The sequence below is a fragment of the Hymenobacter cyanobacteriorum genome (genome assembly GCF_022631375.1).
Classification (GTDB): Bacteria; Bacteroidota; Bacteroidia; order Cytophagales; family Hymenobacteraceae; genus Hymenobacter; species Hymenobacter cyanobacteriorum.
On record NZ_JALBGC010000007.1, the window covers coordinates 1 to 115,343 of the forward strand.

Sequence of the window (115,343 nt, forward strand, 5' to 3'; positions counted from 1 at the left end):
AACAGGGCACGCTTTCTTTTGAGCAACGTCGAGGCCGCAGCTTCGCGTTTAGTTAAACGTGGTGACCCTGCTTCCTGCTCCGGCTACCTTTCGCAGAAAGGCATGACAATCATACGAGTTAAAAGGCCCGCCGGAATTATCCTGGCGGGCCTTTTAACTTTTAATTCTCAACTTTTAACTTATTTCAATTGCGATTTTACCGTGAAATTGCGGGCCACGGTGAAGCCGAAATAGATGTCGCCGTTGAAGAAGTTGCCGGTGGTTTGGGGCACGAAGAATTTCTCCGACATGCCTTTGGCGTTGGTGAAGTGGAGCTGGAAGACGTGGCCGCCGGTTTCGATGTCGACGCCCACGCCGAGGGCGTTGTGGAAATTGTCGGCCACGTAGCCGGGCAGCAGGTAGAAGTAGTCGGCCGTGAGGGCAATGCGCTTGGTGAGCTTCTGGCGCAGGCCCGCGCCGACGGAATACACGTCGTTCTGCATACCGGCCAGCGGCGTGTAGTTGCGGTGGATGAGCGTGGGCATGAGCTGCACCGACAAGCCGGGGCTGAACTTGCGCGCAATGAGCACCTGGTAGGCATAGTCGACCCGCGAGGCGGTGCTGCGCTCGGGCACGTTGGTGGCCTGCGTGAACTTGAGCGTGGTGATGGCCGACGAGGCCAGCAGCGTTACCGTAACCGGCATGGCGTGCGCGCCGGTGGTTTGCTGCAGGGCCTTGTATTTCACGAAGCCGTCAAACGTTTTCTCGATGTTGGTGCGGCCGATGCCTACCGCCAGCCGGTTGGTAATGCCGTATTCGAAGCTGAGGCGCAACACGGCCTGGTCGAGCCCGAAAAACTCGTAAGCGCCGCTGTTCAGCGTGCCGAAACGGTGCTGAATGAGAAAGGCCAGCGTGCCCGCGCCAGGCGTTTCAACCGACTGCGCGTTGATGATGTGCGTGCCTTTGAACGTGGCCGCCACTACTTCGCGGCGGGTCGAGTCGGCGGTTTGCTTTTCGAGCTCGCCCAGCAAGTCGGTTTGGGCATGAGCGGCCGGCGCGAAACCCAGCACTGCCACCAGCGTGCCAGTGGCAATAAACAGTGTGCGTAGAGAAGAAAGCATAAGCGGGAGTGGAAATAACGGATAGTAGGAAAGCGCAATCAGTGGCTGGCGGCCGGGGCCACGCCCACGGCGCCAGCGGCGGGCGGGCAGTTCAGCTCGACGTGCACGCTGATGATTTTGGCGATGTTGTTGCGCACCAGCAGCGGAATCTCAATGTTGTAGTCGGCCGAGGCCACCGGGAACGTGGCCTGCGCCAGCAGCTGCCCGCCGCGCAGCTCCACCGTGGCCGGCACCCGGATGCGGTGCGTCACGCCGTGCAGGGTGAGGTCGCCTTCTACCTGCGCCGGGTGCGCGCCGGCGGTGGCCAGCTGGCCCGCATCGAACCCCACAAAATGGCCCGCAAACGTGGCTTTGGGGTATTTGTCCGATTCCATATAATTCTCATTGAAATGCTCCTGCATGAGCGTGCGTTTAAACACGAAGCCCTTGATGGGCACGCTGAACGCCAGCTGGCCGTTGCTGAAATCGAGCATGGCCGCCACCTGCTGGTTGCGGGCTTCGATGTCCTCAATCGGGCTGGCCGAGAAGAAGCTCACCAGGCCGGTTTTGGTGAGGTAGCGGCCTTGGGCGAGGGCTGGAGCAACGTCGCGCAGAAGCAGGAGGAGCAGCAGCAGAAAAAACAGTCGTTTCATAGCGGGGGCGGAGAACAAGGGTGATGCCGGCCGGTGGCGGCGGCCCGACGCAATTATTGAGGCTTGCCCAGCGCATACCAGGCTTCGAGGCGCTGGATGTCGCAGTCCGACAGCTTGCCGCCATCCTGGGGCATGAAGGGGTGGTTGGGCTCGTGGCGCACGCTGCCCAGCAGGCTGGCCTGCGGAAAGTTGCTGAGGTTGGCGTAGGTGCTGAAGTTGATGCTACCGCCTTGGGTGGCTGCCACGGTGCTGCCGTGGCAGCGCAGGCAATTGGCGGCGATGATGGGCGCAATCACGCTCTGGTAGGTAACGGTTTCGTGGGCCACGTCGCAGGCCGGGGCCGGGTCGCCGTGCGAATAGGTGCAGCCGGCGGCTGCCCCAAGCAGCGCGATGGCCGCACCCAGCAGCGTCCGCCGCCACGGGGCCAAATCGAAAAATGAAGGAGTTGCAAGCATAAAAAGGAGAAGGCTGAAGGCAGAAAAATTCCAGGCCGCCGCCCGAACGCGCCGGCACTAAGTCAGTGAAAAAGCGGGGTAGTTTCAGAAGCCGTATTTCAGGCCGAAGTAGAAGCCCGCGCTGAGCAGCTTTACCTTGCCCGCGCCCACGCCGGCCAGCGGCACTTTCACGTAGGGCTCGGCCTGCAGGCGCCAGTGCGTGCCCAGGCCGTATTCGTAGCCGGCCGAAAGGTTGAGGACACTGAACAGGTGGCGGTTGGCATTAACCAGGCCCGGCATTTCCCAGAGTTTGTAGGTGCCGCCGTCGAGGTAATCGTAGCGGTAGTTTTCGCGCTGCATGAAGAAAGACGACAGGCCGGCCGTGCCAAACCACCGGGCATGGGCCTGCACCACGGCATCGTAGCGCAGGTTCAGGGGCACGTCGAGCACGGTGCATTCACCTTCTACCCAGCTAAAATCGCGGGTTTGCGCCCGGGGGTAGTTGGTCCAGTCGTAGTCTTCGCGGCGGGCGTAGTATTCTTTGGTCGAGCGTTGCACGCCCGTGGCCAGGCGCCAGCGCTGGCCCAGGCGGTACTCCAGCGTCAGGCCCAGGTTGAGGCGGGGGGCTTGCACGTCGACAAATTTCACGGTGCTCACATCGGGTGCAGCCACCACGCCCACGTAAAGGCGCGGCTGGCGCACCACGGCGGGCAGTGGTTCAGCTGTCAGCTCCGTGAGGGCCAGCGGCGCCGGCACGGCTTCAGTGGGTGATACTCGGGGGGCGGCGATTACCAAAGCTGCCATAGGCGCCAGAGTGCCCGCTGCAGTAGGTTCCGGCAAAGCAGCAGTGGCATCGGTTGGGCTCGTTGCTAAGCTATTTCCCATTTCGGAAGCAACTGCCAAACGGCGGGCGGCAGGCGCATCGCCCGCCGCGCCGGGGCCGTGCGAGGCAGCATCTGCAACTGCCACCTCGCTGGCCACCCGGGACGGGGCGACCATTGGACTGCCAGCAGAAAGGCCGGCTGTTTCCGGGCTGTTGCCACGTTCGGGGCGCACGGGCACTGAAGCGCTTGCCTTCGTTTTAGCCACCGGAGCAGCACCCGCCAGCGCGCGGGTGGCGGCTTTTTGCGTTGCTTTTCCGCTCGCCGAAGCGCTTGCCGATTGGTCGTCGGTAGAGTTGATGCGCACCGCAGAGCCGTTCCCTGACATTGCCCGCCGGCCCTCGGCCGGGTAGGTGCGAGTGGCTGTGGCCCGGTGCCGGCTCGGGGTTAATGCTAATTCCAGTGGCAGGTGTCGTCCGCGACCAGCTACTGCGGGAGCGGGCATAACGGTAGCAACTGTGGCAGTAGCGGTTGCCGGTGATGCTGCTGGAGTAGCGGGGGGGCCAGCCGCTTCGGTGGCCAGGCGTGGCGTGGTGGCTGCCAGGCTGCCGGTGCTGAGTTGGGTAGCCGGTGCATGTGTGCCGTTTGCCTTACCAACTGCCAAGTGCTTAAGACGCTTTGTATCGGCTGGGTTACGAGCGGGCAAAACTGTCGAAACCTCGGTTTGCGCTTTGGCATTTGCCGAAGCCGCTTCGCTGGCCGGCCACAGCGACCAGCCCAGGCCCACCAGCGCCACCACGGCCACTTCGGCCGCGAAAAACTGCCACAGCCGGCGGCGCACGGCCCGGTCAATCACGGCCTGGTCCAGTCCGGCCTCCAGCTTCAGCCAGGCGTCGAGCGGGAAGGGCGTGGGCTCGGGCTCGGCGGGGGCGAGGCGGCGAAACGCGTTATCAATATCGTTATCAGACCACATAGCGGATTTTCTCTAGCATCGAGCACTGGGCCAGCATGTTGCGCAAATGGGCCCGCGCTTTGAATAAGTTGGATTTGGAAGTGCCTTCGGAGATGTGCAGCTGCGCGGCAATTTCCTCATGGCTGAAGCCGTCAATCACGCTCAGGTTGAACACCGTGCGGTAGGCCGGGGGCAGGCGCTGCACCAGGGCCAGCAGCTCGTCGTAGCTCAGCGAATCGAGCGGGGTGGCGTCGTGGGCGGCCTGGTTCAGGGTGGCGTCGTCGAGCTCCTGCTGGTGCTGGTGCCGCTCGTTGGCGCGGTAGTGGTCGATGGCGGTGTGCACCATGATGCGCTTGAGCCAGCCCCGGAACGAGCCCAGCACATCGTCCGGGTGGCGGGTATCATCAAAGCGGCCGAGGTCGCGGAATACTTTCAGGAAGCCGTCGTTGGCGGCTTCCATGGCCTGGTCGCGGTCGCGGGCGTAGCGCTGGCACACGCTCAGCGCCAGGCCGTGGAACTGGGCGTAGAGGCGGCGCTGCGCCACCCGCTCCTGCCGGCGGCAGGCCGCCAGCAGCTCGGCAAACCGGGCAGATGCAGAATCAGGTGGGGAAAGGTGCAGCATAGAAACGGGAAGAGCAACGGCTTCTGTTCACCACTCGGAAGATACTGAAAAAGGGTTGCCTGCGCGTCATAATTGAGTTGTTGGACAAGCAAGTATGGCAGGTAATTATACTAGCTTTGAGTTTGTAAACCACCCAAGTACGAACCGTGAATAAGAAGCTTGGAGCGCACTCTTACAAGAATTGCAAACTGATTCTACCATGAAACACGCGTTACTCTTCGCCACTATGCTGCTCCCTGCTTTGCCCGGCTGGGCGCAGGCCCCTACCATCAGCACGCTCAGCCCGGCCCGCAATGCGCTGGCCGTGGCGCGCACTGCCCCGGTGCAGGTCACGCTGTCGCAGCCGGTGGGCGCAAGCAGTGGTGCGTTGCGGGTATTCAGTGCGTTGCGCGGCGGCCGACTGGCGGGCACCTCTACAACCAGTGGCAACGCCCTCGTTTTTGCGCCCGCGCAGGCTTTTCAGCCCGGCGAAGTGGTTTCGGTAACGGTGCCCACGACGGTACAAAGCAGCGCGGGAACTCCGCTGGCCGCCCCGCATGTGTTTCAGTTCACTACTGCCGCCTCGGGCGGCACGGGCACTTTCGGCAATGGTGGCGTTATTCCCACCTTCACCCCGGACCAGCGCACCGCCGTGGGCGATGTGGACGGTGACGGTGACCTTGACCTGCTGGTGGTGGAAGCCCGTTTCAACCCAGTGGTGCTGGGGGTCCGGCTCAACAACGGAAGCGGCCTGTACACGGTAGGCTCCAGCTTCACGGTGAGCTATTTACCATCTGACCTCGACCTGGCCGACCTGGACGGCGACGGCGACCTCGACCTATTCATCAGCAGCGACGGCTCCGCTGCGAGCGTGCGCCTGAATAACGGGCAGGGCGTTTTCGGTGCGGGCATCGCCGTAGCCGTAAACGCTTACCAGGCCGTTGCCGCCGACCTCGACGGCGATGGCGACCTCGACCTGGCGGCGACCTCTGCCGGCGGGGGAATACCCGGCAACCTGAGCGTGGCAATGAACGGCGGCACCGGAAGTTTTGGCGCGGCCACGGTGGTGAATGCGGGCGGAGCCTCGAAAGCTGTGGCCGTGGCCGACGTGGATGGGGACGGCGACCTGGACCTGCTCTCCGACGACTATTTTTCCTCGGCCGTATCCGTCCGCCTCAACAATGGAAGCGGGGGATTTGGCACGGTCATTCTGGCCCCGGTGGCCGGCTACCCTTACATTGGGCGGGTGCAGGACCTGGCGGTGGGCGACGTGGACGGCGACGGCGACCCCGACCTGGCGGTGATTTATGACAACGCCTCCAACGTCATCATCTGCCGCAGCAACGGGCCCAGCGGCTTTGGCAACAATGCCACAATAGCCGTTGGGTACCGTCCACAGAGCATCGGCCTGGCCGACCTGGACGGCGACGGCGACCTGGACCTGGCGGTGGCCAATGGCCAGGACGCGACGATGGACATCCGTATGAACAACGGAACCGGCACCTTTGCCGGTGGTGCCACGCTGCCCATTGCCAACAGCACGCAGCAAGTGAAAGCCGGCGACGTGGACGGCGACGGCGACCTCGACCTGCTCGTAGCCAGCAGCAGTGGCATTCAGGAGCTGCTGAACGTCAATAGCCTCACGCCCGGCCCCGCGCTGGCCGTTACCGCCCTGGCCCCTGTCCGCAACCTGCGCAACGCGCCCCGCGCCAGCAACGTGGCCCTCACCTTCAACCAGCCGTTGGGCAACACGGCCGCCATTCGGGCCGGGCTGAGTGTGAGCAGCAGCCAGCGCGGCGGGCGGCTGGCAGGCCAAACCACCGTCAGCGGTAGCACGCTTACCTTCGACCCAGCCCTTGACTTTATCCCGGGCGAGCAGCTATCGGTAAGCGTCACGCGGGCCGTGCGGAGCAGTACTGCCGCGCCGGCCCAACCTCACGTCTATCAGTTCACGGCGGCGGTGGGGGGCGGCACGGGGGTGTTCGGGGGCACCGGCCAGCTGCCGAGCGTTACGGCAGCTCCCCTTGCCGTCGACTTCGATAACGACGGGGACCTGGACCTGGTGAATGGCACGAGCGTAAGCATCAACAACGGCGGTGCTACTTTCAGCGCCAGCCGCTCCTTCGCCAGTAATCCCTACACAATTGGAAAAGTAGCCATGGTCGACTTAGACGCTGATGGCGACCTTGATTTGGTTTCCAGCAGCACCTACGACCTGCCAACCAGCGGGGGCTTTGGTTTAATTGGCTCCAATATCAACAATGGCAACGGGACTTTTGCCCCGCTCCAGTTCGCCCGGATGGGTGCTTTTGCCGCGGGTTTGGCCGTAGGCGATGTCGACGGCGACGGCGACCCCGATGCCGTAGCGGGCTACGACTACACCAAGGTAGGCGTGGTGCTGAACGCCGGCAACGGCACGTTTGGCAGCCTGGGCACGCGGGAAGTGGGAATCCGCTCCAGCCAGGTGCTGCTGGCCGATATGGACGGCGACGGCGACCTCGACCTCGTCGCCACCAACGGCACCGCCATCATCATCAGCCGCAACGACGGGTACGGCACGTTTGATGCCCCCACTACCGTGGCCACCAGCAACGCGGGCACGCTGGCGGCCGTGGATGCGGATGGCGACGGCGACCTCGACCTGCTCGCTGCCGATGGCCAGGACCTGAGCGTGCGCCTGAACAACGGCAACGCCACTTTCGGCAGCCGCGCGGCGCTTGCGCTGGTGAGCAACGGCGGGGTGCTCACGTTTCAGAACCTGCTGGTGGGCGACGTCGACGGCGACGGCGATATTGACGCGGTGGTGGCCCGGGCCGGCGTGGGCAACGTTGGGTCGTATTCGGCCGTGATGAGCGTGTGCCTCAACGACAGCGCGGGTAATTTTGGCCGGGGCTCCGATTTAGTGCTCGGCACCAACGTAACCTGGCCGGCCCCCGCGCTATTGGCCGACCTGGATGGCGACGGCGACCTCGACCTGCTCGCCTCGCAGTGGTCAGGCTCGATGCTTCTGCGGCTTAACCAGGGCACGCCCACCAGCCGCCGGACCGGTGCGGGCACCGGGGCACAGCTGGCGGTGTATCCCAATCCGGCCCACGAGTCGCTTACCGTGCAGCTGCGGGGGGCTACGACCCTGCCAGCAACGCCACTCGAACTGGTGAACTCGCTCGGGCAGGTCGTGGCCCAGCCGATGCTGAATCCTAACAGCCAAACCGCCGAGGTGGTCCTGCCGATAGGGCAGCTGGCTCCCGGCCTATACCTCGTGCGGCTCAGAACCAATGTCGGCGTGCTTTCCAAACAAGTTGTTGTCTACTAGTGGCCATAATAGACAAGTCACGGGATTCCGCACAACGATATCGGTGCAGTATGATGAGCATAAAAAAAGCCGCCCTCGGGGCGGCTTTTTTTATGCTGGTTTCCTGACCTGGAGCCGAATAAAGTCGGCTGCAAAATCAGTGAAATCCGGTAACGCAGTCTAGACGGTCGTCGTGCTCAGCTTGGGCGCGTCGCCGGGCAGGCCGCTCACGTCCTCGCCGGCAGCGAGGCGCTCGCGCTCCTCTTTTTTGCCGTAGGTGTCGAGGATAATCGGGGTGGCAATGAACAGCGACGAGTAGGTGCCGAAAATCACGCCGATAATCATCGCGAACGAGAACGAACGCAGCGTTTCACCGCCGAAAATGTACATCACGAGCACTACCAGGAACACGGTGGTGAACGTAATCATCGTGCGCGAGAAGGTCGAGTTCAAGGCCGGGTTCACCACTTGGGCGAAGGTCAGCTTGGGGTTCTCGCGCAGGTACTCGCGAATCCGGTCGTAGATAACCACCGTGTCGTTCATCGAGAAGCCGATAACCGTGAGCAGGGCGGCCACGAAAATCTGGTCCATCTCGTAGTTCAAGCCGAAGAGGCGGGCAATCGGGAAGGCCGCAATCACGAGCAGCGCATCGTGGAACAGCGCGACCACGGCGGCCATCGAGTACTGCCAGCGCTCGAAGCGGAACAGCACGTAGATGAAGATGCCCAGCAGCGTGAGGCCCAGCGAGAGCACCGAAGTGCGCTTGATGTCGTCGGCGATGGTAGCCCCTACTTTCGAAGTCGACTTGATAACCGGCGCATCGGCGCTGTAGGCTTGCAGGCCCTGGTTCAGGGCGGCTACTACCTTGCCATCGGCGGCGGGGCTTTCATCCTCGGCCAGGTAGCCGGTGGTGATGCGCAGGCGGTCGGGCGAACCGTACTGCTTCACTTCGAGGCCGGCACCCTGGAACGCGGGACGGATTTTATCGGCCACGTCCGAAGCCACCATCGTTTTGTTGAAGTCAACCACGTAGGCGCGGCCACCTTTGAAGTCCACACCCAGGTTCGGGCCACCCTGCGCGAACATCAGGCCGAAGCCCACGAGGATGAACACGGCCGAGAACGTGTAGGCCAGCTTGCGCTTGCCCACGATGTCGAAGTTCAGGTTCTTGAACAGGTTGCGCGAGAGCGAAGTGCTGAAGGTCATCGGGTGGTTCTCGTTGCCCTTCACCATCCACTCGATGATGAGGCGCGACACGAACACGGCCGACAGGAACGAAGTCAGTACCCCGATACCGAGCGTGATGGCGAAGCTCTGTACCGGGCCGGTGCCGAAGAAGCCGAGAATCACGGCAATCAGCATGGTCGTCACGTTCGAGTCGAAGATGGCCGAGAAGGCGCGCGAGTAGCCTTTGTTGATGGCATCCATCAGGCCGAGGCCGTGGTCGAGTTCCTCACGGATTCGCTCGAAAATCAGTACGTTGGCATCTACCGAAGTACCCATCACCAGAATCAGACCGGCGATGCCGGGCAGCGTGAGGGCGGTGCCGAACTGGGCAAGCACGCCCAAAATCAGGAAGATGTTGAAGAGCAGGGCGATGTCGGCTACGATACCGGCGCGGCCATAATAGAAGGCCATGAAGAGCATGATAATCACCACGCCGGCCAGCGACGAGTACAGGCCCTGGTTAATGGCTTCCTGACCCAGCGACGGGCCCACTACGGCTTCTTCCACAATGCGGGTAGGAGCGGGCAGCTTACCGGCTTTCAGCTGGTTGGCCAAATCCTGGGTGTCTTCGATGGCGAAGCTGCCCGTGATGCTGGTGCCGCCACCCGTGATTTCGCCCTGCACTACCGGGGCCGAGCACACGTAGTCGTCGAGCACCATGGCTACCTGCTTGCCGATGTTGGCGGCCGTCATTTTAGCCCACTTGCGCGAGCCGGCGGGGGTCATGTTCATCAGCACTTCGGGCTGGCCGGTCTGGCCAATGTCGGCGCGGGCGTCGCTTACTACTTCGCCGCTCATGGGGGGCACGCCGTCGCGGGTTTTGCGCACCGGAATCAGCTCCAGGTATTCCTGCTTGTCGATGGTAGTAGGCTTCAGGCTCCAGAGCAGGGCCAGGGTGGAGGGCAGCGTAGCCTTGGCTTCGGGCGAGCGCAGGATGCTGTTCATGCGGGCCGTGTCGCGCAGGTTCACGCCGAGGCGGCCGGGCATGGTGAAGAGCTTGGCCAGCACGCCGCCCTGGTTGGCGGTGGCCGTCGAATCAGCCGCGCCTTTGCCGGCTTTGGCTTTCTTGGCGAGCTGGGCAGCCAGCGAGGTCGTGTCGCCTTTGGCGGCAGCAGCAGCCGTGGTGTCGGCCAAGTTCACGGTCGCAACGGGAGTCGATTTGGCAGCGGCATCCTTGGCTTGCAGCTGCTTGTCGAGAGCTACCAGGTAGGGGCCGATTTCGTTCTGGTTCCATACTTCCCAGAACTCGAGCTTGGCCTGGCCTTGCAGCAGCTTGCGCACGCGGTCGGGGTTGTCCACACCGGGCAGCTCAATCTGGAGGCGGCCGGTGCCCTTCACGCGCTGAATGCTGGGCTGGTTCACGCCGAACTTGTCGACGCGGGTGCGCAGGATGTTGAACGAGCGGTCGATGGCCTCTTCCACTTCCTTATCGATGGCCGACAGCACCTTCTCGTTGGTCGAGTTGATGGTGATGTTGCGGCTCTTGTTGGTCGAGTTGGCGAAGATGCGGGCCAGCGGCTGGCCGTTCGAGGTCTGCTGGTAAGCCTGGGCAAACAGCGTGGTGAAGGGCGTGGTCGGGGCCGCCTTCTGGGCATCCTGGGCCTGGGCCAGCGCCTTGTTGAAGGCGGGGTCCTTGCTGTTGCCGCTCATGGCGCGCACGATTTCCACCGGCGATACTTCCAGCGTCACGTGCATGCCGCCTTTCAGGTCAAGGCCGAGGCCAAGCTCGCTCTGCCGCACTTCGCGGTAGGTGAAGGGGCCGTATACCGGCGCGCGCCACACCGAATCGAGGTAGTGCTGGCGGGCCGCTTCGTCGAGCTTGCCGTTTCGGGTGGCGTAGGCTACCGCTTTCTGCTGCACCCCGCGCGAGACGTAGGTGAAGAACAGAAAGTAGGCGCACAGTGCGGTCACGACGAGCGTGAGGGCAATGATTAATCCTTTATTACGCATTATTAGAAGGGTTGAGTTTTGAATGTTGAGGGTTGAATTCCCGGGCCTGAAAGCAGGAATAAGCAAAGCGGAAAAGAAAAGGGTCGAGGATTGAATATGCGCCATTCGCCACTTAGCAAACGGTCATTCAACCCTCAACCCTCAAAATTCAACACTTCATTAAGGGGCTTGCGGCGACAGGGCCACGGCCAGCAGCCGCGCCCGAAATACCGCACCCATGCGAATGCCTGCCCGCAGGCGCGGCACGGCCAGCGCCAAGCGCAGCGTAGGCAGCAACAGGCCGGGCACGGCGGCCGGCAGCCAAGCTACCAGCGGCGGGGCCACAAAGTGCTTCACCGAAGAAGTGGCTTCGAGTAGTACCTTCTGTTTCACCACCGTGGCGCGGGTGAACCGCGCCTCACCCTTGCCGATGGGCCGTAGTACGCTCACCGCGCGCTGGTTCAGGCCCAGCACCAGCAGCACCGTGGCGGCGAGCAGGGCAAAGCGGAGCGAGAACCAAAAACGGGATAGCAGTGCGAACATGTTGCAGTACGGGGTCTGCAAAGATACCATTTTGGCGGGAATGGGGGCAACCCCTTATTTCAGCGCCTCAAACGACCACTGCGCATCGGCCCAGAACGCATCCAGGGCAATGAGCCGGGGCTTGAAAAACGAAATCAGCCGGGGCCAGTCGTCGCGGCTGAACAGGTTGACGGGGGCCAGGTCGGTGTAAATGCGGCTCAGCTGCTCCCCGTTGGCATTGGTGTAGTCCGCCTCCCAGGTCCATTCCTCGCCCAGGGTTTCGTGCAGCAGCGTGCGCAGCTCCAGAAACTGCTCCCAGAACAGCTCCCGAATACCCGCGTCGGGGTGCGTGAGCTCGATGCCGATGCTGGCCCGCGCCTTGTCGGCCTGCATCCGGAAATACACGTTTTTGAGCCCCGTCTTGTAGTTTATCCAGTTGGTGGTGTCGCCCTCGGCCGAGGGCACCGGGGCCATGTACTGCCCAAACGCCGTCCAGAAAGCCTGGCGCAGTTGGGTCACTTCCGCTTTGCTATACATTGGGTTAATTATGAATTAAAAATTATGAGTTATGAATTCGGAGAAAGGCCATTCGGGTCAATTCATAATTCATAATTCAAAACTCATAATTACAACGGAGTGGCCCACCAGCCAGCTTCGTTGTTCTGGATGGCCACGCCGCCGGCGTTGTGGTAGTATTCCTCCACGCACTCCTTGAAGCCCTCGTTTTTGGTGCTGGCGAAGCACACGGCGTGGTCGGCGGCGGGCAGCGGGCCGGTGTGCACCGTGAATACGCTGCCGCGCTCGGCTTTGGTGATGATGAGGTAGCTCTCCTGGTTCAGCTTGTCTAGCGTGGCATCGAGGGTGACTTCATAGGCTTTGTCGGGCGTTACCACGGCGCGCAGGGCCGCATTGCTGGCCGGATGCTGCAGTACCCCGGCCTGGCCGTTTTTGTCGCAGCCGGCCAGTGCCAGCAACCCGGGAAACAGTGCAAGAGCGATACAGCGAGTAGCGGAGCGTTTCATAACAGCAAGGAATGAATGATGACTAAATCCGGGCCTTCTACGGCTACCACTGGCCCCGAGGACCACCGGCGCAACCGAAATCAGGTCGAAGATAATTCCTTTTGAACGATAGAGTGCTGAAATTTCTCAAAAAAATTCCAACTCGCCGCATCGGCCCCGTTACTTCGCTCTGTGGCTACTTTGCCGGCTGCTCATCGGTCGGGGCACCAATGCGGGCCTTCAGGTAGCCCACCAGCACCTCCAGGCCGCGCTCGAAGTGGCGGTTGTTGGGGATGACAATGTCGGCGTAGTGCTTGTACGGGGCAATAAACTGCTCGTAAGTCGGCGCTACGTGGTGCGTGTAGCGGTAGAGCACGTCGGCCAGGTCGTAGCCCCGCTCGTCACGGTCGCGGATGATGCGGCGGTGCAGCTTCACGTGTTCCTGCGCATCGATGTACACTTTCAGGTCGAGCAGCTTGGCGATTTCCTCAAAGTGAAACACGAAAATTCCCTCCACCACCACAATGGGCGCGGGCCGGAACACCAGCTCCTTGGGCGTCACGGCCGCGTTGTTGAAGGTGTACTCCTTGCGGCGCACCTCGTGGCCCTGGCTGATGCGCAGCACGTCATCGGCATACGCGGCCGCGTCGATGCTCGCCGGCAGGTCGAAGTTTTCGACGCCCTGGTCGTCGCGCAGCTGCTTTTCGCGCGGGTGATAGTAATTATCCTGCGAGATGAGGCAAATCTGCTCTTCCGGGAAAGCTTCCAGCAGCCGGCGCAGGAAGGTGGTTTTGCCAGAAGCACTGCCGCCGGTAATTCCAATTAAGTAGGGAGTCTGCATAACGGGCAAAGGTAGGACGCTGCGCTTAATGAAGAATTAAGAATGGAATGAAGAATTGAAATAGGACTGAAAGGCGCCAAAATTCCTCATTCTTGATTCTTCATTTCTCATTCAAAAAGGCCAGCAATCCAGCTACCGCCCGTGCCCGGTGGCTGATGCGGTTCTTTTCGGCCCCGCTCATCTCAGCAAACGTGCGGCCGTCGCCCTCGGTGGGCACAAACACCGGGTCGTAGCCGAAGCCGCCGGCGCCCCGGGGCGTTTCCGTAATGTGCCCGGCTACCTGACCGGCAAACTCGTGCACCGCGCCGTCGGCCTGGGCCAGCGCCACCACGGTGCGGAAACGGGCCGAGCGGTCGGGCTGGCCGGCCAGCTCGCGCAGCAGCTTGGCCACGTTGTCTTCGTTCCGGCGCTGGGGGCCGGCGTAGCGGGCCGAGTACACGCCCGGCTCACCGCCCAGGGCGGTCACTTCCAGGCCGGTATCGTCGGCAAAGCAACCCACGCCGTAATTATTGAGCACGTACTCAGCCTTCTGGCGGGCGTTGCCTTCGAGCGTGTCCTGCGTTTCGGGCAGCTCCTCGTGGCAGCCAATGTCGGCCAGGCTCAGCAGCTCGAAGCCGGGCGGCAGCAGCGGGCGGATTTCATCGAGCTTATGAGCGTTGTTGGAAGCGAAGCAGAGGCGCATGTTGGGGAATGGTGGGAAACGAGTAAGCAGAGAAGCACAAAAGAACGTCCTGCTGAGCTGGTCGAAGCATCTTTACTGCCATAATAATTGAATTACTGGCACGGTAGAGATGCTTCGACCAGCTCAGCAGGACGTTCAACCAATCGGAGTGGCCTCATCCGGTGAGGTCTACCGGAACATCGACTTGATGGTGCCCCACGAGCGCTGCACGGCGCTGGGCGTGCCGGCCAGCACGGTGAGGTAGCTCTGGTCGCCGGCGGGGCTGCGCACGGTGAGGCGGTAGGTGTAGGGGCCGCCCAGCGTGGTGGTGGTGGCGGTGCCGCGGTACACGTTGGCATCGAGGTAGAGGTAGCGCCGCTGGCCGGTGGCGGCGGTGGTGCTAACCATGGAATAGCTGGCGTCGGTGGCCGATTTGCGGGCCAGCTCGAAACCGGTCACGTCGACTTCGTTGCTCACTTCCCATTCCACCTTCACCACCGCGCCCGAATAGGCCGCCGTGAAGAGCGTGAGCGTGGCTGCATACACCGCCGCCACGCTGCCCAGCACGAGCAGCAGCGCCAGAAGCCCCGCACGGAGGCGCACATGGGAAACGAGTACAGGTTTTAGCACGCGCAACGGACCAGCCCCGAAAGAGGGCCGGATTCAAATGTACAACCTTTTCGCAGGCGCAACAAGCGCCCTGGCCGGTCGTATTGACGCGGCGCGCGCCGAAAAGTTTAGCGCCGGGGTTGGGTATTTCGGAGCTAAGCTGTACTTTTGCAGTCCCTTCCGCAAAATCGGCAGGGTTAAACCGGTTAAACCGACCTCTCGATATGAAAAAGGACACCCACCCCGAGTACCAGGAAGTCGTATTCCAGGACTCTTCTTCGGACTTTAAGTTCATCACCCGCTCCACGATGAAGCCGACCGACACCATCACGATGGAAGACGGTAAAACGTACCCACTGGTGAAAATCGAAGTTAGCTCCGCTTCGCACCCCTTCTACACGGGCAAAAACATGTTCATCGACACCGCCGGCCGCGTGGAGAAATTCCGCAGCCGCTACGCCAAGAAAGAGCAGAACAGCGCAGGCAAGCAATAGCTTTTGCCGTAGCTGTTGGCCATTGGCTGTCAGTTGTTAGATTTTTGAAAACTCCTTCTGGTTTCACTGGAAGGAGTTTTTTTATGTCCCTTTTCCAAATCGGGCGGGCGTAAATTTGCCCTTTCCACGGAAAGCTAACAGCTAGCAGCTATTAGCTAACAGCCTAAACAAGCATGCACGTTCTCCTCTTCGACGACCCCGCCATTCGGCCGCACCTGCTGCCCTTCACCTTCACGCGCCCGGTGGCGGCGCTGCGCTGCGGCATCCTTACCCTGGCCGAAAAATGGCAGCGCCGGCTCGGGGTCGAAACCGTGGGCTACCTCACGCAGCCGTACCTGCAAGCCAAGTTTCCGGCCGGCGACGTTCGTGGCGCGGCCCTCATCATCAACGGCGCGGTGTGCCCCGACGACTTATTGACCCGGCAGGTGCAGGCCCTGCAACCCGGCCAGGCACTGTATTGCGACGAGCTGCTGGTAGCCGCACACGTGGCCGATGCCTCGCTGGTGGCCGAGCTCATTCAAGACGGCATTCCCGAAACCAAGCAGGTAGCCGAGCCCGTGACGGTAATCGACCGGCCCTGGCAGTTGTTTCTGCGCAACGGCGTGGAAATCCGCCGCGACTTCGCGCTCATCACCGCCGGCCGCACCTCGCAGCCCATCACCGACTCGCACACCATTGTATACGGGGCCGAAAATATTTTCCTGGAGGAAGGCGTGAAAATCCGCGCCGCGATTCTGAATGCCGAGGACGGCCCGATTTATTTGGGTAAGAACTCGCAGGTGCACGAAGGTGCCATCATTAAAGGCGCGCTGGCGCTGTGCGAGGGCTCGCACATCAACGCCGGGGCCAATATGCGCGGCGATAACACGGTGGGCCCGTTCTCGAAAGTGGGCGGCGAAGTGGGCAACAGCATCCTGATGGGCTACAGCAACAAAGGCCACGAGGGCTACCTCGGCAACTCGGTGCTGGGCGAGTGGTGCAACCTGGGTGCCGATACCAACACCTCCAACCTCAAAAACAACTACGCGCCGGTGAAGCTCTGGAGCCACGCCGCCAAGCGCTTCGTGGATACCGGCCAGACTTTCTGCGGCCTGATGATGGGCGACCACAGCAAGTGCGGCATCAACACCATGTTCAACACCGGCACGGTGGTGGGCGTGGGGGCCAACATCTTCGGGGCCGGCTACCCGCGCAACTTCATCCCAAGCTTCAGCTGGGGCGGCGCGGCGGGCTTCGAAACCTTCCAGCTGCCCAAGGTGAACGAAGTAGCCGAGCGCGTGATGGCCCGCCGCAGCCTGCCGTACGATGCGGTGGAGCAGGGGATTATGCAGACGGTGTTTGCCGCCACGGCCGAGGATAGAATCTGGGAGAAGGCGAAATAAGATGAATAAAATTCTAGTAGGCTTCTGCTGCTTCATATTAGCAGTGACGGTATTAATAGGATTCCTTCATTCGTGGATTTCTGGCCTGTTGCGACTTGTTGTAGCTAGTGTTGCCGTATTTCTGCTGCTCCGTTTACTTCGAAAGGAAGCGGACTGGCAAACCAGGGTTTTTAGTGCTGTCGGTATCCTCTTTCTAGTTGGTATCCTTTCAATTGGGGTTGATTTTGTCTTGCCTCGTTAGGTAAATGATAGTAGCGCTATGACCTTTGCCTCCATCCCCAACCAGTCCGCCGTGAAGGCTCTGCTGCGCCAGTCGGTGCAGCGGAAGCACGTGGCGCACGCCCAGCTTTTTCGGGGGCAGGAGGGCGGCGCGGCGCTGGCGCTGGCGCTGGCCTACGCCCAATTTCTGAACTGCGAGGCCCGCGCCGCCGATGCCGACGACAGCTGCGGCCACTGCCCGGCCTGCACCAAAATAGCCAAGCTGGCCCACCCCGACCTGAACTTCATCATGCCCGTGACCACCACCAAATCGGTGGCCAAAGACGCGGTGAGCAGCAAGTTCATGGCCGAGTGGCGCGCCTTCGTGCTCGACAACCCCTACCAGGGGCTCAACGACTGGATGCAGCACATCGGGGCCGAAAACAAGCAGGGCAATATCAGCAAGGACGAGGCTGTGCAGATTCTGAAGCTGGTGAGCCTGAAAGCGTTTGAAGCCCGCTTCAAAATCGTCATCATCTGGCTGCCTGAGCTCATGCACCCGGCTGCCGCCAACGCCGTGCTGAAGCTGCTGGAGGAGCCGCCGCCCGCCACCATCTTCCTGCTGGTGAGCCACGCGCCCGAGCAGCTGCTGCCCACCATCATCAGCCGGGTGCAGCCGGTAGTGGTGCGCCCGTTTTCGGAAGATGACATTACGGCGTTTTTGCGCGACGAGTATCAGGTGCCCGAGGTGAAAGCCCGCCAGGTGGCGCAGCTGGCCGAAGGCAGCCTAGGCGCCGCCATTGCCAGCCGCGATGCCAACGCCGACCACGACTACTTCGAATTTTTCGTCAAATGGATGCGGCAATCCTACAGCCAGAAAGCCGCGGATATCCTAAAGCAAAGCGAAGAATTCCAAAAGCTGGGCCGCGAAAACCAGAAGGAGCTCATTAGCTATTCGCTGGGCCTAGTGCGCAAAGTGCTGCTGTTCGGTATTGACCCGAAATTTGTGCCGCATCTGCCCGCCGCCGAGCAGGATTTCGTCACCAAATTCTCCAAGCTGGTAACGCCGCGCAACGCCGACCTGCTCACCAAAGAACTCACCGACGCTCACTACCACATCGAGCGCAACGCCAACGCCAAAATGGTGTTCGTGGATAGCTCCCTCCGAATGGGCGGCCAGTTGCGTATGGCGCAAGCCTGAAGCCGAAACGGTGTTAATTGATAACTGTTTGATAATGAAAATCCGCCTCGCTACCCGCGCCAGCCGCCTCGCCCTCTGGCAAACCGAACACGTGGCCGCGCTGCTGCAAAAAGCCGGTTTCGACACCGAAATTGTGCCCATGCAAACGACCGGCGACGCCGTGCAGGACCGCAGCCTGGCCAAAATCGGGGCCAAGGGCGTGTTCACCCAGGAGCTGGAAGAAAGCCTGCTGCGCGGCGACACCCATTTGGCCGTGCACTCGGCCAAAGACGTGCAAAGCAGTATCCCGCGCGAGCTGGAGCTGCTGGCCTTCCTGGAGCGCGAGCAGGTGAACGACGTTGTGCTGAGCTTCGACGAGAAGTTTTCGCTTGATAAGCCGGGCATCGTGCTGGGCACTAGCAGCACCCGCCGCAAGGCCCAGCTGCGCCGCTTCTACCCGCACGCCGAAACGGCCGAAGCCCGCGGCAACCTGCAAACCCGCCTGCGCAAGCTTGAGGAAGGCCAGTTCGATGCGCTGGTGCTGGCCTTCGCCGGTGTGCACCGCATGGGCTACGAGCACCTCGTGCGCCACACGCTGCACACGGCGCAATTTGTGCCCGCCACCGGCCAGGGCAGTATCGCCATCGAATGCGCCGCCGACCTCGACACCGACCTCAAAGTCCGCCTCAAAGCCGCTCTCGACCACGCCGACACCCACACTTGCCTCGCGGCCGAGCGCGCCTTTCTGCACACCATGGAGGGCGGGTGCAGCATCCCGTCGTTCGCGCTGGCCACGCTGGATGGCGGCCGCTTGCGCCTGCACGCCGGCCTCATCAGCCTGAGCGGCGAAGAGTACGTGGAGGAAATTCAGACGGCCGACACGGCCGCCGAAGCTGTGGCGTTGGGTGTGCGCGTGGCCGATACCGTGTTGGCCCGGGGCGGCCGCGAAATCCTGGCCAGCATCCGCGAGCACCGTGGCTAATAGCCCCATGCCGCAATTCACGGGTCCGTGTAGTTTTGCGTACTTCCAACGCTCTTTCTGTTTATGCTAAGTTTTCTGAATTCCCGTTTCCTTCGTTTTTCGGGGCTGCTGCTGGCCCTGCTGTGGCTGGCCGGCCCCGCCCTGGCCGCCGAAAAACCCGGCAAGCACCCGCACAAAAGCAAGAAGGATGAAGTCGTGACCATCACCACGACGCAGGGCGTTATCCGCCTCGTGCTGTTCGACGACACGCCGCTGCACAAAGCCAATTTCCTGCAAAAGGCCAAAAGCGGCTTCTACGACGGCACCAGCTTCCACCGCATCATCGACAATTTTATGATTCAGGGCGGCGACATCAATTCCAAAGATGCCGACCCCAGCAACGACGGCATGGGCCGCGCCAACGAAGGCACCGTGCCGGCCGAGCTCGGCCCCGGCCACAAGCACGAGTACGGGGCTGTGGCCGCTGCCCGCATGGGTGGCCCGGCCGGCACGCCCAGCAGCATCAGCCAGTTTTACCTGGTCGAAAACCACGGTGGCGCGCACTTCCTCGATGGCCAGTACACCGTGTTCGGCCAGGTTATTCAGGGCCTTGATGTCATCGATAAAATTGCCAAGCTGCCCAAAGACGAGCGCGACCATCCCACCGTCGATGCCAAGATGACGATGAAAGTGGAAAAGCTTAAACGTAAGAAAATCAGCCAGCTCTACGGCTTCAAATACGAATAGCCGCCGGAAATTTCGTAGTCCTCCCGTATGAAAATCCTGCTCACCGGTTCCAACGGCCTACTGGGCCAGAAGCTGGTGGCGCGCCTGCACCAGGAGCCTGGCGTGGAGCTGGTGGCCACTTCGCGCGGGCCCAACAAGCTGGCTGCGCATTTTCCCGCCGTGCGATTTGTGCCCCTCGATGTGAGCCAGGCAGCCCAAGTGCAGCAGGTGCTGGCCTACGAGCGGCCCACCCACGTCATCCACACCGCGGCCATGACCAATGCCGACGAGTGCGAACTGCACCGCGCCGCGTGCTGGCAGCACAACGTGAGCGCCGTGCAGTACCTCGCCGCCGCCTGCGCCGCGCTCGGCATTCACCTCACCCACCTAAGCACCGACTTCGTGTTCAGCGGCGAGGCCGGCCCGCTGGCCGAAGACGCGGTGCCTGCGCCCGTCAATTTCTACGGCGAAAGCAAGCTGGCCGCCGAGCACGCGGTGCAGGCCAGCCCCGGCCGCTGGGCCATTGCCCGCACGGTGCTGGTGTATGGGGTGGCGCACAACTACGGCCGCACCAATCTGGTGCTTTGGGTGCGCGATTCGCTGCGCGCCGGCCGGCCTATCAAAGTAGTGGCCGACCAGTGGCGAACGCCCACGCTGGCCGAAGACCTGGCCGAAGGCTGCTGGCTGCTGGCCCGACAGGCGGCCCAGGGCATCTACCACCTCAGCGGCGACGAATTTCTTACGCCCTACGACCTGGCCCTGCGCGTCGCCAGCCAGTTCGGCCTCGATGCCGCTCTCATTGAGCGCGTCGAGGCCAGCACGTTTTCGCAGCCCGCCCGCCGGCCTGCCCGTACCGGTTTCCTCATCGAAAAAGCCCGGCGCGAGTTTGGCTACCAGCCCCACTCGCTGGCCGATGGCATGGCGTTGGTTAGCCGGCAGAGCGACGGCGCTGCTAGCGCCCGGGCATAAAAAAACCCGCCGGGGTAGACAGCGGGTTTTGCTCAGGCCGGAGTAGCCAGCCAGGGTAGAGTGAGGAGTAGTGGGTAGATACTGAATAAAAGTAGTTTTATATCATACCAGATGCAGTAAAAGAGAACGGCACAATGCCAGTAAGAAAGTTGCTTGTTGTCAAGAATTTACGTGAGCTACGACCAGAACCCTACGAGCAGGCCACCAATCAGCACAGCCGTGTGCCCGAGCAGGGCCGCCTCGCCAGCGGCACGTGGCACGATGATGCCATCAGGCGTCACAAAATCGACTCCAACCGCCGCCTGGCGCGAAGGTTGGGAAGCGGTTTTAGCCCGTGGCGGCGTGGTCAGCGAAGGGTATACTAGCAAATACATAGCAATAGCAGGGTAAGATAGGCGACGGCTCAAGGCCATCTTCTGTAAGACACCACAATATTACCGGGATACTAAGCGGTAAAAAAGGACACTTATGGCAAATGGCGGACATCGACAATAATAAAATAAGTATAATTTTTAATTAATAAAAATCAATTAAAAGACGTTAAACGGTGCGGTAGATAGTTGCCTTTGTTCTGTAAAATTCTTGAATACAGTATGTTGATTGAATGGGTTGAATAGATTAATGATATTGGGTTTTCCGGAAATCCTTTGAAATTCTGACATCGAAGAATTAGGACAAAAAAGCAATTTTTAGATGCCAAGGGCTGAGCGGTAACGTCGCGGTTAGCGGTTTGGTGACGGTACCGAAAGCCGGCGGCTTCGCGATAAAAAGTGCATACTGAAGATGGTAGCAGCCAGCGCCAAGGCAGGAAAGGTGAAAGCCCACCAGGCTTGCGGGGCTTGCCGGGCCGCCGACAGCTGCTGGCCCCAACTGGCGGCTTCCGGCGGCAGCCCTACGCCTAAAAACGAAAGGGTGCTTTCCAGAGCCAGCAGGCCGGCAATGCTGAGGGGCAGGGCCGTTTGCAATGGGCGAAGCGCGTGCGGCAAGGCATGAAGCCACCACACCCGAACCGGGGAAAGCCCGGATGCTCGTGCCGCGTCGATGAATGGCAGCGCCCGAACGGCCAGCATGCGCGCCCTGACCTGCCGGGCCGGGCTCGCCCACGAAGTAAGCCCCAGCACCAGCCCCAACCCCAACGCCGATACCCCGCCCCGGGCCACCAGCGCCAGCACCAGAATAAGCCGGGGCACGGTATCGAGCGCGGTGGCCGTGCCCAGTACCAGCGAATCGAGCGGCACTGACAACGCAATAGCCCGCCGAAACAAGCGCCCGCTGGCCCATAGTGCCGCCGCCAGGCCGGCGCCGACGGCTACCATCGTTCGCGAAAATCCTAAAACCCCGGCTAGAATGCTGACTGCCAAAACCCAACCCCCAATGCCCAGCCGAAGCCGATTGCCCCAGAAACCGGCAGCTCCTCCGGCAATGCCGCCCAACAAGGCCGCCAGCAGGGCTGCTGGCAGCGTGAGGAACAGAGCGGTACGGGCGCCGAATACCAAGCCGCTGAGGACGTCGCGGCCCAGCGCATCGGTACCCAGCCAATGGTGTGTGGCGCTGGAAGGGCCTTCGGCCATGTGGGCCAGGTCGGGCGTGCCTGGCGGGTAGGGCAGGGGCAGCGCCGGGGCGAGCGTGGCCAATGCCAGCAGGCCCACCAGCCAGGCCAGCGCCAGCCACTGGCCCGGTCCCAGCCGCAAACCAGCGGCGCTCAGGCTTGCCATCGAATGCGGGGGTCGGCCCAGGAATAGCTTAAGTCGGCGAGCAGCAGCGATACCAAGCGGGCCGTGCCTACCAGCAATACGCCGCCTACCAGCACCGGGTAATCGCGGGCAGCAGCAGCTTCGGCCAAAAGGCGACCCATGCCCGGCAGCGTAAAAATTACCTCCACCACCACGGCTCCAGCCACCACGGCTGGCAGCAGTTCGGCCAGCTGGGCCAGCGTGGGCAGCAGGGCATTGCGCAGGGCGTGGCGGTACACAACAGCAGAACTTTGCAAGCCTTTTGCTTTGGCTGTGAGGATGTAAGGCTGGCGCAGCTCGTAAGAAAGTGCCGCATCAAGCTGCAGGGTGAGTTCGGGCAAGGTACTTAGGACCAGGGCGGTGATGGGCAGTACCAGTTGAGGCAGGGTCCTCAGCAAGACGCTCGACGAAAATCTGCCGGCATTGCCAGCGTCGGCGACAGCGGTCAGGCCATTGGCCGGAAACCAGTCCAGAGCTTCGGGATTAGCCAGCAGCAGCAACAGCGCCAGCGCGATGACGAACAGCGGCATTGATTGCAGCAGCACCAGCACCGAGCGCACGGGCAATTGCCAGCGCGGGGCCGCTGCCAGCCACCCCGCCAGGGCCAGCGCCGCTAGGGCTGCTAGCACCGCCGCTGCAATGGTGAGGGGCAGCGTGAGCGCCAGCGCCCGCGCCAGCCGCTGCGTTACCGGTTCGCCGGTACGGAAGGAAGTGCCCAGGCTGCCGTGGCTCAGCTGCTGCAGCCACTGGTGGTACTGGTTGTGCCAGCCGCGCCACTGCCAGCCCCCGGCCGGTGTGCGCCCCACATAAAACAGCGGCTGGTCGAGCCCCAGGCGGTGGCGGGTGATGGCGCGGCTGGCCTGCACATCGGCCGCTGAGGCAGCAGGAGCCAGCTGCTCCGTCGCAGCTGCAAAGGCCTGCTGCAATACCTGGTCGCTCCCGGCCCGGCTGAGCAGAAATACGGCCGAGGCCAGCAGCCAGGTGCCCAGCAAGGTTTGGCCAAGGTGCCGAAGCAGTAAGCGGCCCATTGGTTAGCGGGCGGCGGCAGCGGCCGTACGCTCAATGGTTGGGGCCACAAACCCGGGCTTGAGGCTGCTCACGTACAGTCCCTGGCAATCGCGGCGGGCAGCCACGCGGTTAGGCAGAAAAAACAACGGCACCAGTGGTGCCTGCCACTGCAGCAGGCCTTGCAACTGCCGTAGCTGCCGTGCCCGCGCTAATGAGTCATTGGTGTTGGCAATGGCATCGATAAGCCGGTCGCAAGCCGGGTTGCTGAACCGGGTGGCGTTGGTTTCGCTCGGGCTGGCCGAATGCAGCAGCGGGGTAAAGTTGATGGCGAAGGGGTTGCCACGCAGCGTACGCATAAACACGTCGAAGTCGCCTTCGGCCAGTGCCTTGCCAAACAGCGCCGACTCGGTAGGCAGCAGTTCCACACCAATGCCCAAGGCCTTGGCCGCCGCCCGAAACTGCAGTGCAGCCGTGGCAAACAGCGCATCCTCGGCGCGGTAACGCACCACCAGGTGTAGTTGCTGGAGGCCCTTGGGCCCGGGCCGGTGCCAGCCAGTGGCGCTGGGTTGCCAGCCGGCCTGCTGCAATAGCGCGCGCGCGCCCGGCGGGTCGTAAGGCACGGGGCGAAGGCTGTCGTTGTAATTGGCACGGTCGAAAGGCGCTACTAAGCTGGCCGTGCGCTGCCCGCTGCCGTGTTGGGTGCCCCGCAACAGCCCGGCCGTGTCGAACAGCCGGCTCAGGGCTTGGCGGGTGCGGGCATCGGCCAGCACCGGATGCCGGGTATTGAAGCCTGCGAGCGCAATGTCATACGAATCGGAAACGTATAGCCGCACAGCCGCCGTGGGAGTGGCCGTCAGGCGCTGGAAATCAGCGGCCGGAAATTGGGGGTACACGTCGAGGTCCCCGCGCCGTAGCGCCAGGTTCGCCGCACTTGCATCCGGTATGACCAGGTAGTCGAGCCGGGCGGCGCGGGCCTGGAGCGCGAGGGGCAGGCCCGACAGGGCGTGGCCCCACCAACCAGCCTTGCGCCGAAACGAGAGGTATCGGTCTTTTTCCCAGCGCGCCAGGCGGTAAGGGCCACAGCCCGGACTACGTTCGGGGTGGTTGGCCAGGTCGGCGGCGAGGTAGTGGCGGGCCAGCGCTTGCAGGGCAGAATCGGGCGGCCGCGTGGCGGGCCAGCGCTGTAGCGCGGGCAGCGAATAGCGTCGCAGGCGGTGCCGTGGGTCGAGCGAGGCCTCGGAAAGAATAAAAAAATCGCCCGTAACAAGCAGCAAATCCGGCGCTTGCCCCTGGCAAATCAGCGTGAAAGCCCGGGGGTCGGCTGGGTCGGGTTCAATTTGCTGAATCCGGCCAAAATTATTCCGGGCCGTTTCATTGGGCAGGCCCGGGCAGCTCATCAGCTTGAGCGTGCAGGCCACGTCGGTGGCCAGTACCGGACGGCCATCGTCCCAGGTGGCGGCGGGGCGAATGGTGTAGCGAAACGTCGTGAGCGAATCGCCCTGCCGGGCCATCGTTGGCAGCTGCGCGGCCAGCGCCGGCTCAATGGCAAGCGGCTGGCTGTTGGCCTGTAGCAGACTCACGTGCATCAGGTTGCTGGCATCCATGGCCGCTTGGTTCTGCAGGGCCAGGGGGGTCAGGGTTTCGGGGTCGTGCGCCCACCGGATACGAATTGCGTCGGATTGGTCGCGCCGGGCAGTGCAGTTGCTTAGTAGCAGCAGGCTCAAGCAAACTAAAATCCGGGCAGAAAAACCAGTGTTCACGCGGTGGAATGAAATTGCCCCATTGCTCGGGATGAGGGCAAGATAGGCAAAACTGCCTTCCCGTGGACTATTTAGGCGATATCGCCCGTCCAGCCGCCGCTGCCACCGTCGATTGCCGCAATATCGCCAGTCCAGCCGCCGCTACCGCCGTCGATGGTTGCAATGTCGCCCGTCCAGCCGCCGCTGCCACCGTCGATTGCCGCAATATCGCCAGTCCAGCCGCCGCTGCCACCGTCGATGACAGCAATATCGCCCGTCCAACCGCCGCTGCCACCGTCGATTGCCGCAATATCACCAGTCCAACCGCCGCTGCCACCGTCAATAGTGGTGAAGTCACCGGTCCAACCACCGCTGCCGCCGTCAATGGCTGCAATGTCACCGGTCCAGCCGCCGCTGCCGCCGTCGATGGAGCAGTTAATGGCGGGTTTGCTAGCTACGGAAGAGGTGGCTTGGGTGGGAGAGCCGAAAAAAATGTTGGCGGCTTGAAAGAGAGCGATAGTGAGGAGGTTAAGCACGGTATTCGGAGCGTTAAAATGTGTGTCAGATGTTTGAATGACACAAAGTTGACTGCTCTGAAACCTGATAAAAAGGACACTCTTACTCTAAATCAGACTTGGATTTTAAAAATTAAAAGAAATATTTTATCAATATTCTGTTTGCTAAAAGACACAAGGAAATAGTGCCAGCCCATATTGGTGAGCGGACAAAAACCGAAAAACAGCGTTATTTATGACATCGGCGCTTTGAAAAGAGCATACGTATCGAATATGCAAAGCTGAGAAGGGCCGGGCAATGAAAAAAGGAAAGTATGGGCGATTTCATGACGTGGGTTTTTGGGGGTGCTAAAATTTAAAAACGCCTAAAATTGAACGACAGCGCACTTTTATGGTCAATGAAATCGCGAATTTGGTGCGAATTGTGACGTCTCGCACCGTGCAGGCCGTGCCGATGTTGGACTTGCGCAGTAAGCAAGCCAATAAGGAGCGGGTGTTGGTAGAAATGCTGCTCAGGGCCCCCGAAGCCACCCAGTTGCAGTTGGCGAAAGCCGTGTACGGCAAAGCGACGCCCGCCAAGGTGCAGGCCCTGCAAAAGCTGCAGTCGCGGGTGCAGGGCAAGCTGTTGAACCAGCTATATTTTCTCGACCATTCCGACCAGCGGCACCTGGTATCGCGGCGCTACGAGCTCGAATGCCTCGACTTGGTGCACAAGGTGAGCATTTTGTACGCGGAGCGGGACTTTAAGCTGGCCGAGCGGCTGCTGCTGCGCTGCCTGCGGCTGGCCGAAACCGGCGAGTTTACGCAGTACGTTGTGCAGACTGCGCGCATGCTGCGCAACCTCTACGGTGAGCAGCGCAAGCCGGCCCCCTACAAGAAGGTGACCAAGACCCTGCTGAAGGCCCAGCAGCAACTAGCTTGGGAAGACGAAGCCGAGCAACTGCAGGCCGATATGCAGCTGGCAGTAACGAGCACGGTAGCGGCCCGGCGCAATTTGCTGGCCGCCATGCCCGGACACCTCGCCCAGTTGGAAGGGCTGTATAAGCGGGGGCGCAGCTTTGGGACGTACAACGCGCTGTATCGGGCCCGGATAACCTACGAAGAGCTGCGGGGCAATTTTAAAGAGTTGATTCGGGTGGTGGCGGCGGCCGAACGGCATCTGCAGGAAGGCAAGCTGAACCCGCGCCGGTTCGACCTGCGATTCAACCATTTCATGACTATTTACGCGTATTTGCGCAGCCGGCAACCGGTGCGCGGACTGCTGCTGGCCGAGCGCTACATCCGGGACTTTCATCCGTCGTCGAACAACTGGTTTTACTTCCAGGAGCACCATGTGCTGCTGGCCATGCACGCCGGGCGCTACGAACTGGCCCAGCAGGTGCTGGACGCAGTGGCCAAAAACCCGGCCATTGTGGGGCAGCGCGAGGCGGCCATGCAGCGCTGGGACCTGTACCGCTCGTACCTGAACTTTGTGCTGCCGACGGCGCGGGTGCTTTCGGCCCGGCAGCGGCAGGTGGCCCAGCAAATGCTGCTGCTGCCCGAATACAGCCGCGACAAGCGCGGGCACAACGTGGCCATCCTGGTGTTGCAGCTGCTACACTACCTGCGCGAGCGCAACCTGGAACTGGTACTGCTGCGCCTCGAGCGCCTGCGCAAGTACCAGCAGCGCCACCTCACCGAGGCCACGACGCTGCGCAGCCGGCTGTTTCTGCGCCTGCTGCAGGTTATTGTAGATAAGAACTTTGAACCAAAAAAAGCTGCCGAGCGGGGCCAGAAACTGCTGCAGCACCTGCGCGACACCCCGCCGCCCGGCGAGGCCTTCGCCGAGGTTGAAATTATTCCCTATGAAAACCTGTGGGAAATTGTGCTGGGCCTGCTGCGCGAAGGCCCGCCGGTAGCGGCGGAGTAAGCGTACGCTGCAGCCATTAAAAAATATTCTGAATGCAGCAAAGGACCTTACCAAGCTGAGGCAAACTGCTCAAGCCTGATAAGGTCCTTCGCTTTGCTCAGGATGACCGCAATTTCAGCTTATGGCTCAACGACAATCTGGCGCGACACGCAGTGGCTGGCCACGCAGGCCTCGGAGCCGTAGCCGCGCATGCTGAAGCGCACGGAATAGGTGCCGGCCCGGCGGAAGGTGTGCTGGGCGGTGCGGCCCTGCACCACGGTGCCATCGCGGAAGTCCCAGATGTACTGCATGTTGCGGCACTGCAGCAGCTGGGCCTCGGGCGAGTCGAACGACACGGGCTGGCCCACGCGCACGCGGGTGGTGCTGGCGGTGAAGTCGACGATGTCCTGCTGCAGCAGGTTGATGGGAATGTACTTCTGGCCGCGGCGCACCTCGCCGGTTTTATCGACGATGACGTCGAGCTGCACCACGTAGTTTTTGCGCTCCTTGTAGCAGTGGCTGATGGTGGGGCCGGTGAGGGTGGTGCCGTCGCCCATGTGCCACTCGTAGGTGAAGGGGCCGGCGGGCTCGTCGATGGACGGGCGGCCGTCGAGGTCGACGCAGAGCATGCGCGGCAGGGGCGGGCCGCAGCCCACGCTGGTGGTGTCGCCGGCCTGCTGGGCGCGGGCGGCCAGGCCGGTGAGAAGCAGCAGAACGGTTAGAAAGAGGGATTTCTTGGCGAAACGAGCAAGGGGAAAGCGCATCATACGTACTGCTATGAGGAGAGGACGACGCGCCGGAAGCGGCGCCGGCCGGGCCGGATTTAGAACTTGTTGAGCCGCTGCATGACTTCACGCAGGTAGGTCTGGCCCACGGGAATGTGCTTGCCTTCAACAATCACCGCGTTGTCTTCGAGGGCCTGGATGCGGTTGAAGTTGACGATGAAGGAGCGGTGCACGCGCACGAAACGGCTGGCGGGAAATTTCTCCTCCACGGCCTTCATGGTGCTGTACACGATGAGCTTGCTCTGGCCCGTGACGACGTGCACGTAGTCGCCGAGGGCTTCGACGTAGCGCACGTCGTCGAAATTGACGCGCACCAGCTTGTTATCGACTTTCACGAAGGTATAGTCGGCATCGGGGGCCACGGTTTCGATGGCTTCGCTGGCAGTGGCGGCGGCGCGCTCTGCCATTTCGAGGGCTTTTTGCGAGGCCTGCAGGAAGCGCGGGTAGCTCACGGGCTTCACCAGGTAGTCGACCACGGCCTGCTCGAAGGCTTCGACGGCGTAGTCCTTGCTGCTGGTGATGAGGACGACGAGTGGCGGGTGCTGCAGGGTGCGCAGCAGGTCGAGGCCCGAAAGCACGGGCATTTCCACGTCGAGGAACAGCAGGTCGACGGGGTTGGTGCGCAGGTGCTCGGCGGCTTCGACGGGGTTGGTGAAGCTGCCGGCCGCGGTGAGAAACGGGGTATTGGCGATGCAGTTAAGGACGACCTGAACGGAGAGCGGGTCGTCGTCGACCACCAGGCAACGCAGCGTAGAAGCAGCCATAAGCACGCGGGAGGGGGAGGGTTGAGCCAACGAATGTAGGGCCAACCGGCGGCTTTTCAAGTGCCGGCGCGTTCCTCCAACTGCGGGTACAGCTCGGCCAGCTGTTGGCGAATGGTGCCCAGCAGGGGCTCGCAGTAGGGCAGGGCCGGGTGGCGGGCGGCGCGCTCCAGCTCATCTAGCTGGGTATGCAGCACGGGCACACCAAAGTAGGCGACCTGGCCCTTCAGCTTGTGGGCGGTGCGGGCCAGGGCGTCGGGGTCGTCGGGGCAGGCGGCGGTCAGCAGGGCCTCAAGGGCGGGCGCTTCGGCCAGAAAGGTGTTGACAATCTGGCGCAGGAATCCTTCGTTGCCGCCGGCCAACTCTTCGAGCAGGTGCCAGTCGGGTTTGATGAGGACTGATGAATTGGTGGATTGGTGGATTGGTGGATTGGTGGATGGGCTGACGGATGCTTCGTTGGTAGCGGTCGTCGCTTCGGTGCCAGCGGTGTTGCGGCCGGTGAAATGGGCCAGGCGGGCGTAGAGCACGGCCGGCTCGAAGGGCTTGGCCAGCGTGTCGTTCATGCCGGCGGCCAGGGCCAGGGCGCGGTCTTCGGGCAGCACCGAGGCGGTGAGGCCGATGATGGGCAGCCGGGCCGCGTCAGGATGTTGCTGGCGGATGCGGCGGGAGGCTTCGTAGCCGTCGAGCTCGGGCATCTGCACGTCCATCAGCACGGCGTGGTAGGGCTGGGTGGCGTTGGCCACGGCCTCCACGGCGAGGCGGCCGTTTTCGGCGATGACGACCTGCACGTTCCAGGCTTCCAAGGTTTTGCGGGCCACGAGCTGGTTGAGGGCGTTGTCTTCGGCCACCAGCACGCGCAGGGCCGGCTCGAAGGGCGTGAGCAGGCCGGCGTGGGCTTCGGGCTGGGCCGCCTGGGCATCAGCCACCTCGTAGGGCAGCTCGAAGAAAAACACCGAGCCCACACCCTCTTCGCTGCTCACGCCGAGCTGGCCGCCGTGCAGCTGCACGAGGTTGCGGGCAATGCTCAGGCCCAGGCCGGTGCCGCCAAACTCGCGCGTAGTGGAGGTGTTGGCCTGCGAGAAATCCTCGAAAATGGCCCCCAGCTTATCGGCCGGAATGCCAATGCCGGTATCGCGTACGGCGAAACGGATGAGAGAATGGCCCGTTTCTGACTTCACCACTTCGGCCGTAACCGTGACGCCGCCGGCGCGGGTGAACTTGATGGCATTACCGACCAGGTTCACCAGAATCTGGTTCAGGCGCACGGAGTCGCCCACCACGGCGGCGGGCACGTCGGGGGCCACATCCACTTTCAGGAACAGGCCCTTGCTCTCGGTGGCGAATTTGAACATGGCGCTGAGCCGGCGCACGGCTTCGGGCAGACGGAAGGGCACCTGCTCCAGCGTGAGCTTGCCGGCCTCCATCTTCGAGCTGTCGAGAATGTCATTGATAATGACCAGCAGGTTTTGCGACGACGACTCGATGGCCGTGAGGTATTCGGCCTGCTCGGTACTGGGCCGGGTGGCCTGCAGCAAATTCGTGAGACCAATCACAGCATTCATCGGCGTGCGGATTTCGTGGCTCATGTTGGCCAGAAACTGCGCCTTTGCCCGGCGCGACGCCTCGGCCGCGTCGCGCGCCACCACCAAATCAGCGTTGATGTCCTCGATGTGGGCCTTCTGCTGGCGCAGCTCGGCGGTGCGCTCGCGCACGGTGCGCTCCAGCACGTACTGGGTACGGCGGAGTTGGCGCTCGCGGTAGCGCAGCAGACCATACACGAAGCCCGCCAGCGCCAGCGCGGCCGCCAGCCGGAACCACCAGGTGCGCCATATGGGCGTGGCAATGCCAAACGCTGAGGTAGCCACCGGGCTCCAGGGGCCGGCCGCGCCGCGCCGCACGCGGGCCTCAAACACGTACTGGCCCGCATCGAGGCCCGGAAACTGGGCTTCGCCGGCAGTGCTGGGGCGGCTCCACTCGTCGGACAATCCGCGCAGGCGGTGCTGGTAGCTGAGCGGCTCGCCAGGGTTCAAGCTCACGCCTTGAAAGGTGAAGCCCACGCGGTGGCGGGTGGCCGACAGCCAGCCCAGCGCATTGGCGGGCCGGTATTCGCCGTCGACTTCGGCGCTGGTAAGGGCCAGGCCGGGCGCGGGTGCGGCGGTGTGGCGGCGGGCGGCGGCCACATCGAGCCGCAGCAGGCCGGCGCGGGTGCTGAGCCAGGCCACGGCCGCGCCGCGCGGGCCGGTGGCGCGGGCGGCGGGTCCCAGCAGGTCGCGCGTCAGCGGGTCATCCTCAGCTGCCAGCGGGGTGAGGCGGCGGGTGAGGCAGTCGAGTAGCGACAGGCCTTGGCGGTGCACCAGCAGCAACTGCGGGCCGGCCGGGCCAGCGGGTAGCGGCAGGAGGTTGTAGGTGTATTCGGAATCTAGCGCAGCGCCCAGTGGCTGCCAGGTTTTGGAGGGCTCCTTGAAAAACACGCCGTCGCCTTCGGTGGCCAGCCAGAGGCGCCCGTCGGCATCTTCGGCGAAGCTGCTGATGTCGAGGCCGGTGTGGGTGAGGCGGTAGGCGGCGAATTTCTGGGTGGCGGGCTCGAAGGCGGCCAGGCCGGTATCGTGGCTGCCCACCCAGATGCGGCCGGTGCGGTCGGCAAGCAGAGCCGTCACGGTATTGTGGAGCAGGCCCTCGGCGGTGGTGTAGTGGCGCGGCGGACGGGCCGGGTCGTTGGGGATATTATAGAGGCCGTCGCCCTCCGTGCCCACCCAGAGGCCGGAAGTGGGCGCGTAGGCGAGGGCGGTGATGCTAATATTGAGATTGTTTGATAGGCCCTGCACGGGCTGAGGTAATTGATTGGGGCCTGACGTGCTATAAAGCCCGGTAGAAGTGCCCAGCCACATGCCGCCTCCCTGCCGTGCCGGCCGTTCCAGCATAATTTGAACAGGTTCGCCTGGAAGCGGCGGAGCCAAGGCATTGCCCAATTCAGTTGGCGCAAGCTTTTCGGAGCGCAGCAGAAAGAAGCTGTTGCCGCCGAAGGTGCTCCAAGCTTCAGCGTGGCCCCTTATGAAAAAGGTAGCCAGCGCAGGTAACTGTCCAATAGGCCCAGGCAACTTGGGTTCCAGCCGCAAATGCCTATCCGAATGCCGGAGCAAGCCCTGGCCGGCGGTACCCAGCCAGGCGTTGCCTTCGCGGTCTTCGAGCAGGCAGCTGATTTCGGTGCCGGCGGGCAGGCGCAGGTGGTAGCGGCGCAGGTAGCGGCCAATGGCGGCGGTATCGGCGGGTGGCGGGCCGTCGGCGGGCAGCCGCAGGCCGGGCGGCACGGCGGCGCGGGTGGTTTTCTGGAACGGGCCGACGGCGGTTTTCTTCACCGAAATGCCGCCCTGGTAATGGCCCACCCAGAGCGCGCCGGTGGCAGGGTCCTCACGCAGGCTCACCACGAAATCTTCAGCCAGGCCGTTTTGCTGGGTGAAGGTTACGAAGCGGCTGCCATCGTAGCGCACCAGCCCGTCGCCGGTGCCCAGCCAGAGGTAGCCCTGCCGGTCCTGCACCAGCGCGTAGATGAATGGCGCGCGCAAGCCCTCCGTCGGCCCAAACTGCCGCAGAAACACCTGCTGCGCCTGCGCCGGCCGCGCGAGCACCAGTAGCAGCGCCAGCAGCCCGAGCAGCAGGCCCAGGCGGCGCACGTAGAGAAAGCGGAGCAGGAGTTTCAAACCGGAAAACGCCGGAGCTAGGTGGAACGGAGTCGCAAGGTAGAGCGGGGTAAGGTGGCGCTGGTTTCGTTTCCGATTGGCTGGGCGCAAGGCGGGTTGAAAGCGGAGGAATCCTCGATGGGAATAGATGGCGCGTCTGTCATCCTGAGCGCAGCGAAGGACCTTATCATGCCTGAATTGATTGAATTATTGCAAATCGTTCGTTGGTGAGAAGGTCCTTTGCTGCGCTCAGGACGACAGACGCTAGCCTTACTTCGCCGTCACCTTGAACTCGGTGCGGCGGTTGAGCTGGCGGCCGAGCTTGGTGGTATTCGGCGCCACGGGCTGAGTTTCGCCGTAGCCGGCGGCGCTGAGGCGGGCGGCGGCGATTCCGTGCTGCGTGAGGTACGCCACCACGGCCTGGGCGCGGCGCTGGCTCAGGTCCTGGTTCATGGCGGCTTCGCCCACATCGTCGGTGTGGCCGGCCATTTCCAGCTTCAGGGCGGGCGTTTCGGTGAGAAGCTTCTGCAGGCGCTCGAGCTCGGCGGTGCTTTCGGGGCGCAGCGTGGCCTTGCCCGAGTCGAAGAAAATGTTGCGCAGCACGATGACGGTGCCTACTTCCAAGCGCTTGAGCGGAATGTCCTTGGTGACCTCGGCGAAGGCCGCGCCGGCGGGCAGGTCGAAGTTTTCGGAGTGAAAGAGGTAGCCGTCCTGCCGCACCACAATGCCGTAGTTGGTGCCCGAGGGCAAGCTCACCAGGTAGCGGCCCGAAACGGCGTTGCTGCGGAAAGTAGCAATGGTTTGGCCGGTGGCGTTGTCAATCAAATCAATGGCCGCATCGAGCGGCTGCCTGGTGGCGTCGTCGGTCACGGTGCCTTTCAGAATCGTTACCTGGGCCGTAGCCACGGCCACTGCCGGGGCCAGCACCGTTTGCTTGATGGGCGCCAGGCGCGAGGCCAGCAGCAGGTCTTCCTCGCTGAGCACGGGCGGCTTCTCGGGGCCCAGAAAGGTGATGCGGTAGATGTCCTTCGCACCCAACCCCCCAGGCCGCTCGCTGCTGTAGTAGCCGTGCCGGCCCGAAGCTGAGGTCACGAAAAACACGTCATCGTCGGGCGTGTTGATGGGCCAGCCCAGGTTTTCGGGCGGGCTCCACTTGCCGTTTTCCCACACCGATTTGAAGATGTCGTAGCCGCCCATTGTGTTGTGGCCTTCCGACGAAAAATACAGCGTCTTGCCATCCGGAGCCATAAACGCGCCTTCCTCGCCGCCCACGGTGTTGATGGCCGGGCCCAGGTTTTCGGGCGGCGCGTTGCCCTCCAGGCTCACCTTATAAATGTCGGAGCCGCCCGTGCCGCCCGGGCGGTCGCTCACGAAGTACAGTGTGCGGCCGTCGGGCGAGTAGCTGGCCGAGCTTTCGTGGGCGCTGGTATTGATGCGCGAGCCCAGGCGGCGCGGTTTCTCCCATGTGCGGCCGCCGAGGGAAGTTTCGAGCAGGTCGCCGCCGTTGCTGCCCACGTACACGAGCATGCGCTGGCCGTCGGGCGAGAGGCCCACGGTGGCGTTATGGTCGTCGGTGTTCACGGGCGAGCCCAGGTTTTCGGCCGGGCTCCAGGCTTTGCCGCGCCAGCTGGCCTGGTAAATGTCTTCGAAGTAGCTGTCGGTGGCTGGGTCCTTCTTGCCGCCCGTCGAGCCCGTGCGGCGCGACGTGATGAGGATGGTCGCCTCGTCGGCCGACACCACCGGGCCGTAGTCCGAGCCGGCCGAATTCAGCTCCGGCCCGGCGTTGTCGATGAACACGCGCACGGGGTGGGCCATCAGCTGCTGGCCGGTGCGGCACTCCTGCAGGTGGCGCTGGATTTCGGCGGCTGTGTAGGGCGGCTCGCTGCGGCGGTCGGCGGCGGGCAGGGGCGGGGCGAGCTGGTATTCGGTCATGGCCTCGCGCCACTTGGCGCTTAGGTGCAGGGCGCGGGCCAGTAGGTAATGGGTGCGCGGGTCGGCGGTGGCATCGAGCTTGGCGGCCTTTTGCAGGTAGGGCAGGGCGGCCGTTTTGGTGGCCGAGTGCAGGAAGCAGTCGCCGATTTTCACATTCAGCACCGCGTTGTTGGGGTTAAATTCCTGGGCGGCCAGCAGGTGCGGCAGGGCCTGCCCGTAGCGCGGCGGGTCGGCAAAGTATTCCTGCTCGGCGGCTTTCAGCTCGCGCTGGGCTTCGCGCAGGCCGTCTTTGTTGTCACCAAAGTTGTCTTTGCTGAACTCGACGCTTTGCGCGGCGGCCGTGCCGGCCAGGAGGAGCAGGAAGAGCAGACGTGGGAGGAAAGGCATTGGAAGGACATTAGGAGTAGTGGCCGTCATGCTGAGCGCAGCCGAAGCATCGCTACCGCTTCGCGGCATTGGCATTGAATTGCTGAGCGCAGTAGAGATGCTTCGACTGCGCTCAGCATGACGTTCGGTGATGGAGCATCAAGCGTCGGTCTTAGTCATCAGCCTCGCCCGCGCAGCCAGCAGCTGCGGCGTAGCTGTTGCCCACGGGCAGGCCCAGCGCGGCGGCTTTGCGCCAGTCCTGGCAGGCTTCGTCGGCCTGGCGCAGCATTTCGCGGGCGTGGCCGCGGTTGAGGTAGGCCTCGGCGTAGTCAGGCTTCAACTTGATGGCCTGGCTGGCATCGGACGCGGCATCGGCGTATTTCTCCAGCTTGAGCTGGGCGGCGGCCCGGTTGTTCCAGGCAAAAGCGTAAGCAGAATTCAGCTGCAAAGCCTGGCTGAAATCCGCAATAGCACCCTTGTAGTCCTTGTTGTCGAAGCGGGCGCTGCCCCGGTTGGTCCAGGCCAGCGGGTTGTCAGCTTTCTGGGCCAGGTAAGCGTCGTAATCCTTAATCGCCTGGGGCAGCTGGCCGGCGCGGCGGGCGGCAGCGGCCCGGTTCAGCAGGGCCGCCAGCAGGTCGGGCTGCAAGGCCAGCGCCTGGGTGTAGTCCTGCACGGCGGCGGCGTAGTTGCCCAGCTTCTGCTGGGTGCTGGCGCGGTCGTGGTAGGCGTAGGCCAGCTTGCCATCGGCCTGAATGGCCCCGTTGAAATCGGCCAGCGCGGCCTGGAAATCCTCTTTCTCGAAACGCAGCACGCCGCGGTTGTACCAGGCCGGCGCGTAGTCGGGCTTGGCTTTAAGGGCTTCGGAATAGTCAGTTTCGGCCTCGGCGAGCTGCTTTTGGGCTTCGTGGGTACGGCCCCGGCCAAAGTAGCCGGCGTAGCTGCCGGGCTCCAGCTTCAGGGCCTGGTCGTAGTCGGCGAGGGCGGCGGGGTAGTCCTTCAGCTCGAAGCGGGTGGCGGCGCGGTTGGTATAGGCGGCGGCAAAGTCGGGCCGGGCGGCAATGGCTTGGTCGAAGCTGGCTAGCGCTGCCGGGTAGCGCTGCTGGCTGAAGCTGGCCAGGCCGCTGTTGTACGCCTTTTCGGCCAGCTGCGGACCGGGTAGTGTGCTGGCCCGCACCGAATCGACCTGCGCGCGAGCAGCGAACGAACTGCCCAGCAACACGAAAAAAAGCAGACATTTTTGCATCATAGCCGGAAGGGAATTGGACTGTAGCGTATTGACTGCCAATATATTGGATTTTTTAATTCCAACGTCATTACGCCCGACTTCTCCCGGCCCGAAAAAATCTAGTTGCCTTTCTGCTTTTTCGCTTTACCAAACAAGCTTTTGGCCAGTATCATGTGCGCCCCGCGGGTACCGTCCACTACCTGCGTCACGTCGAGGTCGCCGGCCACGCTGCACAGCATGTAGGCATCGTCGCGGCTGAGGTGCTTTTCGGTTGCCAGAAAGGCAATCATCTCACGTACTGCGTCTTTGGCGGCTAGAGTCAGGTCTTCGTTCAGGCCCATACTAATGTAGGCGGTGGGCGTTTCGGCCCGGGGCAGGGTCAGGTGCATGTCCTTACGCACGATGAATTGCAGCGTGCCCGTGAGCGAGGTTTCCAGCCCGGTGATGTCGACTTCGCCGTTGCCCTGGCCGGCGTGGCCGTCGCCCACAAAAAACAACGCCCCCGCCGCGTGCACCGGCAAATACAGCGTGCTGCCGGCCACCAGCTCCTTGTTGTCGAGGTTGCCGCCGTGGATGCCGGGCGGCGCGCTGTTTACGCGGCCCGACGCGGCCGGCGGGGCCACGCCCATGCTCCCGAAAAATGGCCGTAGCGGAACCTCAACACCCGGCAGAAAGTGCGCCACCATCTTCTTTTTATCGAGCGGAATGATGCGCATTTTGGCGTAGCCGAAATCCTCCGGAATAAAGCCGCTTTTGGCCCCAAAGGCGTTGTAGGCGTAGGGAATGGCCAGCTCGACAGCCTGAATGCGGACTTCGAGTACGTCGCCCGGCTCGGCCCCTTCCACGAAAATGGGACCGGTGAGGATGTGGCCGCCCGGTCCTTTGTTGGTCACGTGCTCCACAATGTCGCGCAGGTTGGGCTCGACCTGCGCGGCGGGCAGGCCTGCGCCTTCCAGCCGCGCCGGGGTGGAGGTGATGAGCGTGTGCACCCGCACGGTTTCGCCCGATTTGATGCGCAGCACGGGCGGCGCGGCGGCATCGTAGTAGCCCCAGGCGGCCGTAGCAGGCGTAATGGCCAGCTCGTGAGTGGCCGCTTTCTGGGCCTGCACGCGCAAGGAGAGAGCCATTGGCAGCAAAACGGCCAGCAGAAATCGTGATGTGGGGAAGTTCATGCCGGTAAGTTCGCACCGCACGGGCCATTGGGCGGCCTTGGAAGCCGGCGCCACTAGGTTTTGTGCAGCAATTGCCTTGGCCGCTGGCGGCAGCAATATGCTCAGTTGGAGGAATGCCGCAACAAAAAAGCCATTTCCAGCTTGGAAACAGCTTTGCAAAGCCATTTTATTATTATGTTAATCTAGTGCGGAGACTTTAAAAGCAGCTCAATGCTGGTAGCATCGGCCAAGGCATTTGGGCAAAAGTAGCGCGTCAGGGCAGAGTTGCAAACGCTTTAACTTGTTGCCATAGGCAGAGTAGGAGGGGAGAAGCCAAATGCCGAGAGTATGCCGATTCACGCACCACTGCCCGGCCCGGCCGAAATTGCGCGGCCGGCCAGCCATTGGGCCGCGCCGTTTGTTAAACCCACGCCCTTCTTCCTGCCGCTCCCTCATGAACCCGACCGACCCCACGCTCTCCGCCGCCGAAACCACCCGCTACAGCCGCCACCTGCGGCTGCCCGAAATCGGCCTGGCCGGCCAGCACAAGCTCAAAGCCGCCCGCGTGCTGGTGGTGGGCTGCGGCGGGCTGGGCTGTCCGGTGCTGCAATACCTGGCCGCGGCCGGCGTGGGTACGCTGGGCCTGCTCGATTTTGATACCGTGGACGAAAGCAACCTGCAGCGCCAGGTGCTCTACGGCCCGGCCGATGTGGGCCGCCCCAAAGCCGTGGTAGCCGCCGAAAAGCTGCGCTCCCAGAACCCCTTCATCGCGCTGCAGGTGCACCAGGAGTTGCTCACGGCCGCCAACGCCCTCTCGCTGTTCGGCGGCTACGACCTGGTGCTGGACTGCTCCGACAACTTCGCCACCCGCTACCTGGTGAGCGACGCCTGCGTGGTGCTGAGCAAGCCGCTGGTATTTGGGGCCATTTTCAAGTTTGAGGGGCAGGTGACGGTGTTCAACTACCAGAACGGGCCCACCTACCGCTGCCTGCACCCCGTGCCGCCCGCCCCCGGCGAAGCCCCCAACTGTGCCCAGATTGGCGTGCTGGGCGTGCTGCCCGGCCTGCTGGGCACCATGCAGGCCGCCGAGGCGCTGAAAATCATTTTGGAAATTGGCGAGGTGCTCAGTGGCCGGCTGCTGCTGGTCGATGCGCTGAGCATGCGTTTCCAAACCATCCGCTTCCGGCCCGTGGCCGCCAACCAGCAGCTCACAAAGCTGGCCACCGACTACGCGGCTTTTTGCAGCGAAGCGCCGCTGGCAGCCGCGCCGGTTCGGGCACCGGAAATAACGGCCGACGAGCTGAAGGAATGGCAGCACGCCGGCCGCCCGCTGGTACTGCTGGACGTGCGCGAGCCCCACGAGCACGCCCGGCGCAGCATTGGCGGGCAGCTGCTGCCGCTGGGGCAGCTGGCGGCGCGGCTGGCCGAAATTGAAGCCGGGGTGCCGGTGGTGGTGCACTGCGCCAGCGGCGTGCGCAGCCAGCAGGCCGCCCGGCTGCTGCGCGAAAAAGGCTTTGCCGACGTGTATTCGCTGCGCAACGGGCTGGCCGATTACTAAGTAGGCTGCCGGCCGGGCAGGGTATAGCTGTTCGCTAATATGCCGGAATTACCCCATCTTTACAGTTAGTACGGGAAACCTGCCGCCTTCTTCCCGGCTGCCCGCCCCCGCATGGGCCGACTCCAGCGGCAATGTTGTTTTTTCGCCTTTCTGCCCGCCTTGCCCTACTTCTACGCCCTACGCCGGATTCTGCAGCCGGGCTGCCCGTTTGGGTGCCGGCCGGCCCCGTGGCTGCTCGGGCTGCTGCTGGCGTGGGCGTGCCTGGGCAGCCCGGCGCGGGCCGCGCGGCCGTACTGGGATGTGAGCTACGATTCGCTGGCGGTCACCCTGCCCCGGCAGCCCACCGATGAAGCGCGGCTGCAAACCCTGCAGCACCTGCTCGACCTGCGCCCCACGGGCGCACAAGCCCTGCCCTTGCTCGACCGCCTGCTGGCCCTGAACCAGCAGCTTGGCGCCTTCGAGGCCCAGCCCTACCGCAGCCTGCGGGCCGGCGTAGCGCTGTGGCAGCAAGGCAAGGCCGATGCTGCCGCCCTCGATTCGATGCACCGCGCCATTGCCGGCTTCGACCGCGTGGGCCGCCCCATTCCGTGGATATTGATTGACCTGGCTGGCCTGTACAACCGCCTGAACCGCATGGAGGACCGCCGCCGCTACTACGAAACCCGGCTGGCCTACTACCGGGTACGCGGCGCGGTGCAGAACGAGGCCGCCTGCTACATGTCGCAGGGCGGCTATTACCGCCGCATGGGCGACTACAACCGCACGCTCAACAGCATTCTGCGGGCCGCCGACCTGCTGAAGGGCTACGACCAGCGCCTGTACGTGCGCGAACTGCTGGTGGCCGGCGACGTGTACGCTCAATGGGGCAACTACGCCCGCGCCGCGCAATACCTGAATATGGCCCAGCGGCTGCCCGATTTCCGGCGCATCGATGGCATGGCCCGCGAATACACTTTTCTGACGTTGTCGCGTGGCTATGCCCGCAACGGCGAGCTGGCCACGGCCCAGCACCTGGCCGACTCGGTGCTGGCCGCCCGCGTGCCCGACCCGCTCGACCAGCAGCTGAGCCGGGCCTACGGCATGGTGCAGAAAAGCCTGCTCTACCTGCAGCAGCAGCAGCCGGCCGCCGCGGCCGCCCTGTTGGCCCGCGCCCAGCGCCTCGACGATTCGCTGCACGTGCCCATGACCGGCAAGCTGGGCGAGTTTGAGCTGGATGCCGCCTGGGCCCGCTACTACGCCGCCCGCCACGACGATGCACAAGCCGAAAAGCATTGGCTGCTGGCCTACCAGAAAGCCGCCGCCGCCCAGATTGAGCGCCTGCAGCCCGAATACCTTAAGGAGCTGGTGAACTTCTATACCCGCCGCGGGCAGCCGGCCCAGGCGCAGCGCTACGCCAATGCCTACATCCGTTTCAATGATGATTTTACCGCCGCCCAGAGCGTTTTCCACGTGGCCCAGTACGAGGGCGAACGGGTAGAGCAGGCCCAGAATGCCCAGATTGGCGCTTTGCGCCAGCAGCAGGCCGTGCAGGCCGTGCGCCTGCGCCTGGGCCAATGGCTGCTGCTGGGGGCCGGGCTGGCCGTGGTGCTGGTGTCGGGGCTGGTGGTGTTCATCTACCGGCAGCTGCGCACCAACCGCCGCACCCTGGCCCAACTGCGCGACACCCAGGCCCAGCTGGTGCAGGCCGAAAAAATGGCCTTCCTCGGCGAGCTGACTTCGGGCATTGCCCACGAGCTGCAAAACCCGCTCACGTTCATGAAAAGCTTTGCCGAAGTGAGCACTGAGCTGGTCGACGACATCGACGGCCAGGCGGCGCCCCACCAGAACGGCAGCCAGCTGCGCGGCGAAATTCTGGCGGGCCTGAAGCAGAACCTGCAGCAAATCAGCCAGCACGGGCAGCGCGCTTCGTCCATTATTAAAGACATGCTGGAGCATTCGCGCAGCGGTACCGGCCAGCGCGTGCCCACCGACCTCAATGCCCTGGCCGAGGAAAACCTGCTGCTGGCCTACCAGGCCCTGCGCACGCAGTCGCCCGATTTCAGCGCCCAGCTCATCCGCGACCTTGACCCGCACCTGGGCCCGGTGGCCGTGGTGGCCTCCGACCTGGGCCGCGTGCTGCTCAACCTGTGCGCCAACGCCCTGCACGCCGTGCGCGAGCGCCAGCGCGAGCTGGCCCTGGTGCCCGTCTCGGAGGTGCTGGCCGCCCCGCACTACGAGCCCACCGTGACCGTGCGCACCCGCCGCCTGAGCGGGCGCACGGTCGAAATTCGGGTGTGCGACAACGGCACCGGCATGCCCGACCACGTGCGCGAGAAAATCTTCCAGCCCTTCTTCACCACCAAGCCGGTGGGCGAAGGCACGGGCCTGGGCCTGTCGCTGTGCCACGACATCATTGCCAAAGGCCACGGCGGCACCCTGGCCGTAGATACCTGCGAGGGCAAGGGCACTGAATTCATCATTACTCTTTCGCCTGCCTAGTGCCCCGCCGTATTTGCCTGCTGATACTCGGCCTGCTCTGGGGGCTGGCCGCGGGGCCCCCGGCGGCAGCCCAGGCCGTGCTGCCCGATACGGCCGGCACCGAGCTGCGCACCGTGCCGCTGGGCGGCTCGGTGCTCGATAAGGGTTGGAAGTTTCGGGCCGACGACGACCCGGCCTACGCCCGCCCCGATTATGACGATGCCGGCTGGGCTGCCATCAACCCCAACCAGCTGCCCGGCCAGCTGCCGCAGCTGAATGGCGTGCGCATTGGCTGGCTGCGGCTGCGCCTGGCCGTGGCCGACAGCCTGCGCGGCCGGGCACTGGTGCTGCTTTTCCAGCAAACCGGGGCCAGCGAGGTGTACCTGAACGGCCGCCTGCTGCACCGCTACGGCCGCGTGAGCCCCAACCCCGCGCTGGTGCAGCCCGGCCCATTCACGGCCGCGCCGCTGGAGGTGCACTTTGCCGGCCCGCGCGAGCAAGTGCTGGCCGTGCGCTTTGCGCCGTGGCGGCCGCTGGCCTGGTTCAAAGACAACATCAACTTTCTGCGGGTCCGCATCACGGGGCTGCCGGGCCTGCTGCGACGCAACGCCGAGCGGGCCGTAGCGCCCACCGATTATTTCGCCACCGGGGCCGTGTTTGTGCTGCTGAGCCTGCTGCACCTTTTTTTCCGGCGCTACAACCCCGCCCAGCGCGCCAACCTGTACTTTGCCTACTATGCCGGCGCGGCGGCGCTGGGCTTCGGGGCGCTGTACCAGGGCTGGCAGGTGCAGGGCATGGTGCCTTCGCTGGCGCTGGGCATGGCGGCCGATATTGGCCTGCTGCTGAGCTACGTGTGGGCCGTGCGGGCGCTGTACGAGCTGTTTGGCCAGCGGCCCGGGCGCTTATACGCGGGGCTATGGATGGCGCTGGTGGTGTGCCTGGTGTTGAGCGAATTCACCCAGCTAACCTCCTTTTCGGGCCAGACGACGTACTCGTTCGCCTTTTTCGGCTTCGTGGCCCTGGCCAGCGCCGAGCAGCTGCGCCTGACGATGCGCGGCCTGCGCCAGCAGCAGCGCGGGGCCCGCCTCATTGCGGCCGGCTACGCGGGGGCGCTGCTGTGCGCCGGCACTTATGCGTTGCTCATCATCGCGCAGCAGCCCATCACCTTTCGGCTGTCGGCCACGCTGGTGTCGCTGATGGCCTTACTGCCGGCGCTGGGCATCTCGCTGTTTCTGGCCCGCGAGTTTGCCACCAACAGCGAGCTGCTGCTGCTGAAATTGCGCCAGGTGCAGCAGCTGTCGGCCCAGACCGAGGCCCAGCAGGCCGAAAAACAAGCCCTACTGGCCACCGAAAACGAGCGCCTAGAAGCCCAGGTGGCCGCCCGCACCGCCGAGGTGGCCGGCCAGCGCGACCGTGCTGAGCAGGCGCTGGTGCAACTACGCGACACGCAGGCCCAACTGGTGCAGGCCGAGAAAATGGCTTTTCTCGGCGAGCTCACGGCCGGCATTGCCCACGAGCTGCAAAACCCGCTCACATTCATGAAAAGCTTTGCCGAAGTGAGCACCGAAATCGTCGACGACATGGGCGGCCCCGGCCCGGCGGGCACTGGGCTGAAAGAAGAAATTCTGGCCGGGCTGAAGCAGAATCTGCAGCAAATCAGCCAGCACGGCCAGCGCGCTTCGTCCATTATTAAAGACATGCTGGCACATTCGCGCAGCGGCACCAGTCAGCGCGAGCCCACCGACCTCAACGTGCTGGCCGAGGAATACCTGCGGCTGGCCTACGAAGGCTTCAAAACCCGCGAGCAGGCCTTCGAGGCACTGCTGACCACCGACCTTGACCCGCGTCTGGCGCCGCTGGCCGTGGTGGCAGCCGACCTGGGCCGCGTGCTGCTCAACCTGGGCACCAATGCCTTCCATGCCGTGCACCACTACCGCGCCCAGGCCGGCCCGGGTTACGTGCCCACTGTGCACCTGGCCACCCGCGCCCGCGCCGGCGGCGTCGAAATTCGGGTGATTGACAACGGGCCGGGCATGGCGGCCGGCGTGCGCGCGCGGGTGTTCGAGCCCTTCTTCACCACCAAGCCGGCCGGCGAGGGCACCGGTTTGGGCCTGAGCCTGAGCCACGACATCATCACCAAAGGCCACGGCGGCACCCTCACGGTGGAAAGCACGGAAGGCGAAGGAACTGAATTTACTATTGTATTATTCGCTCAGCATTAGGTATTTGTGTATGATGCGCTGCCTTGCTGCTCTGCTTTGCCACCACCCGCTGCCCCGGCCCTGCTGGCCGGGCCTGCTGGTACTGGCGATGCTGCTGCTCGGCGCCGGGCCACTGCGCGCCCAAACGCCGGAAGCCGACAGCCTGCGCCGGGCGCTGCAAGCCCGCTACCGGCCCGATACCGCCCGCGTGAACACCCTGAATGCGCTGGCCCTGGCCCTGCGCAACAACGCCCCCGACGAATCGGCCGCCTTGTTCCGGCAGGCGCAGCAGCTGGCGCGGCGGCGGCACTATGCGCGCGGCGCGGCCGAAGGGGCGTTGGGCCAGGGGTTTTACTACCGGCACCGCGGCGAGTACGGGCTGGCCGAAAGCTATTCGAAGCAGGCGCGCCACGGCTTTGCGCAGGCCGGCGACCGCCTGGGCCAGACGCGCAGCCTCTATAATCTGGCCTGCGTGTACTCGGACCAGGGCCGCTACGTGCAGTCGCTGCGTACCAACCTGCGCGGCCTGGCCTTGGCCGAAGCCGACCACAACCGCAAGTGGATGGCTTTTCTCAACACCCAGCTGGGCATCACCAGCACCTACCTGGCCGAGTATGGCCGCGCCGAAAGCTACCTCAGGCAGGGCCTGCGCCTGGCCCGGGCCTCGGGCGACCTCACCAGCATTGGCCACGCCTACGCCGGCCTCGGCGACCTCTACCGCAAGCAGGGCCGCTGGGCCGAGGCCGCGCGCAGCTACGCGCAGGACGAGGACATTTTCCGGCGGCTGGGCTTCGAAACCGGTCGCGTCTTTGAGGAAATCAACCTCGGCGACGTGGCCGAGCGGCAGGCACACTACCCGGTAGCATTTGCCTACGCGCGCAGTGCCCTGCGGCGGGCCGCCCGCCTGCGGGTGCACGGCGAAACCCCGCGCGCCGAACTGGTGCTGGCCCGTGCGCACCTGCACACCGGGCGGCCCGATAGCGCCGTGTTCTATGCCCGCCGCAGCCTGGCCGCCACCCGGCGCAGCGGGGCGCGCGAGTACAGCCGCGACGCCAGCCAGGTGCTGGCTCTGGCCACGGCCCAGCTCGGGCGTTTTGCCGAGGCTTACCGCTACGAGCAACAGTTTGGGGCCTACCGCGACAGCCTGAACAGCGCCGACCTGCGCCGCCGTGCCGCCGTGCTTGAGTACCGCGCCGACCTGGCCCGCAAGCGCGCCGAAATCCGGCTGCTTACCAAAAACAGCCAGCTGATAGCCGCCCGCAACCGTCAGCAGCGCGGCTTGCTGCTCGTGACGCTGCTGGGCCTGGCTGCCGCTGGGGGCTTAAGCCTGGGGCTGTGGCGCATCAACCGGGCCAAGCAGCACGCTTTCAGCCTGCTCGAACAGCAGCAGGCCGAGCTGCGCGCCGCCCAGGCCCAGCTGGTGCAAGCCGAAAAGTGGGCTTTCGTAGGCGAGGTATCGGCTGGCATTGCCCACGAGTTGCAAAACCCCCTGGCTTTCATGCGCAACTTTGCCGACGTAAGCGTGGCCCTGCTCGATGCCGAACCAGGCCGCCCGGCCGGCCCCGCTACGCTGGAACAGGAAATAATGAACGGGCTGCGCCTGAACCTGCAGAAAATCAGCCAGCAGGGCCAGCGGGCTTCGTCCATCATCAGCGACATGCTGGCCCACGCGCGGCGCGGCAATGTGCCGCGCCAGCCCACCGACCTCAATGCCCTGGCCACGGAGGCCCTGGCCCTGGTAGCGCAGGGCCGGAACCCCGCCGACCCGGCCGTGGCTTTTGTGCCCGACCTGGCCCCCGCGCTGCCCCTTGTGCCTGCCGTGGCCGCCGACCTTACCCGCGTGCTGGTGAACCTGTGCGCCAACGCCGTACACGCCGTGGGTACCCGGGCTGCGCAGGCCGGCCCCGCTTACCAACCCACCGTGACGGTGCGTACCCGGCAGCTCACCCCGGAAATCATCGAAATTCGGGTGATTGACAACGGGCCGGGCATGGCGGCCGGCGTGCGCGCGCGGGTGTTCGAGCCCTTCTTCACCACCAAGCCGGCCGGCGAGGGCACCGGCTTAGGCCTGAGCCTGAGCCACGACATCATCACCAAAGGCCACGGCGGCACCCTCACGGTGGAAAGCACGGAAGGCGAAGGAACTGAATTTATAGTGACGCTGCCGGCCGCGGGCTAGCCGGTAGTGGGGCAAGTGGCCGGCGCAAACGGCTGCCGCCCTAAATTGCGCCCAACCTTTTCGTTTCTCTCCTGCCTTTTGCTGCAATGACTCCTCGTATTGGCAACGCCGACCTCCTGCTGTATGCTTCCGTTGCGTTTGGCATCGCGCGGGCAGTGAGCAAATTTCTGGACCTGCCCAAGCGCCTGCCGCGCTGGGACCAAGCGTTGCGCTACATCTGGGTGCCCGCCGTGGTTACGTACGGTTTGGCGCTGCTGGTGGGCTTCCGCTCGCCGGTGCTGGCCGAGTACTACTGGCTGGGCGTGGAAAGCTTTTTTGGCTTGGTGCTGCTGCTGTTGGGCTACTACCGGCCGGCCCGCACGCTGCTGTTGGGCCTGGCCCCGCTGTGGTTCTACCACCTGCTGAGCACGGGCCTGCTCACGGTGGGCAGCGGCCTGCTGAAGACCTACGACGACGGCTTCGATACCGCCAAAATCTTCGCCACGCTCTGGCTGTTTTGCTTTTTCTTCATTGCCCGCGGCCAGAAAAAACAAATCGAGAAAGAAGAGTTGCAGCGCGCCGAAGAGGAAAAAGCCAAACGCCTCATCGAAGCCCAAAATGCCGAGCTGGAGCGGCTGGTGGGCGAGCGCACCGCCGCCCTCACCACCCAGGCCGAGGAGCTGCGCGGGGCCCTGACGGAGCTGCGCGCTACCCAGGCCCAGCTGGTGCAAAGCGAGAAAATGGCCAGCCTGGGCGAACTCACGGCCGGCATTGCCCACGAGATTCAGAACCCGCTCAACTTCGTCAACAACTTTGCTGAGGTGAGCGCCGAGCTGGTGACCGAGCTCGAAGAGGAGCGCGCCCGCCCCGAGCGCGACCCCGGCCTGGAAGACGAGCTGCTGGCCGACCTCAAGCAGAACCTGGTGAAAATTACGCAGCACGGCGGCCGGGCGGCCAGCATCGTGCGCGGCATGCTGGAGCACTCGCGCACGAGCTCGGGCGAGCGCACCCCCACCGACCTCAACCAGCTGGCCGACGAATACCTGCGCCTGGCCTACCACGGCCTGCGCGCCAAGGATAAAACCTTCAACGCCACGCTGGAGCCCGATTTCGACCCCAGCCTGCCGCCCGTGCCCGTGTTGGCCCAGGACCTGGGCCGCGTGCTGCTCAACCTGCTCAGCAATGCCTTTTATGCCGTGCGCCAGCGCCAGCAGCGCGGCGAGGCCGGCTACGCGCCCACCGTGCGCGTGAGCACCCGCCGCGTGGGCGACGACGTGGAAATCCGGGTGCGCGACAACGGCGGCGGCATCCCCGAGAGTGTGAAGCAGAAGATTTTCCAGCCCTTCTTCACCACCAAGCCCACCGGCGAAGGCACCGGCCTGGGCCTGAGCCTGAGCTACGACATCGTGACGCAGGGCCACGGCGGCACCCTGACGGTGGACAGCCACGAAGGCCAGGGCACCGAGTTTCTCATCAGCCTGCCGGTAGGGTAGGGGAAAATTGGCCCCGTTCAAATTCCCCCTTCATCGCAAGAACAGCCAAGGCCGCCAAACTTATGCGGGCCCGCCGTGGTTGAGGCTGGCCGATGCGCTGCGGTAGCGTAACAAATAGCCAAAGCGGTATCTTTAGGCGTGCGTAGGCCCGAGGGCAGCGGCTCGGCATTCGTTATTCGCCTGCTTCAGGCTCAGTAAGTTGAATATTTCCTTTGTTTTGCGATGGTGGCGACGGTGGGCCCTGGCCCTGCTGCTGGCCGCGCCGTGCCTGCCCGCCACCGCCGCGCCGGGGGCGCCGCCGGCCGTGTCGCGCGTGGTGCTCGACAGCCTGCGCCAGCTCCTGAAACTGCCCCAGACCGACTACGACCGGGTGCTGCTGCTGTGCCAGGTGAGCGACCAGCTCTGGACGCAGCGCACCGACTCGGCGGCCGTGTATGCCCAGCGGGCGCTGGTGCTGGCCCGCCGCGTAGGCTACCGCCACGGCGAAGGCGAGGCCCTGAACCGCCTGGGCGCGGCCCTGCGCGAAAGCAACCTGGCCCGCTCGCTCGAGCTGTTTCAGCAGTCGCTGCACATTGCCCGCGCCACCCGCGACCAGGCCCTCACGGCCCAGAACCTGCGCAGCATCGGCATCATTTACGTGTATTTGCGCGACCGGCGGCAGGCCCTGAGCTACTACTTTCAGGCCCTGAAAATTGGCGAGCAGCTACACGACGAGCGGCGGGTGGTGCTCGAGCTCAGCAACATCGGGTTGGCGTATGACGTGTTTGGGCAGCTCGATTCGGCCCAGCTGTATCAGGAGCGGGCCCTGGTGCTGGCCCATCGCCTGCACACGCCCACCAACTACATTCTCTACGGCCTCGGCAACGCGGCCCGCCGGCGCGGCGAAGTGGCGCAGGCCCGCCGCTACTACCGCCAAAGCATTGCCGAATCGAAGAAGGTGGGCCACCTGCGTAGCCTCAATTTCGCCTACGTGGGCCTGGCCGAGCTGTACCAGCAGATGGGCCGGCTCGATTCGAGCATCTACTTTGCCCGGCTGGGCTGCCAGGCGGGCCGCACCAACGGCTTTTTGCGCGGCGTGCTCAATGCCAGCACGCTGCTCACCAAGGATTTCAAGCGGCGCGGCCCGGCCGACAGCGCCCTCAAATATCAAAGCCTGATGCTGGTGATGAAGGACACGCTTTTCGGCCAGGAGAAGGTGATGCGCCTGCAAAACCTCAACTACCGCGAGCAGCAGCGCGCCCAGCAGGCCGCCGCCGCTCAGGCCGCCTTGCGGGCCCGCTACCGCACGTTTGGGCTGGTGGGTGGGCTGTTGGGCCTGCTGGTGCTGGCCGTGATTCTGGCCCGGCACGGCAGCCAGCAGCAGCGCGCCCGCCGCGCGCTGGAGCAGTCGCTGGCCGAGCTCAAAACCGCCCAGGAGCAGCTGGTGCAGCGCGAAAAAATGGCATTTCTCGGCGAGCTCACGGCCGGCATTGCCCACGAGCTCCAGAACCCGCTCAACTTCGTGAAAAACTTCGCCGAAGTGAGCACCGACCTGGTGGAGGACATGGGCAGCGACGAACCGGGCCGCAACTCGGCGCTGCAGGGCGAGATACTGGCCGGGTTGAAGCAGAACCTGCAGCAAATCAGCCAGCACGGGCAGCGGGCCACGTCCATCATCAAGGGCATGCTCGAGCATTCGCGCAGCGGCACCGGCCAGCGCGAAACCGTGACGCTGAACACGCTGGTGAGCGACAGCCTGCGCCTGGCCCAGCAGGGCCTGCGCACGAAGGATAAAGAGGTTGAGGTGCTGATATCCACCGCCCTGGCCCCTGGCCTGCCGCCCGTGGGCGTGGTGCCGCTCGAGATGAGCCGGGTGTTCATCAACCTGTTTACCAATGCCTTCTACGCGCTGCAGCAGCGCCAGCGCACTGCCGGCTCTGCCTACCGCCCCGAGCTGACGGTGAGCACCCAGGCCGTGCCCGGCGGGGTGGAAGTCCGCATCCGCGACAACGGCACGGGCATGCCGGCCGAGGTGCAGGCCCGGGTGTTTCAGCCCTTCTTCACGACCAAGCCCGTGGGCGAGGGCACCGGCCTGGGCTTGAGCCTGAGCCACGACATCGTGACCAGCGGCCACGGCGGCACCCTGCGCGTGGAAAGCCGCGAGGGCGAAGGCACCGAATTCATCCTTAGCTTGCCGGTTTAAAAGCCGATTTCTTCCCGGATTAATTCTACCTGCGAGCTGCTCACGCTGCGCGGGCCGCTTTTGCCTATGCGCTTCTTTTTACTGCTCGCGGCCCTGGGGCTGCTTTTTGGGGTTGCCACCGCCGCGCCGCTGCCGGCCGATACGGCCGCCCTACGCATCAACCGCCTGCCCGCCGACGGCCTGCAACTAATTAAAGGCTGGCGCTACCACCCCGGCGACGACCCCGCCTGGGCCCGGCCCGACTTCGACGATAGTGGCTGGAAACCGCTTGCCCTACGCCGGAACGGACGCGAAATGCCGCGCGCCACCCAAACGGGCGTGTACTGGCTGCGGCTGCGCTTTCGGCTCAGTGACTCGCTGCGCCCGCGCACCCTGGCCCTGCAATTCTGGCGGCGGGGCACGGCCGACGTGTACCTCAACGGCCGCCTGCTCAGCGACAGCACCCGCCGGGCGCGGGTGCGCGGCTCGCGCATTGCGCCGGGGGTGCTGGAATTGCCCGCCAATGGGCCGGCCGAACAGGTGCTGGCCCTGCGCATGGCGCCCTGGCACCCCTCGCCGCTGCTGCTGGGCGCCGACCGGCTTACCGCCCTCCAGCTGCGGCTGCTGCCCATGGCGCAGCTGGTGCAGATAGAGCGGGGCTGGGCTGATGAGGTCGCGGTCTGGCGGGTAATGGCGGCGGTGTTTCTGCTGCTGGCCCTGCTGCACTGGGTCTTTTACCGCTACAACCCCACGCAGCGCGCCAACCGCTACTTTGCCCTTTACGCCCTGGCCTATTGCGTGTTCTTGGCCAGCGTGCCGTATGCCACCTCGGGAAGCGTCGAATTTCCGTCCTGGGCGTGGAGCGTCGCCATTGCCGTGGTGTCGTACGGGCTGCTGACGCTGGGCGGCCTGTGGGGAATGCGGGCGCTCTACACCCTGTTCGGCTTCGCGCCCGGCCGGGCCTATTGGGGACTGGTGCTGAGCGGCGGGCTGCTGCTGCTGGCGCAGTGGCTCACACTGCTCTCGCCCTGGCAGCTGATTCCCTACCTGGTTTTTGCGGTCCTGGTGCTGGCCGAGTCGTTGCGCCTGACGGGGCGAGCGCTGCGGGTGCGTCGGCGCGGGGCGCCCATTATTGCGGCCGGCTTTGGTGGGGGCCTGCTCTTCATCTTGCTTAATTTGACGCTGCTGCTGTTGGGCGTGCCCCTGGACGGGATAGGCAGCAACTTATTGTTCGTGCCCGCCATCCTGCTGCCGCCGTTGGGCATCTCTTTATTCCTGGCCCGCGAGTTTGCCCTCGGGGCCGAGCTGCTGCTGGTGAAGCTGCGCGAAGTCGAACAGCTTTCGGCCCAGACCCTGGCCCAAGAGCAGGAGAAGCAAGCCCTGCTGGCCGCCCAGAACGAAAACCTGGAAACCCAGGTGGCGCAGCGCACCGGCGAGCTGCAACGCTCCCTGACGGACTTGCGCGCCACGCAGGCGCAGCTCATCCAGAAGGAGAAGATGGCCAGCTTGGGCGAGCTCACGGCCGGCATCGCCCACGAGATTCAGAACCCGCTCAACTTCGTGAATAATTTCTCGGAAGTGAGCACCGAGCTGCTGGAGGAGCTGGAGGAGGAGCAGGCCAAACCCAGCCGGGATGCCGGCCTGGAAGCCGAGCTGGTGAGCGACCTGCGGCAGAACCTGGGCAAAATCAGCCACCACGGGCGGCGGGCGGCGGCCATCGTGAAAGGCATGTTGGAGCACTCGCGCACGAGTACCGGCGAACGCTCCCCAACGGACCTCAACCAACTCTGCGAGGAATACTTGCGCCTGGCCTACCAAGGCCTGCGGGCCAAGGACAAAACCTTCAACGCCACGCTGGAAACGGACTTTGTGCCCGGCCTGCCACTGGTGGAGGCCGTGGGCGCGGACGTGGGCCGGGTGCTGCTCAATTTATTCGGCAACGCCTTTTACGCCGTGCAAAAGCGCCAACAAACCGGCGAAGCGGGCTACAAACCCACGGTCACGGTGAGCACGAAACAAGTGGGTGACCACGTGGAAATCCGCGTGGCCGACAACGGTACGGGCATTCCCGATGAAGCCAAAGCCAAGATATTCCAGCCCTTTTTTACCACCAAGCCCACGGGCGAGGGCACGGGGCTGGGCTTGAGTTTGAGCTACGACATCATCACCAAAGCCCACGGCGGCACGCTCGCCGTGGAAAGCCAACCTGGCCAGGGCACCGAATTCGTCATTAGCTTACCCAATTAATTCGTCATCAGCCTTAGCAGATTGCATGAAAACGTACTTCGGATGGATGGTGCTGGTTGGAAGCTTGCTACTGGCGGGGTTGCCAGCCCGCGCCCAGCACCCAGCCTCCCGCGCCGACAGCTTGCAGCAGCGCCTGGCCACCGCCCCGCCCGATACCAGCCGGGTGCTGCTGCTCACGCGGCTGGCCTACGAGCTGGCCGAAGTCGACCCCGTAGCCTCGGCCCGGCACGCGCGGCAGGCGCTGCAGCTGGCCCATGAGCTGCACTACGTGCGGGGCGAGTGCCAAGCCTACATCCGGCTGGGCGTGGGGCTGCGCAACACCGGCGATTTTCCGGCCGCGCAGCAGTTGCTGCTGCGGGGGCTGCGCCTGGCCGAAAACCTGCACGACCAGTCGACCATTGCCACAGTATACAACGCCTTGGGCCGGCTCAACAGCGAGCAACGCAAGTTCCGACCGGCGCTGGAATACTTTTTTCGGGCCAAAAGCATGGCCGAAAAAACCGGCAACCGGGCTTTGCTCACGCGCGTGACGGGCAACATCGGCGAGGCCTATGCGCAGCTGGGTACGCTGGATTCGGCCACTACTTACCTGCACGCTGGCTACCGGCTCGATTTAGAGCAGCACGACGAAGTGAGCGAAGCCGGTGACCTGCGGAGCCTTGGCGACATAGCAGCCCGGCAGGGACACCCGCAGCAGGCCCGGCAATACTACCTGCACAGCCTGCAGCGGGCCCAAACGGTCACCTATATGCTGGCAGCGGTGTATCTGGGCCTGGCCGAGCTGGCGCGCACCGCCGGCCACCCCGATTCGGTGCTGTACTACGGCCGGCGGGCACTGGCAGCCGGGCAGCAGCACCATTACCCGGCCAATGTGCTCGATGCCAGCGAGTACTTGAGCCGCGCCTACGCCGCCCGGCGCGACAGCGCCGCCGCCTTCCGCTACCTGGCCCTGGCTAATGCCACCCGCGACAGCCTCTACAGCCAGGCCAAAACCATCCAGATGCAAACCCTGGATTTCAGCGAGCGGGTGCGCCAGCAGGAACTGGCCGACCAGCAGGCCCAGGCCGCCGCCCGCCAGCGCCAAAACCTACTGCTGGCTGCCCTGCTCTGCGCCGTGCCGGCTCTGGTGCTGCTGTGGCGCTACGGCCGCCTGCAGCGCCGCAGCAACGAACAGCTGCGCGAGCTGAATGAGGCCGTGACGCAGCAGAAACAGGAGCTGCAAACCCAGCGCGACCAGCTCGACGCCTCCCTCACCGGCCTGCGGGCGGCTCAGGCCCAGCTGGTGCAAAGCGAGAAGATGGCCAGCCTGGGCGAGCTCACGGCCGGCATTGCCCACGAGATTCAAAACCCGCTCAACTTCGTCAACAACTTCTCGGAAGTGAGCGCCGAGCTGGTAGAAGAGCTGGTGGAAGAGCAGCAGCGCCCCGCCCGCGACGCCGGCCTGGAAGCCGAACTGCTCAGCGACGTGCGGCAGAACCTCGTCAAGATTCATCAGCACGGCCAGCGGGCGGCCGGCATCGTGCGCGGCATGCTCGAGCACTCGCGCACCAGCACCGGCGAGCGCCAGCCCACCAACCTGAACAAGCTGGCCGAGGAATACCTGCGCCTGGCCTACCAGGGCCTGCGCGCCAAAGACAAAACCTTCAACGCCGAGCTGCGCACCGATTTCGACCCCGCCCTGCCGCGCGTATCGGTGGTGGCCACCGAGCTGGGCCGGGTGTTGCTCAACCTGCTCAACAACGCCTTTTATGCCGTGCATAAGCGCCAGCAGCAGAGTGAAGCCGGCTACGCGCCGCTCGTGACGCTGCAAACCCGGCGCGTCGGGGCGCAGGTCGAAATCCGCGTGGCCGACAACGGCACGGGCATGCCGGCCGAAGTGCAGGCCAAGATATTTCAGCCCTTTTTCACCACCAAGCCCACGGGCGAGGGCACGGGGCTGGGCCTGTCGCTGAGCTACGACATCATTAGCCAGGGCCACGGCGGCACGCTGGCCGTGGCAAGCCAGCCCGGCCAGGGCACCGAATTCGTCATCACGCTGCCGGCTTAAGCCACGGCGGCGCTACCTTTGAAACTCCCTCATTATTCTGCAAATCCTCCCCATGCAAATTCTGGTTGTTGACGATGAAACCGATGTGCGCGACCTATTTCAGCAGCGTTTTCGTCGCGAAATCCGCAGCGGCGAGCTGAGCTTCAACTTCGCCTTCTCGGGCGAGGAAGCGCTGGCCTACCTGCGCGCCCGGCCCTCCGAAGTGCTGCTCATCCTCTCCGACATCAACATGCCCGGCATGAGCGGGCTCGAACTGCTGGGCCACGTGAAGGCCGAGGGCCACATGCCCCCCACCACCATGATGATGATAACGGCCTACGGCGACGACAACAGCCGCCAAGAAGCGCTGGGCCTGGGCGCCACCGACTTTCTCACCAAGCCGCTCGACTTCGCCGTGCTGCGCCAGAAGCTGCAGGAGCTGCCGGCCCTGTAGGCGAGGCCGGACGTTCGTCCTTTTCAAACGTATTTTTGTCCTGTTATTCTGACTGTTGCTACCCGCTATGAAAACCAAAATCCTGGTTGTCGACGACGAAGCCGACCTTGAGCTGCTCATCAAGCAGAAGTTTCGGCGCAAAATCCGGGAGAGCGTGTACGAGTTTGTGTTTGCCGCCAACGGCCAGGAGGCCCTCACGCGCATCCTCGAAAACCCCGATACCGATGTGATTCTCTCCGACATCAACATGCCGGTGATGGACGGTCTCACGCTGCTCACGCACACCCACGCCGAGCACCCGGACATGAAAACCGTCATCGTCTCAGCCTACGGCGACCTTGGCAACCTGCGCACCGCCATGAACCGCGGCGCGTTCGATTTCGTGGTGAAGCCCGTCGATTTCGCCGATTTAGAGCTCACCATCGAGAAAACCGCCGAGCAGGTGCGCCAGCTGCGCGACACCATCCGCGCCATCCAGGAAAACAACATCCTGAAGATGTACGTCGACGAAACCGTGCTCAATTTCATGACGCGGCCCGACTTCGAAAACCGCCTGCTGGCTTCCGAAGTGGTGCAGGCCACCGTGGTGTTCCTCGACATCTGCGGCTTCACCTCGCTGGCCGAGAAAATGCCGCCCACCGACGTGGTAGCCCTGCTCAATACCTACTTCGACCTCGTGGTGAAGGAATTCATCGCCCAGGGCGGGCACGTCGATAAGTTCATGGGCGATGCCGTGATGGCCGTGTTCCGGGGCGAGCACCACCTCGACCGCGCCATCGATGCCGCCCTCTCGGCCCGCGCCGCGCTGCAGGATAGCAAAACCCCACTGCCCGCTGGCTTCGACTACCGCCCCCAGGTCAGCATCGGCGTGAACACCGGCGAAGTCGTGTCCGGTAACATCGGCTCGGCCTCCCTCAAACGGCTGGATTACACCGTTATCGGCGATGTGGTAAACATGTCGCAGCGCCTGCAGTCGGCCGCCAAAGCCGGCCAGGTCATCATCAGCGAAGCCGTGTACGAGCGGGTGAAGGAGTCCTTCCAGTGCCAGTATGTCGATGAGGTCGTGCTCAAGAACAAGTCCCAGCCGGTGAAGATTTACGAGGTGGTGGAGTAAACAAACGTCTGTCATCCTGAGCGCAGCGAAGGACCTTATCACGTTCGAATAAGTTGTTCTTCCGTGATAAGGTCCTTCGCTGCGCTCAGGATGACAGACGAATAACAAACGCAGCAGCCCAATTACCCCGCCAGCGCCCGCATCTTCTCGTTCTGGGCCCGAATGCGCTGGCACAGCATCCGCAGGATGTTGCGCAGCACCTCGCCGCGCTCCTCCATCACGTCGTAGAAATCTTCCTGGTCGATACGGAAAGCCAGCACCTCGCTCAGGGCCGCCGCTGTGGCCGAGCGGGGCTCGGCATCGAGCAGGGCCAGCTCGCCGAAAAAGTCGCCCGGCCCGAAGGTGGCCAGCTGCTGCGGGCCATTAAAAACGCCAACCTGCCCGTCGTGCACGATGAAAAGCGAGGTGCCGAGGTCGCCCTTGGCAAAAATCTCCTCGCCCTCGCGGAAGGTCACTTCCTTCATAATGGGCACGATGCTGCTCAGCACGTTTTCGGGCGTGGTGGCAAACAAGGCAGTGCTTTTCAGCACCATCACCCGCTCCAGCGCGAAAATACGGGTTTCGGAAGTAGCGGGGGCGTGGCTCATGTCGAGGGGAAGATGAAGGGCGGCAAGCGCAATGCCCTGCCGTACGGCTAATGCCTGAGCCGCTACGGCGGCACTTTCGCGTAGCAGGAGGTAGGGCGAAGTGCAGTAGGGGCGAAGCATGTCGAGCGCATCGGGCTCGATGGGTTGCCAGTGGCGCAGGGCCTGGCTCAGCGTCCAGGACGTGAAGGCGGTGTGGCCGTGGCGCAGCAGCAGCGTCGGCAGCGGCTCGGGCGTTGGCAGCGGGGCGTAGTGCTGCGTATGCGGCGGCGGCGCTACGGCGCTGCCGGCTGCCGCTGCCGCCCCCATCGGCACCAGGCTGTGGCGATGCTGAACCGGCGCTGGCACTGCCGTGAGGCTGGCAAACAACCGGGCCTTGTCCGCCACCGGCGAGTCGTCGAGCAGCGCCTGCAGGCCCTGGTAGATGGGCCTGGGAATAAGGTTGTCGAGGATTTCGAGGGCGTTGGCCTGGCGCTCGCGGGCGGCGTGGGCCACGTTGCGCTGGGCCGTGGCCACCAGCTCGGTATCGTAGAGCTGAGCCAACAGGCCAAATACGCGCTGGTGCAGCAGCGTCAGCTCATAGTCGACGGCAGCGGCCAGGGCCGGGCGGCCGTCGGCCACCACACCCTGCAGCAGCTGCGCGGCCAGGCTAAACTCTTCGCGCAGCAGGTGCTCAAACGTGGTCCGGTCGGCGGTGCGGGCCGGGAAACGGCGCAGCGCCCGCAGCGCCACCCCGCGCGAAAACAGGTGCGGATGACGGGCCAGCTCCACCAGCACGGCGCGGCTGGCAGCGGTGTCGAGGCGTTCGAGCACGGTGGATAGGCGCTGGGGGTGAGCGGGCTCGGCCTCGCGCAGCAGGGCTTCGCGCAGTAGCGGCACCACGGCCGGGCCCAGCGCCACGAGGCTATCGGCCGCCACGGCCCAGCGGTGCTTGTCGTCGAGGGCCGCCAGTAGGTGGTGGGCCAGCTCAATATGCCCCACCGTGCCGATGGCACGGAGCGCCGCTTGCGCAACCTTGGGTGCGGGATTGGCCAGCTGGCGCTCAATTAATTCGTGTTGGACCTCCAGCGGGAAAAGGGGCAATAAGGCCAGCGCCGCCAGGTCGGCGGTGGGGCCGGGGTTGCTCTCGGCGTTGGGCAGCAGCAGGTAGAGGCTGTGGCGGGCGGCTTCGTGCCGGGCATCGGCTTCGAGGCTGCCCCGAATGGCGCCCTGACGGGCGGCCAGGTCGGCGCCGGCCAGCAGCGCGGCCACGGCCGGTGCGTCGGGGATGGCGACGGCGAGCTGGCGGGCGGCGGCTTCGCGCACGGCGGCGGCGGGGTCGCGCAGGGCCAGGGCCTGGAGGGCTTCGGCGGGCAGCGGATGAGCTTCAGGAGTGGCGAGCAAAGCCAGCCGGACCCGCTCGTCGGGGTGTTCGAGCAGGCGCGGGGCGTGTTCGGGCAATGACTTGGGCTCGTGCCGGCGTAGCCAGGCCACGGCATTCAGCACTTCGGTGGGGTGGGGGCTGAGCAGGTGGGCCAGCACCACGTGGCGGGCCGCGTCGGGCAGGGCCAGGTCGGCGGTTTCGGCGAAGCGGCGGCCCAGGCCTTCCTTCAATTCGGCCAGATAATTCAGGTAGGTGCGGCGCAGAAACAGCAGCGCCAACACCAGCAGCGCGCCCATCCAGAAAAAAGGCAGGCCGCCATCGAGCAGGCCCGACGAGCGCAATGCGAAGAATAACACGCCCGTGAGGGCCATGCCCACCGGCTCGTAAAAACCCTTGGCCAGCGTGTGGGCGGCCAGCCGCTGCGGTGGCGCCAGCGGCTGAAACAGCACCAGAAACACGGGGTCGAACACGGTGCGGCGCAGCACTTCGAGCAGCAAATACAGCCCGCAGTAGAAGGCCAGCTGCCCGGTTTGCGAGTAGCCGCTGGCCACTTTGTAGCCGCCGAACACGGCCAGCGCCACCAGCGCCACCACCGGCAGCAGCCGCAGCGACCACTGTACGCCGTAACGCTCCAGCGCCTGCCGGCTCACCAGCAGCTTCACGAACGTGCCCGCCAAGTACGTGGCGGCCAATATCCAGCCCACCGACTGCATCACGTCTTCCGAATCGTGAAACTTGTGCTTCACGTTCAGGAAAAACATGTATTCCACCGCCGTAATCACGCCCGCGATGGTCACCAGGCTCAGGCACATGGCCAGCACCAGTTGGCTGCCGCCAAAGAGCTGCTGCACCAGTTTCTTCTGGGGCCGGGCCACGGCCCGCACCGGCCGCGCCGTGGCTTCCACCACGTGCGAGCTGAGCGTAGCGCGCAGCGTGAACAACGCCCCCAGGTAGGCCACAAACGACACGCCCAGCAGCACCGGCAGCTGCGCGTCGCCATGAATCAGGGCCGCCAGCACGGCACCCAGGGCCTTGGCCGGCATGTCGCCCGAACTGATGATGCTGAACAGACGCTTGCTCTGCCGCACATCAAACACCACCGCCGAAATGCCCCAGAATTCGAGGTTCGTCAATAAATAAATGACCCGGTAGCCGGCCATGATGGCCACAGCCGCCGCCACCGAGTGGCCCACAGCCACCAGCACGCCCAGCACGCCCACCAGCGCCACCGTGGCCAGCAGCACGCGTACGGCCAGCTTTTTCAGCAGGTAATGGTGCTCGAAATAAGTGTACACCTTGCTCACGGCCATCATGGCCAGCGCGCCAAAAATGTAGCCCAGCGGCAGGCTGTGCTCGGGGTTGTGCTCGAGCAGCAGCACGTTGGCCGCCACGTACACCAGCACCGAGCCGATGCCGAGCAGGAAATTGTGCAGCAAAAACAGCCCCACGGTGCGGGTTTCGCTGGCTTTGATGCCGAACAGGTTTTGCAGAGAAGCGGCCGAAATCATGCGGAAAGGGGGCCGGCCCAGGCGGCCCGGCCGTAGCCAAAGATACACGGGAGGCCCGTAGCGCGGACTTTTGGTCCGCGCGTGTCGGTATCCGACCGACTCGGCTTTTTATTTCTCGACTCGCGGACTAAAAGTCCCTCCGGGTACGACCGCGCTACAACTGCTACAGCATTATCCGCTCCGCTATTGGCTGCCGAGTAGCTGTGTTCAGCCCTTTAAACTCAATGTATTTCACATTCGGCACCCAGAACGTGCCGCCCTCAATGCGCAAAAACACGCGCTCCAGTTGAATCTGCTTGCCGCTGATAGTGGTATAAACGTGGAGCGCCTTGTCCGTCGGCGAGCGCAGCAGGAAAAACCGGACCTTGCTGTAGGCCGCGAATTTCAATTCGTACTTATCGGTCGCCAGCTTTTCGGCCGTGAGGCCGTAGGCAAACTTGCGCTGAATGAAATTCAACTCCTTGCGCTCGCCGTGCTCGTCGTAGCGCAGCCAGAACACATTCACGGGCTCATCCTCGTTGAGATGGCCGGCGCGGTTCACGTTCAGCTGGTAGATGACGGTGTTGGTGTTCGGGTCGCGCTGCAGGTAGAACAGCTGGTTGCTCACCCCGCTGGGCACCGGGAAAACGGTGGCCGGTTTCGGGGCCGGCGGCAGGACGAAGAGCAGATTGAAAAGTAGCAGAAAGGTCGTTGCCGACATTGTTTTTGAGGGAGTGAATGGGCCCGCAAAGGTACGCCTGCCTGTAGCGCGGACTCTGCGAGTCCGCGCTACTTCATTTGCCGGAACTTCCGCTGCATTACCTCCTGCACCGGTACGCCGGAAATCTTGCTTTCCAGCCACGACACAATGTCCAGATACAGAAACGGCCGGCCCTCGTAAGGCATCGCGGCAATGACAATCAGCTTGTCGCGCAGCCGGATGAATGCCTCGCGCACCTCGTGCGGCGCAATGCTGCCCACCGTGCGCAAGAACCGGAAAATCTCGACCTGCATGGGCTGCTGGTCGTCCATCTTGCCCAGGAAATGGTACACCGAACGAATCTGATAGTCGAGGCTGGCGTCGTCGCCGGCTTCGTAGTGCGCAATCAAATTCAGGATGCGGGCGAAGCACTGCAGGTCTTCGCGCAGGCTCAGCTCCTTGTGCTGAATAATCAGGTTCAGGTATTCGATGGATTTGACGAATTCGCCGCTGCCGAAATAGAGGCTGGCGATTTTGTAGTAGAGCACCAGCGTGCGGTGCAGGTCGAGTTGCGACTTGTAGCGCTCCAGCTGCTCCAGCAGGTCGGGGATGATTTCCAGGCCTTCGGTGAAGCGCCCTTCGAGGAAATAAGCGTTGATGCGGTTGGTGAAAAGGTACTGGAAAAGCAGGATTTCGGTGTTCGGGCTACTGCGGCGCGTCTGGTTGGCGGCAAACTCTTCGAGGGTGTTCAATACCTGCTTGAATTTGCTGTAGTAGAGTAAGTTGTAGAGGGAAGCCAATAGGTTATGTAGGCCTTTAATGTAGAGCATGGTTTGTAGCTCCTTCATCTGCGGCGCGGCCTCAAACAAATCCACCCACTTCTGGGCGTAGCGGTAGCCGGCCCGAAAATCCTGGTCGAGCGTGTGGTACCACACGTGGGCCTGGTAGAAATACAGCTTCTCGAAAAAGCCGCCATCGTGGGTAGGTACCGCAGGCATGTGGGTCCGAAAGAACGCCGCGATGCGCTCGTGGTCGGCCCGGTTGCGGGCGTGCCCGGCCTTCAAATACAGCCCGTAGAGGCGCAGCGAGGCGTTGCTGAGCGCGTGTTGGTTGGCCAGGTGGGCCACGGTATCGGTGGCCTCGGCGGTGAGGGTGTCGGCGCGGTCCTTCAGGCTGCGGGTGATGTACTGGCTTTCGATGAGCTTCTCAAAATCGAGGGCCAGCAGCACGATGTGCGGCATTTCGGCCTGGCGGGCGCCCTGCTTCACCTTCTCCAGCATGCGCAGGGCCTGCTGGTAGAAGCCTTTGTTATAAAGCACGCGGGCGTAATCGAGCTGTTCGTGCAGCTGGATATCGGGGTTCTGGCCGGCGTGGTACACGCGCAGGCTGGCCAGCAGCTGCCGGTAGAGGTTGGCCTTGAGGTTGGCCAGCTGCACGCGCTTGAGGCTGGGCACCTGGGCCATCACCGCCGCATCGTCGGCGGTGTCCAGTGCGTCGAGGGCATCGAAGAGCAGCAGAAACTTCAGGTCCTCGCTCGCGCCGGGCCGGCTGGTAAACAGCCGGAAATGGCGCTTTTCGGTCCGCGTCAGGGACTTTATCAGCTGAAAAACGGGCTCCTGGCTCTTGTTAGGCATTGTATGAAGTGATAAATCAAGTAATTGATAGATAGATGATTGGTTGATAAAAATCGGCTTTTGGAAATAGTATAACTTCCAAAATCGTGGTTTTGCAGCGCTGGCGCGGAGGCCTTCTTGCCAACCTATTCACAACCGCAGCCCACCGATTCCGGGCGATTATCGCATGCCAACCCAGCAAATTCAAATCTTCGATACCACGCTCCGCGACGGCGAACAGGTGCCGGGCTGCAAGCTAAACCGCGACGAGAAACTGCTCATCGCCCGGCAGCTCGAAGAACTCGGCGTCGACGTCATCGAGGCCGGCTTTCCGGTATCCAGCCCCGGCGATTTTGCCGCCGTGCAAGCCATCGCCGCCCAAACCCGCGAAGCCACGGTATGTGGCCTTTCCCGGGCCGTCGAAAACGACATTCGCGTGGCCGCCGAGGCCCTGCGGCCCGCGCGCTACCCGCGCATTCACACCGGTATCGGTACCTCCGATGTCCACATTCAGCACAAGCTCTGCACCACCCGCGAAGACGTGCTGGCCCGCGCCATTGCGGCTGTGAAGCTGGCCAAAAGCTTCGTGGAGGACGTGGAATTCTACGCCGAAGACGCCGGCCGCACCGACAACGAATTCCTGGCCCGCGTGTGCGAGGCGGCCATCCAGGCCGGCGCTACCGTCCTCAACATCCCCGACACCACCGGCTACTGCCTGCCGCAGGAATACGGCGCCAAAATCAAATTTCTGCACGAAAACGTGCGCGGCATTCACACCGTGCGGCTCTCCACGCATTGCCACAACGACCTCGGGCTGGCCACCGCCAACTCCATTGCCGGCGTGATGAACGGCGCCCGCCAGATTGAATGCACGATAAACGGCGTGGGCGAGCGCGCCGGCAACACCGCCCTCGAAGAAGTGGTGATGATTCTGCGCCAGCACCCTTACCTCGACCTCGACACCCGCATCAACACCCGCCTGCTGGCCGAAACCTCGGCCATCGTATCGCACCTGATGACCATGCCCGTGCAGCCCAACAAGGCCATTGTGGGCGCCAATGCCTTCTCGCACAGCAGCGGCATCCACCAGGACGGCATCATCAAGCACCGCGAAACTTACGAAATCATCGACCCCAAAGAAGTCGGCGTGGCCGATTCGTCCATCGTGCTCACGGCCCGCTCCGGCCGCGCTGCCCTGGCCTACCGCTTGCAGAAGCTGGGCTACGATTTCGAAAAGCCCGAACTGAACAAAGCCTACGCCAGCTTCCTGCAGCTCGCCGACCGCCAGCGCGAAGTGGTTGACAAAGATTTGCACCAACTGGTCGAACAGGAAAAACTTGTTGCTGCTAACTAAAAATTAACATTATGACTGTTGTTGAAACGCATTATACCAGCCTCGCGGCTTCCCCCGAAAACCACCAGCCCGAACAACCGGCATCGCTCCCCCAGCGCTGCGCCGATTGGATTAGCTACGCCGTCGCCGTGATTCAGCAAGCCGCACCCACGGCCGCCGATTTCGTCCCAGCGGAAGCCTGAACGATGTAGAGACGCGACACTTCGCGTCTCGGCGTTGAACGACCGTCGAACGATACCACCCCCGTTTTCCCCTCCAAAACCACCCCACGCCGAGACGCGAAGTGTCGCGTCTCTACACCCCACCCCAATGCCTAAGTCCTTATTCGATAAAATCTGGGAGGCCCACGTGGTGAAAACTGCGCCCGGCGGCCTGGATATCGTGTATATCGACCGGCACCTCATCCACGAGGTGACCAGCCCGCAGGCGTTCGACGAGCTCGAAGCCCGCAACCTGCCGCTGTTCCGCCCGGCGCGCATCCTCGCCACGGCCGACCACAACGTGCCCACCCGCAACCAGCACCTGCCCATTGAGGAGCCGCTGAGCCGCTCGCAGGTAGATAAGCTGACCGTCAACTGCGCCAAGCATGGCGTTGAATTGTATGGCCTCGGCCACGCCCGCCAGGGCATCGTGCACGTCATCGGGCCGGAGCTGGGCCTCACGCTGCCCGGCACCACCATCGTGTGCGGCGACAGCCACACGTCCACGCACGGCGCGTTTGGCGCGGTGGCCTTCGGCATCGGCACCAGCCAGGTGGCGCAGGTGATGGCCACGCAATGCCTGCTGCTCAGCCGCCCCCAGCGCATGCGCATTTCGGTGGACGGCGCGCTGCGGCCGGGCGTCACGGCCAAAGACCTGATTTTGTATGTGATTTCGCAGCTTGGCACCGGCGGGGCCACCGGCTATTTTGTGGAGTATGCGGGCAGCGCCGTGCGCGCCCTCAGCATGGAAGGCCGCATGACGGTCTGCAACATGAGCATCGAAATGGGGGCCCGCGGCGGTCTCATCGCACCGGATGAAACGACCTTCGCCTATGTAAAAGGCCGGCCCTACGCGCCCAAAGAAGCCGCCTGGGACCAGGCCGTAGCCTACTGGAAAACGCTGTTTTCAGACGAGGAAACCGTTTTCGATGCCGAGCACCGCTTCGATGCGGCGGCAATCACGCCGATGATAACCTACGGCACCAACCCCGGTATGGGCATCGCGCTGAACGGCCACATCCCCAGCGAAGTGCCGGCCAGCGAGGTCGAGAGTTTTGATAAGTCGCTGCAGTACATGGGGTTTCAACGGGGCGAGTCGTTGCTGGGCAAGGAAATCAACTACGTTTTCATCGGCAGCTGCACCAACTCCCGCATTGAGGATTTGCGGGCGGTGGCGGCCTACGTGCAAGGCAAGCAGAAGGCCAGGCACGTCGAGGCCATCATCGTGCCCGGCTCGAAGCAGGTGGAGCAGCAGGCCATTGCCGAAGGGCTGGACCGGATTCTGGCCGACGCCGGCTTCGAGCTGCGCGAACCGGGGTGCAGCGCCTGCCTGGCCATGAACGAGGATAAAATTCCCGCCGACGCCTACTGCGTGGCGACGTCGAACCGCAACTTCGAGGGGCGGCAGGGGCCGGGTTCGCGCACGCTGCTGGCGAGCCCGCTGGTGGCGGCCATCACGGCCGTGCAGGGCCGGATTGTGGATATCACGCAGTATTTGAATTAATTGACGGTCATGCAGAGCGCAGCGAAGCATCTCGCGTGCTTAAACTAATTACTCCCCCAAGCGAGATGCTTCGCTGCGCTCTGCATGACGTTCTAACCCCCAATGGAAAAATTCCAAACCCTGCATTCCGCCGCCGTGCCGCTGCCGCTCGAAAACATCGACACGGACCAGATTATTCCGGCCCGCTTTCTGAAGGCGACCACGCGCGAAGGCTTCGGCGAAAACCTGTTCCGCGACTGGCGCTACCACACCGATGGCACGCCGAAGCCCGACTTCGTCCTCAACGATGCGTGCTATGCCGGTCAGATTCTGTTGGCGGGCAAGAATTTTGGTTGTGGTTCGAGCCGCGAGCACGCGGCCTGGGCGCTCTACGACGCCGGTTTTCGGGTGGTGATTTCGAGCTACTTCGCCGATATTTTCCGGGGCAACGCGCTGAATACCGGCTTGCTGCCGCTGCAAGTAACCGATGCGGAGCTGGCCCGCTTGTTTACCCTGGCGGAGAGGGACGGCGACACCCAGTTCGTGGTGAACCTGCCCGAGCAGACGCTGCACGTGCCCGCCACCGGCGACAGCTTCCACTTCGACATCGACGCCTACAAAAAGGAGTGCCTGATTAATGGCTACGACGACATTGACTATTTGGTGAGCCAGAAGCCCGCCATCGAAACCTACGAACAAAACCGACCCTGGACCTGGGAAACAAAATGGTAAGCAAGAAGATAGCCGTGTTGCCCGGCGATGGCATCGGGCCCGAAGTGTGCCGGCAGGCCGTGAAAGTGCTCGAAGCCGTGGCCGACCGGTTCGACCACCATTTCGACCTCAGCTCGCACCTGATGGGCGCCTGCGCCATCGACGCCACCGGCAACCCGCTGCCCGACGAGACCCTCGAAGCCTGCCGCGCCGCCGATGCCGTGCTGCTCGGCGCCATTGGCGACCCCAAATACGACCACGACCCCAGCGCCCGGGTGCGCCCCGAACAGGGCCTGCTGCGCCTGCGCCAGGAATTGGGCTTGTTCGCCAACATCCGCCCCGTCAGGGCCTACGACGTGCTGCTGGCCCATTCGCCGCTCAAAAAAGAACGCATTCAGGGCACCGACATGGTCATTTTCCGCGAGCTGACCGGCGGCATTTACTTCGGCGAAAAGGGCCGCACCGCCGACGGCGAAGGCGCCTACGACCATTGTACCTACAGCCGGCCCGAGATTGAGCGCATCGCGCACCTGGCCTTCCGCGCCGCCGCCGGCCGCCGCCGCAAACTGACTTTAGTCGACAAAGCCAATGTGCTGGAAACCTCCCGCCTCTGGCGCGAAGTAGTGCGCGAAATGGCCGCCCAGTACCCCGAAATAACCGTGGACTACCTGTTTGTGGACAACGCGGCCATGCAGGTTATTCTCAGTCCCACGCAGTTCGACGTAATTCTGACCGAAAACATGTTCGGCGACATTATTTCGGACGAAGCATCGGTCATTGCCGGCTCGCTGGGCCTGCTGCCTTCGGCCTCGGTGGGAGAGGCGGTGGCCCTGTTCGAGCCCATTCACGGGTCCTATCCGCAGGCCAAAGGCAAGGGCATTGCCAACCCGGTTGCCGCCATTCTATCCGTGGCCCTGCTGCTGGAGCATCTGGAGCTGGATGCCGAGGCTGCTCTGGTGCGCGAGGCCGTAGACGAGGCCCTGAACAACGGCATCCTGACGCCTGAGCTCAGCCCCACCGCGCCCTACACCACCGAGGAAGTGGGGAATTACATCGCCTTCTGGATTGCCGACTCCCGCGAGCAGCAGTGGAACAGAGTGAATGTGGAAATCGGCACCAGCACGATTATCTGACGGGCAATGACCGGCTGAAAAAACCTTGGCCGTGCGGGCGGCAGGGCCATCCGGCCGGCCTGAGCTCCGCGCGGATGCAGCGGGCGGCGCCCGCGCAAGGGCTATAGTACCAGATGGGGGTGGCAGGTAGCAGCGGCAAAAAAGCCGTGGAAAGACGCCGCCGTTGCGGCCTACCGGAATCGATTACGGAAAGAAATCGCAGATTTTCCTTTCAGAACCGGGTTTTTTGGCGGAACATTACTTTCCCATAGCTTCGCCAGGCCCTTGCCCGGGGCCGGGCCACGCTGCCGAACTCCCAACCATCTGCTTAATGAACAAGCTCGCGACGATTGATTACATCGTTTTCTTCACCTACTTCATCATCGTAGCCGGCTACGGCATCTGGATTTACCGGCGCAAAACCGGGCACGATGGCACCCTTGAAGGCGATTCGAAAGACTACTTCCTGGCCGAGGGCTCACTCACGTGGTGGGCCATTGGCTCGTCGCTGATTGCGTCCAACATCTCGGCCGAGCAGTTTGTGGGCATGTCGGGCTCGGGCTTCAAGATGGGCCTGGCCATTGCTACCTACGAGTGGATGGCCGCCATCACGCTCATTGTGGTGGCCACGTTCTTCATTCCGGTCTACCTCAAGAACCGCATTTTCACGATGCCGCAGTTCCTGAGCCAGCGCTACAACTCCACGGTGGCCATGATTATGGCCCTGTTCTGGCTGGCGCTCTACGTGGTCGTGAACCTGACCTCGATTCTCTACCTCGGCGCCATTGCCATCAGCAGCATCGCGGGCCTCAACCTCACGTTCTGCCTCTACATGCTGGCTGCCTTTGCCGTATTCATCACGCTGGGCGGCATGAAGGTAATCGGCTTTACGGACGTAATTCAGGTGTTTTTCCTGATTCTGGGTGGCCTGGCTACCACCTACCTGGCTCTGAACCTGGTGGCCGAGCACAACGGCACCAGCGGCGTGGTCAACGGCTTCAACCTGCTGACCTCGCAGGCCGGCGACCACTTCCACATGATTTTCAAGCGCGACAATCCCAACTACATCGACTTGCCGGGGCTTACGGTGCTGCTCGGCGGTATGTGGATTGTGAACCTGAACTACTGGGGCTGCAACCAGTACATCACCCAGCGCGCGCTGGGGGCCGACCTGCCCACGGCCCGCGCCGGCATTTTGTTCGCCGCCTTCCTCAAACTGCTGATGCCCGTGATTGTGGTGCTGCCCGGTATTGCGGCCTACGTGCTCTATAAGCAGGACGTGTTTGGTGCCGCCGAGTTTGGCTCGGGCGCCGATTTGAACCCCGACCGCGCCTACCCGGTGCTGCTCAACATCCTGCCCGTGGGCCTGAAAGGCTTGTCGTTTGCCGCCCTCACGGCCGCCGTGGTGGCCTCGCTGGCCGGCAAAGCCAACTCGATTGCGACCATCTTCACGCTCGACGTGTACAAGAAAGTCATCAACCCCGAGGCCTCGGAAAAGACGCTGGTAGCCACTGGCAAAATCGCTGTGGTGGTGGCCATGATTCTGGGCGTGCTGATTGCGCCGCACCTGGGCATCGACAAAAAAGGCGGTTTCCAGTACATTCAGGAATACACGGGCTTCGTGTCGCCGGGCATTTTTGCCATGTTCATCCTGGGCTTTTTCTGGAAGCGGACGACTTCGACGGCGGCCCTGTTTGCCACCATCGGCGGCTTCCTGCTGTCGGTGATGTTCAAGTTCCTGCCCAACTACGCCGACCTCTCGGGCCTGGCTCCCTACGGCTTCGCCGTGAAAAATGCCGAGGGCGTGTACGAAATTCCCTTCCTCGACCGCATGGGCTTCGTGTTCGTCATCTGCATCGTGGCCATGCTCATCATCAGCATTTTCGAGACGAGCCGCGGCGTGAAAACCAACGGCCTGGAAGTCGACCGCAGCATGTTCCGGCCGCAGCCCAGCTTCCTGGCCGGCGTGGCGGCTATTCTGGTCATCATCACCACGCTCTACACCGTTTACTGGTAGGCGGAAATGCCTTAGGAAGAGACGCATACTTGCGCCTCGTCGTTGAACACCGTTCTGACGACGAGGCGCAAGTATGCGTCTCTACTGCTTTAATCCCAAACCCGCTCCTGATGAAACTATTGCGCTACGGCCCGGCCGGCCACGAAAAGCCCGGTATTCTGCTCGCTGGGCAGCGCCACGACGTGGCCGCGTTTGGCGAGGACTACGACGAGCAATTCTTTGCCACCGATGGCCTGGCGCGGCTGGCCGCATTTGTGCAGGAGCAGGCCGGCCAGCTGCCCGTGGTGGCCGATGCCGAGCGCCTCGGCCCGCCCATTGCGCGCCCATCCAAAATCGTGTGCGTGGGCCTGAACTACTCCGACCACGCCGACGAAATGGGCCTGGGCCACCCCGCCGAGCCGGTTTTCTTTCTGAAAGCCACCTCGGCCCTGGCTGGCCCGAATGACGACATCGTCATCCCGCGCGGTTCGGAGAAAACCGATTGGGAAGTGGAACTGGCCGTAGTCATCGGCCGGCGCGCCGCCTACGTAACGGAGGCCGACGCACTAAGCTACGTGGCCGGCTACGTGCTGCACCACGACGTATCGGAACGCGCCTTCCAGCTGGAGCGCGGCGGCACCTGGGACAAGGGCAAGGGCTGCGACACTTTCGCGCCGCTCGGCCCCTGGCTCGTCACGCCCGACGAAATCCCGGATTCTACTGAACACGGCCCCGGACACCTGCGCCTCTGGCTCACGGTGAACGGCGAGCCCAGGCAGGATGGCAACACCGCCAACCTCATTTTTGGGCTGCCGTTTCTGATTTCCTACGTCAGCCAGTTTATGACCCTGCTGCCCGGCGACGTGCTCTCGACCGGCACGCCCGCCGGCGTGGGCATGGGCCTGAAGCCGCCGCAGTTTCTACGTCCCGGCGATGTAGTGGAGCTGGGCATTGACGGCCTCGGCAGTGCCCGGCAGGTGTTGCGCGCCTGGGAGCAACCGCGATAATTGACAGACTCCAGGCTGCGCGAATGTCGTGCTTAGGTGGTAGCCGGGGCTACCCGGGGTGCCCGCCACCGCCCGGAGCATATTTTTTCTGAAAGAGAGGCTGCTGGTATGCAATCTATTATTGAATTTGTGCTAGCTTAGGCGCTCAGATGATGTACGCCGACCAACTTTCTTTTACAACGATGACTGCGCGGGCAATTTCTGCCGGGCCACTGCTCCGGCGCGTGAGGGGGTATGGGATGGTGGCTGTGCTGCTGTGGCTGGGGATGAGCCTCGCGCAGGCGCAGCCTGCCCGCCGGCCCACGCCCCGAACTGCCAAACCTGGCCGGCCAGCGGCGGGTGTGGCGGCAGCCGCGGCCCCGGCGCCCGTGTTGTTTCCGGAAGAAATGGCGGTGCCTTCGGTGTGGCAGCCCGACCTCGGCGACGGCACCTACCAAAACCCGGTGCTGAACGCCGATTACTCGGACCCCGACGTGGTGCGCGTGGGCAACGACTACTACCTCACGGCCTCCAGCTTCAGCAGCCTGCCGGGCCTGCCCATTCTGCACTCGAAAGACCTGGTGAACTGGACCTTGCTGGGCAATGCCCTGCCCGAGTTGCCGGCTGCCTTCCGGCTGCCGCAGCCGGGCAATGGCGTGTGGGCCCCGGCCCTGCGCTACCACAACCAGCAGTTTTACCTCTATTACCCCGACCCTGACCGGGGCATTTACGTGACCCGCGCCCGCAACCCCGCCGGCCCCTGGGACGTGCCCGTGCTCATCAAGGAAGCCAAAGGCTGGATTGACCCCTGCCCGCTGTGGGACGAGGACGGCCGCGCCTACCTCGTGCACGCTTTCGCGGGCAGCCGCGCCGGCATCAAAAGCGTGCTGGCCGTGAGCCCGATGACGCCCGACGGCCTGCACCTGACGGGCGATGATGCCCTGGTGTTTGATGGCCACGCGGCTCACCCGACCATTGAGGGGCCCAAACTGTACAAGCGGCGCGGCTACTACTACATTTTCGCCCCGGCCGGCGGCGTGCCCACCGGCTGGCAAACGGTGCTTCGTTCCAAAAACGTGTTTGGCCCCTACGAGCCGCGCATTGTGATGGACCAGGGCAAAACCGCCATCAACGGCCCGCACCAAGGCGCGTGGGTCGATACGCCCGACGGGCAGGAGGACTGGTTTCTGCATTTCCAGGACCGTGGGCCCTACGGCCGGGTGGTGCACTTGCAGCCGATGGCCTGGAAAAACGATTGGCCCATCATCGGCACCGACCCCGACGGCGACGGGCGCGGCCAGCCGGTGCTGCGCTACCGCAAGCCCCGCGTGCCGGGGCCGCCCGTGCCGCCCACCGCGCCGCCGACTTCGGATGAATTCGACGGCATAGCCTTGGGGCCGCAGTGGCAGTGGCCGGCCAACCCGCAGTCGGGCTGGGCGCTGCCCAACGGCCCGCAAGGCTACCTGCGCCTCTACGCCCAAACCCTGCCCACCGACTTCAAAAACTATAGCCAGATACCCAGCCGCCTGCTGCAAAAGCTGCCCGCCGAAACTTTCACCGCTACCGCCAAACTCACCTTCGCGCCCCGTGCCGACGGCGAGCAGGTGGGGTTGCTAATGGATGGCCTCGACTACGCCTACCTGGCCGTGAGCAGCCAGAACGGCCGCTGGAACATTGCCCAGGCCACCTGCCGCAACGCCGACCAGCTCACCCTCGAAACCAGCACCGTACCCATCACCCTCGACGCGCCGGCGAAAGGCGTCATCTACCTGCGGGTGCAGGTGCGCGCCGGGGCCCGCTGCCGCTTCAGCTACAGCCTCGATGGAAATACTTTTGAGGAAATAGGGGAGGAGTTCCCAGCCCGCGAGGGCCGCTGGATTGGCGCTAAAATGGGTGTGTTCTGCAGCCGCGTGGGCCGCACCAATGATGCTGGCTACGCCGACGTGGACTGGTGGCGCGTGGCGCCTTAATTGGTTGTCAGTCTGCGCGTAGCTCGAGTAACTCGTTTTGCCAGCGCAGTTGCTCGGCCGTAATCGGGTAGGAAATCTGCTGCCGGATGGTTTCGCGCACGGCCTCAAACAGCCCCATGTAGTTGCCGGGCGCGGCGGCATCGGGTGTGCTGAGCAACTGGCCCTCGGCCGTGGCCAGCGTAAGCAAGCCTTCCTGGCCGGGCTGCTCGCGGCCATAGTCGGGTGCGGTGGGGGCGAGGCCGGCCAGCAGCTGGGTTTCCTGCGGGTCGGTGCGGTGCTTCTGGTAGCTACCTTGCGTGCCGTGCAGCACGTAGGCCGGGCCCGGGGCGGCCACCAGCAGGCTCGACGTCAGCCACACGTTCAGGCCGCGCGGGTAGCGCAGGTGCAGGCTGAAAAAGTCGTCGACCCGCGAGCCGGGGCGGTTGCTGCCCAGGGTTTTGTGCGCGCTCAGGGGCTGGCCGAATAAGCTGACGGCCTGGTCGATGAGGTGCGGGCCCAAGTCGGCGAGCAGGCCCGCGCCGGGGCCGGGTTCCTCCTTGAATTTCTTGACGTTGAGGGCGGGCTTGTAGCGGTCGAACCGGAAATGTGCTTCGAGCAGCTGGCCCAACTGGCCGCTCTCCACCACGCGGCGCACGGCGCCGAAGTCGCTGTCCCAGCGGCGGTTCTGGTAGGCCAGCAGGTGGCGGCCCTGCTGGCGGGCCAGGGCCAGCAGCTCGTCGAGCTGAGCGACCGAGGTAGCCACCGGCTTTTCGATGAGCACGTGCTTACCGGCGCGCAGGGCCTGGCTGGCCAGCTCGAAATGGGTGGCGCTGGGCGTGTTCACCACCACCAGCTCCACGGTGGTGTCGGCCAGCAGCTCGGCCACGCTGCGGAAGCTGCGAATGCCGGGGTAGTCGTGCGCCATGCGCGCCTCGGTGCGCTCCAGCACGGCGTAGAGCTCGAAGCCCGGGTGCGCCGCCAGAAACGGGGCCTGAAAAAGTTTGCCCGACATGCCGTAGGCCAGCAGCGCGGTGCGAATGGGAGTAACAGCCATGCCCGCAAGATAGCGCCACCACCGGCTGCGGCCGCCGGCAAAGTGGCACAATGCGGGGTTGTGCAAAAAGGACGTAAGAAGGAAAATTGTTGACAATCAAAGGGTATTGAGCCGTCGGCCCGCATATTGCTAAATTGCTTTTTTGATTCTGCCTAACTTGTACCGGGTTTATTTTCGGTGGGCCGTGGGCACTATCCTCGGCGTTAAGCGTTTGGGAGGTAATACTCCCGGCCGCCGCGCCCGCCGTCCCGTCCGGATTTATTGCCGTGTATCGACATTCTATGAAGCAAATCGTAACGATGATGTGCGTTTTCCTGGGCCTGCTGAGTGGCAGCGCCGGAACCGTGCACGCCCAAACCAAGCCCGCGCCTGCTACCCCGGCGGCCGCGGCCGCGGCCACTGCGCCACGCTACCAGCCCGGCAAGCTTTCGACCGACCCGCTCCAGTACATTTCCGACGTGCAGGCCATGATGGCCAGCACCAACAACGCCGGCGCGCGCGTCATTGCGGCCCGGCTCAAAGAGCTTTGGGGTTCCAATAGCCTCACGGCGTCGCAGCAGGCGCGCATTGTGGCCATTTCGCAAACCATGCTGGCCAAGAAATTTCGGCCCCGGCCGCACTTCGAAACGCTGTTTAATGCGCTGGTGAACGGTAAAATGCGCGCCAAGCTGAGCGACCAGCAGATGGACCAGTTTCTGGACGTGCTGACGCAGACCCTCGCCAACGAGGCCCCCGAAGAAGCCGACCGTTTTCTGGCCAGCTCCAACCGCTTCTTCAACGGCGGCTACCTCTACCGCACCGGCTACAACACGCTGCGCGCCGTGAACGGCACCATTTCGTTTGCCTACACGCCGCTGGCCGTGCCGCAGTCGAACCTGGAATTTGGCGCCAGCGCGCCGGCTCCCAAAGAAGCGCCGCTGCCGGCCGCGCCCAAACCCGTGGCCAAAAAGCCCGTGGCGGCCGCCGCCAAGCCGGCTGCCAAACCCGCGCCCAAAAAGAAGAAAGCCAGCAGCGACGGCTGGGACACGGCCGACCTGTGGTCGTCGCCCTCCAACAGCGGCTGGGGCGACGACGACGGTTGGGGTGCGCCCGTGAAGAAAAAACCCGCGCCCGCCAAAAAGCCCGTGGCCAAAACAACTGCCAAACCCGCTGCCGCGACGCCCGCCTCCGCTGCCGCGCCGGTGGCCAAAGCCTCGGATTTTGACCAGCCAGCGGCTTTCACGCCTTCGGCGCTGCCCTACGACGAGTACACGCCGCCGCCCGTGCGCGGGCCGGTGCTAAAAGTGGAAAACGCCGACATGTTCATGGCGACCGGCGGCGACTCGGTGTTCATCAAGAAAGTGAGCGGGTCGGCCGTCTTCAACAGCCACCGTTTTGTGGCTACGAGCGGGCAGTTTGTGTGGTCCATTCGCACCAATCTGGTGACGGCGGACATGGGGCCGTTCGACTTCGACATGACCAAGCCCGAGTTCACGGCTCAGCCCGTGACCGTGACGTATCCCTTTCTGCTCGAAGCGCCGGTGAAGGGCGCGCTCAGCTACAAGAGCGTGCGCCGCAAGCCCGGCCAGGTCGATACCGGCTACCCGCGCTTCATCTCGCTCACCAACGATGCCCGCATCAAAAACCTGGGCCAGAACATTCAGTACCGCGGGGGCTTGTCGATGGCCGGTTTCAAGGTGCTGAGCGCGGCGCTGGACGGCTCGCTGTCGAACCTGACGGTGAGCCTGGACGGCAAGCCCAAGTTCCGGGCGTCGTCGCGGGCCTACGTGCTGGGCGACTCCGTGATTACGGCCAGCCGGGCCGGCATCACCATTTATGAGGGGGCGAAGGACTCAATTACGCACCCCGGCGTGACGCTGAAGTACCTCAAAAGCCAGCAGCAGCTGAAGCTGGCGCGCGAGGAGGGCCTCTACAAGAACACGCCCTACAGCGACTCCTACCACCAGCTCGAAATCCGGACCGAGGCCCTGAACTGGGACTTGCGCAAGTCGGCGCTCGATTTTGCGGTGCTCTCGGCCAAAAACCAGCAGTCGGCCGATTTTGAAAGCAAGGAGTTCTTCACCAACGACCGGTACCAGCAGCTCAAGAGCATCAACCGCCTGCACCCGTTGCAGATGCTGGTGGGCTACAGCCAGACCCACGGCAACCTAAAAGCCGTGAACGTGAGCAACCTGGCCACCGACCTGGGCACCAGCGAGGCCAACATGCGCAGCGCCATGTCGGGCCTGGCCCGCGACGGCTACGTGGCCTGGAACCCCCAAACCGGCGAAGTCACCATTCTGCCCAAAGGCACGCACTACGTGGCCTCGGCCCGCGACAAGAAGGACTACGACCACATCGCCATCAAGTCACTGTCAGGCTCGGGCAAAAACGCCACGCTCAACCTGAATACCAACGAATTGACGGTGCGCGGCGTGCAGCGCTTCAATTTTTCCGACGACTCGGCCACGGTGTACGTGAAGCCCGACAGCGCCATCATCCGCATCGGGCAGGACCGCAACATCACCTTCGGCGGCACGGTGGTGGCCTCGGCCATGCGCTTCAAGGGGCGCGATTTCAAGTTTGACTATAAGGGGTTCTACGTCGACATGGCCAAGATTGACTCCATTGTCATTCGCAGCGAAACCAAGGATAAAAAGGGGCGTCCCACCGGCAAGAAGGCTGATTTCGCCCTCACCAACCGGGGCAAGGTGAGCACCGGCCGCCTCTACATCAACGACCCCAAAAACAAGTCGGCCCGTAAGAAAATGGGCCAGTACCCGGCCTTCGACTCGAAGAGCGGGGCCAACGTGTACTTCCGCAAGCAGGACGTGCTGGGCGGGGCTTACGACTCGACGCTGGTGTTCGACATTCCGCCTTTCAAGCTCGATTCGCTGAACGGGCTGAGCAAGTCGGCAGCCGGTTTCGAGGGCACGTTCCGCAGCGGTGGCATCATTCCCGATATCAAAACCAAGCTCACGCTGCAGGAAGACGGCGCCCTGGGCTTCGCCTACGACGTGCCCAAAGACGGCTTTCCGCTGTATAAGGGTAAGGGCCGCGTGTTCGACAAGGTGCGCATGGACGGGCGCGGCCTGCAGGCCGACGGCATGGTGACGTACCAGACCGGGACCTTTAATTCCGACAGCTTCGTACTCTACCGCGACTCGGTGGTGGCCGTGGGCACGATGGGCAACGTGGCGGCCAAGCACACCGACGGCGTGGATATTCCGAAGATGGCCCTGCCGCGCGGCTACATCATGAATTGGAAAGTGAAACAGGATTCGATGTTCCTGACCACGCCGCCCGGCTCCGATGCCCCCATTCGCCTGTACTCGAAGGGCGATGCCAAATCCAAGACGGTGACAGCCTATAACTTTAAGGGCACGGCGCTGCTCACGCCGACTTCGGCCGGCGGCGACGGACGCCTCGACGGGCCACAGTCCTACATCAAGTCGCCCGAGTTCACGTTTAAGTCTGATAGCTACTCGGGCCGGCACGCCACGCTCAACGTGAAGTCGGCCGAGGCCAACAAGCCGGCGCTGTCGGCCAACGAAGTCGAATTTGACTACAACCTGAAGAATGGCTACGCCGATTTCAAGCGCGAGAAGGACAGCAAGGCGAGCATCGATTTGCCGTACTCGAAGTTCCGCACCACACTCAGCGGTGGGCACTGGGACTTCAAGAAGAAGGAGGTGCGCCTGCGCGTAGCCCCGGGCAACGACTCGACCAAGTCGTACTTCTACGCCACCAACTCCAACCAGCTGGGCCTGAAATTCAAGGCGTCCAATGGTATCTACGACCTGGCCAGGTACCAGATGAAGGTGGGTGGTGTGCCCTACATTGCCGCCGCCGATGCCTGGATTATCCCCGACTCGGGCCATGTGAACATTCTGGCGGCCGGCCGCCTGCAGCGCCTGCGCAATGCGGGCGTGGTGCTCGATTCGCTGGCCAAGTTCCACAAGCTGTACAACGGCAACATCGACGTGCTGTCGAAGGAGTCGTTTGCTGGTACCGGGGAGTACATTTTCAAAACCGCCCACGACTCAGTGGCGCTGCGCTTCGGCAGCTTCGGGCCCGACCAGGCGGCCGTGATGGCCGGCAAAGGCAAGAAGTTTAAGCGCGACGAATCGGGCGCGGCCATCGGCTCCGAAAACGGCACCGCCGAAGGCCCGGCCACCGTGGCCACGGCCGTGGTGAGCAGTGCCAGCAAGTTTCAGCTCACGCCGCGCATCGGCTACCGCGGCAACGTGGAGCTGAACTCGCGCCGCCGGGGCTTCGCCTTCACGGGCGAAGTGCAACTGCAGTTTGGCAAAAACCGCAACCTGGCCCAGTGGGTGGCAGTGAAGGACTCCATCGACCCGAAAAACTTCAGCCTGAACCTGAACGACGTGAAGGCTGAAGACGGCGCGCCGTTGCTGACCGGCATTTTCCTGTCGGACCAGACCGATGCGCTCTACCCGCTGTATGCGGCAGCGGTGCCCAACTCCACCGACCTCACGGTGTTCAAAGTGGACGGCAAGCTGAGCTACGACCAGGCCAAGGAGGTGTACACGATTTCGCGCAACGACCCAGCCGACGCCAACGCCTACGAAGGCTCGGCACTGACTTATACCGACGCCACCAATACCCTCAACTTCCACGGCCCGATGAGCTTCATCGGCGATGGAGTGAAAGACTTCAAAATGGTCGGGGCCGGCATCGGCACGGCCAACCCCGACAGTGCCCGCTACACCGTGGAAACGCTGCTGGGCATTGACGTGACCCTGCCGCCGAAGGCCCTCGACCTGATGGCCAACGAACTGGCCAAAACCACCAAGAACCTGCCCGAAGCCCAGACCGGCTCGACCAACGAGCTATATAACCTGGCCCAGTTCATTGGCAACAAGGGCGTGGATGCCTACTCGCAGCGCCGCGGTTTTGCCGACGCGCTGGTGAAGCTCTCGCCCAAGCTGGCCCACACCATTGTGCTGAACCGCGTGAACCTGCGCTGGAACGACAAGCGCCGCGCCTGGTACTCGGTGGGACCGATTGGGATTGCCGGCGTGGGCAAGCAGCCGCTGAACTCGCTGATAAATGGCTACGTGGAAATTCGCCGCGAAAGCGGGGGCGATGTGGTGCAACTGTACCTAGAGGCCGATGCCACGAGTTGGTACTACTTCAAGTTTGCCAACAACCTGCTGCTGGTGAAGTCGCAGAACGAGGACTTTGACGGTGAAATTGCCGCCAAGGCCAAGGGCGAGTACGAAACGGCCACCAGCTACGGGGCTTTCCTGGGTGACTTTGCCGACGTGGACAACTTCCGTCAGCACTTCCAGAAGGACTTCCTCGGTATCAAGCCCAAGCCGCTGGCTCGGGCGAGCAAGCCCGCTGCCGCCGAGCCGGCTTTCGACGAGGTAGCCAACAAGAAGAAAAAGAAGAAGGATGCCGTGGACGAGGCCCTGGCTGACCCCGGCACGCCCGCTCCGGAAACGGCTGCCACGTCATCCAAAAAGAAGAAGAAGGCCAAGGCCGACGACCCCTTCGGCGATGGTGTAATGGAAGACCCAGCCCCGGCCCCCACCAAAAAGGCTGCTGCCCCCGCGCCCACCCCGGCTGCCAAGCCCGCCGCCAAAGCCACGCCGGCCGACAGCACTGCAGCCGCCACCAAGGCCGCCCCCGACAAGGCCCCGGCTACCGGCACGCCCGCCACCGGCGCTGCGCCGGCCAACGAGCCGCCCACACCGGAAACCCCGGTCGATTTCCCCAATGCCCCCGACAAAAAGGAGGCCGCCCGCTTGGCCAAGGAGGCCGAAAAGCAGAAAAAGGAAGAGGAGCGACTGAAAAAGGAGGAAGAAAAAAAGAAGAAGGAAGAAGAGAAACAGAAAAAGAAAGCCGGCTCCGACCCCTTCGGCGACAGCTAGAAACTCAGCTACTTCAACCGTTCCCGGCCCGAACCCCGAACGTCATGCTGAGCGAAGCCGAAGCATCTCTACTGCAGTAGCAGTCCCAATCATGAGGGTTGGTATTGCGGTGGAGATGCTTCGACTTCGCTCGGCATGACGTTCTTTATTGCCCCAACCCCCCGACACTTCAGAACCCACTCCGTTCATGCCCATCCTCTACATCCTGCTGGCGCTGCTGGCCGCCTACCTGCTTGGTTCTATTCCCACGGCCTTGTGGGTGGGCCGGCGCTTTTTCAACCTGGCCGATATCCGGGAGCACGGCTCGGGTAACGCCGGGGCCACCAACACTTTCCGGGTGCTGGGGCCGAAGGCGGGCAGCTTCGTGCTCTTTGTGGATGCGCTGAAAGGCTTTGTAGCGGCGTTTTTCCTGCCGCAGTGGCTGGTGGCGCAAGGGGCCATTGCGCCCGAGCACGAGCTGTACTACCGCCTGGCCTGTGGGGCGCTGGCCGTGGTGGGGCACATCTACCCGGTGTTTGCGCAGTTTCGGGGCGGCAAGGGCGTGGCCACCATCCTGGGCATGATGCTGGGCGTGGCCCCGGCCACGGTGGGCGTGTGCATTCTCGTCTTCATCGTCATGCTATTAATATTCCGCTTCGTGAGCCTGGCCAGCATGACGGCGGGCGTTACGTTCGCGCTGCTGCAGTTGCTGCCGCAGTTCCGGCCGGCGCAGCCGTTTCTGGTGTACGTGGGCTTCGGGCTGGCCGCGCTGCTGATTTACACCCACCGCGCCAACATCGGCCGCCTGCGCAGCGGCACCGAAAGCCGCGTGCCCATGCCGTGGGAACGCAAAAAATAGGCGCCAAGCATGGGGGCCGGCTAAGCAATGAGTGGGGGAAACAGCAGCGCCAGCGTGGCTGTAACCTTTGGCGGCGAGCGTAGGTAAAATCTGCTGTTTTTCTCCACTTCCCGCTTTAACCGCCCCCATCATGAAGCATTCATTTGCCTGGGTTGCGCTGCTGCTGCTGTGGCTCAGCGCCTGCTCTCCAGCCGTGACCGTCGAACAACAGGCCGGCACCAATTTCGCCAATTACCGCACCTACGCCTGGGCCGATACCGAGGTGAAAACCCAGGGCGACCAGAACCCGCTGCTGCGCAGCTCCATCGCGCAGACCAATATTCAGCAGGCCATCGAAGGCGAGCTGAGCAAGCGCGGCCTGCGCCGCGTCGACGACAACCCCGATTTCTACCTCACCACCCACCTCTACGTGGAGCAGGCCGAGCGCACCGTGAGCGACCCGCCGCCCGCCGGCTTTGCTTACCCCTACGCCGTGCGCTACCGCGGGGCCCTGCTGCCCGTGAACTACGGCTACTGGTACTCGCCGGCCTACTACCGCACCTCGCACGTGGAGCGCTACCGCGAAGGCACGCTGGTGTTAGACTTCATCGACGCCCGCACCAACAACCTGGTGTGGCGCGGCTCGATGGCCGACCCCGTCGACGACCCCGCCCGCCTGGGCCCGCAGTTTGCCGAAGCCGCCAAGGACATTCTGGAGAAATTCCCCAAGGGCAAAACGGGCTCCTGAGCCCGCTGGCCTGCTACGCACAACGCCCGGTCGTATTGGCCGGGCGTTGTTGTGTAGGGTGATGTGCTAGGAGTTGGGTAGGGGCCGGCAGGTGGAATCCCGGTAGCGCCCCTACACAATCGCCTTGCCCTCTTCCATGTCCTTTTCCACCAGCGCCTTGCGCTTGCCCACAATGTAGCGCAGACCCTTGTCGTAGCTGATGTAGCTCCACGTCCATTGCAGCAGCACCATGAGGCGGTTGCGGAAGCTCACCAGTGAGATGACGTGCACCACGCCCCAGGCCAGCCAGGCCAGCAGGCCGCTGAGGTGATATTCCTTACCGAAGAGCTTGATGTCGGCCACGGCGTGGTTGCGGCCGATGGTAGCCATCGCGCCCTTGTCATGGTACTGAAACCGCTCGGCCAACTGCCCGCCCAGCCAGCGCTTGAGGTTGTCGCCCAGCAGCCGGCCCTGCTGAATGGCGGGCTGCGCCACCATGGGGTGGCCCTCGGGGTAGTCGGCCGTTTTCATGGCCGCGATGTCGCCGATGGCAAACACGTTGTCGTAGCCCGTCACGCGGCTGTATTCGTCCACAGCGTAGCGGTTGCCGGGCAGCAGGCAGTCGGCCCGCAGGCCCTGAATGGGCGCGCCCGTTACGCCCGCCGCCCAAATGACGGTGCGCGACACGAACTGCTGGCCGGTATTGAGCGTGACGGTATAGCCGTCGTACGACTTCACCCGCGCCTCCAGCCACACCTGCACCCCAAACTCGCGCAACGACTCCAGCGCCTTCTGCGAGGCGTTGGCCGACATGCCCTTCAGCAGCACCGGCCCGCTTTGCACCAGGTGGATGTCCATTTCCTTGAAGTCGAGCTCGCGGTAGTCCTTCGGGAACACGTGGGTGCGCAGCTCGCTCAGCGCGCCCGCAATTTCGACGCCGGTGGGGCCGCCGCCCACAATCACGAAGTCGAGCAGGCTGTTGATTTGCTCGTAGTCGCCGAGCTGCAGGGCCTGCTCGAAGTTGGAAAGCACCGTGTTGCGCAGCTCAATGGCCTCCTCCACGCTCTTGATGGCAATAGAATTTTTCTCCATCGCCTTATCGCCAAAGTAGTTGGGCTCAGCCCCGGTGGCCAGTACCAGGAAGTCGTAGCGCAGCAGCCCGATGGTGGTTTCCACCACCTGCTTCTCGGTATCGACGGCCTGCACCTCGGCCAGCCGGAAGTAGAAATTCTCCTGCTGGCTCAGGATTTTGCGAAACGGCGACACGATGTCGCCCTCATCCAGGCCCGCGGTGGCCACCTGGTACAGCAGCGGCTGGAATGTGTGGTAGTTCTGCTTATCGAGCAGCACCACCTGCACGGGCGCATCGGCCAGGCTTTTGGCCAGCTCCAGGCCACCAAAGCCGCCGCCCACAATCACCACCCGCGGCTTGCCGAGGTCATCAATTTTCGTTAAGCCTTCCATGCCGTAAAGATGCGAAGCCGGTTAGTGGCTCCTGCGGCCTGCTTACCCGTTTTGGGCCGGTGGGGTTGTGCGGCACGGCCGGCGCGGCGAACTCTGCACCCCTAAGTCGCGTTAGCCGCCTACGTTCACCAATTTAAGTGCTTGCTTATGAAACTGCTGCCTTTTGCTTCCCTGTTGCTCAGCGCCGGCGTGCTGGGAGCTGCGGCGCCCGCCACCGAAACCCAGCCGGTCAGGGTAGTGGTGTCGTCGCTCGCGTCCACTTCGTCTACCGTCAAGCTGTATTTCTACAACACTCGCGAGGGGTTTCTGAAAAGCGGCAAGTGGGCGTACATGCGGGCCGTGAAGCCCGAGGGCAAGCCGGAAATCGCGCTGTCCATCGACCTGCCACGCGGCGAATGGGCTGTGTCGCTCACCCAGGACTTGAACAACAACGATAAGATTGACAAGAACTTTCTCGGCATTCCTACCGAGCCCTACGCCTTCTCCAACAACATCCGGCCCACGGTGGCCGCGCCCGACTTCAACGAGTGTAAGTTCCTGGTTAGCGGCCCGGGACGCGTGGTGAATATTGTACTTAAAGACTAAAACGTAAAAATATAAATCGCTCTATATTATTCGAAAAACCCACCGTTGCTCGGGCAGCGGTGGGTTTTTTTTGCGCATTCAGGCCCAGTTAGCATCCACCACCGGCAAATGGGGCTGCCACAGTGCAATTAGGGTTAGTGCGGCAAAGTATCAATGTTTCTTGATGCAGTTATAAATCATAACTAACATATTAGCTTTGTATGAAATAGACTTTTTCTGCGTTCTTTTTTACCTGTACTATGCAACGACGCTTTACCTCCTTTTCTGCATCGGTTCGAACCTTGCTGAGTGCTGCGGTTTTGCTGCTGGCCAATGGCTCGCTGAGCCAGGCCTGGGCCCAGTGCACCACCTGTAGCTACACTGTTGACAATCCGAATAAGTCGGATATTTTCAACATGATTGGTGGCGAAACCATCATTATCGCAAGCAATGTCAACTTCGATGGCACCATCAACGTGCTGGGTGACAACGTGACGGTAATTAACCTGGGCGGCTTTACCAGGAGTGGTCAAATCAGGGTGACGGGCAACAACACGGTTATCCGCAACGAAAGCGAAATCAGCAACGGCAACGGTGGCAATGGCAGCGGCAGCCGTATCGCGGTGGCGAGCGGCACTACCGGCACCGTACTGTACAACAGGGGCACCATCTCGTCGGACAATGTCGTCCTCAGCGGGCCCACGGTTATCAACAACGGAAATTCTGCCAGCTCCAAAGCGTTGTGGTCGGGCTACGTAGGAGGCAACTTCACAGCTCCCGTCACCATCAACAACTACGGCAACTGGAGCGGCCAGATTAACAACTTGCCCAACAGCACCATCAACAACTTTGCGGCCGGCACTTGGTCGGCTTATATCACGCCCACCGGCACCACCGTTATCAACAACAGCGGTACCTGGAACGCCTCCGACCTGAACTTCTCGGGCAGCCTCACCCTCAACCACTCCGGCGGCACCTGGACGGCCAACCTCAACCCCGGCGGCGCGCTAACCATCAACAACAGCGGCACTTGGACCAAAGGCTTCAACTTTCCCAGCACCGGCCCCAACAGCTTTGTGAACACCGGCACGGCCACCTTCGGCTCGTACTTGGGCATGGGCTCGGCCACCACCATCACCAACAGCGGGGCCATGACGATGACCCAGGGCATGGGCGACATCAGCGCCAATTCCAGCCTGACTAATAACCGCGGCGCCACGTTCCGGGTGACGGGCCAGCTGATAAACTACGGCACGGTGAGCAACGCGGGCATTGTGGCCAGCACCGGCAACTTCTCGAACCAGGCCGGGGCCAGCATGACCGGCCCGGCCGCGCCGCTGCGCGGCAGCTTCACCACCAACGGCTACTCCGTGAATGCCGGCTCGTTCGGGATGGTAGGCCGCCTCGATTTTTGTGACTCGGGCAACGCCACGGGCTTCGACTCGCAAACCGGCAGCGTGGGCGCCGCCAACACCACATACTGCTCGCTGCGGCCGCTGCCCGTCGAGCTGGCCGTCTTCACCGCCGACGTGGTAAAGGGCCAGGTGCAGCTGCGCTGGGCCACGGCTTCGGAGCAAAACAGCGCCGTGTTCGTTATCGAGCGCAGCGCCCAGGGCGAAACTTACCAGGCCGTGCGCGAGGTAGCTGCTCAGGGCAATTCCACCGCCGCTACCGTGTACGCCGCTACCGACGTGCAGCCGCTAGCTGGCACCAGCTACTACCGCCTGCGGCAGGTAGACCGCGACGGGGCCGTGGCCTATTCGCCGGTGCTGAAGGTGAGCGTGGCCCCCGGCACGCTGCCCGTGCTGGCCTACCCCAACCCCGTCACCGACCGCCTCACCCTCGACCTAACGGCTGCTGCCGCCGAACCCTGCGCCGTGCGCGTGCTTGGCTTGGCCGGCCAGGTGGTGCGCACCGAAACCCTGACCGGTGGCTGCGTACAGGAGCTAACGCTCGCCGGCTTGCCGGCCGGGCTGTACCTGCTGCAGGTGCGCACCGCCGGGGGCAGCTCGGTGCAGCGCATCGAGAAGCGGTAACGCGCCGCTCAGTCGCCCCGAAACGGATGCAGCCCGCGACCCAGTCGCTCGACCAGCGTGATAGCGCGGCGGGCACGGGTGGCGGGCTGCTTGGCTTCGGCGACCAGCCGGGCCATGGCGCGGCGGTGCGCGCCGCTGTAGCGATGGAAGGCGATTTCGGCCTCGGGCCAGGCGGCGAGGGCTTCGGCCAGCTCGTCGGGCAGGTCCACGTGGTCGGGGTTGGGGTCGGGTTCGATGGTGATTGCCAGCTTGTCGCCCAGCGCAATGCCGGTAGCGGCGCACACGTCCTTGTTCAGCATCAGGTAGCGTCCGCCGCCTTCCAGCGGCAGCAGCCCCAGCCGCAGCGCCTGCCCGTGAATGGTCGCGATGACGCGTTTCGTCGCCTTGCCGCCGAGCGCGTCGAGCACCTCGGCCGGCACCACAATGGTTTGGGTAGGCATGAAGCTGGGCCCGCCCGGTTCCAGCACGGCGCGGAAATGAATAGGTTGAAACATGCGCGCAAAGCAACACCACGCCGCGCTTTGCCTGGCACGGTGGGCCCTGCCCCCGCTAGGCCACTGCGGTGCCCGCCAGCTCCCGCAGCTGCTTGTTGATGAAATCCACCTGTTCAAACGTGAGCTGGAAATCCATCGCCCGGGCATTCTGCACGGCCTGCTCGGGGTTGCGGGCGCCCACCAGTGCCACCGAAATGCCGGGCTGCGCCAGCGTCCAGCGCAGCACGAGCTGGCTGAGGGTGGCGTTTTTGGTTTCGGCCAGCGGCCGGATTTTATTCAGCAGGCTGTTCACCCGCTTCACGTTTTCGGGCGTGAAGAAGCGGTTGCCGTTGCGCAGGTCGCCCGCGCCGAACTCCTGGCCGGGCTTCATCTTGCCCGTCAGCAGGCCCAATTGCAGCGGGCTGTACACCAGAATGGCTTTGTGGTTTTCGAGGCAGTACGGCACTACATCGGCTTCAATATCGCGGCGCAGCATGCTGTAGGGCACTTGGTTGGAAGCGAGGTTGAGCGTCTTTTCGGCTTCCTGCATCTGGGCCACCGAGTAGTTGCTCACGCCGGCCGCCCGCACTTTGCCCTGCTCGATGAGCCGGCTCACGGCCTCCATCGTTTCGTCAATTGGGGTGGTCACGTCGGGCCAGTGTTGCTGGTAGAGGTCGATGTAGTCGGTGCCGAGGCGGCGCAGGCTGTCCTCGCATTCCCGGATGATGCTGTCGCGGCCAGCATACTTGTACACGTCAAGGTCGTGGCCGTTGTTGTCCTTGGTTTTCATGGCGAAATCGCCTTTGGCCTCGTTCCAGCGCATGCCGAATTTGGTCAAAATCTGCACCTTGTCGCGCGGCAGGCTTTTGATGGCTTCGCCCACGATTTCCTCGCTGAAGCCCATGCCGTACACCGGCGCCGTGTCGATGCTGGTCACGCCCAGCTCGTAGCTGGCGTGGATGGCGCCCACGGCGTCGTTCTGCTCGGTGCCGCCCCACATCCAGCCCCCAGCCGCCCAACTGCCGAAGGTGATGCGCGAAACGGAAACGTCGGAGGAACCTAATTTTTGATATTCCATGAGGAGTGGTTGGTCTGATTGAAGGGGAAAGTGGCCGCGTTGGGGCCGGGGCTGTTAACCCGGCTTTGGGGGCGAAGGTTGTGGTAGGGAGTTGATTTGAACGCCGCCTGGCATGCGGTTAGCACCTATCACAACGGTCATGCAGAGCGCAGCGAAGCATCTCTACCGCGCAATGCAATAAAGGCAAAAGGATTAGTGGTGGCGGGCAAGATGCTTCGCTGCGCTTTGCATGACGTTCTTTCTCTTACTCCGCCCCGCCCGAAACTTTTCGCCCCGTCCGTTTCTTGTAGCCACTTCCATTGCTTTAAAAATCCCAACAATATGAAAGTTGAAATCTGGTCCGACGTGGTGTGCCCGTTCTGCTACATCGGCAAGCGCAAGTTTGAGAATGCCCTGAAAGACTTCGTGCACCGCGATGAGGTGGAAGTGGTGTGGCACAGCTTCCAGCTCACGCCCGACTTCGAGCCCATTCCCGGCGAAAGCATCCACGAGTCGCTGGCCAAGAAAAAGGGCGTTTCGGTGGAGGAAGGCCGCAAAATGAACGACTACATGACCAACGCCGCCAAGGAAGTTGGCCTCAATTACCAGTTCGATAAAGCCATTCCGGCCAATACCTTTCTGGCGCACCAGCTCATTCACCTCGGCGCCCACTACGGCCGGCAGGATGCCACCAAGGAGCGCCTCATGGCCGCCTACTACCTCGAAGGCCAGAACATCGGCGACCTCGACACCCTCGTGAAGCTCGGCACCGAAGTCGGCCTCGATGCCACCGAAAGCCGCGAAGCCCTGCTGGCCGGCACCTACGCCAACGCCGTGCGCCTCGATGAGTACCAGGCCCAGCAAATCGGCGTGCGCGGCGTGCCCTTCTTCGTATTCGAGGACAAATACGCGGTATCGGGCGCCCAGCCCAGCGAGCTGTTTGCCGAGGTGCTGGAGAAGGTATACGAGGAGTTCAAGCCCGCCAAACCGGCTCTGGTTTCGCTGGCCGACGGCGATGCCTGCGGGCCGGAGGGCTGCGCGGTGTAGGGGCAAAAGGGAGTATGTTGCTAAATCCAGAACGGTCATGCTGAGCGCAGCCGAAGCATCTCTACCGCAATGGTAAATGAATTACCTGTGCGGTAGAGATGCTTCGGCTGCGCTCAGCATGACCGTTTTTTTGTTTGCTGGCTCAGTTCGCCGTTCCCGGCATTTCACCGCGCAGCTGCGCCTTCAGTGCTTCGGCCTGGTGTTGCGCCAGCACTTTCTCGGTCACGTCCACGATGAAAGCCAGCACGCCCAGCGTCTGGTTCTGGTCGCTGAGCAGGGGCTGGTAAGTGAAGTCAACGTAGCGGGTTTCGGGGCGGCCCGTGGCGGGGTCGTAGAGCTGGGCAGGCGTGTCGCGGCCCACGAAGGGCACGCCGGTGGTATACACTTTGTCGAGCAGGTCAATAAAGCCCTGCTCCACTACTTCGGGGAACACTTCGGCTACTTTGAGCCCCAGCTGCGTGCGGCCGCCGGAGAGCTGCTGGTAATGCTCGTTGAAAAACGAATAGCGGTGCTCGGGCCCGGTGAGGGTGGCGATGCTGGCCGGTACCTGCCCCAGAATCTGGCTGAGCAGGCGCTGCTGCTGGGCCACGGCGCTACGGTGCTGCTCGGCGTCGGAGAGGGCGGTTTCGAGCTGCCTGGTGCGTTCGGCCACGCTGCCTTCGAGCAGCTGCTGCACTTTCAGCACTTCTTCCTGGTTGGTGAGCAACTCGGCGTTGCTCTCGTGCAGGGCGCGGTTCACGGCCGCGAGCTGGTCGTTCAACACCTGAATTTGCTGGCGGGCCTGCACCTGCTCGCTCACCTCGGTGGCCACTACCATGGCGCCCGTGATGGTGCCATCGTCTTCGCGCAGCGGCAGGTACACGAAGTTCCAGTACACCGATTCGGGCTGGCCGTTGCGCACGATGGTGGAGTGCATTTCCTTGGCCACGTGCGGGTTGCCGGTTGTCATCACCTCGTTCAGCAAATCATCAAAGCCCTGGCCGGTAATTTCCGGCAGCAGCTCGAACAGCGGCGTGCCAATGGCCTGGGCCGGCGTGCGGTCCCAGAGCTCCAATACCTTGGGGTTGGCCAGCTCAATCACGAAGTTGGGACCGCGGTAGGTGGCAATGGCCACCGGGGCCTGCTCGAAAATGCGGGCCAGCTCGCCGCGCTGCCACTCGGCGGCTTCGCGGGCGGCCTGCTCGCGAAGCTGGGCGTCCTGCACCCGGGCCGCGTTCTGGGTTTGCGCGGTGATGTCGACCACGGTGTGGATAAGGTGCGTCACGCGGCCCTGCTCGTCGAGCACCGGCACGTTGCGGGCCTGCCAGTAGCGCTCCACGAACTGGCCGGGATTGGCGGGGTCGGGGGTGTCGTAGGGCTGCACGGGCAACTCGTGCGGCTGGCCCGTGGCCAGCACTCGCTCCATCGAGGCGCGCACGTCGTGCACGCTGTGGGCCTCCGGGGTGTCGGGGTTATCAGGAAATACGTCGAATACGTACTTCCCCAGCACGTCGGCGCGCTGGGTGGCGGTGGTGGTCAAATACGCCTCGCTGGCCGCCTCAATCACCAATTCGGGCGAAAGCAGCAGGCAAGCGCTGGGCAACGCGCTGAAAACAGATATCAGGTCGGAGGAGAGAGCAGGCATAGTGCTGGTTTCGGAAAGACGGCAACGGAGTGCGAAATACGCAGATTTTAGTCAATGGTCTACGCGGGCCGCAACATCGGAATGTGTGGGATGCCGTCCTCCACGTACATCGGCCCACACTGCTCGTAGCCAAAGCCGTTGTAAAAGGCTTCGAGGTGCTGCTGAGCCCCGATTTTATTGGCCTGCGGGCCGAACAGCGCATCGGAAAACGCCAGCGCCTGCCGCATCAGCTCGCGGCCCAGGCCGTACTGCCGGAACGGCTGGGCCACAATCACGCGCCCGATGCTGGCCTGCTCGTAACTCTTGCCCGCGTCGAAGAGGCGGGCGTAAGCGGCCAGCTCGCCGGCTTCGTTGTAGCCCAGCAGGTGGTGCGCGTCCATGTCCTGGCGGTCAATGTCCTGAAAAACACAATTTTGCTCCACTACAAATACCTCGGAGCGCAAACGCAGCAGGTCGTACAGAATCAGGTTGGGCAGGTTTTCGAAAGGCAGGCAGTGCCAGCGGATAGTCATAAGTCAGCGCTTAGTTTTTGGGCATCTTCTCGACGTCCTTCAATGTCAGTACGCGGTACGGAATGCCCAAATTAGCGGCATTCTGCTCCACAGTGGTTGGGAAGCCGGCCTTTTTTCGGCGCTCATTCACCTGCTGCGGGTCTTTGATGGGCCACACGAAGGGCGGCTGGGCTTCGTGCCGGCCCGTTTGTGGGTTCAGCACATTGTAGCCGAAGGCCTGCGTTCCATACACCTGCGGTTTGCCAGCGCGCATGAGCTGGCGGTCCAGCATCTGGGCGTAGAGGTAAAAGGGTAATTCACCTTTGTCAGCGGCTTTTTTGATGAGCGGCAGGTACTGGTCGATGCCGGGCGAGTGTTGGATGACGTACCACGCGGCCTCGTTCGTGGGCTCGCTCACCAGCGTCTTGCCGGGGTAGCCGTACCGCTTCAAAATCTGCTGCACGCGCACCTGGTTGGTCGAATCCGTCCGCAACATTTGGCGCGGGAGGTAAGTTGGCAGGCTTTCCCGTGTCACGCCCAGGGCCCGGGCCAACGAGTCGGGCCGGTGCCGCTGGCGCGGGTCGAAAAGCATGCCGCGCCACTTCTGGTCCACGGCGTAGATGCTGTCCAGCTCGTGCTTCAGGCGCGGGTTCTGCGGCGGGGCCTGGGCGGCGGCCAGCAGCGGCAGCAACGCAAGGAGCAGGAGAAGCAAGGGTTTCATAATAGAGCGACTGTAGAGACGCGACACTTCGCGTCTTGGCGTTGGCTTCGCTGAACTTAGTTTGCTCATGTTATTAACCTGCGTGGCTCCGGTCGTTCAACGCCGAGACGCGAAGTGTCGCGTCTCTACAGTCGTTCTATTATCGTTCCGCGCTACGCCACCACAACTTCTTCGCTGCCCAGCTCGCTCAGCACCCGCTTGGCCTGCTGAATGGAGCGCACTTCCTCAAACGTCACAATCAGTTGCGCCTTGTGCTCCTTCAGCTTGGCCGTGCGCGGGTGCGTCTGCACGTAGTTGAGGATGGTGCCGAACTGCTCGCCCTGGAAGTAGGCCTTGTGGTCGTCGTCGGCGGGCAGGTAGCCTTTCAGCGTGTCGCGCTTGAGCGTGATTTTGTGGAAGCCCACCTTGCAGGCCTGCCAGCGCAGCCGCACGATGTCGGCCAGCTGCTCCACCTCGGGCGGCAGGGGACCGAAGCGGTCGACCATGCTGGCCAGCAGCTTGCGCAGCTCCTCCGGCTTCTGGGCGCGGTCGAGCTTGGCGTAGAGCTGCAGGCGCTCCGACACGTTGCTCACGTATTTCTCGGGGATGAGCACCTGCTGGTCCGTCTCCACGTTGCACTCCTGCACGCGGCCCGCGCCGGCTGCCAACTGCAGGCGCTGTTGCGAGTTGGCATCGCCCAGAAACAGGTCGCGGAATTCGGTTTCCTTGAGTTCCGTCACCGCCTCATCCAGAATCTGGTGGTAGGTTTCGTAGCCCAGGTCGTTAATAAAGCCCGACTGCTCGCCGCCCAGCAAATTGCCCGCGCCGCGAATATCGAGGTCGCGCATGGCCACATTAAAGCCCGCGCCCAAGTCCGAAAACTCCTCCAGTGTGCTCAGGCGCTTGCGTGCATCAGCGGGCAGCTGGGCCACCGGTGGCGTGAGCAGGTAGCAATAGGCCTTGCGGTTGGAGCGGCCCACGCGGCCGCGCATCTGGTGCAGGTCGCTCAGGCCGGCCAGGTGGGCGCGGTTGATGATGATGGTGTTGGCGTTGGGGATGTCGAGGCCGGACTCAATGATGTTGGTCGAAACCAGCACGTCGTACTCGCCCTCCACGAATTTCATCATGCGCTTTTCCAGCATCTCGCCGTCCATCTGCCCGTGGGCGAAGGTGATTTTCGCATCCGGCACCAGCCGCAGAATCGTGCCGGCCATTTCCTCAATGTCCTTCACGCGGTTGTGCACGAAAAACACCTGCCCGCCACGCTTCAATTCCCGCGCCACCGCGTCGCGAATCAGAATCTCGTCATACACGTGCAGCTCCGTGTTCACCGGCTGGCGGTTGGGTGGCGGCGTGGCAATCACGCTCAAATCGCGCGCGCCCATCAGTGAGAAGTGCAGCGTGCGCGGAATCGGCGTGGCCGAGAGCGTGAGCGTGTCCACGTTCACCTTCAGTTCCTTGAGCTTGTCCTTGGTCTTGACGCCGAATTTCTGCTCCTCGTCAATAATCAGAATGCCCAGGTCCTTGAACTTAATGTCTTTATTGGTAAGCCGGTGCGTGCCAATCAGAATATCGGTTTTGCCCTCCGCCACGCGCTGCAGCGTCTCCTTAATCTGCTTAGTCGATTTGAAGCGGTTGATGTACTCCACCGTCACCGGCAGCGTAGCCAGCCGGTCGCGGAAGGTCTTGTAGTGCTGCATTGCCAGGATGGTGGTGGGCACCAGCACGGCCGCCTGCTTGCCATCGGCCACGGCCTTGAAGGCGGCCCGAATGGCCACTTCCGTCTTGCCAAAGCCCACGTCGCCGCAGACCAGCCGGTCCATCGGATGAGGCTGCTGCATGTCCTGTTTCACGTCCTCGGTGGCCTTGGCCTGGTCGGGCGTATCCTCGTAAATGAAGCTCGATTCCAGCTCCGCCTGCAAAAAACCATCTACCGAAAAGGCAAACCCCGGCGCGGTCTTCCGCTTGGCGTACAGGCGAATAAGGTCGGCTGCAATATCCTTCACCTTCTTCTTTACCGACTTCTTCTTGTTCTCCCACTCCGGCGAGCCCAGCTTGCTCATCGTGGGCGGCGAACCCTCCGCGCCGCTGTACTTGGCAATCTTGTGCAGCGAGTGAATGCTCACCGTCAGCAAGTCGTCATCCCGATAAACCAACCGAATGGCTTCCTGAATCTGCCCGTTTATCTCCACCTGCGTCAGCCCCGCAAACCGCGCGATGCCGTAGTCCTGATGCGTCACATAGTCGCCGGGTTGCAGCGTTTTCAACTCGCGCAAAGTCAGCGCTTTTTTCTTCGAGAATTTGCGCGCTTCCTGCGCCCGGTAATAGCGCTCGAATAGCTGGTGGTCGGTGTAAACCGCCAACTCAAGCTGCTCATCCACATAGCCTTCGCGCAGCGCCAATAGCAAGTGCTGGAATTGCACGTTGTTATCTAATTCGTCAAATATCGTCCGCAGCCGGTCGGCCTGGCGCACGGTATCGGCGGTAATTATCGTGACGAAATTCCGCAGCTGGTTTTCCTTGATATTCTTCACCATGCGCTCGAATTCTTTGTTGAAACTCGGCTGCGGCTTGGCGGTGAATTGAAACGTATCGGCGTTTTTGAAGTGAAAGCGCTTGCCGAATTCCACCACTGCAAATTCATCGAGCAGCTTCTTGAAATTCTTGCCCGATTCAAATAAATCGCCGGGCTTGCTCACGATTTGCATGCCGCCGCTTTCGCTCAGCATCTGCTGAAAATTAGCTTCGGCTTTTTCGAATAATTCCGTCACCACGTCCAGCGTCTGGCGCACGTCTTTTGCCCAAATACAGGCCGTGCGGGGCAGAAATTCGAAGAAAGCCTCCCGGGTTTCGGTCAGCATCTTGGTCTGCACGTTCGGGATAATGCTGATGCTCGGCCGCGGGTCTACCGACAATTGTGTCTCCGGATTAAACGTCCGAATACTCTCAATTTCATCGCCGAATAATTCGAGGCGAAACGGCAATTCATTCGCGTAGCTGAACACGTCCACAATACCGCCGCGCACCGCGTATTGCCCCGCCTCGTACACGAAATCCGTTTTCTCAAAATCGTATTCGCCCAGCAGTTCGCCCAGGAAATTCACGTCCAGCTTGTCGCCCACTTTCGCATTGAAGGTGTTTTTAACCAGACTCTGGCGATTAATCACCTTCTCCGTCAGCGCCTCCGGGTAAGTCACGATGAACACGCTGTTGCCGGTGCTGGCCGCCCGCGTGGTATTGATGCGGTTCAGGGCCTCGGCGCGCATCAGCACGTTGGCATTCTCCGTCTCATCAAACTGGTAGGGCCGCTTATACGAGCTCGGAAACAGCAGCACCTCCGGCCCCTCGGGCAGCAGGTGCTGCAAGTCGGCCAGGAAATACGCGGCCTCGTCCTTGTCGTGCATGATGAACACGTGCGGGTGCTGGGCGTGGGCCACCGCTGCAGCCACCACGGCATCCTGGCTACCCACCAGACCGCGCAGGTGCAGGCGCAGGCCGCCGGGGTTGGGCTTGGCGGCTTCGCGCAGGCGTGAAGCCAGCACCTGCAGCTCGGGCGATAGACGATAGAGGCGGAGAAAGTCAGCTACTTGCACAAAGAATCAGGCTAGAGGGACAAATGAAGTAGCCCGGCCGGAAGGATTTCCGGTCGGGCAGCGGGCTAAATACACGCCAGGGGCAGCGAAGGTTTCTTCGGGGTCGGCGGTAGCTTCGCGGGGCAAATGAGTTGTCGGTTGTTGGTTGTCTGTTGTCAGGCCCAGTGTTGGCTAGCAGAACCAACGAACAACTGACAACGAACAACTGAAAACTAGAACATGCGCGGCTCTTCTCATCTGGCCATTGGCCTCATCACCGGCGTGGCCGTGGCCGGGCTGGCCCCGGGCATTCCGTTCTCGCTGGCCGGCATCGCGCTGGCTGGCTTCTCCAGCCTCGCCCCCGACCTCGACCACCCCGAAAGCCGCCTCAGCAAGCGCCTGGGCTTCAGCCAAAACTACGTGCGCTGGGCTTTTGCCGCCGGAGCGCTGGCGCTGGCGGCCTTCGCCTACTTTCAGCGGGCCCCCGGCTCCGAGCAACGCCTCTATTACACGGCGGCGCTGGCCTTCGGCCTCATTGGCGTGGGCATGCAGGGCGGCTCGGCGCGGCGGCTGGCGCTGCTGTTCACGGGATTGGGCACGGTGGTGGCGGGCCTCTACACCGAGCAGCTGTGGCTGAGCTTATTGGGTACTTTCGTTGCGCTGGCTCCTTTTACCTCGCACCGTTCCTGGACGCACACCATCTGGGCCACCGCACTCTGGACCTATATAGGCCACCTCGCCGACCAGCACCTCGGCTGGCGCGGCGTGGCCCTCTACGCCGGCACCGGCTACGCCTCGCACCTCGTAGCCGATACCCTCACCAAATCGGGCGTACGGTGGTTTCTGCCCATCTCGGAATTCTCCTTTAAGGTGCCGCTTATCAGCACGGGCTCGGCCAGCGGCAACGTGATGGAAGTGGGCATTTGCGTGGGCTACGCGCTGCTGGTGCTGGGGCTGGTGGTGGGCTCCATGCACCTGGTGTAGCCGTGGGGGCCGCGTAGTGCGGCTGGCGGGCCTATATCGCAACCTTGCACTATTGCATAAGTCAACTAAGAACACTAGCTTCGCAGCAGATATGCTGTTAAAATAGGACTGTGTTGGTATTGATTCAGGTTGTTATGCTGCGATTTCAATCGTTACCGCCGGCCCGGCCCCTTTAAAATCTCATTTTCTGAGCATTCGGTGTCGTAATTGCCTGTTTCAGGCAGTTGTGCCGGGCTCTCGTTATGTCCCGTTTCCGCTCTATCCTCATCACCGGCTGGCAGATTTGCCAGGGTTCAGGCCGGTGTTTCTACCGTCATTAATCACTCTACATCCCACTCAAAACACTTCTCTAACTTTACGCAACTCCATTACCATGAACCAGATGAACAGCCCTTTGATTCGGGTTGGTGTCTTTTATGACGGCAACTATTTCTTAAAAATTAGCGACTATTATTATTTCCAGCACGAGCGCAAAGCCCGTATCAGCCTCGAAGGTCTCCACGAATACATCCGCCACCAGGTAGCCGAAGAAGAAGACGTGGACGTGCGCCTGGCACGTATCACCGATGCCCACTTCTTCCGGGGCCGCCTCTCGGCCACCGAAGCCCGCGATAAGGACCGCCTGTTCCACGACCGCCTGCTCGACGACATTCTGATGAACCTGGGCGTGCAAACGCACTACATGGCCCTGAAAACCCGCGACGGCCGCCTGCAGGAAAAAGGCATCGACGTGTGGCTGAGCCTCGAAGCCCTCGAGCTGGCCCTGCACAAAACCCTCGACGTGGTCGTGCTCATCGCCGGCGACTCCGACTACGTGCCCCTCATCCGCAAGCTCAACACCGTGGGCACCCGCGTGATGCTGCTGAACTGGGATTTCAAATACGAAGATTTCAAGGGTGAAACCCGCGTCACGCGCGCCTCGCAGCAGCTGCTGGAGCAGGTAACTTACCCCGTGGCCATGCACGACGTGATTGACCGCGGCCTGCAGCAGCAGGACGAAGTGGTGGAAGCGCTGTTTGTGAACCAGGCCGAGCCGGCCGCATTCGCGCCCAGCACCGCTGCCGCGCCCAAGCTGGCCCGCCCCACCGGCCCCACCGCCGCCGGCCCCGTGGGCACGCTCGGCATGAGCACCATCAAGAACCTGAAAAACGGCTTTGGCTTCGTGGTAATGCCCCCGAACAACCTGTTCTTCAGCTACGCCGACCTGACCGAGGGCGACTTCAACGACCTGCGCGAAGGCGACTGGGTGGAGTTCACGGTGGGCCGCAACCACCGCGACGAGGACTGCGCCCGCAACGTGCGCAAAGTGCCCGCCCCGCAAATGACCGATGGCGAAGACGAATACGAGCCCGTGGGCGTGCACTCGTCGGTCGAGCTGTAAGAAAGTTAAAAGTTGAGAGTTAAAAGTGAAAAAGGCCCGCCTGAATCGTCAGGCGGGCCTTTTTCACTTTTAACTCTCAGCTTTTACCTCAATTTCACCCCATTAGCAACTGTGCAAAGTCGCGCTTAGAGGCTGGGTAGCGGTTGAAGGTGCCCAGGCCGCGGGCTACGGCCACGTCGTCGTGGCCTTCCTTCACACGGTATACCACGCAGCTGCTCACCACCAGTGAGTTGCCGCCGTGGTCGACCACGCCGCGCGCCACCAGCTCGTCGTGCAGATGCACGGAATGCAGGTAGTTCATCTTGAATTCGACGGTGGACACCAACTCCATTTTGGTGAAGGCCAGCGAGAGGGCCGCCGCGCCCAGGGCCGAATCCATCAGGCCGGCGAGCACGCCGCCGTGGGAGGTGTTGGGCGAGGAGAGGTGCTCGTCGCGGATAACCATGCGGTACTCCACCTGGCCGGGGGCATTCACCGCCAGCGCCATGCCGTTGGTGCGGCCGTAGTGGTTCATCTGGTTGTAGGCGGCCACCATCGTGGCCAAGTCGGGGAGGGTAGGGGCTTGGTCGGACATGGGCGGGGTCGGGAATTGCTGCGGCAAGTTTGCCGGAAAATTTGCTTCATTTGCTGAGGTGGCATTTCCCGGGTCGAAAAGCTGCGTTCTCACCTTGTTTATTGCCGCCATGTCTACGCAGCCGCTCACGTTTGCCGAGTTTTATCCGCGCTACCTCAGCGAGCACAGCCGACGGGGCACGCGAGTATTGCATTTCATCGGCACCACACTGGTCATCATCTGCCTGGCCATGCTGCTGCGCACGGGCAACTGGAACTGGCTGGCAACCGGTGTGGTAGCGGCTTACGGCTTTGCCTGGGTGGGCCACTTTTTCGTGGAGCACAACCGGCCGGCCACGTTTCAGCATCCGTGGTATTCGCTGCTGGGCGATTTTCGCATGTATTTCGACCTGTGGCGCGGCCGCGAAAAGTTCTAAAGCTGCTTCTGCATCAGAAAATGCGGGATGACGCCAAACAGCACGTGCGACGGCTCTACCACCGCATAACCCAACTTCTTGTAGAAACCCATAGCGGCCTCCCGCGAATGCAGCACGATTTCGCGGATGCCCACGGCCCGCGCCTGCTCCTCCAAATAAGCCACCACGCACCGACCTGCACCGGTGCCCGCCGCCTCGGGCGCCACGGCCATGAAGCGAATCTGGCCCTGCCCGGGGCCGGTGGGTTGCAGCATGCCCACAGCCAGTGCTTCGGGTGCTCCGGCAGCTTCGGCCAGCAGCAGGGCGTGGATGGTGCCGGGCTCATCGTCGGCCGGCACGCGCTCCGAGCCGGGGGGCTGCTGCCAGGGCTGGCGCAGCACGGCGTAGCGCAGTGCGTAGTAGGCGGCCCACTCGGCGGGCGTGCGGGGCGCGTGGATGGCGGGAGTGGAATTCATGAGGGAAACGTGAAGCGAAAGCGCAACCAAGGCCGGGGTGGGTTGTTACCTTTACGGCCCGGCCAGCGCCGGTTTAGCATCTCAAAACTACATCCCACCCGCTATGGCATCCTTCGACATCGTGAGCAAAGTTGACCCGCAAACCCTCGAAAACGCGGTAAACACGGCCCAAAAAGAACTCCAGACCCGCTACGACCTGCGCGACACCAAGGGCGGCATCGAGCTCAACAAAAAGGAAAACACCATTCTGCTGTCGTCGGAAAACTCGATGCGCATCAAGGCCCTCGAAGACATCCTGCTCGGCCGCGTGGTGAAGCAGGGCATCGACGGCACCAGCCTCGATTTCACGGCCGAGGAGCAGCCCAGCGGCCAACTCATCAAGAAAACCATCAAGGTGCGCGCCGGCGTCGACAAGGAGTTCGGCCGCAAAATCATCAAGGCCATCAAAGATGCCAAGGTGAAGGTGGAAGCCCAGATGCAGGACGACCAGGTGCGCGTGACGTCGAAGAAAATCGACGATTTGCAGGCCGCTATTGCCGTGCTGCGCAAGGCCGATATCGGCCTGCCGCTGCAGTTCGTGAACATGAAAAGCTAGTTGTTGAATGGTTGAAGTGAGGAATGGTTGAATTGCAGCAGACGGGCACTTGCTAAAAAATGCAGGTCATGCCAGTAATGCGCGATGCCATTTCCCGATTCATCAGCCCCTGATTTGCACATTTAGCAATTCAACAATCCACCAGTCCACCCATTCAAATCCCTGCTCTTGTACGATTTTTCGGCCTTTGCTCACCCCGCCACCTGGATAAGTCTGCTGACCCTCACGTTCATGGAAATCGTGCTGGGCATCGACAACATCATTTTCATCTCCATCGTCGTGAACCGGCTGCCCAAGGAGCAGCAGGCGCGCGGCCGCACCATTGGCCTGCTGCTGGCGCTGCTGTTCCGCATCGGGCTGCTGCTGAGCATTTCCTGGATTGTGGGGCTGCGCACGGCGCTGTTCAACCTGCCGTTTCCGTGGCTGGCGCAGCCGTTTGGCGTCACCGGGCGCGACCTAATTCTGCTGGCCGGCGGCCTGTTTCTGATGTACAAGAGCACCACCGAGATTCACACCAAGCTGCAGGGCGAGGAAGAGGAAGAAAGCCTGGGCGGCAAAGGCGTTTCGATGATGAGCATCATCCTGCAAATCGTGGTGATTGACATCGTGTTCAGCTTCGATTCCATCCTCACCGCCGTGGGCCTCGTGGATAACGTGCTGGTGATGATTGCAGCCGTGATTTGCGCCATGGGCATTATGCTGAGCTTCAGCGGCGTGGTGGCCAATTTTGTGAACAACAACCCCACCATCAAGATGCTGGCGCTGTCGTTCCTCATCATGATTGGCTTCATGCTGGTGATGGAGGCTGCACATAAGGAAGTCGAAAAAGGCTACCTCTACTTTGCTATGGCCTTCTCGCTGATTGTGGAGCTGCTGAACCTGCGCCTGCGCAAGAAATCGAAGAGCAAGCCTGTGCAGCTACGCGACTCGCAGTACGACTAAGGTTCGTTGTTAAAGAATAGACCGTCATGCTGAGCTTGCCGAAGCATCTCTACCGCAACACTAACATTAATTAGTTGCGCGATAGAGATGCTTCGGCAAGCTCAGCATGACGTTCTAAGGAGGACTGCTTAAGCCACTAGGGCTACTACCGCCCCAGCCTGGTCCAGCACGCGACGTAAGGCCATTTCCAGCAGGCGGCGGTTCAGTTCAGCGCGCTGCTGACGGTAGAAGGCGTACTCGTTGGCGGTGAAAACGCCTGTTATCAGGCCCACCACGGTATAGCGCAGTTTGGTGTTGCGGCCCAGAAGTTCGGTTAGCTGGTGGTGCTGGTCGGTGGGGCGCAGGGTGATGTGGTGGTCGCGCACGAAGTCGGCCACCACGGCCAGCAGCAGGTCGTTTTGCAGCTTGAGCACCGGGCGTAGCGTGGTGTGCAGGAAGGCCCCGACGGTGCCGTCCGCATCAGTAATTTCGGCGGCGATGACGGGGCGCAGAGCGAGTAGAGCCACATCGGGCCGAGGAAATACAGAAACGGGCATGGCGGGCGAAAGCAGGGAAACCGGCGCGCCTGCCAATGGTTGCGCGTCGGCTACACCACGCCCAGCTTCACCAGCGCATCCCAGAGCACCACGCCGGCGGCTACGCCCACATTGAGCGAGTGCTTGGTGCCGAACTGCGGGATTTCCACGGCCACGTCGCACAGCGCCAGCACGGCGTCTTCGACACCGAACACCTCGTTGCCCATCACCAGGGCCAGCGGCCGGCCCGGCTCGGGCCGAAACTGCGGCAGCAGCACGCTACCGGTGGTTTGCTCCACGGCGGCCACCTGGTAGCCGGCGGCTTTGAGGGCGGTCACGGCGGCCACAGTTTCGGCGGCATATTCCCAGGCCATCGATTCCTCGCTGCCCAGCGCGGTTTTGGTGATTTCGCGGTGCGGCGGGCGCGGCGTGTAGCCGCAGAGGTAGATTTTTTCGAGCGCAAACGCGTCGGCGGTGCGGAATATCGCCCCCACGTTGTGCATGCTGCGCACGTTGTCGAGCACCAAAACCACGGGGCTTTTGGGCGTACTTTTGAAGTCATCGACCGAGGCCCGGTTCAGCTCGGCCATTGTGAGTTTTCGCATGGAAATAGCGCGAACTTTGCGGTTCGCTTTGTCGGTTTAAAATAGGGTGGCCGGCGGGTTTGATGCGTTTCGTCAAGCCGCCTCCGCTGCTGCGGAAGCTGCCGCCTTTTCCTTGTTCACATCAAAAAGCCGCGCCCTGCAAAGGTCGCGCGCCGTTGCCTTGCCTGCACCCAAAAAAGAATTCGTTATCAAATCCGTCGGCCCCGACCACTTCACCGTGCCCATCCCGGCCGTGAGTGAAACGCCGCTGATGAAGCAGTACTACCAGCTCAAGCAGCAGCATCCGGGCGCGGTGCTGCTGTTTCGGGTGGGCGATTTTTACGAGACGTTCGGCGAAGATGCCGTCACGGCCAGCCGCATTCTCGACATCACCCTTACCAAGCGCGGCGCAGGCAGCAGCAGCGAAGTGGCGCTGGCCGGCTTCCCGCACCATTCGCTCGACAACTACCTGCCTAAGCTGGTGCGCGCCGGACAGCGCGTGGCCATCTGCGACCAGCTCGAAAACCCCAAGGAGGCCAAGGGCCTCGTCAAGCGTGGCATCACCGAACTGGTGACGCCCGGCGTGAGCATGCACGACAACGTGCTCGAACGCCGCTCGAATAACTACCTCGCCGCCATTCATTTCGGTAAAACGGAGGCTGGTATTTCCTTCCTCGATATCAGCACCGGCGAATTCCTGGCCGCGCAGGGCACGCTCGATTACCTGGGCAAGCTGATGCAGAATTTCAGCCCCGCCGAAGTGCTGTTTTGCAAGAAAAGCCGGGGCGAGTTCGAACTGCACTTCGGCCCCGACTACTGCACCTACGCGCTGGACGACTGGGTTTTCGGGGCCGACTACGCCCACGATACCCTCACGCGCCACTTCCGCACCACCTCGCTCAAAGGCTTCGGCGTCGATAACCTGAAGGAAGGAGTCATTGCGGCCGGCTGCATCCTGCACTACCTCGCCGAAACCAAGCACACCGACATCCAGCACATCGCCAGCCTCGGCCGCCTGGAGGAGGACAAGTACGTGTGGCTCGACCGCTTCACGGTGCGCAACCTGGAACTGGTGCAGGCCCAGCACCCCGGCGGCGTGCCCCTCATCGACGTGCTCGACCAGACCCTGACGCCCATGGGCGCCCGCCTGCTGCGCAAGTGGATAGTGCTGCCCCTGAAGGAGGTAAGCCAGATTCAGCGCCGCCTCGATACCGTGGCTGCGCTGGTGGCTGATGAGGAATTGCTCGGCGACCTCACCCAGCATTTGCGTCAGATAAACGACCTGGAGCGCCTGATTTCCAAAGTCGCCGTGCGCCGCGTGAACCCGCGCGAGCTACTCCAACTCGCCCGCGCCCTCGAAGCCGTCGCGCCCATGCGCGAGCGGCTGGCCGCCTCCGGCGTGCGCGCTCTCGTGAAACTGGCCGAGCAGCTCAACCCCTGTGCCAACCTGCGCCAGGAAATCTTCGCCAAAATCAAGCCCGACGCGCCTATCCTCACCAACCAGGGCGGCGTGCTGAATTCGGGCGTTGATGCCGAGCTGGATGAGCTGCGGGCGCTGGCTTTTTCGGGTAAAGACTTTCTGTTGCAGCTGCAGATGCGCGAGCAGCGCAACACCGGCATCTCGTCACTAAAAGTGGCTTATAACAAAGTGTTTGGCTACTACCTCGAAGTCACCAACGCCCACAAAGACAAGGTGCCCGCCGAGTGGATTCGCAAGCAAACGCTGGTGAACGCCGAGCGCTACGTAACCGAGGAACTGAAAACCTACGAGGAGAAAATCCTCAATGCGGAGGAAAAGCTCTTCGTGATTGAGCAGCGCATCTACAACGACCTTGTGCTGGCCGCGCTCGATTTCGTGCCTCAGATTCAGCAAAACGCCCGCGCCATTGGCGTGATGGACTGCTTGGCCAGCTTCGCCCTCACGGCCCGGCAGCAGCGCTACGTGCAGCCCGTGGTGAACGACGGGACGTTGCTCGATATCAAAGCCGGCCGCCATCCCGTCATCGAGCGCCAACTGCCGCCCGGCGAAAGCTACATCCCCAACGACATCTGCCTCGACCAGGACGACCAGCAGATTGTGGTGATAACCGGCCCCAACATGGCCGGCAAATCGGCCCTGCTGCGCCAGACGGCCCTTATCGTGCTGCTGGCTCAAATCGGTTCCTTCGTACCCGCCGATGCCGCTACCGTGGGCATTATCGACAAGATTTTCACCCGCGTGGGTGCCTCCGACAACCTGAGCAAGGGCGAAAGTACCTTCATGGTGGAGATGACCGAAACCGCCTCCATTCTGAATAACCTCTCGGACCGCAGCCTCGTGCTGATGGACGAAATCGGGCGCGGCACCAGCACCTACGACGGCATCAGCATCGCCTGGGCCATTGTGGAGCACTTGCACAACAACCCCAAAGCCCGGGCCAAAACCCTCTTCGCCACCCACTACCACGAGCTCAACCAGCTGGCCGACGACTGCCCCCGCGTGCGCAACTACAACGTGGCCGTGAAGGAAGCCGACGGCCGCATCCTGTTCCTGCGCAAGCTGCAGCCCGGCGGCTCCGAGCACAGCTTCGGCATCCACGTGGCGCGGCTGGCCGGCATGCCCACCAGCGTAGTGCTGCGGGCCAATGAAATTATGCACCACCTCGAAGTAGAGCGCACCAGCGCCGGGGTGGAGGATGGTGTAGCGACGGAATTTGATGATGTGCTGGCCGGCATCGAGCCGAATGGCAACGGCAGCCGCGCCGGGATTGCCGTACCGCCGCCCCGTGAGCCGGCCCAGCCCAAGCCCCGCGCCACCGCGGCCGTGGCCACCGCGCCGCGCGCCCAGCTCAGCATCTTCGAGCCATCCGACCCAGCGTTGGAACGCATCCGCGAGCTGCTGCAGAACCTCGATGTGAACACGCTTACGCCTATTGAAGCGCTGATGAAGCTGAACGAGTTGAAGCTGACGTTAGGGAAAGGTTAAATTTTTCGGGCTGAAAATGAAGCAGAAAGGCCTCTGGGATGAAAATTTCCACACCTGGCACTTGCATCCCCAAAAAATCGCCCTACCTTTGTCGCACCATTCAGCACAACGAAATTTGTTCTGAACCTCCTGCGAGAGTAGCTCAGTTGGTAGAGCGCGACCTTGCCAAGGTCGAGGTCGCGAGTTCGAACCTCGTCTCCCGCTCCAAGAATTAAAAAGGCTGTCTTCGGACAGCCTTTTTTGTTTGTTTTTATCCTGCTTACGTGGCTGCTACCCGCAAATGCCTGAGCACCGACGACGAGTTCCGGCTGGCTGTGGCCGAAAGCTTGTCGGTGCGGCAGGTACTGGGCCGTATCGGGCTGGTGCCGGCCGGCGGCAACTACAAAACGGTACACGTCCGCATTGCCAGGCTGGGGTTGGATACCAGCCACTTTACGGGGGCAGCCTGGAATCAGGGGGAGCGGTACCGCATGCTCGGCCCGGCTTTTTCCTGGGAAAATGTGTTGGTTGAGAATTCAACCTATACATCAACCTACCGGCTGCGTAACAGATTGATTGAACACGGACTGAAAGAAGCCAAGTGCGAGAGCTGTGGCTTACTTGAGTGGCGGCAGGAGCCTATTCCATTAGAGCTTCACCATGTCAATGGCATCAACAATGACCACCGACTTGCTAACTTGCAGTTGCTTTGCCCCAATTGCCATGCGCTAACCGATAGTTATCGAGGCAGGAATCAAAGCAGGAAAAAGGCGTAACTGCCTATGCCAGAGTGGTGGAACGGTATACACGAAGGTCTTAAACACCTTTGCCTTCACGGGCTTACGGGTTCAAATCCCGTCTCTGGTACACAGAAAAAGTCCTGCCCGCGCGTGGCAGGACTTTTTTTATTGCTTCGGAAGCGTGCCGGCTCGGTGCCGATTGATGGTTACTTTTGGTGCTGGCTCCTCTTTCTCACCGCCTGGTTTTTATCTGGTGAAGCTCTTTCTGTTCGTTTGCGGGTTGCTGTTGAGCGTACTGCCTTTGCGGGCCGTGGCGGACGCGGGCACGGCCGACAGCCTGCTAATGGAGCTTAACCAGGCCATTGCTCATAAAAAGGAGTACGACGGGCAGCGCCTGAACCGCATTGCGGTGCTCACGGCGGATTTTGCGTCGTCAGAGGTCAACGATAACACGAAGTTTGACCTGGGGCTGCGGATTTACGACGAGTATAAAGCGTTTAAGTACGATTCGGCGTTTGCTTACTGCCAGAAGATTACGCGGCTGGCGGCGCAGCTGCGCAACCCCGAAAAGATTGAAGTGGCCAAGCTGAAGCTGGCGTTTGTGCTGCTTTCGTCGGGCTTGTTCAAGGAGACGTTTGAAACGTTGGAGCGCATCGACCCGCGCCAATTGACGACGGCCGATAAGCAGATTTTTTATTTCCTGCGGGCTCGCGCCTACAGCGACCTCGGCGACTTTAACCAGGACCAGACGTACCGACCGGCTTACTACGCCAAAGCGCTGGCCTACGCCGATACGGCGCTGCAGTTTGCCCGGCCCGGTTCCTACGAGGATTTGTCGGTACGGGAGTTTCGGGCGCAGAAGACCAACAACCTGGCGGCTGGCGCGGCCGTGTACGAGCAGATTCTGCGGCTGCCGCGCCTCACGCTGCACCAGCTGGCCGTGAGTGCCAGCACCACGGCCTACGTGTACGAGCTGGCCGGGCAGCCCGAAAAGGCGTTTGAACTGCTGCTGGTGTCGGCCATTGCCGACGTGAAGACGGCCACCAAGGAAACCACGGCCATCTTCAAGCTCTCGGACTACTGCTACCGGCAGGGCGATTTGAAAAATGCCTACACTTTCATTAAAGAAGCGCGCGAGGATGCGACCTTTTATAAGGCCCGGCAGCGGCAGATTGAAATCAGCCACGTGTCGTCCATCATCGAAGGGCAGAAAATCAACATCATTGAGAACCAGCGCAAGTCGCTGAAAACCTACGCCATCATCATGACGCTGCTGGCAGGCGTGGTGATTGGCTTTGCGGTGGTGAGCGTACGGCAACTGCGCCGCCTGCGCAAAGCCGACCAACTGATTTTTGCCACCAACCGTGAGCTGCTGGCCCGCAACGGCGAGCTGCACCAGCTGAACAACGGCCTGAACGAAGCCAACAAGATTAAGGAAGAGTATATCGGCTACTACTTCCACAACAACTCGCAGTACATCGACAAGCTGGAGACGCTGAAGAAGCGGGTGGAGGCGCTACTGGCCAGCAAGCAGTACGCCGGCGTGCAAAAGCTGGTGGATGGTGTGAACATCAAGACCGAGCGGAACGAGCTATTGAAGGGTTTCGACACGGTGTTCCTACGGCTCTTTCCGAACTTCATCGCGCAGTTCAACGAGCTGTTTCGGCCGGAAGACCGGGTGGCGCTGCCCGACGACCAGCTGCTGACCACGGAGCTGCGCATCTTCGCGCTCATCCGGCTGGGCATTGCCGACAGCGAACAAATCAGCCGGATGCTGGGCTACTCCATAAATACAATTTACACATACAAGACGCGGGTGAAGAACCGCTCGCTGCTGCCCAACGAGGAGTTCGAGGCGCGGGTGCAGGCCATTCAGGCGGTGTAAAAGATGCTGGGGTGAGTAGTAGCTCACCCGCTGAGCAGGGGCCATCAACAAGGAGGTAGATGGGGGCTGAAAGAGCCGCGGGCAACCGAAGAAACGGCTAGCGTGAAGCGGTATTTTCAGGGGCTTCGGCCCCTTTTTTTGTGGAAATCAGGCTTCGTTTGGCCTATATCAGGCTCATATTTTCAGGATTGAATTAGGGGGTAACTGATTATAAACCAAGTGTGTTTTGGTTGATAGGGTTAATATTTTTCATACTTCGGTTTGACAAATTTACCTGGGGGAGGAGCGGGGATAGTTTTGCTCAACTCCCCACCCCAAACGATTGCTGCAAGACGCCAAAAAGGGCTGCTGAAAGCGGACGGTAGGATGGGAGGAAAAGAGGCTGAATGGGGCGTAGCAACGCGCTGCCCGACGGCCCTCACTTTTTTGTCACCAGCCCTAATCCCACCCATGCGGCACTTGTTACCACCCCTTTTTACGCCCCGCTTGCTCCGAAAATCCCTGCTGACTTCGGCACTGGGAATGGCGGCCATCGGCGCGACCTGGGCCCACCCGGCAAACCGGTTGGCCGGAACTTCAGAAGCAATAGCACTGGCCGGCGGCACCGTTTCGGGCCGCGTGGTAGATGCCCGGGGCGAAGGCATTCCCGGCGTCACGGTGATTGTGGAAGGCACCACGCTCGGCGCTTCAACCAACGCCGACGGTACCTACACGATTGGCAACGTGCCGGCGGGCTCCTACACGCTGGTGTATTCCTTCGTTGGCCTGAACTCGGCCCGTGTGCCGGTGACGGTAACCGAAGGGCAGACTACCCAACTGAGCACTACGCGCCTGAGCGACAACACCACGGCACTAAGCGAAGCCGTGGTGGTAGGCTACGGCACCGCCCGCCGCCAGGACGTGACCGGCGCGGTAACGACCGTGACGACCAAGGATTTCGTGCAGGGCCAGGTAACGTCGCCCGAGCAATTGGTGCAGGGCAAGGTAGCCGGTGTGCAGATAACGACCGGCGGCGGCGCCCCGGGCGAGGTGAGCACGATTCGGATTCGCGGGGGCTCGTCGCTGAATGCCAGCAACGACCCGCTTATCGTGATTGACGGCGTGCCGGTGGACAACCAGGGCATCAGCGGCGCGGGCAATGCGCTGGCGCTGGTGAATCCGCAGGACATTGAGACGTTTACGGTGCTGAAAGATGCGTCGGCGACGGCCATTTATGGCTCGCGGGCGGCCAATGGCGTTATCCTCATCACCACCAAAAAAGGGCTGGAAGGTGAGAAAATGCGCGTGAACGTGAGCTCGCAGGTATCGCGGGCCACGAACTACGGCAAGGTGGACGTTCTGAGCGCTGATGCCTACCGCACGCTGCTGAACAACGCGGTAGCGCAGGGCACCATTCCATCCAGCAACACAGCTTTTCTGGGCACGGCCAATACTGACTGGCAGGACGCCATCTACAAAACGGCCTGGACGACGGACAACACCGTGAGCCTGACCGGCAGCGTGAAGCACATGCCTTATCGCGTGTCGGTGGGCTACCTCGACCAGGATGGGACGCTGCGCACGGGCAACCTGAAACGGAATTCGGCTTCGGTGGGCTTGTCGCCGCGGCTGTTTGACAACCACTTGCGCATTGACGTGAATGCCAAGGGCAGCTGGGCCGACTACCGCTTTGCCGACCAGGGCGCGATTGGGGCGGCCATTCGCTACAACCCCACGCAGCCGATTTACAACAACGGCCCCACGGGCTTCAACGGCTACCAGGAGTGGCGCGATGGTGCGATTCCGAACCCGCTGACCGACCGCAACCCGGTGGCGCTGCTGAACGACAAGCGCGACCGCAGCACGGTGCTGCGCAGCATCGGCAACGTGCAGTTCGACTACAAGCTGCACTTTTTGCCCGACCTGCACGCCAACCTGAACCTGGGCTACGACATTTCGCGCAGTGCCGGCACGGTGGCTATCGCGGCGGCTTCGCCCATTGCCTATTCCACGCAGGGCCTGAACAACAACTACCGCCAGGAGAAAAACAACAAGCTGCTGGAGGCTTACCTCAACTATACCAAGCAGTTGGGCCTGCACCGCGTGGAGGCGCTGGCCGGCTACTCGTACCAGGACTTCTACACGTACTCGCCCTTCCGTTTTAGCTACAAGGCTGATGGCTCGCGCATTAACCCGCTGGAGCCGGCGCAGTTTCCGTTCAAGACGCAGTACACGCTGCTCTCGTACTACGGCCGCGTCAACTACAATTACGACGACCGGTACCTAGTGACGGGCACGCTGCGGGCCGATGGCTCGTCGCACTTCAGCCCCGAGAACCGCTGGGGCTATTTCCCGGCGGCTTCGGTGGCCTGGCGCATTAACAAAGAGGCGTTTATGGCCGACGCGGCGGTTGTTTCGGACCTGAAGCTGCGCCTAAGCTACGGCAGCACCGGCCAGCAAGACATTACCAGCGTGGCCGGCGACTACCCTTATCTGGCCAAATACAGCCTGAGCTCGCCCACGGTGAGCCAGATTATTGGCCGCGACACCATTCGCACGCTGAAACCGGCCGCTTACGACCGCAACCTGAAATGGGAGCAGACGGACACGTATGACGCGGGCATCGACTTCGGCTTCTTTAACAACCGCTTCACCGGCTCGGTAGACGTGTATTTGCGCAAAACCCGCGACCTGCTGGCTGTGATTCCGGTGCCGGCCGGCAGCAACTTGTCCAACACGCTGCTCACCAACATTGGCAACCTCGAAAACCGGGGCGTGGAGCTGGCCCTGAACTACAACGTGCTGCAAGGCCAGCGCCTGAATTGGTCGGTGAACTTCAACGCGACGGTGAACCGGGGCAAAATCACCAAGCTCACCCAGGTGGAAGACCCCAACTACCTGGGCACGCCCACGGGCAATGTGGGCAACTTCCAGTTTGTGCAGGTGAATGCGGTGGGCTACGCGCCGAATACCTTCTTCCTGTACCAGCAGAAGTACGAGGGCGGCAAGCCGCTGCAAGGGCCCACGGCCAGCGCCAGCGTGGCCCAGTACGTGGACCAGAACGGCGACGGCCTCATCAACGAGCGCGACAAGGTATATGGCAAGAACCCCGCGCCGAAAGCCATTCTGGGCTTTAGCTCGAACATGAGCTACGGCAAAGCCAGCCTGGCCTTCACGGTGCGCTCCAACATTGGCGGCTATGTGTACAACAACGTGACGGCGGGCCAGAACAACTACTACTTCCTGAACACGACGCTGGGCTACGCCGGCAACGTGGTGCCCGCCATCTACAACACGGGCTTCAAAAGCGGACAGCCTTTCAGCGACATCAACCTGGAGGACGGCACGTTTGTGCGCCTGCAAAACGTGACGCTGGGCTACGATTTCGGCAGCCTGCTGAAGGAAGGCACCACCCTGCGCCTGACGCTGGCCGGCCAGAACCTGCTGCTGCTCAGTAAATACTCGGGCCTCGACCCCGAGCGCGCCACGGGCATCGACAGCAACTTTTACCCGCTGCCGCGCACCGTCACGGCCGGCCTCAATATTGGCTTTTAGTCCAGTTGTCAGTTGCTCGTTGTCAGTTGCTAGTCAGCTGATTTAACACAACGAGCAGCCCGCATACGACTAACAACTAGCAACAAACAACTGACAACTAACTCCCATGAAATCCCACCCCTTCCTGCGTCGCGGCGGCCTCGCTTTGGCCCTCACCGTTGGCCTGCTCACGGCCTGCAACAAAGACCTCGACCGCACGCCGTTTTACGATTTGAACACCGATTCGGTGTACCGCGACCCGTCCAACTACATCAAGGTGCTGGCCAAGTGCTACGCCGGCTTCAACCTCTCGGGCAACTCAGGCTCGCCCGATGTGTTTGCCGGCCAGGGCAAGGACGAAGGCGAAACCTCCTACATGCGCGCCTACTGGTACCTGCAGGACCTGGTGACCGACGAGGCCGCCGTGGCCTGGAACAGCGGCCCGTTGCAGGAGCTGAATACCACGAACTGGACTTCGAGCAACGACCTGATAAACAACAGCTACACCCGTATTTTCTACGAAGTGGCGCTGTGCAACGAATTCATTCGGGAAACCACCGACGACAAGCTCAGCAGCCGCGGCATCACGGGCACCAACGCCGATGATGCGCGCCTCGACCGCGCGGAGGCGCGCTTTCTGCGGGCGCTGGCTTACTACCACGCGCTCGATTTGTACGGCAACGTACCCTTCGTGACCGAGGCCGACGCGCCCAGCAAAGCCCTGCCCAAGCAAACCACCCGCGCCGCGCTGTTCGGCTACATCGAGAGCGAGCTGAAAGCCATTGAGCCGCTGCTGAAGCCCGCCCACACCAGCCCCTACGGCCGCGCCGACCAGGGTGCCGCCTGGGCCCTGCTGGCCAAGCTCTACCTGAATGCTGAGGTGTACCTGGGCACTGGCCAGGGCCGCTACACCGATTGCCTCACCTACTGCAATAAGATTCTGGCCACGCCGAGCTACGCGCTGGCCCCCGAGTACCGGCTGCTGTTTCTGGCCGACAACAACAAGACGGCGGCTTCGGAAATCATCTTCCCGATTACCAGCGACGGCGTGGCCTCGCAGGTGTACGGCGGCACCACCTACCTGGTGCACGCGGCGGTGGGCGGCAGCATGTTGGCCAGCGGCTTTGGCGTGAACAGCGGCTGGGCCGGCAACCGCGCCCGCAAAAACCTGCCCCTGCTATTCCCGACGCCCGCCAGCGGCTTCGATACGCGCGCCATGTTCTTCACCAACGGCCAGAACCTGGAAATCAACGACCTGACCTTATTCACCGACGGCTACGGCGTGACGAAGTGGCGCAACCGCACCTCGACCGGCGGCAACGGCAACGACCCGCAGCTCATTTTCGTCGATACCGACTTCCCGCTTTTCCGCCTCGGCGACGTGTACCTGATGTATGCCGAAGCCGTGCTGCGCGGCGGCACGGGCGGCACCGAAACCAAAGCTCAGGATTACGTGAACCTGCTGCGCGACCGTGCCTACAACAACTCCGCTGGCGGCACCGACGGCCACGTGAGCCTTGCCGAGCTAAAAGCCGCCGACTTCATTCTGGAAGAGCGAGGCCGCGAGCTGTACTGGGAAGCCGCGCGCCGCACCGACCTCGTGCGCTTCGGCAAGTTCACGGGCAGCACCTACCTGTGGCCGTGGAAGGGCGGGGTGAAAGCCGGCCAGAACGTGCCCACCTACCGCAACCTTTACCCGCTGCCCTCCACCGACCTCGTGGCCAACCCCACGCTGAAGCAGAACCCGGGCTACTAAGGGATTAGTTGCTCGTTGCTCGTTGTCAGCTGTTCGGCATAATTGAATGCTAACAACTGACAACGAGCAACCAACAACCAGCCAAAATACGGTTTGGGACTTGGTGCCTGGTACTCGCCCAATGGTGGGAAACCGGGTGGGAACTCGGGTGGCACTGGTAATGCCAGCTTTTCGAGGCGAACCAGGCACTAAGTCCGAAACCAGCCGGCGGCTGCGCGCGCCCGCTCAACCGATTTCATTCCCACTCAACCATTACACGTTTTCACTCATGAGAAAAACTTCTACGCTCGTTCTGGTTGCCGGCCTCGCCGGCGCTTCGCTCAGTGCCCAGGCCCAGATTACGCTCGACGGCGTTATCAATGCCAACGAAATCGGTACTTCGAGCGGCAAATACATTTCGCTGGGCGCGTTCAGCGCGGCGCACAACCCCGCCAGCGGCCCCACGGGCTTCGGCAACGCGGGCCTGCTGCGCATGTACGGCGCCAACAGCAGCACCAAGCTCTACGTGGCGCTGGCGGGCACCATCGAAACCAGCGGCAACAACTTCCAGCTGTACCTCGATTTGCCGAACCGCTCCGGGGTGCCGGTAGGCACGGCGCTGCCGGCTATTGCGGGTAATTCTACCGTGTTCGGCACGTTCCCGGCCGGCAGCATTGGCGGCACCAAGCTGGAGCTGGAGGCCGACGCTGCCATTGCCACCACGGGCACGAATGATGTACACGCGGCCATCTATACCGCCACTACGGGCGTTGCCAAGCCGATGGGCGACGGGCTGGGCGCCCCGGTTACCAGCAACGGCGTGGCCAGCACCCTGCCGGCCTCGTCTACTACCGGGGTGTACAGCCTGTTTGCCGGTACGCGGGTAGCTTACCTGGGCTCGGCCACGGGCCTCAGCGGCAACCCGGGCAACGCCAACGGCGGCGGGGCCGGCTCCTACGCCCTCGAATACGAGTTCAACCGCACCTCGCTGGGCCTGCCCTCGGGCGCATCCATTGTGAAGGTATTCGCGGCCTACGTGAGCGGCGACGCCTACTGGTCGTCGGATATTATTCCGGAAACGGCGGGCAACGGCACGAACTCAGGCGGCCTCAACAACATCGGCTTTACCCCCGATTTCACCGACCAGACCAGATTCCCCGGCACCCAGGCCGCCTCGCTGAACGTGGTGGTGCTGAGCGCCCGCCAGGCCGACGACGCCGTGGTCGCCATGAGCGTGTTTCCAAACCCCGGCCGGGGCGAGGCCACCGTGGCTTACCAGGTATTGGGCGGCAGCCAGCCGGTGGCCGTGCGCGTGCTCGATTTGGTGGGCCGCGAGGTGCGCACCCTGCTCAACGCCCCGCAAGCCGCGGGCTTCCACGAGCTGCGGGCGGGGCTGGATGATTTGGCCGCCGGCATTTATCTGGTGAAGGTGCAGGTGGGCGACAAGGTGGCTACCCGCCGCCTCGAAGTGGCTCGATAGCTTATTAATAAATAGTTGCAGCCACTGCTCCGCGGAGCGGCAGTGCATTTCCCGTCTCTTTTCCCTTTCGCTATGTCCTTTCTCTTTACTCCACGCGCCGCTCGGCGCTTCTTCGGGCTGGCAGCGGCTGCGCTTGGCCTGAGCGCCGCGGCCCAGGCGCAAAACCCAATTAAAGTGCTGTTCGTGGGCAACAGCTTCACGCACGGCCAGTACACGCCGGTGCTGTACTACAATTCCGGCGCCGTGACGGACCTGAACTACAACCTGCCCGCCGGCGACCCGCGCGCCCACGACGCGGGCATGCAGCCGGCTTTTGGGGGCGTGCCCGGCATTTTCAAGAAATTCACCGACCAGGCTGGGCTGAACTACAACGTGCAGATTGAGGCCGTGAGCGGCAAGTCGCTGCAGTTCCATTACACCAGCGCGCTGGCCCCCATCGCGCAGGCGGGCTGGGACAAAGTGGTGCTACAGGAGCAGAGCACCCGTCCCGTACCCGATGCCCGCGGCGGCAGCCGGGCGGCGTTCTACAACTACGCCAACCTGCTCGAGCAGGCCATTCACGCGGCCAGTCCGGCCGCGCAGGTGTACCTCTACGAAACCTGGGGCCGCCCCGACTTCACCTACCCCAGCGGCCAGCCCTACTCGGCGTTCCCCATCGACACGATGACGGCCGACCTGCACAAGGGCTACTACCGCGAGTTTGCTGCCAATGGCCGCTTTGCCGCCGTGGCTTCGGTGGGCGATGCCTGGCTGCGCGCCATCACGACGGGCGTGGCCACCCGCAACCCCTACACGCCCGACCCCGCCAAAGTCAACCTCTGGAACGTCGACTACGTGCACCCCAGCATCACGGGCAGCTACCTGAGCGCGCTGGTGCTGTTTTACCAACTCACCAACGTGGACCCGCGCACCCTAGGGGCCAACGAGCAAGCCGCGGCCGCGTTGGGCATCACGCCCACCCAGGCCGTGGCGCTGCAGGCTGTGGCCTACCAGCAGGTATCGTCGCCCACCAACGCGACGGCCTTCACGCCCGGCAACTTGGCCGTGGTGCGGGTGGGCGACGGCTCGGCCGCGCTGACTTCGGCCGCTACTGCCGAATTTGTGGATGAGTACACGCTGGGCGGCGCGCTGGTGCGCAGCATTGCACTGCCCACCGCCGACAACGGCAACGTGCGTGCCTTCACAAACAGCGGCACGGCGACTTCGGACAACATTACCCGCTCGGCCGATGGCCGCTACCTGCTGCTGACTGGCTACAACGTCGCGCCCGGCACGGCCGGCGTCGTGAGCACCACCAACAGCGGCACCACCAACAACCGCCTAGTGGCGCGCATCGGGGCCGATGGCAGCGTGGACGACAACACCCGCATCAACGACGCCTTTTCGGCTACCAACATCCGCACGGCGGTGAGCACCGATGGCAGCGCGTTTTACGTGTCGGGCGGCAACAGCGGCATCCGCTACGTGCCTTTTGGCAACGCGGGGGCCACGACGGCCTTGAGCGGCGGCACCGTGGTAAACTTCCGCATTCTGGGCATTGCCGGCGGCAACCTCTACGCCACTTCGGCCACCGGCTCCAACTTCGGCCTGAACCAGATTGGTACCGGCCTGCCCACCGCGGCCGGCGCGGCCGTGACGCTGCTGCCGGGCTTCCCCACGGCCACCGGCCCCAGCCCCTACGGCTTTTACTTCGCCGACTTGAGCACGACCGTACCCGGCCTCGACGTGGTGTACGTGACCGACGACGCAGCTACCGGCGGCATCCAGAAGTGGAGCCTCGTGAGCGGTACCTGGACGCTGAATGGCACCATTGGCGGTAGCACCACGGCACTGCTGCGCGGCCTAACGGGCCAGCGCACCGGCGCGGCCGTGCAGCTGATTGCCAGCGGCGGCGGCGGCCTGTATAGCGTGACCGACCAGGCGGGCTACAATGCAGCGCCCAGCACGGCCGCGCTGCCCGCGCCTTTCGTACCGCTGCCAGTCAATACGTCCTTCCGGGGCGTGGCTTTTGCGCCGGTGGCCACGGCGCTGGCTGCCGGCAAGCAGGCCGCCGCGCCCGAAGTAGGCGTGTTTCCGAACCCGGCCGCTGACCTGTTGACGGTGCAACTCGGGGGACTGGCCGGGCCGGTGGGCGCCGTACACGCCACGCTGCTGAACCTGCTGGGCCAGGTAGTAGCCGAGCAGAAGGGCATCGGCAACACTTTCACCTTTAACGTAGCCGATGTGGCCAATGGCGTATACCTGCTGCGCCTGCAAACGGCGGCCGGCGTGAGCAGCCGCCGGGTAGAGGTGCGGCGGTAGCGGCGGGCGGCCCGGGGCGTTGGTATTGGCCAGTACCCCGGGCTGTTCAAGTTATACAGATTCAACTAATTGGCTAAGTGAAAAAATACTCCTTCCATTTATTGCTGCTCCTGTTAGCCGGTCTGGCCGGCGCTAATTCGGCCGCGGCCCAAACCTCGGCAAAGGCTGCTTATAAAGACCCGGCCCAGTACGGCCGCCCCTTCGCCGGTGTGCCCGATGGCCGCGACGCCACCATTTACCAAGTCAACATGCGGGGCTTTAGCCAGGCGGGCAACTTCGCGGCCGTCACGGCCCGGCTCGATTCCATTAAAGCGCTGGGGGTGAATGTGGTGTATCTGATGCCCATTTTCCCGATTGGCAAGCTGCGGGCCGTCGATTCGCCGTTTGCCGTGCGCGACTACACGGCCGTGAACCCCGAGTTTGGCACGCTGGCCGATTTGCGCACGCTGGTGGACGCGGCCCACGCCCGCGGCCTGGCCGTGATGCTGGACTGGGTGGGCAACCACACCAGCTTCGACCACGCCTGGATAACCGAGCACCCCGACTGGTACGTGCACGATGCGGCCGGTAACATCGTGAACCCGATACTCGACTGGAAGGACATTGCCCAACTCAACTGGGCCAAGCCCGAAGTGCACGCCGCCATGCTGCAGGCGCTGCGCTACTGGGTGTTCGCGGCCAATATCGACGGCTACCGCTTCGACTACGCCGACGGTCCGACGCAGGAATTCTTTACGGCCGCAATGGCCAACCTGCGCGCCATTCCGAAGCACAAGCTGCTGCTGCTGGCCGAGGGCGACAAGAAGAAATACTACCTGCAAGGTGGCTTCGACCTGTGCTACGACTTTGGCTTCATGAACGTGCTGAAAGGCGATATCTTCGCAAAGGGTAAAAGCGTCAGGCTCATCGATTCGGTGAATACCGCCAACTACCGCAACGCGCCGGCCAACGCCCGCATGCTGCGCTACACCTCCAACCATGACATCAATGCCTGGGACGGCACGCCCACGCAATTGTTTGGCAACCAGCGCGGGGCCATGGCGGCTTTCGTGGTGGCGGCCTACATGAAAGCCGTGCCCATGGTGTACAACGGCCAGGAGGTGGGCTACGCCGAGCGGGTGCCTTTCATGGGCGCGCGCCGGCCCATCGACTGGACGCCCAACCCGCCGCTCACCCGCGAATACCAGCGCCTGCTGAAATTCCGCAACGGCAGCCCGGCCGTGCGCAACGGCGCGCTGGCCTCGTACAGCACCGACGACATATGTGCTTTCACCAAAACGGCCGGCCGCGAGCAGGTGCTCGTGCTGGCCAACCTGCGCAATGCCACCGTGAACTATCTGGTTCCAAATGCTGTCGGCAGCACGGGCTGGCACAATGCCTTCGATGGGCAGCCCGCCAAACTGGAACACCTCACGCTGCAACCCTATCAGTACCTGGTATTGAAAAAGTAGCTGGCCGGTTCGCCGCGGCTATTTGCTGAGTGGCTAAGAAAGCCGAGTCCCCTTTTGGCCCGCTGCCCAATGATTATTCGCGCCCGGTGCGCTATTTGTACGTTTTTTCATCAATCATTTCCTAAATGTTCGTTCGTCACATTATCGTTAAAAACAGCCTGGCGCTGCTACTAGCCGTGGGCCTGCTGGCCGGCTGCAAAAAAGACTCGCCCACGCCGCCCGACCCCGTGGTGGTGCCGCCGGTTACGACCACGCCCACGCCGCCGCAGTACGGCACGCCCTTCGCCGGGGTGCCCAACCGCGAGGATGCCGTGCTGTACCAGGTGAACATGCGGGCTTTTAGTTCGGGTGCCAATTTTGCGGGCGTCACGGCCCGGCTCGACTCCATTAAGAACCTGGGTGTGAACGTGGTGTACCTGATGCCCATTTACCCGGTGGGCAAAGTGCGGGCCGTGAACTCGCCCTACGCCGTGCAGGACTACCGCGCCGTGAACCCCGAGTTCGGCACCCTCGCCGACCTGCGCACGCTGGTAGATGCCGCGCACGCCCGCGGCCTGAGCGTGATGCTGGACTGGGTGGCCAACCACACCAGCTGGGACAACGCCTGGATAACCGCGCACCCCGA

Annotated in this window: 84 protein-coding genes and 2 tRNA genes (1 of these 86 running past the window's edge); 48 read left to right on the top strand and 38 right to left on the bottom strand. The window is 62.9% G+C overall.

From position 1 onward, the window contains the following. Positions 1-179: 179 nt before the first annotated feature. The 5 genes from MON38_RS21060 to MON38_RS21080 form a co-directional block, all read right to left on the bottom strand. Positions 180-1,100, bottom strand: a complete 921-nt coding sequence (locus MON38_RS21060; protein ID WP_241938133.1) for a DUF5777 family beta-barrel protein — start codon at positions 1,098-1,100, stop codon at positions 180-182. A 38-nt stretch (positions 1,101-1,138) separates the two neighbouring features. Next, complete coding sequence (locus MON38_RS21065) at positions 1,139-1,732, bottom strand: YceI family protein (RefSeq protein ID WP_241938134.1); 594 nt, start codon at positions 1,730-1,732, stop codon at positions 1,139-1,141. A gap of 53 nt (positions 1,733-1,785) precedes the next feature. Continuing rightward, the gene (locus tag MON38_RS21070; protein WP_241938135.1) at positions 1,786-2,187 is read right to left on the bottom strand and encodes a c-type cytochrome; all 402 of its coding nucleotides are present in this window, start codon (positions 2,185-2,187) and stop codon (positions 1,786-1,788) included. Positions 2,188-2,271: 84 nt separating this feature from the next. After that, a complete protein-coding gene (locus tag MON38_RS21075) occupies positions 2,272-3,960 on the bottom strand; it encodes a hypothetical protein (RefSeq protein ID WP_241938136.1) in 1,689 nt (562 codons plus the stop codon). After that, positions 3,950-4,561, bottom strand: coding sequence for an RNA polymerase sigma factor (locus MON38_RS21080; RefSeq protein ID WP_241938137.1), 612 nt, complete (start codon positions 4,559-4,561; stop codon positions 3,950-3,952). The genes MON38_RS21075 and MON38_RS21080 overlap by 11 nt, the downstream gene beginning before the upstream one ends. A gap of 199 nt (positions 4,562-4,760) precedes the next feature. Here MON38_RS21080 and MON38_RS21085 point away from each other — a divergent pair, with 199 nt between their 5' ends. Next, positions 4,761-7,853, top strand: a complete 3,093-nt coding sequence (locus MON38_RS21085; RefSeq protein ID WP_241938138.1) for an FG-GAP-like repeat-containing protein — start codon at positions 4,761-4,763, stop codon at positions 7,851-7,853. A gap of 159 nt (positions 7,854-8,012) precedes the next feature. Here MON38_RS21085 and secDF read toward each other — a convergent pair whose 3' ends face one another. The 7 genes from secDF to MON38_RS21120 all read right to left on the bottom strand — a co-directional run bounded on the left by secDF (position 8,013) and on the right by MON38_RS21120 (position 14,616). Further along, entirely contained in the window at positions 8,013-11,009 is a 2,997-nt protein-coding gene (gene secDF / locus MON38_RS21090; RefSeq protein WP_241938139.1) for a protein translocase subunit SecDF, read from the bottom strand. Between the two features lie 159 nt (positions 11,010-11,168). After that, positions 11,169-11,531, bottom strand: coding sequence for a hypothetical protein (locus tag MON38_RS21095; RefSeq protein WP_241938140.1), 363 nt, complete (start codon positions 11,529-11,531; stop codon positions 11,169-11,171). 54 nt (positions 11,532-11,585) lie between these two features. Beyond that, a complete protein-coding gene (locus tag MON38_RS21100; RefSeq protein ID WP_241938141.1) occupies positions 11,586-12,047 on the bottom strand; it encodes a DUF4268 domain-containing protein in 462 nt (153 codons plus the stop codon). 89 nt (positions 12,048-12,136) lie between these two features. Beyond that, the gene (locus MON38_RS21105) at positions 12,137-12,532 is read right to left on the bottom strand and encodes a hypothetical protein (RefSeq protein ID WP_241938142.1); all 396 of its coding nucleotides are present in this window, start codon (positions 12,530-12,532) and stop codon (positions 12,137-12,139) included. A 175-nt stretch (positions 12,533-12,707) separates the two neighbouring features. Further along, positions 12,708-13,352, bottom strand: a complete 645-nt coding sequence (locus tag MON38_RS21110; RefSeq protein WP_241938143.1) for a uridine kinase family protein — start codon at positions 13,350-13,352, stop codon at positions 12,708-12,710. A gap of 100 nt (positions 13,353-13,452) precedes the next feature. Next, a complete protein-coding gene (gene rdgB / locus MON38_RS21115; RefSeq protein WP_241938144.1) occupies positions 13,453-14,034 on the bottom strand; it encodes an RdgB/HAM1 family non-canonical purine NTP pyrophosphatase in 582 nt (193 codons plus the stop codon). Between the two features lie 168 nt (positions 14,035-14,202). After that, entirely contained in the window at positions 14,203-14,616 is a 414-nt protein-coding gene (locus MON38_RS21120) for a hypothetical protein (RefSeq protein ID WP_241938145.1), read from the bottom strand. 230 nt (positions 14,617-14,846) lie between these two features. Between MON38_RS21120 and MON38_RS21125 the strand changes: the two genes are divergently transcribed. The 6 genes from MON38_RS21125 to MON38_RS21150 all read left to right on the top strand — a co-directional run bounded on the left by MON38_RS21125 (position 14,847) and on the right by MON38_RS21150 (position 20,532). Beyond that, the gene (locus MON38_RS21125; protein WP_241938146.1) at positions 14,847-15,116 is read left to right on the top strand and encodes a type B 50S ribosomal protein L31; all 270 of its coding nucleotides are present in this window, start codon (positions 14,847-14,849) and stop codon (positions 15,114-15,116) included. A 173-nt stretch (positions 15,117-15,289) separates the two neighbouring features. Then, positions 15,290-16,498, top strand: coding sequence for a GlmU family protein (locus tag MON38_RS21130; RefSeq protein ID WP_241938147.1), 1,209 nt, complete (start codon positions 15,290-15,292; stop codon positions 16,496-16,498). Positions 16,499-16,757: 259 nt separating this feature from the next. Further along, positions 16,758-17,897 carry a DNA polymerase III subunit gene (locus MON38_RS21135; protein ID WP_241938148.1) on the top strand — a complete coding sequence of 380 codons (1,140 nt, stop codon included), beginning with the start codon at positions 16,758-16,760 and terminating at the stop codon, positions 17,895-17,897. Positions 17,898-17,931: 34 nt separating this feature from the next. Then, positions 17,932-18,858, top strand: coding sequence for a hydroxymethylbilane synthase (hemC, locus tag MON38_RS21140; RefSeq protein WP_241938149.1), 927 nt, complete (start codon positions 17,932-17,934; stop codon positions 18,856-18,858). A 63-nt stretch (positions 18,859-18,921) separates the two neighbouring features. Beyond that, a complete protein-coding gene (locus MON38_RS21145) occupies positions 18,922-19,584 on the top strand; it encodes a peptidylprolyl isomerase (protein ID WP_241938150.1) in 663 nt (220 codons plus the stop codon). A 27-nt stretch (positions 19,585-19,611) separates the two neighbouring features. Further along, a complete protein-coding gene (locus MON38_RS21150) occupies positions 19,612-20,532 on the top strand; it encodes an SDR family oxidoreductase (protein ID WP_241938151.1) in 921 nt (306 codons plus the stop codon). Positions 20,533-20,708: 176 nt separating this feature from the next. Here MON38_RS21150 and MON38_RS21155 read toward each other — a convergent pair whose 3' ends face one another. From MON38_RS21155 to MON38_RS21175, 5 genes are all read right to left on the bottom strand, one after another. Continuing rightward, positions 20,709-20,906, bottom strand: coding sequence for a hypothetical protein (locus tag MON38_RS21155; protein ID WP_241938152.1), 198 nt, complete (start codon positions 20,904-20,906; stop codon positions 20,709-20,711). Positions 20,907-21,254: 348 nt separating this feature from the next. Beyond that, positions 21,255-22,247 carry an ABC transporter permease gene (locus MON38_RS21160; protein ID WP_241938153.1) on the bottom strand — a complete coding sequence of 331 codons (993 nt, stop codon included), beginning with the start codon at positions 22,245-22,247 and terminating at the stop codon, positions 21,255-21,257. Further along, the gene (locus MON38_RS21165; protein ID WP_241938154.1) at positions 22,235-23,293 is read right to left on the bottom strand and encodes an ABC transporter permease; all 1,059 of its coding nucleotides are present in this window, start codon (positions 23,291-23,293) and stop codon (positions 22,235-22,237) included. The genes MON38_RS21160 and MON38_RS21165 overlap by 13 nt, the downstream gene beginning before the upstream one ends. A 3-nt stretch (positions 23,294-23,296) precedes the next feature. Then, the gene (locus MON38_RS21170) at positions 23,297-24,997 is read right to left on the bottom strand and encodes an ABC transporter substrate-binding protein (protein WP_241938155.1); all 1,701 of its coding nucleotides are present in this window, start codon (positions 24,995-24,997) and stop codon (positions 23,297-23,299) included. Positions 24,998-25,104: 107 nt separating this feature from the next. Next, positions 25,105-25,548: a hypothetical protein gene (locus MON38_RS21175; protein ID WP_241938156.1), complete on the bottom strand. Its 444-nt coding sequence runs from the start codon at positions 25,546-25,548 to the stop codon at positions 25,105-25,107. A 403-nt stretch (positions 25,549-25,951) separates the two neighbouring features. Between MON38_RS21175 and MON38_RS21180 the strand changes: the two genes are divergently transcribed. Then, positions 25,952-27,436, top strand: a complete 1,485-nt coding sequence (locus tag MON38_RS21180) for a hypothetical protein (RefSeq protein WP_241938157.1) — start codon at positions 25,952-25,954, stop codon at positions 27,434-27,436. 119 nt (positions 27,437-27,555) lie between these two features. On the opposite strand, the gene MON38_RS21185 is transcribed toward MON38_RS21180, so the two are convergent. From MON38_RS21185 to MON38_RS21210, 6 genes are all read right to left on the bottom strand, one after another. After that, positions 27,556-28,182: a PKD domain-containing protein gene (locus MON38_RS21185; protein WP_241938158.1), complete on the bottom strand. Its 627-nt coding sequence runs from the start codon at positions 28,180-28,182 to the stop codon at positions 27,556-27,558. Positions 28,183-28,238: 56 nt separating this feature from the next. Further along, positions 28,239-28,964 (bottom strand): LytR/AlgR family response regulator transcription factor, encoded by a 726-nt coding sequence (locus MON38_RS21190; RefSeq protein WP_241938159.1) that lies wholly within the window; start codon positions 28,962-28,964, stop codon positions 28,239-28,241. 56 nt (positions 28,965-29,020) lie between these two features. Next, a complete protein-coding gene (locus MON38_RS21195; protein ID WP_241938160.1) occupies positions 29,021-32,659 on the bottom strand; it encodes a hybrid sensor histidine kinase/response regulator in 3,639 nt (1,212 codons plus the stop codon). 249 nt (positions 32,660-32,908) lie between these two features. After that, positions 32,909-34,957, bottom strand: coding sequence for an OmpA family protein (locus MON38_RS21200; RefSeq protein ID WP_241938161.1), 2,049 nt, complete (start codon positions 34,955-34,957; stop codon positions 32,909-32,911). 151 nt (positions 34,958-35,108) lie between these two features. After that, on the bottom strand, positions 35,109-36,182 hold the full coding sequence (locus tag MON38_RS21205) for a tetratricopeptide repeat protein (RefSeq protein WP_241938162.1): 1,074 nt from the start codon (positions 36,180-36,182) through the stop codon (positions 35,109-35,111). A gap of 98 nt (positions 36,183-36,280) precedes the next feature. Continuing rightward, positions 36,281-37,288: an acetamidase/formamidase family protein gene (locus MON38_RS21210; RefSeq protein ID WP_241938163.1), complete on the bottom strand. Its 1,008-nt coding sequence runs from the start codon at positions 37,286-37,288 to the stop codon at positions 36,281-36,283. A gap of 478 nt (positions 37,289-37,766) precedes the next feature. Between MON38_RS21210 and moeB the strand changes: the two genes are divergently transcribed. From moeB to MON38_RS21260, 10 genes are all read left to right on the top strand, one after another. Next, the gene (gene moeB, locus MON38_RS21215; protein WP_241938164.1) at positions 37,767-38,870 is read left to right on the top strand and encodes a molybdopterin-synthase adenylyltransferase MoeB; all 1,104 of its coding nucleotides are present in this window, start codon (positions 37,767-37,769) and stop codon (positions 38,868-38,870) included. 159 nt (positions 38,871-39,029) lie between these two features. Next, positions 39,030-41,348, top strand: a complete 2,319-nt coding sequence (locus MON38_RS21220; protein WP_241938165.1) for a sensor histidine kinase — start codon at positions 39,030-39,032, stop codon at positions 41,346-41,348. Then, positions 41,348-43,549 carry a sensor histidine kinase gene (locus MON38_RS22935; protein ID WP_241938166.1) on the top strand — a complete coding sequence of 734 codons (2,202 nt, stop codon included), beginning with the start codon at positions 41,348-41,350 and terminating at the stop codon, positions 43,547-43,549. Before MON38_RS21220 ends, MON38_RS22935 begins: the two co-directional genes overlap by 1 nt. A 10-nt stretch (positions 43,550-43,559) precedes the next feature. Next, entirely contained in the window at positions 43,560-45,707 is a 2,148-nt protein-coding gene (locus MON38_RS21230; protein ID WP_241938167.1) for an ATP-binding protein, read from the top strand. 86 nt (positions 45,708-45,793) lie between these two features. Further along, positions 45,794-47,179, top strand: coding sequence for a sensor histidine kinase (locus tag MON38_RS21235; protein ID WP_241938168.1), 1,386 nt, complete (start codon positions 45,794-45,796; stop codon positions 47,177-47,179). 217 nt (positions 47,180-47,396) lie between these two features. Then, the gene (locus MON38_RS21240) at positions 47,397-49,361 is read left to right on the top strand and encodes a tetratricopeptide repeat-containing sensor histidine kinase (RefSeq protein ID WP_241938169.1); all 1,965 of its coding nucleotides are present in this window, start codon (positions 47,397-47,399) and stop codon (positions 49,359-49,361) included. A gap of 66 nt (positions 49,362-49,427) precedes the next feature. Continuing rightward, entirely contained in the window at positions 49,428-51,587 is a 2,160-nt protein-coding gene (locus MON38_RS21245; protein WP_241938170.1) for a sensor histidine kinase, read from the top strand. Between the two features lie 25 nt (positions 51,588-51,612). Further along, complete coding sequence (locus MON38_RS21250; RefSeq protein WP_241938171.1) at positions 51,613-53,634, top strand: ATP-binding protein; 2,022 nt, start codon at positions 51,613-51,615, stop codon at positions 53,632-53,634. Positions 53,635-53,686: 52 nt separating this feature from the next. Beyond that, a complete protein-coding gene (locus tag MON38_RS21255) occupies positions 53,687-54,067 on the top strand; it encodes a response regulator (protein WP_241938172.1) in 381 nt (126 codons plus the stop codon). Positions 54,068-54,134: 67 nt separating this feature from the next. Then, a complete protein-coding gene (locus tag MON38_RS21260; RefSeq protein ID WP_241938173.1) occupies positions 54,135-55,181 on the top strand; it encodes an adenylate/guanylate cyclase domain-containing protein in 1,047 nt (348 codons plus the stop codon). Positions 55,182-55,303: 122 nt separating this feature from the next. On the opposite strand, the gene MON38_RS21265 is transcribed toward MON38_RS21260, so the two are convergent. The 3 genes from MON38_RS21265 to MON38_RS21275 form a co-directional block, all read right to left on the bottom strand. Then, on the bottom strand, positions 55,304-58,636 hold the full coding sequence (locus MON38_RS21265) for a cyclic nucleotide-binding domain-containing protein (RefSeq protein ID WP_241938174.1): 3,333 nt from the start codon (positions 58,634-58,636) through the stop codon (positions 55,304-55,306). A gap of 163 nt (positions 58,637-58,799) precedes the next feature. Then, positions 58,800-59,336, bottom strand: coding sequence for a DUF4833 domain-containing protein (locus MON38_RS21270; RefSeq protein WP_241938175.1), 537 nt, complete (start codon positions 59,334-59,336; stop codon positions 58,800-58,802). 68 nt (positions 59,337-59,404) lie between these two features. Continuing rightward, on the bottom strand, positions 59,405-60,949 hold the full coding sequence (locus MON38_RS21275; RefSeq protein WP_241938176.1) for a hypothetical protein: 1,545 nt from the start codon (positions 60,947-60,949) through the stop codon (positions 59,405-59,407). A gap of 166 nt (positions 60,950-61,115) precedes the next feature. Here MON38_RS21275 and MON38_RS21280 point away from each other — a divergent pair, with 166 nt between their 5' ends. The 8 genes from MON38_RS21280 (at position 61,116) to MON38_RS21315 (ending at position 70,740) form a co-directional block, all read left to right on the top strand. Further along, positions 61,116-62,282: a 2-isopropylmalate synthase gene (locus MON38_RS21280; protein WP_241938177.1), complete on the top strand. Its 1,167-nt coding sequence runs from the start codon at positions 61,116-61,118 to the stop codon at positions 62,280-62,282. An 11-nt stretch (positions 62,283-62,293) separates the two neighbouring features. Beyond that, on the top strand, positions 62,294-62,464 hold the full coding sequence (locus MON38_RS21285) for a hypothetical protein (protein ID WP_241938178.1): 171 nt from the start codon (positions 62,294-62,296) through the stop codon (positions 62,462-62,464). A 127-nt stretch (positions 62,465-62,591) separates the two neighbouring features. Further along, positions 62,592-63,986 (top strand): 3-isopropylmalate dehydratase large subunit, encoded by a 1,395-nt coding sequence (gene leuC, locus MON38_RS21290; protein WP_241938179.1) that lies wholly within the window; start codon positions 62,592-62,594, stop codon positions 63,984-63,986. Between the two features lie 102 nt (positions 63,987-64,088). After that, on the top strand, positions 64,089-64,697 hold the full coding sequence (gene leuD, locus MON38_RS21295; RefSeq protein ID WP_241938180.1) for a 3-isopropylmalate dehydratase small subunit: 609 nt from the start codon (positions 64,089-64,091) through the stop codon (positions 64,695-64,697). Next, positions 64,691-65,809 carry a 3-isopropylmalate dehydrogenase gene (gene leuB, locus MON38_RS21300; protein WP_241938181.1) on the top strand — a complete coding sequence of 373 codons (1,119 nt, stop codon included), beginning with the start codon at positions 64,691-64,693 and terminating at the stop codon, positions 65,807-65,809. Before leuD ends, leuB begins: the two co-directional genes overlap by 7 nt. Before the next feature lie 310 nt (positions 65,810-66,119). Next, positions 66,120-67,805 (top strand): sodium/sugar symporter, encoded by a 1,686-nt coding sequence (locus tag MON38_RS21305; protein ID WP_241938182.1) that lies wholly within the window; start codon positions 66,120-66,122, stop codon positions 67,803-67,805. A gap of 110 nt (positions 67,806-67,915) precedes the next feature. Further along, the gene (locus MON38_RS21310; RefSeq protein WP_241938183.1) at positions 67,916-68,791 is read left to right on the top strand and encodes a fumarylacetoacetate hydrolase family protein; all 876 of its coding nucleotides are present in this window, start codon (positions 67,916-67,918) and stop codon (positions 68,789-68,791) included. Positions 68,792-68,973: 182 nt separating this feature from the next. Continuing rightward, complete coding sequence (locus tag MON38_RS21315) at positions 68,974-70,740, top strand: glycoside hydrolase family 43 protein (protein ID WP_241938184.1); 1,767 nt, start codon at positions 68,974-68,976, stop codon at positions 70,738-70,740. Between the two features lie 7 nt (positions 70,741-70,747). On the opposite strand, the gene MON38_RS21320 is transcribed toward MON38_RS21315, so the two are convergent. Continuing rightward, positions 70,748-71,773, bottom strand: a complete 1,026-nt coding sequence (locus MON38_RS21320; RefSeq protein ID WP_241938185.1) for a Gfo/Idh/MocA family oxidoreductase — start codon at positions 71,771-71,773, stop codon at positions 70,748-70,750. Positions 71,774-72,054: 281 nt separating this feature from the next. On the opposite strand from MON38_RS21320, the gene MON38_RS21325 reads away from it, so the two are divergent. The 3 genes from MON38_RS21325 to MON38_RS21335 all read left to right on the top strand — a co-directional run bounded on the left by MON38_RS21325 (position 72,055) and on the right by MON38_RS21335 (position 79,217). After that, complete coding sequence (locus MON38_RS21325) at positions 72,055-77,652, top strand: hypothetical protein (protein ID WP_241938186.1); 5,598 nt, start codon at positions 72,055-72,057, stop codon at positions 77,650-77,652. 187 nt (positions 77,653-77,839) lie between these two features. After that, positions 77,840-78,490: a glycerol-3-phosphate 1-O-acyltransferase PlsY gene (plsY, locus tag MON38_RS21330; protein WP_241938187.1), complete on the top strand. Its 651-nt coding sequence runs from the start codon at positions 77,840-77,842 to the stop codon at positions 78,488-78,490. A 130-nt stretch (positions 78,491-78,620) separates the two neighbouring features. After that, the gene (locus tag MON38_RS21335; RefSeq protein ID WP_241938188.1) at positions 78,621-79,217 is read left to right on the top strand and encodes a DUF4136 domain-containing protein; all 597 of its coding nucleotides are present in this window, start codon (positions 78,621-78,623) and stop codon (positions 79,215-79,217) included. Positions 79,218-79,328: 111 nt separating this feature from the next. On the opposite strand, the gene MON38_RS21340 is transcribed toward MON38_RS21335, so the two are convergent. Continuing rightward, on the bottom strand, positions 79,329-80,660 hold the full coding sequence (locus MON38_RS21340) for an NAD(P)/FAD-dependent oxidoreductase (RefSeq protein WP_241938189.1): 1,332 nt from the start codon (positions 80,658-80,660) through the stop codon (positions 79,329-79,331). 147 nt (positions 80,661-80,807) lie between these two features. Here MON38_RS21340 and MON38_RS21345 point away from each other — a divergent pair, with 147 nt between their 5' ends. Together MON38_RS21345 and MON38_RS21350 are read left to right on the top strand one after the other, a co-directional pair. After that, positions 80,808-81,245: a DUF2141 domain-containing protein gene (locus MON38_RS21345; RefSeq protein ID WP_241938190.1), complete on the top strand. Its 438-nt coding sequence runs from the start codon at positions 80,808-80,810 to the stop codon at positions 81,243-81,245. 239 nt (positions 81,246-81,484) lie between these two features. Further along, positions 81,485-83,260 carry a T9SS type A sorting domain-containing protein gene (locus MON38_RS21350; protein ID WP_241938191.1) on the top strand — a complete coding sequence of 592 codons (1,776 nt, stop codon included), beginning with the start codon at positions 81,485-81,487 and terminating at the stop codon, positions 83,258-83,260. 8 nt (positions 83,261-83,268) lie between these two features. On the opposite strand, the gene MON38_RS21355 is transcribed toward MON38_RS21350, so the two are convergent. Beyond that, positions 83,269-83,754: a YdeI/OmpD-associated family protein gene (locus tag MON38_RS21355; RefSeq protein WP_241938192.1), complete on the bottom strand. Its 486-nt coding sequence runs from the start codon at positions 83,752-83,754 to the stop codon at positions 83,269-83,271. Positions 83,755-83,809: 55 nt separating this feature from the next. Further along, a complete protein-coding gene (locus MON38_RS21360; protein ID WP_241938193.1) occupies positions 83,810-84,811 on the bottom strand; it encodes an aldo/keto reductase in 1,002 nt (333 codons plus the stop codon). A gap of 321 nt (positions 84,812-85,132) precedes the next feature. On the opposite strand from MON38_RS21360, the gene MON38_RS21365 reads away from it, so the two are divergent. Next, complete coding sequence (locus MON38_RS21365; RefSeq protein ID WP_241938194.1) at positions 85,133-85,837, top strand: DsbA family oxidoreductase; 705 nt, start codon at positions 85,133-85,135, stop codon at positions 85,835-85,837. 142 nt (positions 85,838-85,979) lie between these two features. Here the strand turns inward: MON38_RS21365 and MON38_RS21370 are convergent, their stop codons facing one another. From MON38_RS21370 to mfd, 4 genes are all read right to left on the bottom strand, one after another. Continuing rightward, positions 85,980-87,461: a PAS domain-containing protein gene (locus tag MON38_RS21370; protein WP_241938195.1), complete on the bottom strand. Its 1,482-nt coding sequence runs from the start codon at positions 87,459-87,461 to the stop codon at positions 85,980-85,982. 59 nt (positions 87,462-87,520) lie between these two features. Then, on the bottom strand, positions 87,521-87,973 hold the full coding sequence (locus MON38_RS21375; protein WP_241938196.1) for a GNAT family N-acetyltransferase: 453 nt from the start codon (positions 87,971-87,973) through the stop codon (positions 87,521-87,523). Positions 87,974-87,983: 10 nt separating this feature from the next. Next, a complete protein-coding gene (locus MON38_RS21380; RefSeq protein ID WP_241938197.1) occupies positions 87,984-88,673 on the bottom strand; it encodes a DUF6624 domain-containing protein in 690 nt (229 codons plus the stop codon). 152 nt (positions 88,674-88,825) lie between these two features. After that, the gene (mfd, locus tag MON38_RS21385; protein ID WP_241938198.1) at positions 88,826-92,245 is read right to left on the bottom strand and encodes a transcription-repair coupling factor; all 3,420 of its coding nucleotides are present in this window, start codon (positions 92,243-92,245) and stop codon (positions 88,826-88,828) included. Positions 92,246-92,464: 219 nt separating this feature from the next. On the opposite strand from mfd, the gene MON38_RS21390 reads away from it, so the two are divergent. Both MON38_RS21390 and MON38_RS21395 read left to right on the top strand, forming a co-directional pair. Next, positions 92,465-93,208 carry a metal-dependent hydrolase gene (locus tag MON38_RS21390; RefSeq protein ID WP_241938199.1) on the top strand — a complete coding sequence of 248 codons (744 nt, stop codon included), beginning with the start codon at positions 92,465-92,467 and terminating at the stop codon, positions 93,206-93,208. Between the two features lie 382 nt (positions 93,209-93,590). Beyond that, complete coding sequence (locus MON38_RS21395) at positions 93,591-94,589, top strand: NYN domain-containing protein (protein ID WP_338423800.1); 999 nt, start codon at positions 93,591-93,593, stop codon at positions 94,587-94,589. 94 nt (positions 94,590-94,683) lie between these two features. Here the strand turns inward: MON38_RS21395 and MON38_RS21400 are convergent, their stop codons facing one another. Then, positions 94,684-95,163, bottom strand: a complete 480-nt coding sequence (locus MON38_RS21400; protein WP_241938201.1) for a PaaI family thioesterase — start codon at positions 95,161-95,163, stop codon at positions 94,684-94,686. A 109-nt stretch (positions 95,164-95,272) separates the two neighbouring features. On the opposite strand from MON38_RS21400, the gene MON38_RS21405 reads away from it, so the two are divergent. Continuing rightward, the gene (locus MON38_RS21405) at positions 95,273-95,578 is read left to right on the top strand and encodes an Mpo1-like protein (RefSeq protein WP_241938202.1); all 306 of its coding nucleotides are present in this window, start codon (positions 95,273-95,275) and stop codon (positions 95,576-95,578) included. Here MON38_RS21405 and MON38_RS21410 read toward each other — a convergent pair. Then, a complete protein-coding gene (locus MON38_RS21410) occupies positions 95,575-96,033 on the bottom strand; it encodes a GNAT family N-acetyltransferase (protein ID WP_241938203.1) in 459 nt (152 codons plus the stop codon). The two genes, MON38_RS21405 and MON38_RS21410, sit on opposite strands and share 4 nt — an antisense overlap. 103 nt (positions 96,034-96,136) lie before the next feature. Between MON38_RS21410 and MON38_RS21415 the strand changes: the two genes are divergently transcribed. Continuing rightward, positions 96,137-96,628 carry a YajQ family cyclic di-GMP-binding protein gene (locus MON38_RS21415; protein WP_241938204.1) on the top strand — a complete coding sequence of 164 codons (492 nt, stop codon included), beginning with the start codon at positions 96,137-96,139 and terminating at the stop codon, positions 96,626-96,628. Positions 96,629-96,796: 168 nt separating this feature from the next. Further along, positions 96,797-97,570, top strand: coding sequence for a TerC family protein (locus MON38_RS21420; protein ID WP_241938205.1), 774 nt, complete (start codon positions 96,797-96,799; stop codon positions 97,568-97,570). 128 nt (positions 97,571-97,698) lie between these two features. On the opposite strand, the gene MON38_RS21425 is transcribed toward MON38_RS21420, so the two are convergent. Further along, entirely contained in the window at positions 97,699-98,076 is a 378-nt protein-coding gene (locus MON38_RS21425; protein WP_241938206.1) for a hypothetical protein, read from the bottom strand. 80 nt (positions 98,077-98,156) lie between these two features. Beyond that, positions 98,157-98,690, bottom strand: a complete 534-nt coding sequence (locus MON38_RS21430; protein ID WP_241938207.1) for an RNA methyltransferase — start codon at positions 98,688-98,690, stop codon at positions 98,157-98,159. A gap of 250 nt (positions 98,691-98,940) precedes the next feature. Here MON38_RS21430 and mutS point away from each other — a divergent pair, with 250 nt between their 5' ends. From mutS to MON38_RS21485, 11 genes are all read left to right on the top strand, one after another. Next, entirely contained in the window at positions 98,941-101,634 is a 2,694-nt protein-coding gene (mutS, locus tag MON38_RS21435; RefSeq protein ID WP_241938341.1) for a DNA mismatch repair protein MutS, read from the top strand. A gap of 131 nt (positions 101,635-101,765) precedes the next feature. Next, a tRNA-Gly gene (locus MON38_RS21440) sits at positions 101,766-101,841 on the top strand. A gap of 56 nt (positions 101,842-101,897) precedes the next feature. Continuing rightward, a complete protein-coding gene (locus MON38_RS21445) occupies positions 101,898-102,389 on the top strand; it encodes an HNH endonuclease signature motif containing protein (protein WP_241938208.1) in 492 nt (163 codons plus the stop codon). Positions 102,390-102,397: 8 nt separating this feature from the next. After that, positions 102,398-102,480: transfer RNA gene (locus MON38_RS21450), tRNA-Leu, on the top strand. A gap of 159 nt (positions 102,481-102,639) precedes the next feature. After that, complete coding sequence (locus MON38_RS21455) at positions 102,640-104,238, top strand: DUF6377 domain-containing protein (RefSeq protein WP_241938209.1); 1,599 nt, start codon at positions 102,640-102,642, stop codon at positions 104,236-104,238. 486 nt (positions 104,239-104,724) lie between these two features. Beyond that, complete coding sequence (locus MON38_RS21460) at positions 104,725-107,772, top strand: SusC/RagA family TonB-linked outer membrane protein (RefSeq protein WP_241938210.1); 3,048 nt, start codon at positions 104,725-104,727, stop codon at positions 107,770-107,772. Positions 107,773-107,878: 106 nt separating this feature from the next. After that, the gene (locus tag MON38_RS21465; protein ID WP_241938211.1) at positions 107,879-109,507 is read left to right on the top strand and encodes a RagB/SusD family nutrient uptake outer membrane protein; all 1,629 of its coding nucleotides are present in this window, start codon (positions 107,879-107,881) and stop codon (positions 109,505-109,507) included. Between the two features lie 268 nt (positions 109,508-109,775). Then, a complete protein-coding gene (locus MON38_RS21470) occupies positions 109,776-110,966 on the top strand; it encodes a T9SS type A sorting domain-containing protein (RefSeq protein ID WP_241938212.1) in 1,191 nt (396 codons plus the stop codon). Between the two features lie 72 nt (positions 110,967-111,038). Beyond that, on the top strand, positions 111,039-113,267 hold the full coding sequence (locus MON38_RS21475) for a T9SS type A sorting domain-containing protein (RefSeq protein ID WP_241938213.1): 2,229 nt from the start codon (positions 111,039-111,041) through the stop codon (positions 113,265-113,267). Positions 113,268-113,368: 101 nt separating this feature from the next. Then, on the top strand, positions 113,369-114,718 hold the full coding sequence (locus tag MON38_RS21480; RefSeq protein ID WP_241938214.1) for an alpha-amylase family glycosyl hydrolase: 1,350 nt from the start codon (positions 113,369-113,371) through the stop codon (positions 114,716-114,718). 125 nt (positions 114,719-114,843) lie between these two features. Beyond that, positions 114,844-115,343 carry the beginning of an alpha-amylase family glycosyl hydrolase gene (locus MON38_RS21485; protein ID WP_241938215.1) on the top strand. Its footprint extends 913 nt past the window's final position, so only the first 500 of its 1,413 coding nucleotides appear in the window; it begins with the start codon at positions 114,844-114,846; its stop codon lies off the right edge, out of view.

What these genes read in the sequence shown, in the direction of transcription:
- MON38_RS21060 (WP_241938133.1), bottom strand. Translation starts at nt 1,100, where the DNA reads ATGCTTTCTTCTCTACGCACACTGTTTATTGCCACTGGCACGCTGGTG.
- MON38_RS21065 (WP_241938134.1), bottom strand. Translation starts at nt 1,732, where the DNA reads ATGAAACGACTGTTTTTTCTGCTGCTGCTCCTCCTGCTTCTGCGCGAC.
- MON38_RS21070 (WP_241938135.1), bottom strand. Translation starts at nt 2,187, where the DNA reads ATGCTTGCAACTCCTTCATTTTTCGATTTGGCCCCGTGGCGGCGGACG.
- MON38_RS21075 (WP_241938136.1), bottom strand. Translation starts at nt 3,960, where the DNA reads ATGTGGTCTGATAACGATATTGATAACGCGTTTCGCCGCCTCGCCCCC.
- MON38_RS21080 (WP_241938137.1), bottom strand. Translation starts at nt 4,561, where the DNA reads ATGCTGCACCTTTCCCCACCTGATTCTGCATCTGCCCGGTTTGCCGAG.
- MON38_RS21085 (WP_241938138.1), top strand. Translation starts at nt 4,761, where the DNA reads ATGAAACACGCGTTACTCTTCGCCACTATGCTGCTCCCTGCTTTGCCC.
- secDF (WP_241938139.1), bottom strand. Translation starts at nt 11,009, where the DNA reads ATGCGTAATAAAGGATTAATCATTGCCCTCACGCTCGTCGTGACCGCA.
- MON38_RS21095 (WP_241938140.1), bottom strand. Translation starts at nt 11,531, where the DNA reads ATGTTCGCACTGCTATCCCGTTTTTGGTTCTCGCTCCGCTTTGCCCTG.
- MON38_RS21100 (WP_241938141.1), bottom strand. Translation starts at nt 12,047, where the DNA reads ATGTATAGCAAAGCGGAAGTGACCCAACTGCGCCAGGCTTTCTGGACG.
- MON38_RS21105 (WP_241938142.1), bottom strand. Translation starts at nt 12,532, where the DNA reads ATGAAACGCTCCGCTACTCGCTGTATCGCTCTTGCACTGTTTCCCGGG.
- MON38_RS21110 (WP_241938143.1), bottom strand. Translation starts at nt 13,352, where the DNA reads ATGCAGACTCCCTACTTAATTGGAATTACCGGCGGCAGTGCTTCTGGC.
- rdgB (WP_241938144.1), bottom strand. Translation starts at nt 14,034, where the DNA reads ATGCGCCTCTGCTTCGCTTCCAACAACGCTCATAAGCTCGATGAAATC.
- MON38_RS21125 (WP_241938146.1), top strand. Translation starts at nt 14,847, where the DNA reads ATGAAAAAGGACACCCACCCCGAGTACCAGGAAGTCGTATTCCAGGAC.
- MON38_RS21130 (WP_241938147.1), top strand. Translation starts at nt 15,290, where the DNA reads ATGCACGTTCTCCTCTTCGACGACCCCGCCATTCGGCCGCACCTGCTG.
- MON38_RS21135 (WP_241938148.1), top strand. Translation starts at nt 16,758, where the DNA reads ATGACCTTTGCCTCCATCCCCAACCAGTCCGCCGTGAAGGCTCTGCTG.
- hemC (WP_241938149.1), top strand. Translation starts at nt 17,932, where the DNA reads ATGAAAATCCGCCTCGCTACCCGCGCCAGCCGCCTCGCCCTCTGGCAA.
- MON38_RS21145 (WP_241938150.1), top strand. Translation starts at nt 18,922, where the DNA reads ATGCTAAGTTTTCTGAATTCCCGTTTCCTTCGTTTTTCGGGGCTGCTG.
- MON38_RS21150 (WP_241938151.1), top strand. Translation starts at nt 19,612, where the DNA reads ATGAAAATCCTGCTCACCGGTTCCAACGGCCTACTGGGCCAGAAGCTG.
- MON38_RS21155 (WP_241938152.1), bottom strand. Translation starts at nt 20,906, where the DNA reads ATGTATTTGCTAGTATACCCTTCGCTGACCACGCCGCCACGGGCTAAA.
- MON38_RS21160 (WP_241938153.1), bottom strand. Translation starts at nt 22,247, where the DNA reads ATGGCAAGCCTGAGCGCCGCTGGTTTGCGGCTGGGACCGGGCCAGTGG.
- MON38_RS21165 (WP_241938154.1), bottom strand. Translation starts at nt 23,293, where the DNA reads ATGGGCCGCTTACTGCTTCGGCACCTTGGCCAAACCTTGCTGGGCACC.
- MON38_RS21185 (WP_241938158.1), bottom strand. Translation starts at nt 28,182, where the DNA reads ATGATGCGCTTTCCCCTTGCTCGTTTCGCCAAGAAATCCCTCTTTCTA.
- MON38_RS21190 (WP_241938159.1), bottom strand. Translation starts at nt 28,964, where the DNA reads ATGGCTGCTTCTACGCTGCGTTGCCTGGTGGTCGACGACGACCCGCTC.
- MON38_RS21200 (WP_241938161.1), bottom strand. Translation starts at nt 34,957, where the DNA reads ATGCCTTTCCTCCCACGTCTGCTCTTCCTGCTCCTCCTGGCCGGCACG.
- MON38_RS21205 (WP_241938162.1), bottom strand. Translation starts at nt 36,182, where the DNA reads ATGATGCAAAAATGTCTGCTTTTTTTCGTGTTGCTGGGCAGTTCGTTC.
- MON38_RS21210 (WP_241938163.1), bottom strand. Translation starts at nt 37,288, where the DNA reads ATGGCTCTCTCCTTGCGCGTGCAGGCCCAGAAAGCGGCCACTCACGAG.
- moeB (WP_241938164.1), top strand. Translation starts at nt 37,767, where the DNA reads ATGAACCCGACCGACCCCACGCTCTCCGCCGCCGAAACCACCCGCTAC.
- MON38_RS21230 (WP_241938167.1), top strand. Translation starts at nt 43,560, where the DNA reads ATGATGCGCTGCCTTGCTGCTCTGCTTTGCCACCACCCGCTGCCCCGG.
- MON38_RS21235 (WP_241938168.1), top strand. Translation starts at nt 45,794, where the DNA reads ATGACTCCTCGTATTGGCAACGCCGACCTCCTGCTGTATGCTTCCGTT.
- MON38_RS21245 (WP_241938170.1), top strand. Translation starts at nt 49,428, where the DNA reads ATGCGCTTCTTTTTACTGCTCGCGGCCCTGGGGCTGCTTTTTGGGGTT.
- MON38_RS21250 (WP_241938171.1), top strand. Translation starts at nt 51,613, where the DNA reads ATGAAAACGTACTTCGGATGGATGGTGCTGGTTGGAAGCTTGCTACTG.
- MON38_RS21255 (WP_241938172.1), top strand. Translation starts at nt 53,687, where the DNA reads ATGCAAATTCTGGTTGTTGACGATGAAACCGATGTGCGCGACCTATTT.
- MON38_RS21260 (WP_241938173.1), top strand. Translation starts at nt 54,135, where the DNA reads ATGAAAACCAAAATCCTGGTTGTCGACGACGAAGCCGACCTTGAGCTG.
- MON38_RS21265 (WP_241938174.1), bottom strand. Translation starts at nt 58,636, where the DNA reads ATGATTTCGGCCGCTTCTCTGCAAAACCTGTTCGGCATCAAAGCCAGC.
- MON38_RS21270 (WP_241938175.1), bottom strand. Translation starts at nt 59,336, where the DNA reads ATGTCGGCAACGACCTTTCTGCTACTTTTCAATCTGCTCTTCGTCCTG.
- MON38_RS21275 (WP_241938176.1), bottom strand. Translation starts at nt 60,949, where the DNA reads ATGCCTAACAAGAGCCAGGAGCCCGTTTTTCAGCTGATAAAGTCCCTG.
- MON38_RS21280 (WP_241938177.1), top strand. Translation starts at nt 61,116, where the DNA reads ATGCCAACCCAGCAAATTCAAATCTTCGATACCACGCTCCGCGACGGC.
- MON38_RS21285 (WP_241938178.1), top strand. Translation starts at nt 62,294, where the DNA reads ATGACTGTTGTTGAAACGCATTATACCAGCCTCGCGGCTTCCCCCGAA.
- leuC (WP_241938179.1), top strand. Translation starts at nt 62,592, where the DNA reads ATGCCTAAGTCCTTATTCGATAAAATCTGGGAGGCCCACGTGGTGAAA.
- leuD (WP_241938180.1), top strand. Translation starts at nt 64,089, where the DNA reads ATGGAAAAATTCCAAACCCTGCATTCCGCCGCCGTGCCGCTGCCGCTC.
- leuB (WP_241938181.1), top strand. Translation starts at nt 64,691, where the DNA reads ATGGTAAGCAAGAAGATAGCCGTGTTGCCCGGCGATGGCATCGGGCCC.
- MON38_RS21305 (WP_241938182.1), top strand. Translation starts at nt 66,120, where the DNA reads ATGAACAAGCTCGCGACGATTGATTACATCGTTTTCTTCACCTACTTC.
- MON38_RS21310 (WP_241938183.1), top strand. Translation starts at nt 67,916, where the DNA reads ATGAAACTATTGCGCTACGGCCCGGCCGGCCACGAAAAGCCCGGTATT.
- MON38_RS21315 (WP_241938184.1), top strand. Translation starts at nt 68,974, where the DNA reads ATGACTGCGCGGGCAATTTCTGCCGGGCCACTGCTCCGGCGCGTGAGG.
- MON38_RS21320 (WP_241938185.1), bottom strand. Translation starts at nt 71,773, where the DNA reads ATGGCTGTTACTCCCATTCGCACCGCGCTGCTGGCCTACGGCATGTCG.
- MON38_RS21325 (WP_241938186.1), top strand. Translation starts at nt 72,055, where the DNA reads ATGAAGCAAATCGTAACGATGATGTGCGTTTTCCTGGGCCTGCTGAGT.
- plsY (WP_241938187.1), top strand. Translation starts at nt 77,840, where the DNA reads ATGCCCATCCTCTACATCCTGCTGGCGCTGCTGGCCGCCTACCTGCTT.
- MON38_RS21335 (WP_241938188.1), top strand. Translation starts at nt 78,621, where the DNA reads ATGAAGCATTCATTTGCCTGGGTTGCGCTGCTGCTGCTGTGGCTCAGC.
- MON38_RS21340 (WP_241938189.1), bottom strand. Translation starts at nt 80,660, where the DNA reads ATGGAAGGCTTAACGAAAATTGATGACCTCGGCAAGCCGCGGGTGGTG.
- MON38_RS21345 (WP_241938190.1), top strand. Translation starts at nt 80,808, where the DNA reads ATGAAACTGCTGCCTTTTGCTTCCCTGTTGCTCAGCGCCGGCGTGCTG.
- MON38_RS21350 (WP_241938191.1), top strand. Translation starts at nt 81,485, where the DNA reads ATGCAACGACGCTTTACCTCCTTTTCTGCATCGGTTCGAACCTTGCTG.
- MON38_RS21355 (WP_241938192.1), bottom strand. Translation starts at nt 83,754, where the DNA reads ATGTTTCAACCTATTCATTTCCGCGCCGTGCTGGAACCGGGCGGGCCC.
- MON38_RS21360 (WP_241938193.1), bottom strand. Translation starts at nt 84,811, where the DNA reads ATGGAATATCAAAAATTAGGTTCCTCCGACGTTTCCGTTTCGCGCATC.
- MON38_RS21365 (WP_241938194.1), top strand. Translation starts at nt 85,133, where the DNA reads ATGAAAGTTGAAATCTGGTCCGACGTGGTGTGCCCGTTCTGCTACATC.
- MON38_RS21370 (WP_241938195.1), bottom strand. Translation starts at nt 87,461, where the DNA reads ATGCCTGCTCTCTCCTCCGACCTGATATCTGTTTTCAGCGCGTTGCCC.
- MON38_RS21375 (WP_241938196.1), bottom strand. Translation starts at nt 87,973, where the DNA reads ATGACTATCCGCTGGCACTGCCTGCCTTTCGAAAACCTGCCCAACCTG.
- MON38_RS21380 (WP_241938197.1), bottom strand. Translation starts at nt 88,673, where the DNA reads ATGAAACCCTTGCTTCTCCTGCTCCTTGCGTTGCTGCCGCTGCTGGCC.
- MON38_RS21390 (WP_241938199.1), top strand. Translation starts at nt 92,465, where the DNA reads ATGCGCGGCTCTTCTCATCTGGCCATTGGCCTCATCACCGGCGTGGCC.
- MON38_RS21395 (WP_338423800.1), top strand. Translation starts at nt 93,591, where the DNA reads ATGAACAGCCCTTTGATTCGGGTTGGTGTCTTTTATGACGGCAACTAT.
- MON38_RS21400 (WP_241938201.1), bottom strand. Translation starts at nt 95,163, where the DNA reads ATGTCCGACCAAGCCCCTACCCTCCCCGACTTGGCCACGATGGTGGCC.
- MON38_RS21405 (WP_241938202.1), top strand. Translation starts at nt 95,273, where the DNA reads ATGTCTACGCAGCCGCTCACGTTTGCCGAGTTTTATCCGCGCTACCTC.
- MON38_RS21410 (WP_241938203.1), bottom strand. Translation starts at nt 96,033, where the DNA reads ATGAATTCCACTCCCGCCATCCACGCGCCCCGCACGCCCGCCGAGTGG.
- MON38_RS21415 (WP_241938204.1), top strand. Translation starts at nt 96,137, where the DNA reads ATGGCATCCTTCGACATCGTGAGCAAAGTTGACCCGCAAACCCTCGAA.
- MON38_RS21430 (WP_241938207.1), bottom strand. Translation starts at nt 98,690, where the DNA reads ATGCGAAAACTCACAATGGCCGAGCTGAACCGGGCCTCGGTCGATGAC.
- mutS (WP_241938341.1), top strand. Translation starts at nt 98,941, where the DNA reads ATGAAGCAGTACTACCAGCTCAAGCAGCAGCATCCGGGCGCGGTGCTG.
- MON38_RS21465 (WP_241938211.1), top strand. Translation starts at nt 107,879, where the DNA reads ATGAAATCCCACCCCTTCCTGCGTCGCGGCGGCCTCGCTTTGGCCCTC.
- MON38_RS21470 (WP_241938212.1), top strand. Translation starts at nt 109,776, where the DNA reads ATGAGAAAAACTTCTACGCTCGTTCTGGTTGCCGGCCTCGCCGGCGCT.
- MON38_RS21475 (WP_241938213.1), top strand. Translation starts at nt 111,039, where the DNA reads ATGTCCTTTCTCTTTACTCCACGCGCCGCTCGGCGCTTCTTCGGGCTG.